This window comes from Neisseria sp. HMSC070H10 (assembly GCF_001837635.1).
In the GTDB taxonomy this organism is placed as follows: Bacteria; Pseudomonadota; Gammaproteobacteria; order Burkholderiales; family Neisseriaceae; genus Neisseria; species Neisseria subflava_A.
This window is the reverse complement of record NZ_KV833364.1, coordinates 134,681-248,284: the sequence shown is the minus strand read 5'-3', so window position 1 is coordinate 248,284 and position 113,604 is coordinate 134,681. Positions and strand designations below refer to the sequence as shown.

Annotated in this window: 101 protein-coding genes, 2 tRNA genes and 1 riboswitch; of the genes, 45 read left to right on the top strand and 58 right to left on the bottom strand. The window is 49.8% G+C overall.

From position 1 onward, the window contains the following. From HMPREF2606_RS04155 to HMPREF2606_RS04115, 11 genes are all read right to left on the bottom strand, one after another. Nucleotides 1–2,098: ESPR-type extended signal peptide-containing protein (locus HMPREF2606_RS04155; protein WP_283122341.1), on the bottom strand; the 2,098-nt coding region annotated here is incomplete at its 3' end. A 765-nt stretch (nucleotides 2,099–2,863) separates the two neighbouring features. Then, complete coding sequence (locus HMPREF2606_RS11255; RefSeq protein ID WP_283122340.1) at nucleotides 2,864–2,992, bottom strand: hypothetical protein; 129 nt, start codon at nucleotides 2,990–2,992, stop codon at nucleotides 2,864–2,866. Nucleotides 2,993–3,190: 198 nt separating this feature from the next. After that, nucleotides 3,191–4,771: a bifunctional phosphoribosylaminoimidazolecarboxamide formyltransferase/IMP cyclohydrolase gene (purH, locus tag HMPREF2606_RS04150; protein WP_070843348.1), complete on the bottom strand. Its 1,581-nt coding sequence runs from the start codon at nucleotides 4,769–4,771 to the stop codon at nucleotides 3,191–3,193. A 217-nt stretch (nucleotides 4,772–4,988) separates the two neighbouring features. Further along, complete coding sequence (locus HMPREF2606_RS10915) at nucleotides 4,989–5,159, bottom strand: hypothetical protein (protein ID WP_168163624.1); 171 nt, start codon at nucleotides 5,157–5,159, stop codon at nucleotides 4,989–4,991. Between the two features lie 65 nt (nucleotides 5,160–5,224). Then, nucleotides 5,225–6,100 carry a DMT family transporter gene (locus HMPREF2606_RS04145; RefSeq protein WP_070843347.1) on the bottom strand — a complete coding sequence of 292 codons (876 nt, stop codon included), beginning with the start codon at nucleotides 6,098–6,100 and terminating at the stop codon, nucleotides 5,225–5,227. A 180-nt stretch (nucleotides 6,101–6,280) separates the two neighbouring features. Then, nucleotides 6,281–6,520 carry a Fis family transcriptional regulator gene (locus tag HMPREF2606_RS04140; protein ID WP_070459344.1) on the bottom strand — a complete coding sequence of 80 codons (240 nt, stop codon included), beginning with the start codon at nucleotides 6,518–6,520 and terminating at the stop codon, nucleotides 6,281–6,283. Between the two features lie 70 nt (nucleotides 6,521–6,590). Then, nucleotides 6,591–7,595, bottom strand: coding sequence for a tRNA dihydrouridine synthase DusB (dusB, locus tag HMPREF2606_RS04135; protein ID WP_070843346.1), 1,005 nt, complete (start codon nucleotides 7,593–7,595; stop codon nucleotides 6,591–6,593). A 131-nt stretch (nucleotides 7,596–7,726) separates the two neighbouring features. After that, nucleotides 7,727–8,377: a site-2 protease family protein gene (locus HMPREF2606_RS04130; RefSeq protein WP_070843345.1), complete on the bottom strand. Its 651-nt coding sequence runs from the start codon at nucleotides 8,375–8,377 to the stop codon at nucleotides 7,727–7,729. Between the two features lie 62 nt (nucleotides 8,378–8,439). Further along, nucleotides 8,440–9,684: a hypothetical protein gene (locus tag HMPREF2606_RS04125; RefSeq protein ID WP_070843344.1), complete on the bottom strand. Its 1,245-nt coding sequence runs from the start codon at nucleotides 9,682–9,684 to the stop codon at nucleotides 8,440–8,442. 210 nt (nucleotides 9,685–9,894) lie between these two features. Beyond that, entirely contained in the window at nucleotides 9,895–11,313 is a 1,419-nt protein-coding gene (gene glnA / locus HMPREF2606_RS04120; RefSeq protein WP_070843343.1) for a type I glutamate--ammonia ligase, read from the bottom strand. A gap of 238 nt (nucleotides 11,314–11,551) precedes the next feature. Further along, nucleotides 11,552–11,941, bottom strand: coding sequence for a surface-adhesin E family protein (locus HMPREF2606_RS04115; protein WP_070843342.1), 390 nt, complete (start codon nucleotides 11,939–11,941; stop codon nucleotides 11,552–11,554). A gap of 169 nt (nucleotides 11,942–12,110) precedes the next feature. On the opposite strand from HMPREF2606_RS04115, the gene aroE reads away from it, so the two are divergent. Beyond that, complete coding sequence (aroE, locus tag HMPREF2606_RS04110; protein WP_070843341.1) at nucleotides 12,111–12,920, top strand: shikimate dehydrogenase; 810 nt, start codon at nucleotides 12,111–12,113, stop codon at nucleotides 12,918–12,920. Nucleotides 12,921–12,922: 2 nt separating this feature from the next. Further along, nucleotides 12,923–13,624, top strand: coding sequence for a monofunctional biosynthetic peptidoglycan transglycosylase (mtgA, locus tag HMPREF2606_RS04105; protein ID WP_003748438.1), 702 nt, complete (start codon nucleotides 12,923–12,925; stop codon nucleotides 13,622–13,624). 39 nt (nucleotides 13,625–13,663) lie between these two features. Here the strand turns inward: mtgA and pncB are convergent, their stop codons facing one another. Both pncB and HMPREF2606_RS04095 read right to left on the bottom strand, forming a co-directional pair. Then, nucleotides 13,664–14,884 (bottom strand): nicotinate phosphoribosyltransferase, encoded by a 1,221-nt coding sequence (gene pncB / locus HMPREF2606_RS04100; protein ID WP_049348746.1) that lies wholly within the window; start codon nucleotides 14,882–14,884, stop codon nucleotides 13,664–13,666. 92 nt (nucleotides 14,885–14,976) lie between these two features. After that, nucleotides 14,977–16,272, bottom strand: a complete 1,296-nt coding sequence (locus HMPREF2606_RS04095) for a M23 family metallopeptidase (RefSeq protein WP_070843340.1) — start codon at nucleotides 16,270–16,272, stop codon at nucleotides 14,977–14,979. 362 nt (nucleotides 16,273–16,634) lie between these two features. Between HMPREF2606_RS04095 and HMPREF2606_RS04090 the strand changes: the two genes are divergently transcribed. After that, nucleotides 16,635–17,615, top strand: coding sequence for a hypothetical protein (locus tag HMPREF2606_RS04090; protein WP_070843339.1), 981 nt, complete (start codon nucleotides 16,635–16,637; stop codon nucleotides 17,613–17,615). Between the two features lie 6 nt (nucleotides 17,616–17,621). On the opposite strand, the gene rfaQ is transcribed toward HMPREF2606_RS04090, so the two are convergent. Beyond that, nucleotides 17,622–18,704 (bottom strand): putative lipopolysaccharide heptosyltransferase III, encoded by a 1,083-nt coding sequence (rfaQ, locus tag HMPREF2606_RS04085; protein WP_070843338.1) that lies wholly within the window; start codon nucleotides 18,702–18,704, stop codon nucleotides 17,622–17,624. A gap of 147 nt (nucleotides 18,705–18,851) precedes the next feature. Next, a riboswitch (PreQ1 riboswitch) is annotated at nucleotides 18,852–18,896 on the top strand. Nucleotides 18,897–18,899: 3 nt separating this feature from the next. On the opposite strand from rfaQ, the gene queF reads away from it, so the two are divergent. Beyond that, nucleotides 18,900–19,373 (top strand): preQ(1) synthase, encoded by a 474-nt coding sequence (queF, locus tag HMPREF2606_RS04080; protein WP_003748427.1) that lies wholly within the window; start codon nucleotides 18,900–18,902, stop codon nucleotides 19,371–19,373. A 100-nt stretch (nucleotides 19,374–19,473) separates the two neighbouring features. Next, nucleotides 19,474–20,151, top strand: a complete 678-nt coding sequence (locus HMPREF2606_RS04075; protein WP_004518802.1) for a 7-cyano-7-deazaguanine/7-aminomethyl-7-deazaguanine transporter — start codon at nucleotides 19,474–19,476, stop codon at nucleotides 20,149–20,151. Between the two features lie 68 nt (nucleotides 20,152–20,219). Here the strand turns inward: HMPREF2606_RS04075 and ubiM are convergent, their stop codons facing one another. The 3 genes from ubiM to rplU form a co-directional block, all read right to left on the bottom strand. Next, nucleotides 20,220–21,404 carry a 5-demethoxyubiquinol-8 5-hydroxylase UbiM gene (gene ubiM / locus HMPREF2606_RS04070; RefSeq protein ID WP_070843337.1) on the bottom strand — a complete coding sequence of 395 codons (1,185 nt, stop codon included), beginning with the start codon at nucleotides 21,402–21,404 and terminating at the stop codon, nucleotides 20,220–20,222. A 275-nt stretch (nucleotides 21,405–21,679) separates the two neighbouring features. Next, a complete protein-coding gene (gene rpmA, locus HMPREF2606_RS04065; protein WP_002212328.1) occupies nucleotides 21,680–21,952 on the bottom strand; it encodes a 50S ribosomal protein L27 in 273 nt (90 codons plus the stop codon). Nucleotides 21,953–21,979: 27 nt separating this feature from the next. Then, a complete protein-coding gene (rplU, locus tag HMPREF2606_RS04060) occupies nucleotides 21,980–22,288 on the bottom strand; it encodes a 50S ribosomal protein L21 (protein WP_002216394.1) in 309 nt (102 codons plus the stop codon). A gap of 262 nt (nucleotides 22,289–22,550) precedes the next feature. Here rplU and ispB point away from each other — a divergent pair, with 262 nt between their 5' ends. The 3 genes from ispB (at nucleotide 22,551) to HMPREF2606_RS04045 (ending at nucleotide 24,069) form a co-directional block, all read left to right on the top strand. Next, entirely contained in the window at nucleotides 22,551–23,525 is a 975-nt protein-coding gene (gene ispB, locus HMPREF2606_RS04055) for an octaprenyl diphosphate synthase (RefSeq protein WP_070712161.1), read from the top strand. A 4-nt stretch (nucleotides 23,526–23,529) separates the two neighbouring features. Then, nucleotides 23,530–23,976 (top strand): DUF441 domain-containing protein, encoded by a 447-nt coding sequence (locus HMPREF2606_RS04050; RefSeq protein ID WP_070712160.1) that lies wholly within the window; start codon nucleotides 23,530–23,532, stop codon nucleotides 23,974–23,976. Nucleotides 23,977–23,994: 18 nt separating this feature from the next. Then, nucleotides 23,995–24,069: transfer RNA gene (locus HMPREF2606_RS04045), tRNA-Arg, on the top strand. A 101-nt stretch (nucleotides 24,070–24,170) separates the two neighbouring features. On the opposite strand, the gene HMPREF2606_RS04040 is transcribed toward HMPREF2606_RS04045, so the two are convergent. Both HMPREF2606_RS04040 and HMPREF2606_RS04035 read right to left on the bottom strand, forming a co-directional pair. Next, entirely contained in the window at nucleotides 24,171–25,328 is a 1,158-nt protein-coding gene (locus HMPREF2606_RS04040; protein WP_070843336.1) for an NnrS family protein, read from the bottom strand. A gap of 86 nt (nucleotides 25,329–25,414) precedes the next feature. After that, nucleotides 25,415–25,795 (bottom strand): hemerythrin domain-containing protein, encoded by a 381-nt coding sequence (locus HMPREF2606_RS04035; RefSeq protein ID WP_070843335.1) that lies wholly within the window; start codon nucleotides 25,793–25,795, stop codon nucleotides 25,415–25,417. Between the two features lie 146 nt (nucleotides 25,796–25,941). Between HMPREF2606_RS04035 and HMPREF2606_RS04030 the strand changes: the two genes are divergently transcribed. Further along, the gene (locus HMPREF2606_RS04030; RefSeq protein WP_070843334.1) at nucleotides 25,942–26,400 is read left to right on the top strand and encodes an RrF2 family transcriptional regulator; all 459 of its coding nucleotides are present in this window, start codon (nucleotides 25,942–25,944) and stop codon (nucleotides 26,398–26,400) included. Between the two features lie 465 nt (nucleotides 26,401–26,865). Here HMPREF2606_RS04030 and HMPREF2606_RS04025 read toward each other — a convergent pair. The 7 genes from HMPREF2606_RS04025 to HMPREF2606_RS03995 all read right to left on the bottom strand — a co-directional run bounded on the left by HMPREF2606_RS04025 (nucleotide 26,866) and on the right by HMPREF2606_RS03995 (nucleotide 33,137). Then, a tRNA-Ile gene (locus HMPREF2606_RS04025) sits at nucleotides 26,866–26,941 on the bottom strand. Nucleotides 26,942–27,034: 93 nt separating this feature from the next. Continuing rightward, the gene (gene folP, locus HMPREF2606_RS04020; RefSeq protein WP_070843333.1) at nucleotides 27,035–27,886 is read right to left on the bottom strand and encodes a dihydropteroate synthase; all 852 of its coding nucleotides are present in this window, start codon (nucleotides 27,884–27,886) and stop codon (nucleotides 27,035–27,037) included. Nucleotides 27,887–27,970: 84 nt separating this feature from the next. After that, the gene (locus tag HMPREF2606_RS04015) at nucleotides 27,971–29,632 is read right to left on the bottom strand and encodes an electron transfer flavoprotein-ubiquinone oxidoreductase (protein ID WP_049328856.1); all 1,662 of its coding nucleotides are present in this window, start codon (nucleotides 29,630–29,632) and stop codon (nucleotides 27,971–27,973) included. 132 nt (nucleotides 29,633–29,764) lie between these two features. Beyond that, nucleotides 29,765–30,199: an ExbD/TolR family protein gene (locus HMPREF2606_RS04010; protein ID WP_049328855.1), complete on the bottom strand. Its 435-nt coding sequence runs from the start codon at nucleotides 30,197–30,199 to the stop codon at nucleotides 29,765–29,767. Nucleotides 30,200–30,202: 3 nt separating this feature from the next. Then, nucleotides 30,203–30,862 carry a MotA/TolQ/ExbB proton channel family protein gene (locus tag HMPREF2606_RS04005; RefSeq protein ID WP_049328854.1) on the bottom strand — a complete coding sequence of 220 codons (660 nt, stop codon included), beginning with the start codon at nucleotides 30,860–30,862 and terminating at the stop codon, nucleotides 30,203–30,205. A gap of 102 nt (nucleotides 30,863–30,964) precedes the next feature. Then, nucleotides 30,965–31,888 carry an energy transducer TonB gene (locus tag HMPREF2606_RS04000; RefSeq protein ID WP_049328853.1) on the bottom strand — a complete coding sequence of 308 codons (924 nt, stop codon included), beginning with the start codon at nucleotides 31,886–31,888 and terminating at the stop codon, nucleotides 30,965–30,967. Nucleotides 31,889–32,240: 352 nt separating this feature from the next. Continuing rightward, nucleotides 32,241–33,137 carry a tyrosine recombinase XerC gene (locus HMPREF2606_RS03995; RefSeq protein WP_070585070.1) on the bottom strand — a complete coding sequence of 299 codons (897 nt, stop codon included), beginning with the start codon at nucleotides 33,135–33,137 and terminating at the stop codon, nucleotides 32,241–32,243. On the opposite strand from HMPREF2606_RS03995, the gene HMPREF2606_RS03990 reads away from it, so the two are divergent. Next, entirely contained in the window at nucleotides 33,125–33,358 is a 234-nt protein-coding gene (locus HMPREF2606_RS03990; protein WP_070585076.1) for a hypothetical protein, read from the top strand. The two genes, HMPREF2606_RS03995 and HMPREF2606_RS03990, sit on opposite strands and share 13 nt — an antisense overlap. Here the strand turns inward: HMPREF2606_RS03990 and HMPREF2606_RS03985 are convergent. Continuing rightward, nucleotides 33,355–33,603: a hypothetical protein gene (locus HMPREF2606_RS03985; RefSeq protein ID WP_003680115.1), complete on the bottom strand. Its 249-nt coding sequence runs from the start codon at nucleotides 33,601–33,603 to the stop codon at nucleotides 33,355–33,357. The two genes, HMPREF2606_RS03990 and HMPREF2606_RS03985, sit on opposite strands and share 4 nt — an antisense overlap. A gap of 61 nt (nucleotides 33,604–33,664) precedes the next feature. Next, entirely contained in the window at nucleotides 33,665–34,084 is a 420-nt protein-coding gene (locus HMPREF2606_RS03980; RefSeq protein ID WP_070585078.1) for an acyl-CoA thioesterase, read from the bottom strand. 150 nt (nucleotides 34,085–34,234) lie between these two features. Between HMPREF2606_RS03980 and fba the strand changes: the two genes are divergently transcribed. Together fba and HMPREF2606_RS03970 are read left to right on the top strand one after the other, a co-directional pair. After that, nucleotides 34,235–35,299 carry a class II fructose-bisphosphate aldolase gene (gene fba, locus HMPREF2606_RS03975; protein ID WP_070712156.1) on the top strand — a complete coding sequence of 355 codons (1,065 nt, stop codon included), beginning with the start codon at nucleotides 34,235–34,237 and terminating at the stop codon, nucleotides 35,297–35,299. Nucleotides 35,300–35,427: 128 nt separating this feature from the next. Then, nucleotides 35,428–36,357 (top strand): glycosyltransferase family 2 protein, encoded by a 930-nt coding sequence (locus HMPREF2606_RS03970; protein ID WP_070712155.1) that lies wholly within the window; start codon nucleotides 35,428–35,430, stop codon nucleotides 36,355–36,357. A 64-nt stretch (nucleotides 36,358–36,421) separates the two neighbouring features. Here the strand turns inward: HMPREF2606_RS03970 and HMPREF2606_RS03965 are convergent, their stop codons facing one another. Then, entirely contained in the window at nucleotides 36,422–38,098 is a 1,677-nt protein-coding gene (locus HMPREF2606_RS03965; RefSeq protein ID WP_070712154.1) for a formate--tetrahydrofolate ligase, read from the bottom strand. A 176-nt stretch (nucleotides 38,099–38,274) separates the two neighbouring features. On the opposite strand from HMPREF2606_RS03965, the gene HMPREF2606_RS03960 reads away from it, so the two are divergent. Further along, nucleotides 38,275–38,706 carry an EamA family transporter gene (locus HMPREF2606_RS03960; RefSeq protein WP_003680126.1) on the top strand — a complete coding sequence of 144 codons (432 nt, stop codon included), beginning with the start codon at nucleotides 38,275–38,277 and terminating at the stop codon, nucleotides 38,704–38,706. 76 nt (nucleotides 38,707–38,782) lie between these two features. Here HMPREF2606_RS03960 and HMPREF2606_RS03955 read toward each other — a convergent pair whose 3' ends face one another. Next, the gene (locus tag HMPREF2606_RS03955) at nucleotides 38,783–39,925 is read right to left on the bottom strand and encodes an extracellular solute-binding protein (protein ID WP_070712153.1); all 1,143 of its coding nucleotides are present in this window, start codon (nucleotides 39,923–39,925) and stop codon (nucleotides 38,783–38,785) included. 308 nt (nucleotides 39,926–40,233) lie between these two features. Here HMPREF2606_RS03955 and rpsT point away from each other — a divergent pair, with 308 nt between their 5' ends. The 6 genes from rpsT (at nucleotide 40,234) to lpxH (ending at nucleotide 47,021) form a co-directional block, all read left to right on the top strand. Continuing rightward, entirely contained in the window at nucleotides 40,234–40,497 is a 264-nt protein-coding gene (gene rpsT / locus HMPREF2606_RS03950; protein WP_002212556.1) for a 30S ribosomal protein S20, read from the top strand. Between the two features lie 169 nt (nucleotides 40,498–40,666). Then, nucleotides 40,667–41,806 (top strand): phospholipase A, encoded by a 1,140-nt coding sequence (locus HMPREF2606_RS03945; RefSeq protein ID WP_070712152.1) that lies wholly within the window; start codon nucleotides 40,667–40,669, stop codon nucleotides 41,804–41,806. 152 nt (nucleotides 41,807–41,958) lie between these two features. Beyond that, nucleotides 41,959–42,660 carry a DUF502 domain-containing protein gene (locus HMPREF2606_RS03940; protein ID WP_070712172.1) on the top strand — a complete coding sequence of 234 codons (702 nt, stop codon included), beginning with the start codon at nucleotides 41,959–41,961 and terminating at the stop codon, nucleotides 42,658–42,660. Nucleotides 42,661–42,723: 63 nt separating this feature from the next. Further along, entirely contained in the window at nucleotides 42,724–44,532 is a 1,809-nt protein-coding gene (gene aspS, locus HMPREF2606_RS03935) for an aspartate--tRNA ligase (protein WP_070843332.1), read from the top strand. A gap of 552 nt (nucleotides 44,533–45,084) precedes the next feature. Then, nucleotides 45,085–46,158, top strand: a complete 1,074-nt coding sequence (locus tag HMPREF2606_RS03930; RefSeq protein WP_283122342.1) for a PIG-L deacetylase family protein — start codon at nucleotides 45,085–45,087, stop codon at nucleotides 46,156–46,158. Nucleotides 46,159–46,313: 155 nt separating this feature from the next. Continuing rightward, nucleotides 46,314–47,021 (top strand): UDP-2,3-diacylglucosamine diphosphatase, encoded by a 708-nt coding sequence (gene lpxH, locus HMPREF2606_RS03925; RefSeq protein ID WP_070843330.1) that lies wholly within the window; start codon nucleotides 46,314–46,316, stop codon nucleotides 47,019–47,021. Between the two features lie 71 nt (nucleotides 47,022–47,092). Here the strand turns inward: lpxH and serB are convergent, their stop codons facing one another. After that, entirely contained in the window at nucleotides 47,093–47,923 is an 831-nt protein-coding gene (serB, locus tag HMPREF2606_RS03920) for a phosphoserine phosphatase SerB (RefSeq protein ID WP_141752517.1), read from the bottom strand. Between the two features lie 558 nt (nucleotides 47,924–48,481). Here serB and HMPREF2606_RS03915 point away from each other — a divergent pair. The 3 genes from HMPREF2606_RS03915 (at nucleotide 48,482) to argC (ending at nucleotide 53,944) form a co-directional block, all read left to right on the top strand. Further along, entirely contained in the window at nucleotides 48,482–50,689 is a 2,208-nt protein-coding gene (locus HMPREF2606_RS03915; RefSeq protein WP_070843329.1) for a TonB-dependent siderophore receptor, read from the top strand. Nucleotides 50,690–50,822: 133 nt separating this feature from the next. Continuing rightward, nucleotides 50,823–52,526, top strand: a complete 1,704-nt coding sequence (locus tag HMPREF2606_RS03910; protein ID WP_070843353.1) for an ABC transporter ATP-binding protein/permease — start codon at nucleotides 50,823–50,825, stop codon at nucleotides 52,524–52,526. A 371-nt stretch (nucleotides 52,527–52,897) separates the two neighbouring features. Then, nucleotides 52,898–53,944: an N-acetyl-gamma-glutamyl-phosphate reductase gene (gene argC, locus HMPREF2606_RS03905; RefSeq protein WP_070843328.1), complete on the top strand. Its 1,047-nt coding sequence runs from the start codon at nucleotides 52,898–52,900 to the stop codon at nucleotides 53,942–53,944. A 76-nt stretch (nucleotides 53,945–54,020) separates the two neighbouring features. On the opposite strand, the gene HMPREF2606_RS03900 is transcribed toward argC, so the two are convergent. Then, complete coding sequence (locus HMPREF2606_RS03900; protein WP_003748371.1) at nucleotides 54,021–54,296, bottom strand: hypothetical protein; 276 nt, start codon at nucleotides 54,294–54,296, stop codon at nucleotides 54,021–54,023. A 261-nt stretch (nucleotides 54,297–54,557) separates the two neighbouring features. Between HMPREF2606_RS03900 and HMPREF2606_RS03895 the strand changes: the two genes are divergently transcribed. The 3 genes from HMPREF2606_RS03895 (at nucleotide 54,558) to HMPREF2606_RS03885 (ending at nucleotide 56,722) form a co-directional block, all read left to right on the top strand. Further along, the gene (locus HMPREF2606_RS03895; protein WP_003680158.1) at nucleotides 54,558–55,244 is read left to right on the top strand and encodes a S24 family peptidase; all 687 of its coding nucleotides are present in this window, start codon (nucleotides 54,558–54,560) and stop codon (nucleotides 55,242–55,244) included. 132 nt (nucleotides 55,245–55,376) lie between these two features. Continuing rightward, a complete protein-coding gene (gene erpA, locus HMPREF2606_RS03890; RefSeq protein ID WP_003680162.1) occupies nucleotides 55,377–55,715 on the top strand; it encodes an iron-sulfur cluster insertion protein ErpA in 339 nt (112 codons plus the stop codon). Between the two features lie 332 nt (nucleotides 55,716–56,047). Continuing rightward, nucleotides 56,048–56,722 carry a hypothetical protein gene (locus HMPREF2606_RS03885; protein ID WP_070585107.1) on the top strand — a complete coding sequence of 225 codons (675 nt, stop codon included), beginning with the start codon at nucleotides 56,048–56,050 and terminating at the stop codon, nucleotides 56,720–56,722. Nucleotides 56,723–56,801: 79 nt separating this feature from the next. Here the strand turns inward: HMPREF2606_RS03885 and HMPREF2606_RS03880 are convergent, their stop codons facing one another. Then, entirely contained in the window at nucleotides 56,802–58,991 is a 2,190-nt protein-coding gene (locus HMPREF2606_RS03880) for a primosomal protein N' (RefSeq protein ID WP_070712143.1), read from the bottom strand. A gap of 134 nt (nucleotides 58,992–59,125) precedes the next feature. Here HMPREF2606_RS03880 and HMPREF2606_RS03875 point away from each other — a divergent pair, with 134 nt between their 5' ends. Then, entirely contained in the window at nucleotides 59,126–59,917 is a 792-nt protein-coding gene (locus tag HMPREF2606_RS03875) for a DsbC family protein (protein WP_070712142.1), read from the top strand. Between the two features lie 141 nt (nucleotides 59,918–60,058). Here the strand turns inward: HMPREF2606_RS03875 and HMPREF2606_RS03870 are convergent, their stop codons facing one another. The 7 genes from HMPREF2606_RS03870 to HMPREF2606_RS03840 all read right to left on the bottom strand — a co-directional run bounded on the left by HMPREF2606_RS03870 (nucleotide 60,059) and on the right by HMPREF2606_RS03840 (nucleotide 69,997). Next, on the bottom strand, nucleotides 60,059–60,742 hold the full coding sequence (locus tag HMPREF2606_RS03870; protein WP_003679823.1) for a 2,3-diphosphoglycerate-dependent phosphoglycerate mutase: 684 nt from the start codon (nucleotides 60,740–60,742) through the stop codon (nucleotides 60,059–60,061). Nucleotides 60,743–60,844: 102 nt separating this feature from the next. After that, on the bottom strand, nucleotides 60,845–61,597 hold the full coding sequence (locus tag HMPREF2606_RS03865) for a class I SAM-dependent methyltransferase (protein WP_070585113.1): 753 nt from the start codon (nucleotides 61,595–61,597) through the stop codon (nucleotides 60,845–60,847). Between the two features lie 48 nt (nucleotides 61,598–61,645). Then, entirely contained in the window at nucleotides 61,646–63,274 is a 1,629-nt protein-coding gene (locus HMPREF2606_RS03860; protein ID WP_070712141.1) for a sigma-54-dependent transcriptional regulator, read from the bottom strand. Next, entirely contained in the window at nucleotides 63,267–64,853 is a 1,587-nt protein-coding gene (locus HMPREF2606_RS03855) for a two-component system sensor histidine kinase NtrB (protein ID WP_070712140.1), read from the bottom strand. The genes HMPREF2606_RS03860 and HMPREF2606_RS03855 overlap by 8 nt, the downstream gene beginning before the upstream one ends. 70 nt (nucleotides 64,854–64,923) lie before the next feature. After that, a complete protein-coding gene (gene parC, locus HMPREF2606_RS03850; protein ID WP_070712139.1) occupies nucleotides 64,924–67,227 on the bottom strand; it encodes a DNA topoisomerase IV subunit A in 2,304 nt (767 codons plus the stop codon). 208 nt (nucleotides 67,228–67,435) lie between these two features. Next, a complete protein-coding gene (locus HMPREF2606_RS03845) occupies nucleotides 67,436–68,758 on the bottom strand; it encodes an MFS transporter (RefSeq protein WP_070712138.1) in 1,323 nt (440 codons plus the stop codon). A gap of 195 nt (nucleotides 68,759–68,953) precedes the next feature. After that, entirely contained in the window at nucleotides 68,954–69,997 is a 1,044-nt protein-coding gene (locus tag HMPREF2606_RS03840) for a LacI family DNA-binding transcriptional regulator (RefSeq protein ID WP_070645886.1), read from the bottom strand. Nucleotides 69,998–70,248: 251 nt separating this feature from the next. Here HMPREF2606_RS03840 and pgi point away from each other — a divergent pair, with 251 nt between their 5' ends. Beyond that, nucleotides 70,249–71,889: a glucose-6-phosphate isomerase gene (gene pgi / locus HMPREF2606_RS03835; protein ID WP_070712137.1), complete on the top strand. Its 1,641-nt coding sequence runs from the start codon at nucleotides 70,249–70,251 to the stop codon at nucleotides 71,887–71,889. 205 nt (nucleotides 71,890–72,094) lie between these two features. Continuing rightward, on the top strand, nucleotides 72,095–73,384 hold the full coding sequence (locus HMPREF2606_RS03825; RefSeq protein WP_283122339.1) for an AmpG family muropeptide MFS transporter: 1,290 nt from the start codon (nucleotides 72,095–72,097) through the stop codon (nucleotides 73,382–73,384). A 61-nt stretch (nucleotides 73,385–73,445) separates the two neighbouring features. Here HMPREF2606_RS03825 and raiA read toward each other — a convergent pair whose 3' ends face one another. The 7 genes from raiA to HMPREF2606_RS03790 all read right to left on the bottom strand — a co-directional run bounded on the left by raiA (nucleotide 73,446) and on the right by HMPREF2606_RS03790 (nucleotide 78,823). Beyond that, entirely contained in the window at nucleotides 73,446–73,760 is a 315-nt protein-coding gene (gene raiA / locus HMPREF2606_RS03820) for a ribosome hibernation-promoting factor, HPF/YfiA family (protein WP_070712134.1), read from the bottom strand. Nucleotides 73,761–73,809: 49 nt separating this feature from the next. Further along, nucleotides 73,810–75,165, bottom strand: coding sequence for an RNA polymerase factor sigma-54 (rpoN, locus tag HMPREF2606_RS03815; RefSeq protein WP_070712133.1), 1,356 nt, complete (start codon nucleotides 75,163–75,165; stop codon nucleotides 73,810–73,812). 186 nt (nucleotides 75,166–75,351) lie between these two features. Beyond that, a complete protein-coding gene (lptB, locus tag HMPREF2606_RS03810) occupies nucleotides 75,352–76,086 on the bottom strand; it encodes an LPS export ABC transporter ATP-binding protein (protein WP_063069323.1) in 735 nt (244 codons plus the stop codon). Nucleotides 76,087–76,156: 70 nt separating this feature from the next. Beyond that, complete coding sequence (gene lptA / locus HMPREF2606_RS03805; RefSeq protein WP_070712132.1) at nucleotides 76,157–76,687, bottom strand: lipopolysaccharide transport periplasmic protein LptA; 531 nt, start codon at nucleotides 76,685–76,687, stop codon at nucleotides 76,157–76,159. Continuing rightward, a complete protein-coding gene (gene lptC, locus HMPREF2606_RS03800; RefSeq protein WP_070712131.1) occupies nucleotides 76,668–77,249 on the bottom strand; it encodes an LPS export ABC transporter periplasmic protein LptC in 582 nt (193 codons plus the stop codon). The genes lptA and lptC overlap by 20 nt, the downstream gene beginning before the upstream one ends. Then, nucleotides 77,246–77,782: a KdsC family phosphatase gene (locus tag HMPREF2606_RS03795; RefSeq protein ID WP_003686818.1), complete on the bottom strand. Its 537-nt coding sequence runs from the start codon at nucleotides 77,780–77,782 to the stop codon at nucleotides 77,246–77,248. Before HMPREF2606_RS03795 ends, lptC begins: the two co-directional genes overlap by 4 nt. A gap of 66 nt (nucleotides 77,783–77,848) precedes the next feature. Further along, on the bottom strand, nucleotides 77,849–78,823 hold the full coding sequence (locus HMPREF2606_RS03790; RefSeq protein ID WP_070459486.1) for a KpsF/GutQ family sugar-phosphate isomerase: 975 nt from the start codon (nucleotides 78,821–78,823) through the stop codon (nucleotides 77,849–77,851). 134 nt (nucleotides 78,824–78,957) lie between these two features. Between HMPREF2606_RS03790 and tal the strand changes: the two genes are divergently transcribed. From tal to HMPREF2606_RS03775, 3 genes are all read left to right on the top strand, one after another. Then, on the top strand, nucleotides 78,958–80,013 hold the full coding sequence (tal, locus tag HMPREF2606_RS03785; protein ID WP_070712130.1) for a transaldolase: 1,056 nt from the start codon (nucleotides 78,958–78,960) through the stop codon (nucleotides 80,011–80,013). Nucleotides 80,014–80,165: 152 nt separating this feature from the next. After that, nucleotides 80,166–81,053, top strand: coding sequence for a tRNA glutamyl-Q(34) synthetase GluQRS (gene gluQRS / locus HMPREF2606_RS03780; RefSeq protein WP_070712129.1), 888 nt, complete (start codon nucleotides 80,166–80,168; stop codon nucleotides 81,051–81,053). A gap of 238 nt (nucleotides 81,054–81,291) precedes the next feature. Beyond that, a complete protein-coding gene (locus tag HMPREF2606_RS03775; protein WP_070459495.1) occupies nucleotides 81,292–82,026 on the top strand; it encodes a LytR/AlgR family response regulator transcription factor in 735 nt (244 codons plus the stop codon). A 277-nt stretch (nucleotides 82,027–82,303) separates the two neighbouring features. On the opposite strand, the gene pilC is transcribed toward HMPREF2606_RS03775, so the two are convergent. After that, nucleotides 82,304–85,879 (bottom strand): PilC family type IV pilus tip adhesin, encoded by a 3,576-nt coding sequence (gene pilC / locus HMPREF2606_RS03770; protein WP_070712128.1) that lies wholly within the window; start codon nucleotides 85,877–85,879, stop codon nucleotides 82,304–82,306. Nucleotides 85,880–86,360: 481 nt separating this feature from the next. On the opposite strand from pilC, the gene carA reads away from it, so the two are divergent. The 14 genes from carA (at nucleotide 86,361) to ispH (ending at nucleotide 101,323) form a co-directional block, all read left to right on the top strand. Next, nucleotides 86,361–87,491: a glutamine-hydrolyzing carbamoyl-phosphate synthase small subunit gene (gene carA / locus HMPREF2606_RS03765; RefSeq protein WP_070843327.1), complete on the top strand. Its 1,131-nt coding sequence runs from the start codon at nucleotides 86,361–86,363 to the stop codon at nucleotides 87,489–87,491. A gap of 136 nt (nucleotides 87,492–87,627) precedes the next feature. Further along, nucleotides 87,628–87,885: a SemiSWEET family transporter gene (locus HMPREF2606_RS03760; protein ID WP_049331825.1), complete on the top strand. Its 258-nt coding sequence runs from the start codon at nucleotides 87,628–87,630 to the stop codon at nucleotides 87,883–87,885. 102 nt (nucleotides 87,886–87,987) lie between these two features. Continuing rightward, nucleotides 87,988–88,314 (top strand): hypothetical protein, encoded by a 327-nt coding sequence (locus HMPREF2606_RS10910; RefSeq protein WP_141744529.1) that lies wholly within the window; start codon nucleotides 87,988–87,990, stop codon nucleotides 88,312–88,314. 169 nt (nucleotides 88,315–88,483) lie between these two features. Further along, complete coding sequence (gene carB, locus HMPREF2606_RS03755; protein ID WP_070843326.1) at nucleotides 88,484–91,699, top strand: carbamoyl-phosphate synthase large subunit; 3,216 nt, start codon at nucleotides 88,484–88,486, stop codon at nucleotides 91,697–91,699. Between the two features lie 91 nt (nucleotides 91,700–91,790). After that, a complete protein-coding gene (locus tag HMPREF2606_RS03750) occupies nucleotides 91,791–92,549 on the top strand; it encodes a nucleotidyltransferase domain-containing protein (protein WP_070843325.1) in 759 nt (252 codons plus the stop codon). A 14-nt stretch (nucleotides 92,550–92,563) separates the two neighbouring features. Beyond that, nucleotides 92,564–93,625 carry a DNA polymerase beta superfamily protein gene (locus HMPREF2606_RS03745; RefSeq protein WP_070843324.1) on the top strand — a complete coding sequence of 354 codons (1,062 nt, stop codon included), beginning with the start codon at nucleotides 92,564–92,566 and terminating at the stop codon, nucleotides 93,623–93,625. 392 nt (nucleotides 93,626–94,017) lie between these two features. After that, nucleotides 94,018–95,697 (top strand): type IV-A pilus assembly ATPase PilB, encoded by a 1,680-nt coding sequence (gene pilB, locus HMPREF2606_RS03740; RefSeq protein ID WP_070824176.1) that lies wholly within the window; start codon nucleotides 94,018–94,020, stop codon nucleotides 95,695–95,697. Nucleotides 95,698–95,775: 78 nt separating this feature from the next. Next, entirely contained in the window at nucleotides 95,776–97,017 is a 1,242-nt protein-coding gene (locus tag HMPREF2606_RS03735; protein ID WP_070843323.1) for a type II secretion system F family protein, read from the top strand. A gap of 1 nt (nucleotide 97,018) precedes the next feature. Then, nucleotides 97,019–97,906: a prepilin peptidase gene (locus tag HMPREF2606_RS03730; protein ID WP_070843322.1), complete on the top strand. Its 888-nt coding sequence runs from the start codon at nucleotides 97,019–97,021 to the stop codon at nucleotides 97,904–97,906. Beyond that, the gene (gene coaE, locus HMPREF2606_RS03725; protein ID WP_070843321.1) at nucleotides 97,906–98,526 is read left to right on the top strand and encodes a dephospho-CoA kinase; all 621 of its coding nucleotides are present in this window, start codon (nucleotides 97,906–97,908) and stop codon (nucleotides 98,524–98,526) included. Before HMPREF2606_RS03730 ends, coaE begins: the two co-directional genes overlap by 1 nt. After that, nucleotides 98,523–98,705: a DNA gyrase inhibitor YacG gene (gene yacG / locus HMPREF2606_RS03720; protein ID WP_003682475.1), complete on the top strand. Its 183-nt coding sequence runs from the start codon at nucleotides 98,523–98,525 to the stop codon at nucleotides 98,703–98,705. Before coaE ends, yacG begins: the two co-directional genes overlap by 4 nt. 81 nt (nucleotides 98,706–98,786) lie before the next feature. After that, nucleotides 98,787–99,686 carry a glycine--tRNA ligase subunit alpha gene (gene glyQ / locus HMPREF2606_RS03715; RefSeq protein WP_003685919.1) on the top strand — a complete coding sequence of 300 codons (900 nt, stop codon included), beginning with the start codon at nucleotides 98,787–98,789 and terminating at the stop codon, nucleotides 99,684–99,686. A gap of 148 nt (nucleotides 99,687–99,834) precedes the next feature. Next, nucleotides 99,835–100,341 (top strand): signal peptidase II, encoded by a 507-nt coding sequence (gene lspA / locus HMPREF2606_RS03710; protein WP_070712121.1) that lies wholly within the window; start codon nucleotides 99,835–99,837, stop codon nucleotides 100,339–100,341. A 13-nt stretch (nucleotides 100,342–100,354) separates the two neighbouring features. Then, entirely contained in the window at nucleotides 100,355–101,323 is a 969-nt protein-coding gene (gene ispH, locus HMPREF2606_RS03705; protein ID WP_070712120.1) for a 4-hydroxy-3-methylbut-2-enyl diphosphate reductase, read from the top strand. Between the two features lie 119 nt (nucleotides 101,324–101,442). Here the strand turns inward: ispH and ftsZ are convergent, their stop codons facing one another. The 10 genes from ftsZ to HMPREF2606_RS11250 form a co-directional block, all read right to left on the bottom strand. Continuing rightward, the gene (gene ftsZ / locus HMPREF2606_RS03700) at nucleotides 101,443–102,642 is read right to left on the bottom strand and encodes a cell division protein FtsZ (protein ID WP_070585169.1); all 1,200 of its coding nucleotides are present in this window, start codon (nucleotides 102,640–102,642) and stop codon (nucleotides 101,443–101,445) included. A gap of 253 nt (nucleotides 102,643–102,895) precedes the next feature. After that, nucleotides 102,896–104,143: a cell division protein FtsA gene (gene ftsA / locus HMPREF2606_RS03695; protein ID WP_070585172.1), complete on the bottom strand. Its 1,248-nt coding sequence runs from the start codon at nucleotides 104,141–104,143 to the stop codon at nucleotides 102,896–102,898. A 74-nt stretch (nucleotides 104,144–104,217) separates the two neighbouring features. Continuing rightward, nucleotides 104,218–104,937 carry a cell division protein FtsQ/DivIB gene (locus tag HMPREF2606_RS03690; protein ID WP_070585175.1) on the bottom strand — a complete coding sequence of 240 codons (720 nt, stop codon included), beginning with the start codon at nucleotides 104,935–104,937 and terminating at the stop codon, nucleotides 104,218–104,220. After that, nucleotides 104,927–105,841: a D-alanine--D-alanine ligase gene (locus tag HMPREF2606_RS03685; protein WP_070712119.1), complete on the bottom strand. Its 915-nt coding sequence runs from the start codon at nucleotides 105,839–105,841 to the stop codon at nucleotides 104,927–104,929. Before HMPREF2606_RS03685 ends, HMPREF2606_RS03690 begins: the two co-directional genes overlap by 11 nt. 87 nt (nucleotides 105,842–105,928) lie before the next feature. Then, a complete protein-coding gene (murC, locus tag HMPREF2606_RS03680; protein WP_070585180.1) occupies nucleotides 105,929–107,338 on the bottom strand; it encodes a UDP-N-acetylmuramate--L-alanine ligase in 1,410 nt (469 codons plus the stop codon). Nucleotides 107,339–107,503: 165 nt separating this feature from the next. Next, nucleotides 107,504–108,571 (bottom strand): undecaprenyldiphospho-muramoylpentapeptide beta-N-acetylglucosaminyltransferase, encoded by a 1,068-nt coding sequence (gene murG / locus HMPREF2606_RS03675; protein ID WP_063076124.1) that lies wholly within the window; start codon nucleotides 108,569–108,571, stop codon nucleotides 107,504–107,506. 4 nt (nucleotides 108,572–108,575) lie between these two features. Then, nucleotides 108,576–109,838 (bottom strand): FtsW/RodA/SpoVE family cell cycle protein, encoded by a 1,263-nt coding sequence (locus HMPREF2606_RS03670; RefSeq protein WP_070712118.1) that lies wholly within the window; start codon nucleotides 109,836–109,838, stop codon nucleotides 108,576–108,578. Between the two features lie 271 nt (nucleotides 109,839–110,109). Continuing rightward, complete coding sequence (locus HMPREF2606_RS03665; protein WP_070712117.1) at nucleotides 110,110–111,606, bottom strand: amidase; 1,497 nt, start codon at nucleotides 111,604–111,606, stop codon at nucleotides 110,110–110,112. A gap of 243 nt (nucleotides 111,607–111,849) precedes the next feature. Further along, nucleotides 111,850–113,187, bottom strand: a complete 1,338-nt coding sequence (gene murD, locus HMPREF2606_RS03660; protein ID WP_070843320.1) for a UDP-N-acetylmuramoyl-L-alanine--D-glutamate ligase — start codon at nucleotides 113,185–113,187, stop codon at nucleotides 111,850–111,852. Nucleotides 113,188–113,272: 85 nt separating this feature from the next. Next, nucleotides 113,273–113,604 (bottom strand): tetratricopeptide repeat protein (locus HMPREF2606_RS11250; RefSeq protein ID WP_283122338.1); only part of this gene is annotated, 332 nt, incomplete at its 5' end.

The following is a 113,604-nucleotide window of genomic DNA, read 5'->3' as shown; positions in this document are numbered from 1 at the left end:
CTTTGTCACCTTTTTCGCCTTTAGCGCCGGCTTCGCCGTCTTTACCGTTCTTACCATCTTTTACGATAGTAGTAGTGATTGAACCATCATCTAAATTAGTAATAGTAATAGTGTGAGTACCGTTTTCGTTATTATCTTCAACTCCAACAGCTAAGCCGCGAGCGCTATCACCTTTTTCGCCGGTATCGCCTTTAGGGCCAGCAGGACCAGCATCACCTTTTTCGCCTTTAGGGCCAGCAGGACCAATATCGCCTTTTTCGCCTTTAGGGCCAGCAGGACCAATATCGCCTTTTTCGCCTTTAGGGCCAGCAGGACCAGCATCACCTTTTTCGCCTTTAGCACCACCACCTACTACGCTCAGGGTGTATTCGTTAGTGCCGTTTGAAGTCATTTTCAGACCTTCACCAGCGATCAGTTTCAGGGTGTTATTGGCATTTGATTTAGGATCGTATTTGTATGTACCTGCAGCTGGTGAGCTACCGCTACCATCGTGGCCTTGAAATACAAATGGATTCAGATTTTCGATGCGGCTTGCTACGGCGAACAATTGAGAGCCGTTGATTGCATCGGTAGAAGTTTGAGAAATACGGCCTGCGGCAACGTTTTGGATTTGACGTTCTTTACCTGCAGAACCTACAGACAATACTGCGCCGTTATTTAAACCGCTGGTTGCGCCTGCGAAACCACCGTAAGTGTAGCCGCCAACAGTACCACTGTTGGTAGGTACGAATTTGCTGGTTGTAGAACCGTTACCCAGAGCTACGCTGTTTTCGATAGTAGATTTAGCTTCAGTACCCAAAGCCAGAGTGTTTCTAGCTGTTGCTTGAGCATCGTTACCCAGAGCAGTTGCATATTCACCGCCATTGGCTTGAGCGCCACGGCCTAATGCAATCGCTTGCGTAGAAGCAGCGTTACTTTGTACACCCAATGCTACCGCGTATTGAGCACTTGCTTTAGCAGCAGGACCGAAGGCAGAAGCAGAAATGCCGTCAGCGACAGAACCGCGACCGATTGCTACGGCAGAACCTTTTTTAGCTTGAGCATCGCCACCCAATGCTACCGCACCGTTTGCCAGGGCTTGAGAACGTTGACCGATGGCAGTTGCTACGATACCGGTTGCTTGAGCATTAGTACCGATTGCCATAGCTGAACCGGCATTATTAGCACCCACAACACCATCACCATCAGCACCAGTAGAGGTACCATCAGCTTTTGCTTCAAAACCTACAGCAACGTCAGCAGCTTGGCTAGCAACTGCGTCATTACCATGAGCGACAGAGTTATTACCCAAAGCTTTTGCTGTAAAACCTGTTGCGAGAGATTGCTCGCCACTTGCTGTAGAACCAGCACCTGTTGCAATAGCTCGAGTACCGGTAGCAGTAGCACGCAAACCAACAGCAACCGCATTGGTAGCACTTGCAGTCGTATTTTTACCAACAGCTACAGCATTATTACCAGCTGCAGCAGACTCATAACCAACAGAAACTGCAGAAGAACCAGAAGCATTAGATGATTTACCTACGGCAATAGTAGCCTGACCAGATGCTTTTGATCCAGAACCAAAAGCAAGAGACTCGCCACCACTAGCATTTGCTTGCTTACCAATAGCTACGTCCATATCTTTGCCTGATGTTGCTTTTGTACCGATCGCAACAGAGTCAATAGACTGATTAGTTGCACCAAAACCAACTGCAACACCATTTTCTTGAATTGCTTTTGCATCTTTACCAATAGCTACTGATTTATCACCAGTACCAGTCGCACTAGAACCAATCGCAATTGCGTCATGAGAGACTACATTATTACCGTTGTTTCTGTAAGTGTTTGCGCCAGTACCGATATTGATATTGCCAATACCTTGATTGGTACCAATGACATTCCCGGTATTATCTGATTTAATGGTAATCGTACTAGCAGATGTTTCCACACCTGCTTGAGCAGCACTAGAAGCCATCAAAGCACCTGCCGCCGCAACTGCAGCAGCTACGGCTTTACGCTTGTCAGAAGCGGATTTTTTGCCGTGTGCATGGCTGATCTCGGAAACCGCGGTCCATGTCTGGGTCGCGTGGTTCCAAATGACTTTAAAGACTTTATTCATATCGATTTTCCTGTAAGGGGTTTGATTTCTTTTGGGACGTGTTGCTCGGCTATAAACCGCCTGTCCACACATTTGCCGCATTTCAGAGTTTCCCCTTTATGCGGTTTCATGCCGTAATCTCGTGTATGCAATTCCCGTGCCAAAAGTCTCTACTCGGCCGAATAGCAGCTAAAAGCCTGTTTTATGGGATTTTATGCTGATACATTTCCAGAAGCTTGTGAAGTTTGGGAAACGATGTGCCGTTTTTTGTCAGCTTGTTTCTTAACAAGTCACTTTTTGTCAACTTCCTTCAATGCATTCGGAATCCTTGTCCAAATTTTATATGCGTTTGGTTTCGCAAATCAACTCTTCCGATAAAGTGTTATTTTTTCGCTCTCAACGGTAATCCCCGTTAGATTTACTTGTTGCTTTATTTAAACGCTTTTTCTAGCTATTTGATTTTACGTTTTTATTCTCAAACAATAATGATTATTAAATAATATATAATTTAGATAGTTTCTATTGCAATAGATTTGAATATTGGATTTATTTAGGTAATTAATGAAATTTGTATTGAAAATTGGTTTGAAACGTGTAATGGCTTTGCATAGCCTGTTTTTAGACGGCCTTGACCTTTCCTAACATATAAATAGTGCGCAAATGACACGAATTTATGCGCTATTAAGCCGATAGATAACATTAAAAAGGCAAGTGTAAAACTTGCCTTTACGTTTGGGATTTGTTTGTTCTCTATTGTAGAAAACTGTGTTGTTTTTTCAGACGGCCTTACCAACGGAATGTTTGGGTCACGCCTGCGGAAGCGCCGTTGTTGCCGGTATAGCCGTAGCCGCCGGTATGACTGGAGGCGCAGGCGGTGAGTGCGGCGAGGGTGAGGATGAGGAGGATGTGTTTCATGTTTTTTCTCTGAGTGGATTGGTTTGAGACTTGGGGTGTTGTGTTGCTGCATGAATCGGACAGGCTGGGGCTTGGTTGCTTTGTCCTGATTTACAGTTAGGCCGCTAAATTGTTTGATGATTGAAGAAGGCCGTCTGAAAACGGGTTTCATGATATTGAAACTTTGTTTTCAGACGGCCTTTATTTTATATCAGCTTATCAGTGGCGGAAATGGCGAATGCCGGTTACGACCATGGCGATGCCGTGTTCGTCCGCTGCGTCAAAGACTTCTTGGTCGCGCATGGAGCCTGCCGGATGGATGATGGCTTTGATGCCCTGCTCGGCAATGACATCTATGCCGTCGCGGAATGGGAAGAAGGCATCGGAAGCGGCACATGCGCCGTTGAGGTCGAGATTGGCATCTTGCGCTTTGCGGGCGGCGATGCGGGTGCTGTCCACGCGGCTCATTTGGCCTGCGCCGATGCCGTAGGTTTGACCGCCTTTGCCGAAGACGATGGCATTGGATTTGACGTATTTTGCGACGTTCCAAACAAACATCAGGTCGTTCCATTCTTGCTCGGTCGGTTGGCGTTTGGAGACGACTTTCAAATCGGCGCGGTTAAGTCGGTGAATATCGGGGGTTTGTACCAATAGTCCGCCGCCGACGCGTTTGAGTTCGAAGCGGTTGGCACCTGCTTCAAGCGGCACTTCCAATACGCGCACGTTTTTCTTGGCAGCGGCGATTTCGAGGGCTTCGGCGGTGAACTTCGGCGCCATGAGGACTTCCATAAATTGGTTGTCGGTAATTTGTTTGACGGTTTCGCCGTCTACTTCGCGGTTGAAGGCGATGATGCCGCCGAATGCGCTGGTGGTGTCGGTCGCGTAGGCGAGTTTGTAGGCGTCCAAGGTATTGGAGGCGATGGCTACGCCGCACGGATTGGCGTGTTTGACAATCACGCAGGCCGGCGCGTCAAAGGATTTGACAGCTTCCCATGCGGCATCGGCATCGGCAATGTTGTTGTAAGACAATTCTTTACCTTGCAGCTGTTTGTAGGCGGAAAGGCTGCCTGCGGCTGGGTAAATATCGCGGTAGAACGCGGCGCGTTGGTGTGGGTTTTCGCCGTAGCGCATGTCTTGCACTTTAATCCAGCTTTGGTTGAACTGGCTTGGGAATTCGCCGATTTTGGGCTGGCCGCTCAAGACGTCGTCTGAAAGCGAGGTCAGGTAGTTGGAAATCATGCCATCGTATTGGGCGGTATGGCTGAATGCTTTGCGTGAGAGGTTGAAACGGGTTTTGTCGCTCAATGCGCCGTTGTTGGCTTCGAGTTCGGCAGCGATGGCAGGGAAATCGGCGGTATCGGTAACGATGGCGACGTGTTTCCAGTTTTTCGCGGCAGAGCGCACCATGGTCGGGCCGCCGATGTCGATGTTTTCAATCGCGTCTTCCAGTGTGCAGTTTGGTTTGGCAATGGTGGCGGCGAAGGGGTAGAGGTTGACGCACACGAGGTCGATGTTGCCGATGCCGTGTTCTTCCATCTTGGCAACGTGTTCGTCCAAATCGCGACGGCCGAGGATGCCGCCGTGGATTTTCGGATGCAGGGTTTTCACGCGGCCGTCGAGCATTTCGGGGAAGCCGGTATAGTCGGCAACTTCGATAACGGGAACGCCTGCATCAGCCAAGAGCTTTGCTGTACCGCCGGTAGAGAGGATTTCAACACCGAGCTTGGTCAGGGTTTGGGCAAATTCGACTGCGCCTGTCTTGTCGGATAGGCTGATCAGGGCGCGTTTGATGGAAGACATTTGGATTTCCTTTGTTGAAGGTTTAATCAGTATGGGATGAAATTTCAGGGCGGTATTATCCCCCAGTTTCGCATTTTTAGCAGTAGGTTTTTGCAAATATTGTTAACAATTTTATTGTAAAAGGCCGTCTGAAACTTGGTTTCAGACGGCCTTTTGCTTTTGCCTATTTAAATCCCATTTTTTTCGCCACCCATACTGCGCCTGCCATGCCTGTGCATCATGGCATGAGTAAGGCAACGGGGGCGTAGGTTAGCTGGCATTTGTGCGCGGCAAGCGGTCGATTGTAATACTTGGCAATGACGGCCTGTACAGCGGCTTTGTCGTTATCGGGGGCAGCCGACGCCAAGATAGGGCAGGCAAGTACAAGTAGGGAAATAATGCGTTTCATGGAAATTTTCCCAAAATGTTTTATTAAAAATGATACTGCTGACTTAAGGCCGTCTGAAACCGTTTTCAGACGGCCTTTTTATGTTTGTTGCTCACACGTGTCAGCATACCGGCGACAAAAGTGGACGCAATAACGACGGTAATGCCCATCGCAGACATGCTACTTAAATGTTCGCCCAAAATTAACACCGCCATGATAACGCCGATGACAGGCTCAAGCGAAATCAGCAGGCCGGAGACGTTGGCAGGGACTGTGTTCATGCCTTTGTTCCACAACAGATAGGCAAGCCAGCTGCAGCCAATCCCCATATACAAAACCGACAGCGTACCGCCCCATGACCAATTGATTTGATAACTGTCTGCCAACACCAGCGAAAACGGCAGGCACAACACCGCCGCCACTGCCATGGAAGCCGCGGTAAATGCAGGCGCACCAATACGGACAATCATCTGCTGGCTCGGACGTATCACACCTGCAAAACCGAATCCTGCAAGCAAAATCAGCAAACAGCCGAACCAGTCAATCGTACCGCCCTCTTCTGCACCGCCCATGACCATCATGCCCACGCCGGCAAACGCCACCGCGCAGCAAATCCAGTGGTAAAGTTTGGCTTTGTCGTTGAAGAAGAAATGACCGACAAAGACGACCAGCAAAGGCTCCAGCCCCACCATGGTAACTGCGCTGGCAGCGGATGTATATTTCAAACCGATAAACTGGAGCATCAAAACGACAACGTAGTTGACAAAGGAAATCCACAACAACGGCTTCCACTCGCTCCGCGGAATCCTGCCCAAATGACGGCGGCACGACGGCAACACCATCAGAGCAGCAATCAACAACCGCGCCTCAACCATCAGCGCCGGGTCGAGCATCTCGTAGGAATATTTGGCAGCGATAAACGAGCTGCCCCAGATTAACAGTGCGAGTATTTGGTAAAGCATGGTTCAACTCATGGTAAAAAAATTAATCGTTTCTTCTCTGGTCTTCAGACGGCCTGAAGCCTTTTCAAGCTGTTTTTATTTTGATTGTGTCAACGAATCCAAAATTATCTAAGCAATGGATAAATGACATGGCCGGTTCTTTCATGATAGGTAGGCAGCAATGCACCCTATTCCTCTCTATTACAACAAACCATGCTGCTGCAGCTTTTTACGCAAGGTATTGCGGTTTAACCCCAAAATGGCCGCCGCTTTAGATTGGTTGCCACCGCATTGTTCCATCACGCAAATCAGCATCGGTTTTTCGACTTGGTGCAACACCATATCGTACACGCCGCAAGGTTCCGTACCATCCAAGTCTTTGAAGTATTGTCGTAAGTTTTGTTCAATACATTGCGCAATATCAGTAGTCGTTTGATTCATCGTGATGTCTTTCTTTGAGTTTGTTTTTAAATAGATTTATTTTTTAGATGATAAGGCCGTCTGAAACTCTTCAGCTTTCCCGATAGTGACACACCCAGCGGTCGGTTTTCTCCGAAAGCGTCTCAAGATAGGCGGCAAGGGTGTCGTATTGTGCTGCGGCACTGTCCAAGCGGTTGATGTCCCGGCGTGTTTGTTCGCCGTCGGGCATTTCGTCGATGTACCAGCCGATGTGTTTTCGGGCGATACGCACGCCGGCAATTTCGCCATAAAATTCATGCATGGCGCGGATGTGGTTCAAAATGGTGGCGTTGCATTCTGCCAAGCTCAAGGCTGGCGGCAAAACGCCGTGTTCGGCGTAATGTTTTAAATCGCGGAAAAGCCACGGTCTGCCTTGTGCGCCGCGCCCTATCATGATGCCGTCGGCGGCGGTTTGCTTGAGGACGGCGGCAGCTTTTTGCGGCGAAGTAATATCGCCGTTGACCCAAACGGGGATGTTCAGACGGCCTTTGGTTTCGGCAATCAGTTCGTAACGCGCTTCGCCTTTGTACATCTGCGTACGGGTGCGGCCATGAATGGCAAGGGCTGCGATGCCTGATTCTTCGGCGATTTTGGCGATGGTCGGCAAGTTTTGATGTTCGTCATGCCAGCCCAAACGGGTTTTGAGGGTAACGGGTACGTCCACCGCATTGACAACGGCTTTCAAGATTTCGGCAACCAAAGGCTCGTTTTGCATCAATGCGCTGCCTGCCTGCACATTGCAGACTTTTTTGGCCGGGCAGCCCATGTTTATATCAATGACCTGCGCGCCCAAGCCGACGTTGTAACGCGCAGCTTCTGCCATCTGCTGCGGATCGCTGCCGGCAATCTGCACGGCTACAACTCCGCCCTCGCCTTCAAAATCGCTGCGGCGCAAGGTTTTTTTGGTATGGCGCAAGGTCGGATCGCTGGTCAGCATTTCGCATACCGCCCACCCTGCACCAAACTCGCGGCAAATCCGGCGAAACGGCTTGTCCGTAATGCCTGCCATGGGGGCAAGTGCGATGGGGTTGTCAATGAAATAGCCGCCGATGTGCATGATGTGTGCGCCGAATTGAAAGGGCTGAAATTGTACAATTTTTAAGCAACTTTTCCAATCGTATTTACATGTTGCACAATGAAAAAGGCCGTCTGAAACTCAGTTTCAGACGGCCTTTTCAGACATAACATTTAAATAAACAGCATGACAACCATCTGCACTGCGGTCTGAATCATGGCAATAATCGGCCAAATCAGTTTGGCCAGCAGGCCGGTAAACAACAGGATCAGGATAATCCATGTGCCGTATGGCTCAATTTTACGGAACTGCATGGACTGCTTGGCGTTAAGGAAGGTATCGATAAAAATACCGCCGTCCCAAGGCAAAATCGGAATCAGGCTGAATGCAACCCAAATCGAGTTCACCATCACGCCGTAACCTGCCATCTGCACCAAGGGCGCTTGATAAGACTCAGGCACATACGCGGAAAATACGACGACAAAGCCCCAAAAGAACGCCAAAATCAGATTGGCAATCGGACCTGAAATCGACACCCAACGCCACGCACGGCGCGGATCGCGGAAATTGCGCGAATCGATGGGCATGGGGCGCGCCCAGCCGAATAGAAAACTGCCTATCATCAGACACACCAGCGGCACGACAATCGTACCGACAGGGTCGATGTGCGGCAGCGGATTGAGGGTCAAACGCCCAAGCTGCTCGCCGGTATGGTCGCCCCAATAACGCGCCGTATAACCGCGTGCCACTTCGCGCACGGTAATGGCCAACAACACAGGCAATACTGCCAGCAGAAATACGCCTAAATCAAAATTTGCAAACATGGTTTTCCTTATCAAACATGCCGTCTGAAAACAGAAAATATCCTTTCAGACGGCCTGAGGCTTTAATCGTCTTCTTTTTTATTCGAACTGAAAAACTCTTTCAGCTCTTTCCAAGTAATGCCCTTACCTTGCGGATTCAATTTGAAGACTGGTTTGCCGTAATTGCTGTACACACTGTCGCCGATAATATTGATGGCCTTATGCGTACCGTTAATTTGTATATACATGCGGGAAGCCAACATACGGCCTTTGCGGTCAAGATAATAGTCGACAACAGGATTGTTACCGACTATACGCTGGAAGCTAAGTGGCTGGTTATCACTTATGCTGACAAACATACTGAAAAATTCCCGCGCATTTTTATAATCTTCTTCTGTTGACCCTGGTTGGGGCGTTTTCTGTAATTTCGACAATTCTTCATCAAAAGCCTTAGCCACTGCCTTCATTACGACTGAATCATACTCTGGTTTCATGACATGACGTACACGATAGCGTGCATGGTTTGCCTTACCAAAGGCATCCATTTCTTTAAATACATATGCATCAGCAGGCATAGCCTTATTAGCACTCAAAAAAGCACGCACCCCTGCCTCTGCAATATGATCAAAAGGCACGCCTTTCGAATCACCGATTTCTTTCAAACTCAATTTTAAAGGTTCTTTGATTAAACGTTTGCCGATTTTCTCATCGGTGTACGCATTAACAATGGCAGACACGCTGGCAGGCGGATCAACATAGACTTCCCATTTTGCCGCATCCAGTTTCATAGGAAGTTTGATACTAAGTTTTTCATTGTGGTTGTTGATGGCCAATTCAGGAATCATCTCAAACTGACGCGTTGATAGGTCAACAGCTACCTCATAATTCAGATGAACCCCTTCCATGTAACTGGATATGGCAGGATATTTATCCAGATAATCAACGGCAACTTGTGCGATATTGCCGTCCGGCAAGGCATCAAGCATTGCATTGCGGAACTCAGCCTCTTCTCGTTCAGAAAACTCCTGCTTCAAAGCAGCATCGTCTTCTTGAGCAACCTCCATAGAGGCTGCCGCCTTCCCCTCTTTGGCTTTGGCATCCTCTGCTTTCGCTTCTGCTTTCTTTTCCACCTTTTCATCTGCCAATACAGCTTCAGCCAATGGGCTGATATATACTTGAGAGCTGCCTGTGATGTTAAAGCTGTGGTCTTCTTTTAAAATACGGTCATTGGAAATCGACATGACCTCGTGTGCGGTTTTGTGATCCAAATTACTGCACGCGCTCAAACCAAATGCCGCAGCAATGGCCAAACCAATTATCTTCTTCATTCTGCCCAACCTTTTTGACGAAATGATTTTATTAGCACAATTTAACACAAGGAACTGATTCCATAAAGGCTTTCAAACAGCATGATTCATTGCTTCTCGCTATCATGCCCAATTCGATCGCCCTATCTATTTTAAGCCTAAAGGCCGTCTGAAACTTCAAATCCAGTTTCAGACGGCCTTTGATTTCCTATTTAAAATGCCACAGCTGTTTTACAGGCTGTAATACATTTCAAATTCCAGAGGATGCGGCGCCATGCGGATGCGGCGGACATCTTCCTCTTTAAAGGCGATGTAGCTGTCAATCCAGTCTTTGCTGAATACGCCGCCGCGCAGGAGGAATTCGTGGTCGGCTTTGAGAGCGGCCAGTGCTTCTTCCAAAGAAGCGCAAACGGTTGGCACCAATGCATCTTCTTCCGGCGGCAGATCGTAGAGGTTTTTATCGGCAGGGTCGCCCGGATGGATTTTGTTTTGAATGCCGTCCAAACCGGCCATCAACAAAGCGGCAAACGCCAAGTATGGGTTGGCGGTCGGATCAGGGAAACGCGCTTCGATGCGGCGTGCTTTGCTGCTGTTCACAGACGGAATGCGGATGGAAGCGGAACGGTTTTTAGCGGAATATGCCAGTTTAGTCGGTGCTTCAAAGTGCGGCACGAGGCGTTTGTATGAGTTGGTGGATGGATTGGTAATCGCGTTCAGGGCTTTGGCGTGTTTGATGATGCCGCCGATGTAGTAGAGCGCGGTATCAGACAAACCGGCATAGCCGTCGCCTGCAAACAGGTTTTGACCGTCTTTCCAGATGGATTGGTGGACGTGCATACCGCTGCCGTTGTCGCCCATAATCGGTTTAGGCATGAAGGTGGCGGTTTTGCCGAAGTTGTGGGCAACGTTTTGAATCACGTATTTCATGTCTTGGGTTTGGTCGGCGCGTTTGACCAAAGTGGCAAAACGCGTGCCGATTTCCATTTGGCTGCCGGTACCGACTTCGGCGTGATGAACTTCTACTTCGATGCCGAGTTCTTCCAAAACATTGACCATGGCAGAACGCAGGTCTTGACCGCAGTCAATCGGCGCAACAGGTGCGTAACCGCCTTTGACGGTCGGACGGTGGCCGGTATTTTGACCGTCCATGTGCAGGCCGCTTGACCATGCGCCGCTTTCGGAAGTGATTTCGTAACGGGTTTTGTGCATATCGGTTTCAAATTCTACGCCGTCAAAAACGAAGAATTCAGGCTCAGGGCCGAAATAGGCAGTGTCGCCGATACCGGAAGATTTCAAATAGGCTTCGGCGCGGCGGGCGATGGAGCGCGGGTCGCGGTCGTAGCCTTGGCCGTCGGCCGGGTCGATAACGTCACAGGTAAAGACAACGGTGGTATCGTCGTAGAAAGGATCGACGAAGGCTGTAGATGCATCGGGACGCAACTGCATATCGGAAGCCTGAATACCTTTCCAACCGCCGATGGACGAACCGTCAAACGCTTGACCGTTTTCAAACCATTCTTCGGGATCGTCGAGGACGATGCGGGCGGGGATGGTAAAGTGGTGCTGCTTGCCTTTGGTATCGGTAAAGCGCAAATCTACGAAGCGGGCTTCGCTTTCTTCAATCAGTTTTACAGCGTCTTTGATGGACATCTTCAGCTCCTGAGGGAATGGGTTTAAGTTGTTATTCTACCACGGTAAGGCCGTCTGAAATACATCAGGGCACCCGTTTTTACGCAATGAAATATAGTTTCAGACGACAAGATTGTCAACAATATGCTTCGATTTGTCTGTTCAAAAGCGGAATGCCCGCCCTTTTATCCGAATGCCGACAAAACAGATGCCGTCTGAAAGCAGTTCAGACGGCATCTGTTGTTTGATTTGAAAATGGTCAACGAGGATCGTGGTTGCAGACAAATTTGTACACACTCTCTCCACCCATACCGGGAATAACATAACTCCATTCGGCATAGGATGGTGTATAAGAACCGATAGGGTTTCCCGATTCGGAATACCACGTTACTGTCAAAGCCCTAAAACGTTTACCACTGCAATCCATTTCTTCCAACGCTTTAGCTGTATTATAAAATTTTCCATTGCTAATCATCTTTTTCGGCTTGGCGTACCTTGTTTCAAACCATGCACTATTGTCCGTACGGCTGTCTGCATCACCAAATATGGTAGTATTGTTACTGTTAATACCTAGCAACACCCAATCTTCCGCCACCGCCGGCGTTGCCAACCCTAATGCAAATACTGCCAAGCACAACATCTTTTTCATGTCCGTCCCTTTCGTCCTTATCAACAAAATAAAGTTAAATTGTAAAAAAATGACTTTTTTTCAAGAAACAAATATTCCATCATGCTACCTGACAACCGTTTCAGACGGTATCGTTTCCATCTGTACGCCGCCGTTATAAAATAGCCGTCTCGTCTTTTGGAACACGACCATGACTACCCTCCCCCGTTACGCCGTTTTCGGCAATCCCGTTGCACACAGTAAATCGCCGCAAATCCATCAGCAGTTTGCACTGCAGGAAGGTGCGGCCATCGAATATGGGCGCATTTGTGCCGACATCGGCAGTTTTGCCGAGGCTGTTGCGGCATTTCGTACCGAGGGCGGGCAAGGTGCGAATGTAACCGTCCCGTTCAAGCAGGAAGCTTTTGCACTGGCGGACGAACATTCCGACCGCGCTTTGGCTGCCGGCGCGGTCAATACGCTGGTGTGGTTGGAAGACGGCAGGATACGCGGCGACAATACCGACGGTATCGGTTTGGCCAACGACATCACGCAAGTCAAAAACATTGCCATCGAAGGCAAAACCATTTTGCTTTTGGGCGCGGGCGGCGCGGTGCGCGGCGTGATTCCAGTGTTGAAAGAACACCGCCCTACACGTATCGTCATTGCCAACCGTACCCACGCCAAAGCTGAGGAATTGGCTCGGCTTTTCGATATTGAAGCCGTCCCGATGGCAGATTTGAACAGCGACTTTGATATCATCATCAACGGCACGTCCGGCGGCTTGAGCGGTCAGCTTCCAGCCGTCAATCCTGAAATTTTCCGCAACTGCCGCCTTGCCTACGATATGGTTTACGGCGACGCGGCGCAGGCGTTTTTGAACTTTGCCCGAAGCAACGGCGCGGCCGAAGTTTCAGACGGCCTGGGCATGCTGGTCGGTCAGGCTGCCGCCTCCTACCATATTTGGCGCGGATTTACGCCCGATATCCGCCCTGTTATCGAATACATGAAAGCCCTGTAACCATGTTCCGCATCATCAAATGGCTGATTGCCCTGCCCATCGGCATCTTCATTTTCTTCAACGCTTATGTGTACGGCAACATCATTACCTACCGCGCCGTCGCGCCCAGCAAAACCGCTTTCATGTCCATGCGCATGAGCCAGTTTGCAAGCGAAGGGCGTGATGTCGAGCTGGACTACCGCTGGGTGCCTTACGACCAAATTTCCGTCAACCTCAAAAAAGCCCTGATTGCTTCCGAAGACGCCAACTTTGCCGAACACAGCGGCTTTGACTGGAACGGCATCAAATACGCCATGAAACGCAACAAGCAAAGCGGCGAAGTCAAAGCCGGCGGTTCGACCATCAGCCAGCAGCTGGCGAAAAACCTGTTTCTCAACGAAAGCCGCAGCTACATCCGCAAAGGCGAAGAAGCGGCGATTACGGCGATGATGGAAGCTGTTACCGACAAAGACCGCATTTTTGAGCTGTATTTAAACTCAATCGAATGGCACTACGGCGTATTCGGCGCGGAAGCGGCATCCCAGTATTTCTACAAGAAACCTGCTTCCGCCCTCACACGCCAACAAGCCGCCAAACTCACGGCGCGCGTTCCGGCTCCGCTGTTTTACGCAGATCACCCTAAAAGCAAACGGATGCACAACAAAACCAATATTATCCTGCGCCGCATGGGTTCGGCAGAATTGCCCGAAAGCGATATGGATTAATTCAAAAGGCCGTCTGAACATTTCAGACGGCCTTTGTTTTTAGGCTTTCTCTTCCGGCTCCGGTACGTCAAACACTTGGCGCAAGTAAGCGAGGAAGGTGTTGTTGGTGGTCATGGTTTTGCCCGGGGAGTCGGAGAGTTTGGCAACGGATTGGCCGTTGCACTCGACGAGCTTCAAGACAATGTTCAAAGGCGTGTGTCCCAAATCGTTGGTCAGGTTGGTACCGATACCGAAACTGGTTTTGAAACGGTCTTTGAAGTATTGGTGCAACGCCCATGAACGCTCAATATCAAGGCCGTCTGAAAAAGTCAGCATTTTGGTTCGGCTGTCGATTTTGAGTTTTTTGTAATGCTCGTAGGCTTTGTCGCCCCAAACATAAGGATCGCCGCTGTCGTGGCGCAAGCCGTCGAAGAGTTTGGCGAAATACAGGTCGAAATCGCGCAAGAAGGCATCCATGCCGACCACGTCTGTCAGGGCGATGCCGAGGTCGCCTCGGTATTCGTGTACCCAGCTTTCCAGCGCGGCTTTTTGGAAATTGCGCAAACGTACGTCCAAGGCTTGGAAGGCTTGGAGGAACTCGTGCGCCATGGTACCGATGGGTGTGATGCCGAGTTTTTTGGCCAGATAAACGTTGCTGGTACCGCGCACGATATCGGGAGCGGCTTCCAGTAAAGTGCGGATAACGTGTTCCTGCCATGCAAGGGTGTAGCGGCGGCGCGTGCCGAAATCGGAAATCAGGAACGGCGGATCATTCGGATTTTGTGTAGCCGCAATTTCCTTCAACTGTTGCGCTTTAGCCTGCAAACGGCGCTCGCCTTCTTCAATGACGGCTGGCGTTTCCAAGCGGCGGAAATAGAGTTCGTTGACAATGGCAAGAATGAAAATCTCGAAGAACATCGCCTGTATCATCGGACCTTCGATGCGGATGTTCAGACGGCCTTGATCGTCGGGACTGACTTTGACGAAGCGTCGTTGGAGTTGGAAAAGTTCGAGATAATCGACAAAATCGCTTTTGATAAAACGCAGACTGCGCAGGTAGTCAAGTTCGTCATGGGTAAAGCGCAGCTGACACAGGGCATCGAGTTCGCGTTCCAAGTCTTCTTGAATATCGGCCAGCGGATACACCATCTCTTTGTTGCGGCAGCGGAATTCGTAGAGGCTGTGGGTTTGCGGGAATTGGTGCAACACGACTTGCAGCATGGTGAATTTGTACAGGTCGGTATCAAGCAGGGATTGGATAATGGGCTGATGAGCAGACATAAGCTTTCTCTGAGTAAACGTGGGCGTTGAGGTATCAATTTTAATGGAAAAGGCCGTCTGAAAGAAACCTTATTCAGACGGCCTTTATCTTATTAATCCAGCTGCGCTACGGAAACCGGCAAAGAGCGGATGGTAGACAACATCGTGCTGGCATCTTTTTGCTGTTTGCGGAACGCGGCCATATTGGTCGGGGTCAATTTCGGCGTCGGCAGGGCGACGGTAGTCGGGTTGACCGGCTGGCCGTTGACGCGTGCTTCGTAGTGCAGGTGCGGACCGGTAGAACGGCCGGTTGTACCCACAAAACCAATCACTTCGCCGGCGCGGACTCTGCCGTCGGCAGGGCTGAACGCACTCATGTGGCCGTACAGGGTTTCCACGCCGTTGGCATGGCGAATCATCACGGTATTGCCGTAGCCGCCTTTCCAACCTTTGAAAATTACTTCGCCGTCGGCGGCGGCCTTAATCGGCGTACCGGTCGGCGCGGCATAGTCGATACCGGTGTGCATACGGACGGTATGCAAAACCGGATGGACACGGTAGCCGAACGGGGAAGAAATGCGCGTGTATGCAACAGGCTCGGTATTAAAGCCTTCTTTTTGTTGCAGGGACTTACCGTTTTGGTCGTAGTAGCTACCGCTTTCTTCGTCGCCTTTGCCTTGGCTGTAATAATAGGCTTGATAAGTTTTGCCGTCTTTAACCACTTCAGCCGCCAAAATATCGCCGACGGCCATTTGTTGGCCGCGGAAATACATGCTGTTGTACAAAAGGCGTACGGTATCGCCTTCTTTCAAATCGCTCATATTAAACGAGTCGGCAAAGATTTCTTTGAGCTGGATATACACTTCGGAAGGGATTTCGGCACGGAGCATATCGCCGATGGCGGAAGTGCGGATTTGCACGGAGCGCAGGGTCGGCATGGTTTTCATGTCGATTTCGGCATTGGAGATGCGCCATTTGCCTTTGACTTTTTCCAAAGCGACCAAATTGCGTTCCAATTCTTCATCGGTAAAGAATTGAACGTCGGTCACTTGGCCTGAAGAATCGATGCGGATGTTGACGGATTGGTTGGTCCGCAGGTTTTTCATGTCGAGGTTGGCATTGTTTTTCGCCATGATTTGCTTGATGTCTTCTTGGTTGACACCCATGCGCGTCAAAACGTCTGCCAAAGAGTCGCCGGCTTGGACGGCTTCTTGCACCCAATAGCTGGATTGGTAGGTATTGGTTTCCACATAAACGGCAGGCAGCTCTTCGGAAATACGCTCGACTTTGAAATCGGTTTGTGCTGGTTGAGGGTCGGTAATGGCGTATGCGGTCATGATGCCTGAAGCCGGCAGCAGAAACGCTAAGAGGATTGCTTTGAATCGAGTGGAATATTTGTTTTTAATCACGCGTTATCCTTAATGGGGCGGTCTGTTTTTTAGGTTTGCAGAATGCCGGCACATCCGGCCTGCCGCGACCGCCTGCTGGTTTAAACAGTTTTGGGGATAAAGGACTTTGAGTCTTTTTTCCGATCTGAAAATTAGGTTTTCATTCGGAATGAATGAGGTCGTGTTTGAGATTGACGTTATTATCAGGGCTATTGTGTTGATTTACACCCTGTTTTTCTGAAATTTACGCCATGCATTTTAGCATGACAGCCCGTTTTTTCCAAACCGGCCGTCTGAACGGCTCTTTTTGAGTGCGTGAGGGCAAGGTTCCGAAACGCATCATTTGTCGCGTAAAATAACGGTTTTTCTATCTATTTTCGCTTATGAAGCTGACCCTCGCCCTCCCCTCGCTCAACCGCTTTGCCGACGAATCCGTCCCTGAGCTTGCCTTACCTGCTTTTAACCGTCTTTTGCGTTACGGCATATTACGCAAAGAAACACTCAGGCCGTCTGAATTTTACGGCCGCCATTTGTGGGGCGGCAGCCTCATTGCCCAAGTGCAACGTTTACACCACACAAGCCAAAAACGCGCGGCCGCTTTTGCCTCTCCGGTTTGGCAACAGATGGGCATGCACCATGTCAACATTATCAGCAGTGAGTTTATCGGCATCCAAAAAGAGGAGGCGCAGCGGTTATGTGCGGATTTGTCGGCGTTTTATCAAGATAAAGATTGGCAATTCGAGCCGCTTTGCGAAAGCATGTGGCTGCTCAGTATGCCGACGATAGAAGATTGGGGGGCGGAATGTGTTTTGGATGTGTGCGGGCAGCCGGAAATGGACGGTCAGGCACACGGCAAAGATGCGGTGTTTTGGTTAGCCATGCAGACGGAAATCCAAATGTTTCTCCACACGCATCCGATTAACCAAGTGCGTGAACAACAAGGATTGCCGGAAATCAACGGTTTGTGGCTGTGGAATGATGCGAACGGTACACAGTCTGCGGATATTGTCGCTTCAGACAGCGCATGGGCGCGTTTTTCAGATACGCCCAAACTCGATGCGCCGTATGATTTGAAGGCTTGGTTTGAGATGATTCGAGAAACAGGCAACACGGTTTCAGACGGCCTTATCTTTTTGGACGACTTGGTTTCCACCTTACAGACAGGCGATGTTTGGGCATACAAAGATATTTTGGAAGGCTGGGAAAATAGTTGGTTTGCGCCTTTATGGGACGCTCTTGATTCAGGCCGTCTGAAAGCAGTGTGCATTGCCACAGACGGCAAAAACGGCGGCACGCTGGAAATCGGCCGCCGTTCAAAATGGGCGTTTTGGCGCAAAGCCAAAACGTTTAACGGATCATGGTAAGCGGTTTTAGGCCTCCAACGCCTCCAATTTGGCCGAAATTCTATCCCACACATCCTGCAACGGAATCGCTTTCAACAAACGGGTCGGATCGTTGGTATCGATGCTGTCGGGGTTAGGTAATTCGGCATAATCACCGGCATAAATGACTTCCGCCTGTTCGGAATACGGACGCCATTTGTCCACCCATGACGCGCCAAACAAAGCGATTTGCGGTTTATCCAAAGCGGCGGCGATGTGCATCGGTGCGGAATCGACACCGATAAACAGTTTGGCGCCCTCAATGGCCGCCGCCAATTCACGCAGGCTCAGGCATCCGGACAACACCCAAATTTTTCCGCCTTCCGGAATATTCAGACGGCCTATAATTTCCTGAAGCATGTATTGCTCGACAGTGTCGGGGGAAGCGGTCAATACGACATTCTGCCCGCTGTTGAGCAGAAGCTGTACGATGGCGGCGTTTTTTCCGTCTTCCCAACATTTGAAATGCCAACGCGCACCCGGGTGCATCAACACATAATCTTCGCCGTTCCAACCCTGAGCACGCAATTTCTGCCGCATGCTTTCCCTTGCATCTTGTGCCACCCAAAGGCGCACCTTCGCATCGGCTACGTCTTCCGGCTGGATAAGCGGCGCAAGGATATTCAACTGGTTTTCAACGATATGATGGCTGGGATCCAGCTCATGGTTGATAAAATCATGACAGAAACGCCACAAGAAACCGTCACGCTTGATGCAGTCCAAACCCACGCTGCAACGGGCGCACAGTTTGGCGATTATTGCCGCGCGCCATTGGTCGGACAGGTTGAAAGCCCAGTCGTAATCGCGCGCCTTCAGCTTTGAAAAAAGGTTTTTCTCACACGCCAACTGCTTGAATACGCCCAGCTTCTTCCAATTTCGATCAATGGTAAAAATCTGCGCAATCTGCGGATTATCGGCAATCAGCTGCTCTGTACCGGCATACACCAGCATATCGATTTCGCAATCGGGGAAACGGGTTTTCAGCGCATCGACCACCGGCGTGCTTAAAAGCACATCGCCATGATGGCGCAATTTGATGATCAGGATGCGTTTGGGTTGGGATAAAGACATACGAAACTTTCAGACGGCCTGTTGATTGGCTGCTATTGTAAAGCGGAAAACAGGTTTCATAAAATACAAAACAGGCCGTCTGAAAGCTATCCTGCTGATTCATCGCTATAAAATCCGCACAAGCCATGCAATTTATATTACAATCCGCACCCCGTGGTTCGAAAACCTCCCACATTAAAAAACTAAGGAAACCTCATGTCCCGCAACAACGAAGAGCTGCAAGGCATCTCCCTTTTGGGCAACCAGAAAACCCAATACCCGAGCGAATACGCGCCTGAAATTTTGGAAGCGTTCGACAACAAACATCCCGACAACGACTATTTCGTCAAATTCGTCTGCCCCGAGTTCACCAGCCTCTGCCCGATGACCGGCCAGCCCGACTTTGCCACCATCTACATCCGCTACATCCCCCATATCAAAATGGTGGAAAGCAAATCCCTGAAACTCTATCTTTTCAGCTTCCGCAACCACGGCGACTTCCATGAAGACTGCGTCAACATCATCATGAAAGACCTCATCGCCCTGATGGATCCGAAATACATCGAAGTATTCGGCGAATTCACACCGCGCGGCGGCATCGCCATTCATCCGTTTGCCAACTACGGCAAAGCGGGCACAGAGTTTGAAGCTTTGGCACGCAAACGCCTGTTTGAACACGACGCACAATAATTCCGTTCAGATGGCCTAACGCCTTTTTCATTGCAAGACTTTATTTATTGCACAGTCTCGCAAGGTTTCATGCCGTCTGAAAAACTTCCGAAAGATTTCCATGTACGAATTTACCGCCGCACAGCAGAAGAAAGCGCTCTTCTGGCTGGTGCTTTTCCATATTTTTATTATTGCTGCCAGCAACTATCTGGTGCAGTTCCCCTTTCAAATTTTCGGTATCTTTACCACTTGGGGCGCATTTTCTTTCCCCTTTATCTTCCTCGCTACCGACCTGACTGTGCGCATTTTCGGCGCGCCGTTGGCGAGACGGATTATTTTTTGGGTGATGTTCCCCGCCCTACTGCTCTCTTACGTCTTCTCCGTCCTCTTTCATGACGGCAACTGGACAGGCTGGGCATCTTTGGCCGACTTTAACACCTTTGTCGGCCGCATCGCATTGGCCAGCTTTTCCGCCTATGCGCTCGGGCAAATTCTCGATATTTTCGTGTTCAACAGATTACGCCGTCTGAAATCATGGTGGGCAGCCCCTACTGCTTCCACCGTCGTCGGCAACGCTTTGGACACGCTGGTGTTTTTTGCCGTTGCCTTTTACGCGAGCAACGATGAATTTATGGCGGCAAATTGGCAGGGTATCGCATTTGTCGATTATCTGTTCAAACTCGCCATCTGCACCCTCTTCTTCCTGCCTGCCTACGGCATCGTATTGAGCATCTTGACCAAAAAACTGACTTCCTTAAACGTCCGTCAAGAAATGCCCGAATCGGTTTTAGCCGAATAAGCAGCAGATAAAAAACAAGGCCGTCTGAAACTGTAATCGTTCAGACGGCCTTTTATGTTTTCAAATGATTAACCGGTCAATTGTTTGGTAATCAGTTTTTTCAGCGGAGGGAAGTTATTGCTTGCACGCAATACCAAACCGCGCAGCAGTTTCGCCGGAGCAGTTTCATTGGTAAAGAGTTTCAGCAGCATATTGGTGCCGTGGTAAATCGGATGGGCGTGAAGCATATGCTTGGTGCTGTATTTTTCCAGTAGGCTCTTCGCACCAATATCCTGACCGCGTTGCTCGGCTTCGAGAACCAATTTGGCCAAAAGATCGGCACTTGCCAGACCCAAGTTGAAACCGTGCGCAGTAACCGGATGCATACCGACCGCGGCATCGCCGATCAACGCGCTACGTTTGCCGTAGAAACGTTGGGCAATCATGCCGACCAAAGGATAATTGTGAATGGTGCTGACCAATTCCATATCGCCCAAGCGGCCTTTGAGTTGCTCTTTCACGCTGGCTGCCAATTCTTCCGGCGACATGTTTTTAATCGTTTCGGCTTTATCGCTGTCCACCGTAATCACCGTATTGGTCAAATGCTCTTCCAAAGGCAGCAACGCAATGGTGCGGCCGTAGTGGAAGCATTCATATGCGGTATGCAGGTTGGACAAAGTATGCTTCATGCGGCACACGAACATGGTGCGGCTGTAATCGTGCATGTCGGAAGAAATGCCCAATTGACGGCGTGTTTGTGAGAAGCGGCTATCGGCGGCCAACAACAGACGGCCGGTCAATACTTCGCCGCTTTCCAAAATAACTTGCGCCTCATTGTCGGAAGTTTTAACTTCTTTAACATTGGTGCCGGTCAAGATTTTGACGTTGTCCAATTTGGACACGACTTCATAAGCGGCTTTACGGATGTTGTGATTGGAAATCAAATAGCCCAAGCAATCAGCAGGCTCACCGCGCGCCTGAGTCGGTTGCGGGAAGTGGAGCTGGTAATCGGAATGACCGTTCAACACTTTGGCATCGCGCAAAGGATAAATTTCGTCTTTTGGAATCAAATCCCACATACCCAATCGCTGCATGATTTCGCGCGACAAGTGCGTCAGTGCGATTTCACGGCCGTCATACGGCGGATTTTGCAACACTTCTAAAGGACTTCTTTCAATCAGGGTTATGCTCAACCCGCTTCCGGCCAACTCTGCGGCAAAACTTAATCCGGCAGGGCCTGCGCCGACGACGAGAATATCACTGTGTAAGCTCATGGGAGGAATTCCTTGTATTCAACTGATACGGATTTTTTCAGACGGCCTTAAGTTTACTGTGTTTAGCTACATGAGGGTAAATCAAAGGCATTTGATAGATTATATAGAAAGCATTGATAGAATAAAACAAATGTTATCAATTGTAAGCGTGTTTTTACTTTGGCCTTAATATAAATCAAGCTTCACGACATACGGATTTTATCAAACAGACAAAACAGTCTGACAAACAAAAACCGCATTCCGAAAAGGGAATGCGGCTTTCAATCGTAAAACGATTATTCTTCAGAACCAGTGTAAGGACGGATGCTGACGGTTTTACGGTTCAGCGCGCCTTTGGTTTTGAATTCAACGTAACCGTCGACTTTAGCAAACAAAGTGTGGTCTTTGCCCATGCCTACGTTGTCACCTGCGTGGAATTTAGTACCGCGTTGACGAACGATGATGGAGCCTGCCGGAATCAGCTCGTTGCCGTAGGCTTTAACGCCCAAGCGTTTGGCTTCTGAATCGCGACCGTTGCGGGTGCTACCGCCTGCTTTTTTACTTGCCATTTGTAATACTCCTGAACTTACTTGAAATTAGGCAATTGCCACGATTTCGATTTGGGTGAAATTTTGGCGATGGCCTTGGCGTTTTTGGTAGTGTTTGCGACGACGCATTTTGAAAATGCGTACTTTCTCGCCACGACCATGAGCAACGACTTTAGCTGTTACTTTTGCGCCTTCAATAAAAGGTGCGCCTACTTTTACAGATTCGCCGTCAGCAATCATCAAAACTTCAGTCAGTTCGATTTGGCTGTCGAGTTCGGCTGGTATCTGTTCTACTTTCAATTTTTCGCCAACGGAAACTTTGTATTGTTTACCGCCGGTTTTTACGACCGCGTACATACTCAACTCCATGAGAATTAGGTTAACTTTCCGCACACCATGTGCGAAACGAGCTATTCTATTTCTATTTGCCTGTTTTGTCAAAATTTATTTTATTTACAAGTGAAAAGGCCATCTGAAAGATATGTTGCATGCTTTTTAACTGATATAATCACGCGCTGGATTGCTGATATCTTTATGCAACATTATTACCCCGACCGAATGTACGGGTTTAAACAGATTCATTGGAGCCCCGCTCCGTTTTGTCAACAGAGAATGTTTTATGCTCGAAAACCTGCCTTACTTCCAACGCCACCTGCCCGATGACCTTGCCAAAGTTAATGCGGTCATCAACCAAGCTGTTCAATCCGATGTCGCGCTGATTTCGCAAATCGGCACATACATCATCAGCGCGGGCGGTAAGCGCCTGCGTCCGATTATTACCATTTTGGCAGGCAAAGCAGTCGGGCATGACGATGAAAAACTGTACTCGCTGGCAGCGATGGTGGAATTCATCCACACCTCCACCCTCCTGCACGACGATGTTGTCGATGAAAGCGATTTGCGCCGCGGCCGTAAAACCGCAAACAACCTCTTCGGCAACGCGGCGGCTGTTTTGGTCGGCGACTTCCTCTATACACGTGCCTTCCAACTGATGGTCGGTTCGGGCAGTATGCGTATTTTGGAAGTGATGGCAGATGCGACCAACATCATCGCCGAAGGCGAAGTCATGCAGCTGATGAATATCGGCAATACGGATATTACCGAAGAGCAATACGTCCAAGTTATCCAATACAAAACAGCAAAACTGTTTGAAGCGGCCGCACAAGTCGGCGCAATTTTGGGCAAGGCTACCCCCGAACACGAGCAAGCCTTGAAAGACTACGGCATGTACGTCGGTACGGCTTTCCAAATCATTGACGATGTATTGGACTATTCAGGCGAAACCGAAGAAATCGGCAAAAACGTCGGCGACGATTTGGCAGAAGGCAAACCTACCCTGCCATTGATTTACCTGATGAGAAACGGCTCCGAGCAGGCAGCAAACGATGTCCGCCACGCTTTGGAAAATGCCGACCGCAGCTATTTTGAAACAATCCACGACTATGTCGTCAACTCCGACGCTTTGCCGTATTCAATTTCCGAAGCGAAAAAAGCCGTCGACAAAGCCATCGCTTCATTGGACGTGTTGCCTGACAGCGAAGTCAAAGATGCTATGATCCAACTGGCAAAAGAATCCTTGGCCCGAGTATCTTAATCCGATGAATTTCAGTTTTGTCCCTTTGTTTCTGGTTACGCTGATTTTTTTGGGCGTCGTCAGCAACAACAACTCGATTACGATTTCGGCAGCGGTATTGCTGCTCATGCAGCAGACGGCCTTGTCGCAATATCTTCCCTTGGTGGAAAAACACGGGTTGCATCTGGGCATCATCCTGCTGACCATCGGCGTATTGAGCCCGCTGGTTTCCGGTAAAATTCAAATTCCGCCGGTTTCCGAGTTTATCAATTTCAAAATGATTGCCGCCGTCCTTATCGGCATTTGGGTTGCCTGGCTTGCCGGACGCGGCGTTCCATTGATGAGCGAACAGCCTGTTCTGGTAACCGGATTATTAATCGGCACGGTCATCGGCGTTGCCTTTATCGGCGGCATTCCGGTCGGCCCTTTGATTGCCGCCGGCTTATTGTCTTTTCTTGCCGGAAAGGTTTAAAATCCCCTCCTTTACCGCCTCGCCATAGTTCAACGGATAGAACGTATGCCTCCTAAGCGTAAAATACAGGTTCGATTCCTGTTGGCGAGGCCATAATTTCAATAAAAGCCTTTCATATTCTGAAAGGCTTTTTTATTATCAATAATAAAGGCCGTCTGAAACTTTTCAGACGGCCTTCTCATTTCGCCAAACCGTTAACCCGGACGACCATCCGAACGCGGACGGATCAACCAAGGAATATATTTCCATGCGTACAACAGCAAAGAAGCGGCAAACAAAGCGGCGGAGCAACGGATACTGTGCGTATATGCCGTACCGCTCACAAAGGTTGCCAAAATACGGACAACCGTTGCGGCTATCATCAACCAAAAGGCAACAGGAACCACTTTAGGCGGCGGATAAATGGAGTTGCCGGTATGGCCAAGTGCGGTTCGTGCCATCATACCCAAAGTCAGCACGCCGATACCGCCAACGCCGATAAGGTGCACGCCCAAATTCAGGAAGTTTGAAATCCAATAGGAAAGACCGACCGCAATCAAACCCAAGCCAGTAAACAGATAGCCGGCAAACAAAATCCAAAGCATAGGCTCTTTCAGTACGGCTTTATACCACCAGCGGTACACCTGCACGGTAAAAATCACACCGGCAGCCAAAGCAAACAACGCAGCCAGTCCCGGCAAAATGTTATGCGCCATCAGCATGGCGGTCAGCATAGGCAGCCAAAGTGAAGCGTGCGCTACCCATTGAGGGCTGGGAATTTGCGGCACATTCAGGCGCTTGGACGTAAAGAACGAGATAATCCGCATACCGATCAAACCGATAAATCCGGCCACCATAATCAAACCAGATTGCAAACCGGTCATCAGCGCGATGGCATCAAACGGCTGCATTTTCATATGGAACGCGAAATGGGTACCGCCTAAAACAAAAATAGCAAATACGGCAACATAGTTGCGCTTGTTTTGAGAACGGATTACCGGCAAAGCCATGCACACCGCGCCATACCAGAAAAAGATCGTGCCGAATATGCCGCTTGCCGCCGCACCCCAGCCAGGAATAAACACACACAAACGCGCAAGCAGCCAAAATGCGGTCAAACCTGCCAACGCCTTACCGCGCGTGGGCGGTTGGCCAGTCCAAGTTGCCACAGCCGTCAGCAAGAATGCAATGACAACCAATCCGGCGTAGCCCCAAATCATTTCATGGGCATGCCAATAAAAACCCGGCAATTCAGGCGTACCCTGATAGCCGAAGCCCCAAAGCAATATAGACAATGCGCCATACAAAGCCGCCAACGAATAAAACGGGCGGAAGGCCATTGCCCATACAGGATGTTTGAACAAATCGTTCATGGTGGTTCCTTCAATTTTTATATCATTATAAAACAGCAACAGAGGCCGTCTGAAACTTTTCAGACGGCCATCGATTCCCTTTCCTATTACACATTCTCAGGCAAAGGCAAAAAAGGTTCAATCGCAGGAAAAAGCTCGCGTTCCTCAAAACGCGCATGATCGCGCAAAGTCACCGCAAAATCCTTATTCCATGATTCATTCATATATTCAGGATGAGCCATCATCGCACGCAACTTGGCATGATCACCTTCAAAACGCTGTCTCAACGCCGGATCAACCTTATCCCAATACGGCGCAAACATGGTTTCCTCCTCCAAAAAATGTGGCTCGAGCTCCACAAAATGAGGATCCAGCTCCGCCTGATGGCTTTGATCGGGCGTACGCAAAAGACGGACGCACAACGACAGCGAGCCATGATGTTCGCGGGAAAGTTCTATTAAGGCAGGATGGCGTTTCAAGGGCTTCATAAGTTCGTTATAATGGCAACAGTCTGTCAAACTGGATTAATTCAAATGTTTCAGATATTATGAAACCCAACCCCACATAAAGTCAAACAGCCTCTCTCCAAGCACTATGCTTTTGACATATAATAAAAATATCTAAAGAGCCAGCCATGTATCTGACCCAACATACCGATTACGGATTGCGCGTATTGGTTTATACCGCCATCAATGATGACACCCTCGTCAATATCAGCACCATTGCCGAGACTTACAATATTTCCAAAAGCCATTTGATGAAAGTGGTTACCTCATTAGTCAAAGGCGGATTTCTGATCAGCGTGCGCGGCAAAGGCGGCGGTTTGCGCTTGGCAGACAATCCTGAAAACATCAATATCGGTGCAGTCGTACGTCATCTTGAGCCGATGCAGGTTGTCGAATGCATGGGCGATAACAACGAATGCCTTATCACCCCCTCCTGCCGACTGACCGGCATCATTACCGGCGCCATCAAAGCCTTCTTCAACTATTTAGATCAATACTCCCTGCAAGATCTTCTGGACAAACCAACCTACGACATACTCTATACCCCGCGTATCCCGATCAACGAAATACGCAGAATGGTTGATTAAACTTTCAGGCCGTCTGAAAAATAGTCCAGCTATATCGAAATAATCATCAGCCTCTCAATATAGGGGCATGTAGTATTACTCGGAAAAATTAATAGTAGAAAGATATCGACCAGAGCAAGCAAAAAGTAACTGCTCTCCATTTACTTATTCCCTAGTCAAAAAGTACGCCAAGTATCTTCCCAATCAACGTAACGGTCTTTTTCCAATACAAAATTGGGAACGTTATATACCAATCCCGGCTCAGGCGGCTGATAATCAAAATCAAATTTACCCTCAACGACTATAAGGGTGTCAATGTGATAAGCCCTTTTCAGCCTAAAAAAGCATTACCTAAATGTGCTTTAACCTTTTGTATTCATTTTATAGGTTGATTTTTATGCTGTTGTTCACATTATATTCCAACCCTTCAAAAATCAATAAATACAAAAATGCCCGAAGCCAAAAGCCTCGGGCATTTTTAATATTTGGTGGGTCCGGTGGGTTTCGAACCCACGACCAAGGGATTATGAGTCCCCTGCTCTAACCCCTGAGCTACAGACCCGTCAAGAGTAAAAGCGGATTATAGCATAACTTGTTGCTTGTTCAAGATGCCGGGAAAATGTTTCAGACGGCCTGTTGGTTTTCTATTCGGGCATTATGCCGATACGCCCAATGCTTCCCAAACTTTCAAAGCGTCCGATGTTGCTTTGACATCGTGAACACGGATGATTTGCGCGCCTCGGGCGACTGTGGCCAAAGCGGCTGCAACGCTGCCGTGTACGCGTTTGGCGGCATCTTGTTCGCCTGTCAGTTCGCCAATCATACGTTTGCGCGATACGCCGATCAGAAGGGGGAATCCGGTTGCTTCCATCAATTCAGGCAAATGTTTTATCAGGGTGATGTTGTGTTGCAGGTTTTTGCCGAAACCGAAGCCGGGGTCCAGCGTGATGCGTTCAGGGGCAATGCCTGCTTGAACGCATTCTGCCGCGCGTGCTTTTAAATAGCGCGCGACCTCTTCGACGACATCTTGATATTGCGGATTAAGCTGCATGGTTTTGGGCAAACCCTGCATGTGCATGAGACATACGCCTGTATTAGGCTGTTGCGCCAGCAATGCGACTGCGCCTTCATCACTCAATGCGGCAACGTCGTTGATAATATCGACGCCGCCTTGCGCCAAGGCTTTTTCCATAATTGCCGTACGGCGCGTGTCCAAGCTGACGGGAACATTCCACTTGGCGACTTCCGCCAAAACCGGCTGCACCCTCGCCCATTCTTCTTCAAGAGAAACATCATCCGAACCCGGACGGGTAGATTCGCCGCCGATATCGAGAATATCCACACCGTCTTTCAGCAGTTGCTCGGCATGTGCCAATGCTATTGGGACATTTTGCGAATAGGTGCCGCCATCGGAAAATGAATCGGGGGTCAGATTGACGATGCCCATGATTTTTGGTTTGTCTAAGGCGATTTCAAATCGGCCTGCCTGCCAAATGTGCGTGTTCATAATGCTTCCATTGATGAAATAATAGGATAGAGGCCGTCTGAAACTTTTCAGACGGCCTTTAGGTTTTGACTTTAAAACAGTAAATTACATTCCGCCGTAATTCGGTCCGCTCGCGCCTTCGGGACAAATCCAAGTGATGTTTTGCGTCGGGTCTTTGATGTCGCAGGTTTTGCAGTGAACGCAGTTGGCGGCATTGATTTGCAGACGCGGGCTGCCGTTTTCTTCAACAATTTCATATACGCCGGCCGGACAATAGCGCGTTTCGGGCGAGGCGTATTCTTTATAGTTTACGTCTATCATGACCTGCGGATTTTTCAGCACCAAATGGTCAGGCTGGTTTTCTTCGTGCGCAAGGTTGGCAAGGAAAACACTGCTCAAACGGTCGAAGGTTAATACGCCGTCGGGCTTCGGATAGTCAATCGGCTTGCATTCGGCTGCTTTTTTGAGCTGCTCGTTATCTTTGCCGTGATGTTTCAAGGTCCACGGGGCTTTGCCTCTGAAAATCATTTGGTCGATGCCGGTATAGATTGAGCCGAGGTAAACGCCCCATTTGAATGACGGACGGACATTGCGCGCGGCGTAAAGCTCTTGATACAGCCAGCTTTGTTCAAACCGTTGCTGATAATCCGCCGCCTCTTTGCCGCTGTCGAAACCCTCCACTTCTTCGAGGTTTTCCAACAAAGGGAACACGGCTTCTGCGGCAAGCATGGCGGATTTCATGGCCGTATGGATGCCTTTGATGCGCGGCATATTCAGGAAACCTGCGGCATCGCCGACCAAAACGCCGCCTCTGAACGAGAGTTTCGGCAGGCTTTGCAAACCGCCTTCAATCAGCGAACGCGCACCATAAGCGATACGGCGACCGCCTTCGAAGGTTTTGCGGATTTCAGGATGGGTTTTGAAACGTTGGAACTCTTCAAACGGCGACAGATAAGGGTTTTGATAATCCAAGCCGACCACAAAGCCGACAGCGACTTTGTTTTCGTCAAAATGATAAATAAACGATCCGCCATAGGTTTTGCTGTCCAACGGCCAGCCTGCGCTGTGCATAACCAAACCGGGCTGATGTTTTTCAGACGGCACTTCCCAAATTTCTTTAATGCCCAAGCCGTAAGTTTGCGGCTCGCTGTTTTGGTCGAGTTGGAAACGTTCGATGACTTGTTTGGAAAGCGAGCCGCGACAGCCTTCGGCAAACAGGGTTTGCTGCGCCCAAAGCTCCATGCCTGGCTGGAATGAATCGGTCGGTTCGCCGTCTTTGCCCACACCCATATTGCCGGTCGCAATACCTTTGACCGAACCGTCTTCGTGATACAGCACTTCGGCAGCGGCAAAGCCCGGATAGATTTCCACGCCCATATTTTCCGCCTGCTCTGCCAGCCAGCGCACGACTTCGCCCAAGCTGGCAATATAGTTCGCATGGTTGTCGAAATTCGGGGTAACCGGCAAGTTGAAGGCTTTTTTCTCGGTCAGGAACAAAACCCTGTCCTTCGTCACTGTACGCGTCAGCGGCGCGCCTTTTTCTTTCCAATCGGGAATCAGCTCATTCAAAGAAATCGGATCGATGATGGCACCGGCAAGCGAGTGCGCACCGGCCTCTGAACCCTTCTCCACCACACAAACGCTGATTTCGCGTCCATTCTTTTCGGCAAGCTGCTTGAGTTTGATGGCGGCGGACAAACCCGACGGGCCTGCGCCGACAATCACAACATCGTATTGCATACTGTCACGTTCGATGGTTTCTGTCATGGCGGTTCCTGTATTGTCGTTATTAAATTTAATCCGCTAATTATACAGCCTGGACATATAGTTACCAAATACAACAAAAGGCCGTCTGAAACTTTACTCAAATTTCAGACGGCCTTTACTGTATTCAAAAGATTATTGCGCTTTGGTTTCCGTTACAAAACCGATTTTACTGATGCCGGCTTCGCGCGCCGCTTGCAGGGCTTGGTTGACGTAATCGTATTCAACTGCTTTATCCGCCGCAATCGCCACAATCACATCTTCGTTTTTCGCTTTGGCTTCTTTCAGCTTGGCGGTTACCGTTGCCAAATCCACTTTGGTATCGGAATCGCCGCCAACGATATAAGCACCACTGGCATCAATGCTCAAACGCAAAGGATCTTTAGGCTGCTTATCCTCTTTCGCCGCTTTTTCCGAAGCAGTCGGCAACTCCAAAGGAATCGAGTGGGTCAGCACCGGCATGGTAATCATAAATACAATCAGCAACACCAGCATCACGTCCACCAAAGGCGTAACGTTGATATCCGACATCGGCGCATCATCGCCGGAATTCATTGATCCGAAAGCCATGGTTTAATCCTTTTGGTTCAGCAGGCGGACATGCAGGTCATGTGCAAATGCGTCCATATCTTGCGCGATGGTTTTCGTACCGCGATTGAGGAAGTTGTACGCCAATACGGCCGGAATCGCCACAAACAGGCCGACAGCAGTCGATACCAAAGCCTCGCCAATCGGACCGGCTACCGCAGCAATGCTCATTTGACCGCTTTCGCTGATGCCGATCAGGGCATGGTAAATACCCCAAACAGTACCCAACAGACCGATAAACGGAGCGGTTGCGCCGATAGAGGCTAAAGCAGTCATACCGTAGTCAAACTGGCGCATGGTTTGAGCCAAACTGTTACGGATATGAACGACCAAGTATTCGTTCAAAGGCAATTCGTCAATCAGCGATTTGCTTGTCGTTTGACGGTAGTTTTGGTATGCGCGCAGAGACTCATCGGCAACATTGCTCATCGGTGCTTCTACCGCTTTGGCTTTTTGTACGGCGTCAGCCAGCGTAAACGCATTCAGCATCAACTCTTTTACCTGAGCATTGCCTTTTTTCGCTTTGCGGTATTTTATGCAGCGGATCACGATGACGCTCCAAGTCACCACACTCATCAACAACATCAGGACAAATACACCAATCAGTACCACATCACCTGATTTGAAAACTAAACTTAAATCCATAATTTTTCCAAGTTAAAAATAAAATTAAAATTTCTATCGGGTCATTTAAAATTATTTCCCAACAGCATATATTTTCTAATCAATCAGCTTAGGCCTAGATACTTATTCAAGCGTGAATTTGACAGGTACTTTAAATTCAGTCCAAACACTTGCATGACAGCTACCATCTTTAACGGCTTTACGCGCTGCATTATCCAGACGACTATAACCACTTGATTTATTCACACTAATTGAATCCACTTTACCGCCGGGACCAACCAAGACTTTCAAAACAACCAAGCCCTCTTCACCATTTTCAGTGGATAGTGAAGGATACGGAGGTCTTGGAATATGGCAGGTTCCTTTTGCCGGATTGCCTTTACTGCTGCCGGCACCTGTACCGCTACCACCACCTCCGCCACCGGTACCGGAACCATGTTCGCCTTTCGCACCACCGCTGCCGGATCCGCTGCCTTCGCCACGGCCGCTGCCTGTACCTTTCGTACCGCCGCCGTTGCCTTTCCCTTCTCCGCCCAAGGCTTTGCCTTCGCCGTTGCCTTTACCGTTTTCAGCAGTATTCGGCCCGGTTTTGCTGCCTGAGGATTCAGATGCTTTAGGAGATGGTTTAGGTTCTGCCTTCGGCTCTGGTTTTGGTTCAGGTTTTGGCTCGGGCTTCGGCTCAGGTTTGGGTTCCGGCTTAGGCTCGGGCTTAGGTTTCTCGATAGGTTTTGGTTTTTCCTTTTGCTGTACGATATCCGCTTTTTCTTTTTTCGTTACCACAGGTTTGATAACAGGTTTGGGCGGCTCGACAGGCTTAGGTTTGGGTTTTGGCTTCGGTTGTTCGGGGGCAGGCTCGGGGGCAGCAGGTGCGCCTTCACCCTCAGGACTACCGTCGCCACCGCCGAAATCGCCTAAATCGACAAATTCAATATTCGCTATTTCGACAGGAGGCGGTTTGTGCGCGTGCCATAAAAGTGCAACCAAACCGACGTGAATCAACGCAACGGAAGTCACGACGGCTGGAGTTAAAATTCGTTTTTTATCCATAATTCCGTTATGTTAATAGCAACAATTCCCGTTTGCAAGTCGTTTTACAGTCAAAATAAGCATTAATGCTTATAGAGAAAGTTTATAGACCTGCTGTTTTAAAGGCTGGATATCATAATATGATATTAGCTCTCATTACTAATATTATCAAACAAGCGGCCATCTGAAAAGATAAATGGTATTAAAAAAGCCATCGACTCTTACAATCTTTATGCCATCCGCACATCAGGCCAATATTGAAACCTCATCAGACCGATAAAAATTCAAATGGTTTCAAACCATCTGTATTTTTTATCCATAAAACATCAGGCCGTCTGAAAACATTCTTTCAGACGGCCTGATTCAAACAAAATCATTTTTTCCGTTTCGCCCTTGGGTGCGCCTCATCATAAACGCGCGCCAAATGGTCAAAGTCCAGCTTTGTATAAACTTGCGTAGCGGAAAGGTTGCTGTGCCCCAACAATTCCTGCACAGCACGGATATCGCCCGATGCCTGCAAAAGATGGGTTGCATAGCTGTGGCGCATCATGTGCGGCGAGATATGGCTGGTGCTGCCCACGCGCACTGCCCACGCCTGCAGGCGTTTTTGGATTTGACGTTGCCCCAGCCTGCCGCCATTTTTATTAGTGAACAAGGCCTGCTCGCCCTCTTTGGCAATACGCACCGCCAGATAATCACGCAATGCCGCAATGCTCTTGCCCACCAAAGGCACTTGCCGCTGCTTGCCCCCTTTACCCTTCACACTGACCCAACCTTCGTCCAAAACGATACCGTCCAGATTCAAACCTTGTATCTCGCTCAGGCGCAAACCGCTGCCATACATCAATTCAAACATGGCCTTATCGCGCACATCCAACTCGTCATCAACCGGCGCATGGTCAAGGATATGGTTTAAAGGTTCCTGCGGTAGCGCTTTGGGCAGGCGTTCGGGCAGGCGTGGCGCTTTCATATTAAACGTCGGGTCGCTTTCCATGACTTCTATCTGCACCAGCCAACTGCAATACTGCCGCCACGCCGACAATTTCCGCGCCAAACTGCTTTCGCTTAAACCCTTTTGCGACAGCTTTTTCAATACCGCCACAAAATCACGGCGCATCGGCAGGCCGTTTTTCAGATTATCGGGCAACAGGCGCATCAATTCACTCAAATCGCGCCGATAAGCGGAAACGGTATGCTGCGACTTACCTTGTTGCAGCAAGGTTTTCAGATAGCGTTCAAGATGAAGCGCAAAATGGTTTGATTCCGCCATTTCAGACGGCCTCCAATCTAGGGCATTATTCTCCACCGCATTCTGCCCCAGCACGCCCCTACCTGTGCGTTGAACAGGGCATTGGTGTTGGTGCTGCCGCCGGCTTTCAGGCTGCTTTGCCGGCTTTGGCGGTAGTGTTGGTTTTGCTCTTTGCCGGCGGATTTAAAGCCGAAACCGGCTTCGACGGGCAGCAGGGCGGCGCCAAAAATTATCTGCGTTAAAGTTCATTTTCATAGTAAGGTGTTAAAAAAATATTCTCCTCTTCCCAAGGAGAAGATACGCCATTTTGATTCATAAATATTTCATAATTATAAAAATCTTTATCATAATCTCCATATGTAATTTTCATTCCTTTTAACCACATGGCATCACATTCGTCACATAGAATAATTTCTTTCAAAATGTATTTTGATTTAAAAATATACAATATTCCTTGGTTGCAGCGCGGACATATTTTTGGATTCATAATGTATCTCTAATCTATTTTATTACAGGGTAAGCAGAAATAATTTTCCCGGTATTAGGAACTACAATACCGTTTTCAATGCCGAAGGCAAACGGCAGACGCGTTGTTTGCCATAGTCGAAACACACCATGCCTGTCTGCACTTTCGCCAGCACAAGGCCGTCTGAAATCCTGAGGATACGGTACAGCAAAGAAAAGCCCACACCGGCCACGCCCGCCGCCCCCATTTCTACCGACAGCTCATCGCCATGATGACCTTGCGCCAAATACTGTACCGCCGCATCCGCCATAATCAGGCCAGCCCCACCGGCATCCATTTCACTCCAACCCAGCTTCGCCAGCCAACGCATCCGTACTTCATGGCACAAACGCAACACCGCATCGTTCGCCAGATGGCCGCCATAGTTCACATCGCCCACCTGTACCGTCAAGGCCGTCTGAAACAAAGGCTTATCACACTCGGCCACCGAAATCCTATCCATTTTGCACACCCGTTTTCAATACCACGCCATTATAAACCGAGACCCTGTTCGTTAATATATAAAAACAATGTAACAGCTTGTAGTCTTTCATTTCAAAAAACATTATAATTTATCGGATAAATTTACCCTTCACTACTTCAGGAGCTTCTCATGGCACTCGTATCCATGCGCCAACTGTTGGACCATGCTGCCGAAAACAGCTACGGTCTGCCCGCATTCAACGTTAACAACCTCGAACAGATGCGCGCCATTATGGAGGCGGCCGACCAAGTCAACGCCCCCGTTATCGTTCAAGCATCCGCAGGCGCACGCAAATACGCAGGTGCCCCATTCCTGCGCCATCTGATTTTGGCCGCAGTCGAAGAATTCCCGCACATCCCTGTCGTGATGCATCAAGACCACGGCGCATCTCCTGATGTGTGCCAACGCTCCATCCAACTGGGCTTCTCCTCTGTAATGATGGACGGCTCGCTGATGGAAGACGGCAAAACCCCTTCTTCTTACGAATACAACGTCAACGCCACCCGTACCGTGGTCAACTTCTCCCACGCTTGCGGCGTGTCCGTTGAAGGCGAAATCGGCGTATTGGGCAACCTCGAAACCGGCGAAGCCGGCGAAGAAGACGGCGTCGGCGCAGTGGGCAAACTTTCCCACGACCAAATGCTGACCAGCGTTGAAGATGCCGTACGTTTCGTGAAAGACACCGGTGTTGACGCACTGGCTATTGCCGTCGGCACCAGCCACGGTGCATATAAATTCACCCGTCCGCCCACAGGCGACGTATTGCGTATCGACCGCATCAAAGAAATCCACCAAGCCCTGCCCAACACCCACATCGTGATGCACGGCTCCAGCTCCGTTCCGCAAGAATGGCTGAAAGTCATCAACGAATACGGCGGCAAAATCGGTGAAACCTACGGCGTACCGGTTGAAGAAATCGTCGAAGGCATCAAACACGGCGTGCGCAAAGTCAACATCGATACCGACTTGCGCCTTGCCTCTACCGGTGCCATCCGCCGCTTCATGGCAGAAAACCCATCCGAATTCGACCCGCGCAAATACTTGAGCAAAACCGTCGAAGCCATGAAACAAATCTGTCTTGACCGCTACCTCGCATTCGGTTGCGAAGGCCAAGCCGACAAAATCAAACCGATTTCTTTGGAAAAAATGGCAACCAAATACGCCAAAGGCGAATTGAACCAAATCGTTAAATAATCCGTATCTCGGATTCACACTAAGGCCGTCTGGAAACTTGAAAATAAGGTTTCAGACGGCCTTAGCTTTTGGGAAATTTATAGTAAAATCTTCCACCGACCACACATCAAAACACATCGAAAGCAAACATGAAACTCGCCGTTATTTTGCCGGCCTATTGCGCCGAAGCTTATTTGCCCGAATGCTTGGATTCGGTATTGAATCAAACATTCCGCGACTTTTTCGTCATCGCTATCAATGACGCTTCAACAGACAAAACCGGAGAAATCCTCGAAGCTTACGCAGCTAAAGATTCACGTTTGCAGGTTTTCCACCTTCCGGAAAACAGGGGTGAGCCGTTTGCCTGCCAATTTGCCATGGATATGCTCAAAGACGTAGAAGTCGAATATGTGGCACGAATGGACGCGGACGATATTTGCGCCTTGGATCGTTTTGAAAAACAAATTCAATTCTTAGACAGCCATCCCGAAATCGATATTGTCGGCAGCCAAGCCACCATCTTTTTTGATGACCAAACCGGAAGAGAACCCGTTTTAAGCGACCTCCCCCTGCTCGACAAAGACATTAAAGCCTTTCTCTCCTTTGCCGCCCAAAACATGTTCAACCCCACCACCATGTGGCGGCACGATAGCATTAAAAACCTTGGGATAAACTACACCGCGACAGAAACCGCTCCCGATTTCCATATGTGGGTACAATGCGCCCTACATGGCAAAACCTTTGCCAACCTGCCCGAATCTTTGTTGTCTTACAGGATGCACACAGCTCAAGAAAGCAAAAAAAGAGACAAAATCAACAGATCCGTCCAATACACCATGGAACTGTGGTTCAGTCACCTTTTCCCTGATTTGAACCCAGTAGAAGTAACCCTCTTAAGCCGAATCTTGCATGAAAAGCAACTGCGTTTAACCACAGAAGAGCTGAAAACCATTTTTGCCGCTTATGACAGAATCAGCAAAGACCGCAGCATTTCTTTGTTTGGCGAAGACCGCAATACGATGTTCGACATGATAGACAATTTCTTCAATTTCTTAAAAAGCCGGTTGAAATTCACTTAAATTATAAAAGGCCGTCTGAAACCTCGTTTCAGACGGCCTTAATCTATTTCAATTTCAATCTAAATCAGAACAAGCCGTGAATTACGCCTTCTGCGTCCACATCAATTTTCTCGGCAGCCGGAACTTTCGGCAGACCCGGCATCTTCATCATATTGCCGCACAATGCAACAATAAAGCCTGCGCCTGCGGAAACAGTGATACCGCGCACGGTAATGCGGAAGCCTTCGGGGCAGCCCAACAGTTTGGCGTTGTCACTCAAAGAGTATTGGGTTTTCGCCATGCAGATCGGCATTTTGTCCAAGCCCAGTTTTTCCAGTGAAGCGATTTCGGCAGACGCTTCCGCGCTGAAATCAACATCTTCCGCGCCGTACACTTTTTGGGCAATCGCACGGATTTTGTCTTTAATGCTCAACTCAACATCGTAGGCAAAGCCGAAGTTATTCGGTTGATTTTCGATGGCGTTGACGACTTTGTGCGCCAAGTCTGCACCACCCGCGCCGCCTTTACCCCACACTTCGGTCAAGGAAACTTCGACGCCGTGTTCCGCACAGGCTTTTTCAATCATGGCCAATTCTGCATCAGAGTCGGACACGAAGCGGTTGATGGCAACCACCACAGGCAGGCCGAATACGTTTTTCAGGTTGGAAATGTGTTTCAAGAGATTAGGCAGACCTTTTGCCAAAGCGTTGAGGTTTTCTTCGCCGAGGTTGGCACGCTCCACGCCGCCGTTGTATTTCAACGCGCGGACGGTGGCCACGACAACAGCCGCATCAGGTTTCAAATCCGCCAGACGGCATTTGATGTCGCAGAATTTTTCCGCACCCAAATCCGCGCCGAAGCCTGCTTCGGTTACAGCGTAATCGGCAAGGTGTTTCGCCAGGCGGGTGGCGGTAACGGAGTTGCAGCCGTGGGCGATGTTGGCAAACGGGCCGCCGTGTACAAAGGCCGGAGTGCCTTCGATGGTTTGTACCAAGTTAGGCTTAATCGCATCTTTGAGCAATGCCGCCATCGCGCCATTCGCTTTCAAATCTTTGGCGTAAACGGGGCTGCCGTCTTTGGCGTAGGCGACGAGGATGTTGCCCAAACGCTCTTTCAAATCGCTGATGTCTTTAGCAAGACAGAATACCGCCATCACTTCGGACGCAACGGTAATGTCAAAACCGTCGGGACGCATCACGCCGTCAACAGGTTTGCCCATGCCGTCGATGATGTTGCGCAACTGACGGTCGTTCATATCGACCACACGACGCCACAGCACGCGTTTCGGATCGATGTTCAACTCGTTGCCTTGATAGATGTGGTTGTCGAGCATGGCGGCGAGCAAGTTATTCGCCGCGCCGATGGCGTGGAAGTCGCCGGTGAAGTGCAGGTTGATGTCTTCCATCGGCAAAACTTGGGCATAGCCGCCACCTGCCGCACCGCCTTTGACGCCGAACACCGGTCCCAAAGAAGGCTCGCGCAGGGCGATAACAGAATCTTTGCCGATATGGCGCAATGCATCCGCCAAACCGATGGTTACGGTGGTTTTACCCTCACCCGCAGGAGTCGGATTAATGGCAGTAACCAAAATCAGACGGCCTTGTTTTTGCGGCAGCTTGAATGCTTCAGCAGGATTGATTTTGGCTTTGTAATGGCCATAGGGCTCGATGTTGTCAACGTTCAAACCCAGCTTGGCGACAATTTCACCAATCGGGCGCATGGTGGAAGACTGGGCAATTTCAGCATCGGTTTTGAAGCTCATGATTTTCCTTTATTGAGTGAGGGAAGGCCGTCTGAAACAATCTCAAGAGACGGCTGGAAGAAAAAGAATATTCGTTCTATTATAACGTTTTCCAAGAATAAACCGCAGTGAAAATTTCGATATTTCATCAACAAGCGGATTCATATTGTCAACAATTCAAAATAAAAGGAAAAAACATGAGCAGCAACGCATGGCTGTTTTGGGCATTGGCATCGGCAGGCTTTGCCTCATTGACCGCCATCTTCGCCAAAATGGGTTTACAAGGAATAGATTCCGATTTTGCCACCTTTATCCGCACCTTGGTCATCCTCGCCGCTTTGGTATTGTTTTTAACCTACACCGGCAAATGGCAGGGCGTAAACGGCTTTACCGGCCGCAACTGGACATTCCTCATCCTATCCGGCCTCGCTACCGGCGCATCTTGGCTCGCCTACTTCAAAGCCCTGCAACTGGGCAACGCCTCGCAAGTCGCCCCCGTCGATAAATTCAGCCTGGTCTTGGTCGCCCTGATGGCCGTCGTATTCTTAGACGAACGCCCAAGTACGCAGGAATGGATAGGCTTAGGCTTGGTAACCGCAGGCGTATTGACTTTGGCTTTGAAACGATAAAGATTGGGACATCAAAAAAAGGCCGTCTGAAAAATTTCAGACGGCCTTTGCTTTACTTCAAACAATCAGCTCACAATTAATTTGAACCGACTTTGATTTTTTGCCACAAATTGACAGACAATTTTTTCGCATCTGCGCTCATTTGAGGCATGACGAAACCGTCTTTCATGTCTTGCTCGTTCGGGAAAATAGAGCGAGTGTTCACCAGCTCGGCAGGCATTTTTTCGCGTGCAGGTTTGCTGGCCGGTGCGAAGGTTACGGCGATACCGTTTTTCGCAGCCACTTCGGGGTCAAGCGTGTAGTTGATGTATTTGTGGGCATTGGTGATGTTTTTCGCATCGGCCGGAATCAGCCAAGATTCAATCCAGAAGCCCATGCCTTTCGGCGTCAACACTTCGATGCCGACGTTGTTTTTCACTTCTTCAGAACGCGCTTTGGCCAAGTTCAAGTCGCCGCCGTTACCTGCCGCCAAGCAGATATCGCCGCGTGCCAATTCGTCAATGATGGAAGGGCTGAAACGTTTTACATCAGGACGGATAGACTTCAACACTTCCGCCGCCGCTTTCAAATCTTCAGGATTCGAGCCTTTAGGATCTTTACCCAAGTAGTTCAACAAGATTGGGAACATTTCGCTCGGTGTATCCCACAAAGCGATGCCGCAAGATTTCAGCTTGTTGGTGTATTCAGGTTTGAACAGCAAATCCCAGCCGTTTTCAGGCAATTTTCCGCCCAAAAGCTCCTTGCCCTTCGCCGTAATCGCAATCGTATTCACACCTGAGAAGTATGGAACGGCGTATTGATTGCCCGGGTCGGCAGTTTCCAACATCTTCAGCAATTCAGGGTCGATGTTTTTATAGTTCGGAATCAAGTCCTTATTGATTTTTTGGTATGCACCCGCCTCAATTTGGCGCGGCAGGAAGGCAATACCGGGCACAACCAAGTCATAGCCGGATTTGCCGGTCAGCATTTTGGCTTCCAGCGTTTCGTTGTTTTCATACAAATCGTAAGTCAGCTTCAAATTGTTGGCTTTTTTGAAGTCTTCGACTGTACTTTCGTCAACGTAGTTTGACCAGTTGTAGATATTCAAAGTATCGGTGGCGGCTGCTTCGGCATTGGCAGCAGGCGCGCTGCCTGCTTGAGGTTGCTCGGCTTTTTTCTCGCCACCGCCGCACGCGGCCAAAGACAATGCGGCCAATACGGCTAATACAGATTTTTTCATACGGGCAGATTCCTGATGAAAGAGTGGTTAATGTCAATAAATAAGAAACCCTGCACCCCATAAACACCCCGGCGCAGAGTTAGGCTATTGTAATGGAAACGTAAGCAAACGCAAAGCAATATCCATCTGATTTTTATTGAAATAAGGCAAAGCAACACCATCTTTTTACCAAAAGCGTTGCACCGGCTGTCGTTTTTGGGCAAAATACGGCTGATTTGCGCGCGTTTATAGAGAAAAAGCTTGCATACAAGGAAATCTGTCTTTAAAATTGCGCGTTTACAGAATTTATTTTTCAGGAGATATTCAATATGGCAAACAGCGCACAAGCCCGCAAACGTGCCCGCCAGTCGGTTAAACAACGCGCCCACAACGCCAGCCTGCGTACTGCATTCCGTACCGCTGTGAAAAAAGTGTTGAAAGCAGTTGAAGCCGGCGACAAAGCTGCTGCTCAAGCAGTTTACCAAGAATCCGTTAAAGTCATCGACCGCATCGCTGACAAAGGCGTATTCCACAAAAACAAAGCAGCCCGTCACAAAAGCCGTCTGTCTGCTAAAGTAAAAGCGTTGGCTTAATACTGACGCAGATGCCGGAAATCCTGACAATCAAAACAGGATGAATCGAGCTGATACGATGCCCCTGAGGTCCTGCCTTTCAGGGGCATTGCCGTATTCACAGCCTAAACCGACTAAATAAACCTATTTACCCTCTCATCAGGCCGTCTGAAAAATAACGGAAACTCTCATGAACAAGATGTTGAAACATTCCCTAAGTATCGGATTCATTGCCGCCGCCCCGCTGGCCGCCGCCGATTCCGCCCTACACTGCACCACCATTCAAGACAACGCCACCCGTTTGGCGTGTTACGACAACATCTACTCGGCGCAACTCCCCCCTCAATCCCCACTGCCGCAAGCGCAAACCGAAACGGCCAAAACACCGGTTGACCTCGAAAAAAGCGTGCGCAAGAGCATTGAGAAAAAAGAAGCAGCCATTGTATTCGACAATCCTACCCATCCGAATATTTCAGACGACGTATTAAGCGAAACTGCCGACAGCTACACGCCTCTAAGCCTGATGTACGATTTGGATAAAAACGACACACGCGGCCTGTTGAGCGTACGCGAGCATAATCCTATGTACCTCATGCCCGTTTGGTACAACAGCAGCCCCAACTACTACCCGGAATCCCCCAGCCGCGGTGTAACCACACAGGAAAAATTCAGCGAGCAAAAACGCCTCGAAACCAAAATGCAGGTTTCTTTCAAAAGCAAGATTGCCGAAGATTTATTCAAAACCCGTGCCGACGTATGGTTTGGCTATACCCAAAAATCCGACTGGCAAATCTTCAACCAAGGCCGCAAATCCGCCCCGTTCCGCAACACCGACTACGAACCCGAAATCTTCATTACCCAACCCGTTAAAGCAGACCTGCCTTTCGGCGGCAAACTGCGTATGGTTGGCGCAGGTTTTGTTCACCAGTCCAACGGTCAAAGCCGCCCTGAATCACGCTCATGGAACCGGGTTTACGCCATGGCCGGCATGGAATGGGGCAAGCTGACCGTCATCCCTAGGGTTTGGATGCGCGCCTTCGACCAAAAAGGAGACGATGACGACAATCCGGACATCAACAAATACATGGGTTACGGCGACTTGAAAGTCCAATACCGCCTCAATGACAAACAAAATGTTTATTCCGTCCTGCGCTACAATCCAAAAAGCGGACGCGGCGCCGTTGAAGCGGCCTATACTTTTCCCATCAAAGGCAAACTCAAAGGCGTTGTCCGCGGCTTCCACGGCTACGGCGAAAGCCTGATTGACTACAACCACAAACAAAACGGCATCGGCTTCGGCCTGATGTTCAACGACTGGGACGGCATCTAAATGACCCCATATTGTTTCAGACGGCCTTTGCAATCAAGGCGGCCGTCTGAAACAATAAAACAAAACAAGCCATTCGTTTAAAATACTCGTTTCCTAGCGTCCAAACGCGTATAATGCAAAGTTTGGGCAAAACTTGCCGGAATGAAACAAAGATGACAGAAGCCGCAGCCGAAAGCGGAAAAATCGCCAAGGCTTTAAAGAAATACCTGATTACAGGCGTGCTGGTTTGGTTGCCGATTGCCGTAACCATTTGGGCGATGACCTACATCATATCCGCCGCCGACAGACTGATCAGCCTATTGCCGGAAAGCTGGCAGCCCCAGCATTTCTGGGGGTTCAACATTCCCGGCTTGGGCATCGTCGCCGCCACAGTCGTCTTGTTCGTTACCGGCGTATTCGCCGCCAACGTATTGGGCAGGCGGATTCTCGGCGCATGGGACAGCCTTTTAGGACGCATTCCCGTCGTCAAATCCATCTACTCCAGCGTTAAAAAAGTTTCCGAATCCCTGCTCTCCGACAGCAGCCGCTCGTTCAAAACCCCCGTACTGGTTCCCTTTCCACAACCGGGCATTTGGACGATAGCCTTTGTTTCCGGCCATATTCCCGCCAAACTCAAAGGCAGCCTGCCGCAAGATGACGACTATATTTCTGTTTACGTCCCAACCACGCCCAACCCAACCGGCGGCTATTACATCATGGTAAAAAAAAGCGACGTTCGCGAGCTGGACATGAGTGTGGATCAGGCATTGAAATATGTAATTTCGCTGGGCATGGTAATGCCGGACGACTTACCGGTTAAAGCCCTACCCACCCAAAAGCCGTCTAAAGACGGTAATACCGAACATAACAATTAAGGTCTTCTTTTTTCAGACGGCCTTTCCTTCTTTTCAAATTGAACAATATAAAAAGGTGATTTTATGCGTACCAACTATTGCGGCCTTATCAGCGAGCAATACTTAGACCAAACCGTTACCGTCAAAGGCTGGGTACACCGCCGACGCGACCACGGCGGTGTGATTTTTATCGACCTGCGCGACCGCGAAGGCATCGTTCAAGTCGTGATTGACCCTGACACTCCGGAAGCATTTGCCGCTGCCGACTCTTCCCGCAACGAATATGTTTTGAGCATTACCGGCCGCGTACGCAACCGTCCTGAAGGTACGACCAACGACAAAATGATTTCCGGCAAAATCGAAATCCTCGCCAAAAAAATTGAAGTCTTGAACGCCGCCGCTACGCCGCCATTCCAAATCGACGATGAAAACATCAGCGAAAACGTTCGCCTGACCAACCGCGTTATCGACTTGCGCCGTCCTACCATGCAACGCAACCTGCGCCTGCGTTACCAAGTGGCCATGGGCGTTCGCCGCTACTTGGATGCGCAAGGCTTCATCGACATCGAAACCCCGATGCTGACCCGCTCCACTCCGGAAGGCGCGCGCGACTACCTCGTGCCGAGCCGCGTTCATCCGGGTGAATTCTTCGCTCTGCCGCAATCGCCGCAATTGTTCAAACAACTGCTGATGGTGGCCGGTTTCGACCGTTACTACCAAATTACCAAATGTTTCCGTGACGAAGATTTGCGTGCCGACCGCCAACCTGAATTCACTCAAATCGACTTGGAAACCTCGTTCTTGAACGAGGATGAAATCATGGACATCACCGAAGGCATGGCCAAACAAGTCTTCAAAGACGCATTGGGCGTGGATTTGGGCGATTTCCCACGCATGCCTTACTCTGAAGCCATGTTCTACTACGGCTCTGACAAACCGGACATGCGCATTAACTTGAAATTTACCGAGCTGACCGACCTGATGAAAACGGAAGAATTTAAAGTTTTCCGTGGCGCAGCCGACATGAAAGGCGGCCGCGTGGTTGCCCTGCGCGTACCGAACGGCGCGAAATTCAGCCGCAAAGAAATCGACGAATACACCAAATTTGTCGGCATCTACGGCGCGAAAGGTCTGGCATACATCAAAGTAAACGATGTGAGCAACCTTTCCAACGGTGAAGACAGCGGCCTGCAATCTCCAATTGTGAAATTCCTGTCTGAAAACGCCCTGAAAGAAATCATCGAGCGTACCGGTGCGCAAAACGGCGACATCATCTTCTTCGGCGCAGACAAAGCCAAAGTCGTGAACGAAGCCATCGGCGCATTGCGCATTAAAGTCGGCTTGGAACACGGCAAAGACAACGGCTACTTCGTAGACGAATGGAAACCTTTGTGGGTTGTCGATTTCCCAATGTTTGAATACGACGAAGAAGCCGACCGCTACGTTGCCGTACACCATCCGTTTACCGCGCCAAAAGAAGGTCATGAAGACCTGATGGTTTCCGACCCTGCAAACTGCTTGGCCCGTGCCTACGATATGGTATTAAACGGCTGGGAAATCGGCGGTGGCTCTATCCGTATCCACCGTGCAGACGTACAAGAGAAAGTGTTTGCCGCGCTGAAAATCAGCCCTGAAGAGCAACAAGAGAAATTCGGCTTCCTCTTGGACAACCTGAAATTCGGCGCGCCTCCTCACGGCGGCCTTGCATTCGGCCTCGACCGTCTGGTTACCCTGATGACCGGTGCCGAATCTATCCGCGACGTGATTGCCTTCCCGAAAACACAACGTGCACAATGTCTGCTGACCAATGCACCTAATGTGGTCGACGACAAACAACTTCGAGAGTTGAGCCTGCGTCTGCGTCAGAAAGCAGTTGAAACAAAAGAAGCATAATTTACCGGCTTAACCTTTAAAATATCAAGGCCGTCTGAAATTTTTGAAATTTCTTTCAAATCTTTCAGACGGCCTTTCTACATTTTGGTCGTTTATATATAATCAACCCGCAAACTGTTTTATTTTAAACGTTTTCTTTAATGACGTTAGAGTACAAAAAACAACCGTTTGTAAGAAAAACAAACAAATAGACTTCGCAAGCAATATCATAGCTGTTATAACAATAAAGGAACCTGACAATGTTTCTGATACTAATTGGGCTGATACTGATTTTTTTTTGTTACTTTGTTTATTATTACTTCTATTATTCATAAAAAACAGTTCGCCTACGACACACACCAAGATTATAACTATCCCTCCCTTCCCTCTACCGCGCATGCCACCCTCAAGGGTGGCAGCCTGACTTTGCCTGCTACTATCAGCGGACAAGATACCGTTATTGCCAAAATCCGTATCAAATCCACTTGGGCAGGATTACTGATATTGCCTTTTGTTGAAACCATTTCATCTAAAGGCAAATGGAAGCAATATTTCGAATACGGCGCAAAAGGCGTGCGCTATATCAATCTGAGCGACACCTTCTCCGACAGCGACAAAACCATCCGCCTGGAAGGCAAATACCTGTCCTTGCCAGATCAAGAAATCGAACTCTCTGTTTATCCGCGTGAAAACCTCGACGGCAAAAAAATCCTTGTCCTCGCGCCTCATGCTGACGATGCTGAACTCGGCGCATACGGTTTGTACGAAAAACACGCCGCCAATTCAATGATCTGCACTTTAACCGCCAGCGAAGGCGGCAGCTTCCACTATGGCAATCTTTACAGCACATGCGACTTCGACACCCAGGCACAATATCTGCAAAAAGGCCGGATGCGCGTTTGGAACAGCCTAGCCGTTCCCCTTTTGGCCGGCGTACCGTCTGAAAACATCCTGCAGCTGGGCTACTTCGACAGCACATTGACCGCCATGCGCCAAAATCCGGAAAAAGAGATTAAATCGACCAAAATCGATACGACCGATGTCGATATTTTCCGCAGTGCCAATACCTCCCCATTGGCGAAACACCTCAAGCCCGGCTCAACTTGGAACAGCTTGATAGACAACCTTGGCTATCTGATAGAAACGTTCCAGCCGGATATTATCGTGACGCCGTCCCCCAATATTGATGTGCATCCCGACCACCAACATACTGCGCTGGCCGCCATCGAAGCCCTGCGTAAAATCGATTACCGCCGCGGCAATCTGTTTTTGCACACCATACATTATCTGAGCGACGACTTCCCTATCGGCAAAGTAGGGTCTTCCCTCAGCCTTCCGCCGCCCTCCGAGCAACCGTTTTACTTCCAAAGCATCTATTCCCATCCTTTGGATAAAGAGGAGCAAAACCGCAAACTCCTCGCCCTTGATGCCATGAACGACATCCGTCCCAATTCAGACGGCTATATGCGTTGGAGCACCATGATATTCAAAGGCTTAAACAAACTGCGGCACCACATCCTCCATCTCGACAAAGACTTGGTCAACCGCTTTGTCCGCAGCAACGAATTCTTCTATATCGTCCCCATCAGCGACTTATACCAAGAAGAGACGCTAAAACAAATCACCTATCAGGGCAAAACCCAATAAACCACAAAGGCCGTCTGAAAAAATATTTCAGACGGCCTTTATCACACCAAATCAAAACAATAAAATCACCGCATTACAACGAAAAACACCAAGCCAAAATCCAAACGCGACAACCCAAGTTATAATAAAACCCTTCCCATACACCCCACATCATCATGCCGATTTACTTCATCGCCGATTTGCACCTGAGCGAATCCCATCCTCAACTGACCGCACTCTTCCAAAAATTTATCCAAGAAAAAGCCGTCCACGCCCAAGCCGTGTATATCCTCGGCGACCTTTTCGATTTTTGGATCGGCGATGACGAAAACAGCCCTTTGGTTCAAACCATCAAACAAACCATCCACGACCTAACCAAGCGCGGCATTGCCTGCTATTTTATCCACGGCAACCGCGACTTCCTCATCGGCAAAACCTTCGCCCGCGATACCGGCATGACCTTACTGCCCGAGTACGCCGTTGTCGACCTGTTCGGCACACCCACCCTGCTCTGTCACGGCGACACCCTCTGCACCGACGACCATTCTTATCAAAAATTCCGCCGTACTGTCCATCAAAAATGGCTGCAACGCCTGTTCCTGCTCCTGCCACTCACACTCCGACTGAACATCGCCACCAAAATCCGCAAGCAGAGCAAACAGGACAAACAACACAAAACCGCCGACATTATGGACGTCAATCCAACCTTTACCCACGAGACCGTCCAACGCTTCCACACGCCCCTGCTCATTCACGGCCATACCCACCGCGAAAACATCCACCGCAATGCCGATTACACCCGCATCGTACTCGGCGACTGGCGCGACAATTACGCCTCCATTCTCGAAGTCGATGCTGAAGGCTACCGTTTTATCGCCTTATAAAACATCAGGCCGTCTGAAAACCGGTTTCCCGATTGTTCAGACGGCCTGACTGACAAACATCCTCAAACCGTTTACGCAAACCAACCGCGTATCCGCTCCAAACCACCAAAGCGCACACACGCATCCGCATTCGCTTCAGTTTTCGGTTTCGCCCGATAAGCAATGCCGAATCCGGCTTCCCGTATCATCGGAATATCATTCGCACCATCACCCATCGCCACCACCTGCCACGGAGCCAAACCCAGACGTTCACGGTATTCACGCAACAAATCCATCTTAGCCTGCGCATCGATAATTCGCCCTTTCAGACGGCCTGTCAGCTTGCCGTTTTCCACTTCCAACACATTCGCAAAATGGAAATCCAAGCCCAAACGTTGTTGAAGACGTTCCGTAAAGAACGTAAATCCGCCCGACACCAGCATAAACTTCACATCATTCCGTTTACACTCTTCCAACAAAAATTCCGCGCCCGGCGACAGCTGCAACACATTCTCGTACACTTCTTCCAACACGCACTCGTCCAAACCGGCCAGCAAAGCCACACGCTTACGCAAAGACTGCTCAAAGTCCAGCTCGCCGCGCATCGACTGCTCCGTAATTGCAGCCACCTCATCCTTCAGCCCGACACCGGCCGCAATCTCATCCACGCACTCAATCGTAATCAGCGTCGAATCCATATCGCTGACAATCAGTCCCAAATCAGCAAAAGCCACATCCGGCAACACCGCGCCATCTATCTGCTGCGCAATCAACGCCGCACGCATCTCGTCCGTCAATTCAAAATCATCATCAACCGGCACACGCAACACCGACTTTCCTGATGGCGCAGACACTAAACCGCCAAAGGCCGACCAGTCGCAAACGCCCAAATCCCCATGCTGCAACACCAAAACTTTCTTCATCTCATTCTCCTCATACCTCAAAACCTTTACAAACATATCAGGTACACATTCAACTAAAAACTACAAAACCGTATTTTTGCAAAAGCCTTAAAAAACCAAAACAGCATTATAGCCGAACCACTCCGAAAATTTTCAGACGGCCTGTAAACAATTCAGCTAGAGCTACCAATGCCAATCCCTGCATCAACTAACCAAGCAATTACTCAAAAATTTGATTTTAGGCAAGCCGACTAAAATTTTTGCCAGTAACAGGCAACTTCTGTTGATTTTTCTTACAATTTCGATATAGTTCTTTATGGCTAGTTTGATACCACCCTTTGTATCTAGTTTTCATTGCATTACCACCTCCATTCGTTGCCAACGGCTCCCTTTCCGGCGGCAACTTTTTTTGACCCGATGGTTTGGCAAAATCGAAATTGAATCAAATAAAATGATTCGGAGATTTAAATTTAATTTTTAAAACAAAATGGATTATAAAAAATAACTGCTCAATTTAAACAGATATTGCCGCCAATATTTAAAAACAAACAGATCTTTCTTTATCAAGGACCTCATCAAATGCATCATTCTGAAAAACTATTCAAACTGAGCACACTTGCCCTCTGCCTTGCCGCATTGCCCCAAGCCGCACAAGCTGCCGAAGAGGTACGGCAGGCTGAAGTGGAACAAGTTACCGTTGTCGGCAAAAACAAAAGCTTGCGCACTGAAAGTCAAAACAGCTACACAGTATCCGCCCTGCGCTCAACCACGGGGCTGGTCCTCTCTCCGCGGGAAATCCCCCAATCCGTCAGCGTCATTACTAAAAAACAAATTGAAGACCAAGGCATCACCGACTTAGAAGGTGCGTTGCAAAACGCTACCGGCATCAATGTTTTCAAAAGCGGCGGACGCACGCATTTCATGTCGCGCGGCTATTTTATCGAACAATTTGAAGAAGACGGCATTGCCACGCAACTCGGCTCTCCCGGAGGATTCGGCTTAGGCGGCCCGGCCGGCGACCCGACCAGTGCAACCGATATGGCAATGTACGACCACATTGAAGTAGTGCGCGGTGCGGCAGGTTTGACACAGGCAAACAACGAACCCGGCGGCACGGTAAACGCCGTCCGTAAAAAACCAACTGCAAAACGCCAGCTTTCCGCTGATTTGATGGCAAACTCATGGGGCAAAGTAAACAGCGTCTTTGATGCATCCGGTACCTTAAGCCAAGAGCACGGCCTGCGCGGACGCTTTGTCGGTTCCGTAGGCAGCAACAAAACCTTCAAAGACCAATCCGGCGGACGCGACATCCTTCTGTATGGCGTGATGGACAAAGACATCGGCGACAACAGCAAACTTACCTGGGGCGCAAGCTATCTCAACCAAACTGAAACACCTGATCCTGACGGCCTGCCTATGCGTGCAGACGGCAAAGAGTGGAAACGCAGCCGCTATCTAGGTGCGGATTGGAACGAAGCTCGCCTGAAAAAATACAATCTTTTTGCCGAGTTTGAACATTATTTCAACGACAACTGGAAACTGAGCAGCAAGTTGGACTGGCGTAAAAACACCAGTTCAAAAGAATATTACACGCTGGGCGGCACAGGTAACGGTATCGGTACAGACGGCCTGGGAACCACATACAGCTTCGACCGTTACGATGCAGGCAACCGCCAGTTCACTTTCCAAAACAACCTGACCGGCCGCATCTTCGCTTTCGGCCAAAATCACGACCTCTTCTTCATGCACAGTTATTCCAAAGAGAACGTGAATTCAAGCAACCGCTGGCTCAACGACAGCAGCAACTATGACGCAGATGCCTTTAACGGCAGCAAGAAAGCCAAACCCGATTGGGATTCTGCCACAGCCAAAGCCCGTGGCGGCGACGGCCGTTATACTACCCATGCCTTCGGTCTGGGTGCGCGCATCAATCCTACCGACAAACTGCACATCATCGCAGGCGGACGCTACACCAGCTGGAAACGCGGCTACTATTGGGATCGCGACCTCAAAGACGGGGTAGCAGGTTCATCAGACTCGCTCAAACGCAACCGCTTCGTTCCTTATGCCGGCATCACTTACGACATCACGCCTAAACAAAGTATTTACGCCGCCTATACGTCCATCTTCAAACAAACAATGAACCGCGACTACAACGACAACCTACTGCCGCCGATTATGGGACGCAACTACGAACTCGGCTGGAAAGGCGAATGGAACGAAGGCCGTCTGAACACCTCGGTCGCCCTCTACCGCACCGACAAAGACAACAACAACCAACGCGTCAATGCCAAACCACACGCCTACTGGGAACCGCTCAACCAAAGCAGCCGCGGGTTGGACGCCGAAATCTCCGGCAGCCTGACCGACCGTTGGCAAGTTTACGCAGGCTACACCTTCAACCGCAGCACCAACCGCAGCAGCGTTACCGGCAATGTTGAATCGCGCCGAAAAGGCTACAACTTCAGCAGCCATACGCCGAAGCATATGTTCCGCCTCTACACCAGCTATGTCCTGCCGGTGGATGACGGCAAATGGACGGTCGGTCTTGGCTTGAAGAGCAGCAGCAAAACCGCTAATTCTTCCGGCTCCATCAAGCAAGGCGGCTACACCATTTGGAACACCAACGTCCAATACCGTCCGAGCAAAAACCTGCAACTGGGACTGGCAATCAACAACCTGACCGACAAACGCTACTACGAAAACCAATACAGCCGTGCCGCCAACAGCGGCAACTTCTACGGCGAACCGCGCAATGCCGTGTTCAGCCTGAAGTGGAAAATGTAAATAGCAGCATAGCAAGCACGGGTTGACCGCTCATTTTTTAAAAGCATAAACCAACTATTGCTGATAAAAAGGCCGTCTGAAAGTACAATTTCACTTTCAGATGGCCATTCGCACGCATTCACAAGCATTCATCATGAATACGCTCAAAAAATTCTTTTACCTTGCCCACCCTTTTTGGTCAGGGGCACACGGCCGCCTCCAATGGCTGATGCTCGCCGTCCTCATCGGCTTTACCCTTTGCTCCATCACCATCAGCGTTTGGATTGCCGCATGGGACAAACGCTTCTATGACGCGCTGGCCGCGTTTGACGGCGCATCCATGCCATCACTCATTGTCGAATACCTCGGCTATATGGCGATGGTTATCGGCTGTATCGTTTGTGCCGACTGGCTGCAAAAACGCCTCATCTTCCGTTGGCGCACCCATCTGACCGAGCAATTTCAAAAAAACTGGCTCGAAGGCCACAAACACTACCGCCTGCGCCTGACAGGCGAACCGGACAACCCCGACCAACGTATCGCCGAAGACATCTATCTGCTTGCCGACAAAAGCATCGGCCTCTTTCGCTCCTTCATCAACAACGTTGCCAAATTCAGCGCGTTCGTCGCCGTACTGTGGACGCTGTCCGGCGTGCAGACCTTCAACATCGGCGGATACAGCATTACCGTTTACGGCTACCTTGTTTGGGTTGCGCTGATTTATTCCATCTTCAGCACCGTCATCGCCCATCTTGTCGGCCGCAAACTAAAAAACCTCAATATCGACCGCCAGCACCGCGAAGCCGACTACCGCGCAGCCCTTTTACGCGTACGCGACCATGCCGAACAAATCGCCTTCTACAACGGCGGCGAAGCCGAAACAGGCCGTCTGAAACAGCGTTACCTCCGCATCCGCAACAACTGGCGACGGCTGACCAACTGCGAATTCCGCCAAGAAACCTTCTGGGCGACCTATGTGCGCATCAGCATCTTCATCCCCATCCTCGCCACCCTGCCCATGTACCTCGCCAAAACCATGACCTTCGGCGACATGATGCAGACCCGCACATCATTTGCACGCGTTCAAGACAGTTTTGGCTGGTTTACTGACGCATACCGCCGCCTGATTGAATGGGCGGCAGTCATCGAACGGCTTTCCAGTTTTCAGACGGCCTTGGAACAAGCAGAACAAAAAAGCCCCTCCCTTCAGTCACACCAAACAGATTTGCCGTATCATCGCGGCAAGGCAGTCCTGCAAAACCTTACCATCCACACCCAAACCGGCAGTCCCCTGCTTACTGATATTCACCTCCAAGCCCGTTCTCCGGAATGGGTATTGCTTGAAGGACGAAGCGGCATCGGCAAATCCACGCTGCTTCGCGTGCTTGCCGGTTTATGGCCGTATTATCACGGCAGTTTTTCCCTTGAAGGCAGCCGCCTGTTTTTCCCGCAACGCCCTTACCTGCCTGCGGACACATTGCGTCAAACTGTCAGCTATCCCTATGCGGCCTGCCAAGACGACCATTTGATTCAAACCGTTTTGGAACAAGTCGGCTTAAGCAGCCCCACGGGTAGGCTGCACACGTTGATGAACGATTTGGACACTTCATACGAATGGCACGGCATCCTCTCCGGCGGCGAACAACAACGCCTCAGCCTTGCACGCGCACTGCTGCACAAACCGCAAATCCTGTTCCTAGATGAAGCCACCAACCAGCTTGATAACGAATCCGCCCTGATGTTGATGCAGACCCTCAAGCAACATTTGCCCGATACTTTGGTCATCGGCATCAGCCACCAACCCAAGATTCAAGCCCTGTTTGATAGTTCCCTGAATTTGAATGAAAAAATTATTTAAATGTTAAAATGTGCAAAGTACTTGCTTTCAACTCTAACAAGGAATATAGTACCAAGTAACTAGTTCTTATTGATGAGAGCTACTCCTTGGATACTTGCCTCCGGTCCTCCAACCCGGGGGCATTTTTTTACATTTTTATTGTGTATTCGTATGGATAGGATAAAGACGAAACACCCACCACAAATCAAACCGCAAACTGCGTTTTCCAAACGCTCAGGCCGTCTGAAATCCTCTCTCCAATATCGTTAATCCCATATTTCAGACGGCCTGTTTAACCCTCTATTGCAAAGCTTGGCACAAGCACCGCTGACCGACGGCAATTAATTACTATATAATCAAACGCATTGTTACCCCTACAAAGGAGCCACACCATGACCACAAAAATTAAAATTGGTATCGTCGGTGCAACCGGTTACACAGGCATTGAATTGTTGCGCCTGCTCAGCAGCCACCCCAACGCAGAGGTTACTGCCGTCACCAGCCGAAGCGAAGCCAGTATTGCGGTTGCCGACTACTTCCCCAGCCTGCGCGGCATTTACGACCTTGCATTCCAAACGCCCGAGGATGCCGGACTTGACCATTGCGACCTCGTGTTCTTTGCCACGCCCAACGGCGTGGCCATGAAAGAAGCACCGTCCCTTATCGAAAAAGGCGTACGCGTGATTGACCTGTCTGCCGACTTCCGCATCCGCGACATCCCAACATGGGAACAATGGTACAAAATGACCCATGCCGCGCCGCAACTCGTTTCCCAAGCAGTGTATGGTTTGTGCGAACTTCACAAAGACGACATCGCCAAAGCCATGCTGGTGGCCAATCCGGGTTGCTACCCTACCTGCGTTTCTCTGCCCTTATTGCCACTGCTTCAAGCTGGCCGTCTGAAGGCCAATGCGCCGCTGATTGCCGACTGTAAATCCGGTGTTTCCGGTGCGGGTCGCAAAGCCAGCACCCACGCCCTATTGTGCGAAGCAGGTGAAAACTTCAAAGCCTACGGAGTCAGCGGCCACCGCCATTTGCCTGAAATCCAACAAACCCTGTCCAGACTGCAAGACCATGTTTCAGACGGCCTGATTTTCGTGCCACACCTTGTTCCGATGATACGCGGTATGCATGCCACTCTGTATCTGCACCTGCAAGAACATACCGATCCTGAAGCCTTGCTGCACGAATACTACCGCGACAGTCCTTTTGTTGATATTTTGCCTTCAGGTTCGACACCTGAAACCCGCAGCGTGCGCGGCGCCAACCTTTGCCGTATCAGCGTTCAAAGAGCGCCCAATCAAGACGATGTGTGGATTGTTCTTTCCGTCATCGACAACTTGGTTAAAGGCGCAGCCGGTCAAGCCGTGCAGAATATGAACATTATGTTCGGCCTGCCCGAAACCACCGGCCTGACTAATGCACCATTAATGCCTTAATATCATTCTTATTAAAAATACAAGGCCGTCTGAAACAATGGTTTTCAGACGGCCTTTATTAATTCATACGCAAACATCACTCATACACCACGCCGGCAAGCATTTCTTCTTCATTCAAGTTACCGTACTGTTGCTCCCAATCGTGGGTGGCCTCCACCATATCACATTCTTTGGCGAAGGCAAGCAGCCTGCCGTCCATCTGATCCAAACTCAAGCTGCCCAAACGTTCGCATTCCGAAGCCGTCAAATTACCGTCCGCTTCATGTGCTTCCGAAGATCCGAAAGGCAGGGCAAAAAAACCCAGTACCAACGCCAGTAGCACCCAAAAAATATTTTTACGCGAACGAGTCATTTCACACCTCTCATCATAATCACATAGCAGGTTTAAGTCAGAAAAACTAAACCAAATAAAACTAAACTAAGAAAAATCGAACAAAAAATTAGAAATATCGATTCATCTAAGACAAAACGAATAATACTAAGAAAAAATAGAATGTGCAATACTTTTTCTTAGGTTAGGTAATTTTTTTCTTACAATTTTATAAAAACTAAGGTAAAATACACTCAAATCGTCCAAACCATATAAAAAACATACCTCCATAAAGGCATAAACATGGATACCTTTAAAGACCGCCTGGCTTTCTTATGGAAAGATGAAGCCCGCCAAGCCAAGATCGCCGCCGACATTGATATGACCATCGCCGGATTCAGCCGTATCTGGAACGAAGGCGGCCTGCCGAAATCGGAAACGCTAAAAAAAATCAAACAACTTAAAGGCTGTAGCATAGACTGGCTTTTGACAGGCGAAGGTTCTCCCTTCCCCGATTCCGAAGCCCCAAAAGCCACAGCAACCGACACACTGGGCAACCCTGTCGATATAGACGAATTTGTCTTCGTACCGCGTTACGACATCCAAGCAGCGGCCGGACACGGCCAGCTCGTCGGCGATGAACAGCCCATGTTCGCCATGGCGTTCCGACGCTATTGGATAGAAAATTATGTGACGCGCGACATCAAAAACCTTTCCGTTATCTCAGTCAAAGGCGACTCGATGGAAGGCGTGCTGAATGATGGCGACACCATCCTCATCAACCACGGCCAAACCACGCCGCGCGACGGCCTCTATGTTTTACGCCTTAACGAAAACCTTTTGGTCAAACGCTTGCAACTGATACCCGGCGGCATCGTCAACGTCATTTCTGCCAACGAGGCCTACCCTACTTTTGAAATCGACTTGAAAAACCCGACCGACGACGTTGCCATCATCGGCCGTGTAGAATGGTTTGGCAGAAGCATCTAAATCTGACATACTGGTGCTTGAAATTTCTGCCATGCCCTCCATGTAAGCTGGCAGACCCTGTCTGCACAAACTTGCCTTGACTAACGGTTTGCGCGACAATAGTAAAAATATTCATATAAAAGGAATCACATCATGTCAGACGAAAGCCCTATTATCTTTACTGACAGCTGCTGCACCAAAGTTGCCGACCTGATTGCCGAAGAGAACAATCCCGACCTGAAATTGCGCGTATTCGTCAACGGCGGCGGTTGCTCCGGCTTCCAATACGGTTTTACCTTTGACGAAATCAAAAATGACGACGATTTTGAAATCCAGAAAAACGGCCTGACGTTCTTGGTTGACCCGATGAGCTACCAATATTTGGTTGGTGCGGAAATCGACTACACCGAAAGCCTGCAAGGTTCTCAATTCGTCATCCGCAATCCGAATGCAGAGACAACTTGCGGTTGCGGTTCGTCCTTCTCCGTATAAACAATCCGTTTTTGCCACAAAAACAGGCCGTCTGTATCTTCAGACGGCCTTTTGTGTGAATTTATTTTAAACAATTTTAGATTTACTTTATAATAATATCGGGCGTAAATATTTACTCTACAATAGACATAACATTGGACATGTATGTTTCCATATAAATAAAAAATTATTGTCCAGCCGATTAACGACACAAAGGCAAACCGTACCTGGTCTGCCTGAGACTGCAGCCTCTGTTTTGGCTCGTATCATAAGCCAAAACAGCTCAAACACAATAACAAAACCTTAGGCTAAACCCATTTGGTTGACGCAGTCGAAATACTCATGGGATATCAATGAGCAAACAAGAAAAATTTTTCGACGTATACGTTTCCTATCCGCCGAACACGGATAGGGAGCTCATCCACGCCTGCCTGTATGAGAACCTGCCCGAAAACGAAGTCGAGAGCCTGATTCAAGCCTTGGCTGAGCGTCCGCAAGCGATTGTGGCCGAAAAATGTACCCAAGATGAGCGCGAAAATGCGCAGCATTACTTCAGCTATTTGGGTTTGGACGTGATCGTCCGTCAGTCTATGGAATTGGAAGCAGTTGAAGAAGAAACTATGTCGGCAGCCAATACTCCCGACCCTATCCAATGCCCCGTCTGCATGACGATTATTGACGAACTAGATGCACAGGAATGTAAAACCTGCCACTTTGATTTGACAGAAAAAAATGAGCTGGCCATCCAGCGTAAGCGCATTGAATGGCAGGAAAAAATCTCTTTCGAGCATAAAAAACAAACCGAAATCGCCCACAAGCTCAAATACGAGCGCGAGCAGGAAGAGAAAAAGCTGCGCAAGAAAATCCGTGCCGAGTTGGAATCCCAACTACGCGAAGAGTTAGACCAAAATCCTGAGCTGGCAGCACTTGCAGCGAGGAAGAAAACACAGTTCCTGCTTACAATGGCTATCGTATTCGCCGTTTTGAGCCTGCTTGCACTCGGCTATATAGCTGCAAAATTCTTCTAAACCGATTCAAAAACTTAAGGCCGTCTGAAAACAGATTTTCAGACGGCCTTTTATTTCCTTATTGATTGAGCCATTTCAATCAAGCCTCTTGCACATCAACGTCCACCGACCATCTGATTTTGCCGTCGCGGTTTTGCTGCAACACCTGCACCCACAAACTTACGGCGCGGTGCAAATCCTGTCGGGATGTTGATTCAAGGAAGATTTGCGCGCGTTCGCGTTCAGCGAGGCGCACCATCAGCATCGGAGCGGCACCAAACTGGGAGACGCTTTCGGGCAAAAGCGGGGCAAGGGTTTCTTTGGCGGCGTTGAGAAATTCCATCGCATCGGCAACATGCGGCGCATCGGCACGGACGGCGGTCTGGAAACCGAAAGGCGGCATGGCGAACATTTGCCGCTCGTTCAATTCGTTTTCGGCAAACACGGCGTAGTCCTGCGCTTTGACGGCGGCGAAGACGGGATGTTCGGGCAGTTGGGTTTGTATCAACACCTTGCCGGGTTTGTCGGCGCGCCCCGCCCTTCCGGACACCTGCATCAGCTCTGCAAACAGCCTTTCCGGCGCACGAAAGTCCGCGCTATACAGGCTGCCGTCGGCGTTCAATACGATAACGAGGTTAAGCCGCGCGAAATCATGACCTTTGGCGAGCATCTGCGTACCGACCAGAATGTCGATTTCGTTGTCGGCGATGCGGCGGTACAAATCTGCCCAGTCGTTTTTGTGCGCAGTGCTGTCCCTGTCAACACGGACGACGGCAGCCTTGGGCAGGAAGGCGCGCAGGGTTTCTTCGACGCGCTGCGTGCCGTGGCCGACGGCGGTCAGGTCTTGGTTGCCGCAGTCGGGGCATTTGAATGGGATGGGTTCGCGGTGGTCGCAATGGTGGCAGCGCAGTTGGCGGGCGCGTTGGTGCAGCACCATTTTAGCGGAGCAGTTTGGACAGCCGAAGGTATGGCCGCAGTCGCCGCAAAACAGCGCGGGCGCGAAACCGCGCCGGTTGAGGTACACCAGCGACATGCCACCTGCTTCAAAATTCTGTTTTAAAAGCTGCAAGGCTTGCGGCGAGAAGCCGTTGTCAAGTTTCAGACGGCCTACGTTGAGAATTTCTACTTGCGGCAGTTGCGCGGCGGCATGGGCGCGCTCGGTCAGTTGCAGCAGGCGGTACGCGCCGCTTTGCGCCTTGTGCCAGCTCTCCAAGCTGGGCGTGGCACTGCCCAACACGACAGGACAGCCGCTCTGCTTCGCCCGCCACACCGCCAAATCGCGGGCATGGTAGCGCAATTCGTTGTCCTGTTTGAACGAGCCATCGTGTTCCTCATCGACCACAATCAGCCCGACATCAGGCAAAGGCGTGAACACCGCCAGCCGCGTGCCGATGACCAGCTTCGCCTGCCCCAACATCGCGCGCAGATAATCCTGCGTGCGCTTGCCTGCAGCCATCTGGCTGTGCAACACGGCGGTCGGCACGTCGGCAAAACGGTTTTCCACCCGCTTCAAAAGCTGCGGCGTGAGATTGATTTCTGGCAACAGAAACAACACCTGCCGCCCCTGCGCCAACACTTTCGCCATCGCATCGAAATACACCTCGGTCTTGCCACTGCCGGTAATGCCGTACAGCAGAAATGGCTGAAATTTACCAAAGGCCGTCTGAATTTCATCGGAAGCCTTCTGCTGGTCGGCATTCAACACAAATTCAGAGTGCGAAGCCTGCCTGTGGCACGACTCTAAAACGGACTTTGCCGCTTCCGTCGTTTCAATCCAACCCTGTTCCGCCCAATCTTCGATTAATTTCGCCGCCTGCGCGTTCACCTGCTTCAACGCCGCCATCGTCATTCCACCCGACAGCAGCGCGCCCCACAAAGCCGCTTTTTTGTTGAACCGCGCCGGCGGCGGCGTTTGCGCCCTGCCTGCTTCGTTTAAAGCATAAAACAACGGCGGCTGCGGCATTTCTACCGCGCGCGTTTCCTTCAAACCTTGCGGCAATGCGGCAAATACCGCCTGCCCCGTCGGATAGTGGTAATAACGCGACGTAAACGCCAACAAATCACGCCAGCTTTGAGGCAACGGCTTTTCTTCTACAAAGGCCATCTGAACACTCAAAATCCGCGCCGTATCCATATCGGGCGCAATATCCTTTTCCCACACAATCCCGACAACGGTTTTATTACGAAAAGGCACAAGCACCCGCGTTCCCAGAGGAAGCAGCTCGGAATAGGAATAAGTCAAAAGGCCGTCTGAAAGCGGCACGTTTACGGCAATACGATGGTAGAACATACAAACAATCAAATCATTTTTTCGTATTTTAACAGCCGAAAGCTATTTTCAGACGATAATTTGAGCCTTAGTACAATGCAGACATGACGGAGGTTTGATACAATGCCTTATTTCAACACACGCAAGTCTCTCGCATGAAAACCAAGTTAATCAAAATCTTAACGCCGTTTGCCGTCCTTCCTTTGTTGGCATGCGGTCAACCTGCCGTATCCAACGCCAACGCAGCGCCTGCTCCGGCCGCCAAAGCGGAAGCGCCTGCCGACAAATCCGTTGCCGCTTCTTTGAAAGCGCGTTTGGAAAAAGTCTATGCCGCCCAAGATTTGAAAGTTTTGAGCGTCAGTGAAACACCGATTAAAGGCATTTATGAAGTTGTCGTCAGCGGCAAACAAATCATCTATACCGACGCCAAAGGCGACTATATGCTTGTTGGCGACCTCATCAACGTCAACACGCGCCAAAGCATGACTGAAGAACGCGCCGCCGATTTGAACAAAATCGACTTCGCTTCCCTGCCTTTGGATAAAGCCATTAAAGAAGTACGCGGCAACGGCAAACTGAAAGTCGCTGTTTTCTCCGATCCGGACTGCCCGTACTGCAAACGCTTGGAGCATGAGTTTGAGAAAATGACTGACATCACGATTTATACCTTCATGATGCCGATTCCAAGCCTGCACCCTGATGCCGCGCGCAAAGCCGAGCTGTTGTGGTGTCAACCTAATCCGACCCAGGCATGGATCGACTGGATGCGCAAAGGCAAATTCCCAAGCGGCAAAGCAAACTGCGAAAACCCTGTTGCAGAAACCACTTCATTGGGCGAACAATTCGGCTTCAACGGCACGCCGACCGTAGTCTTCCCTAACGGCCGCAGCCAAAGCGGTTACAGCCCTATGCCTCACCTCAAAGAAATCATCGAGAAAAACCAGTAATACTTTTCAGGTTTTAATCTCCATAAAGGACGCTTTACGCGTCCTTTTTTCATGTCGCCCGCCATCAACTGCCTTCAGACGGCCTCAATACAGACAAATATAAAAAAGGACGTGTCCAACACGTCCTTTTTTCCCTTTACCTTACAGGTAGAATTTTTCAATTACTTTCAGGTTTTCATCCAATTTGTACACCAGCGGCTGACCGGTTGGGATTTCCAAACCCATGATGTCTTCGTCGGAAATGCCTTCGATGTGTTTGGCCAACGCGCGCAGGGAATTGCCGTGTGCCGCAACCAATACACGTTTGCCGCTCAAGATGGCCGGAGCGATTTGATCTTCCCAGAAAGGCAGAACGCGCTCGAGGGTCACTTTGAGGTTTTCGCCATCAGGTACGACATCGCTAGGCAGGTTAGCATAGCGGCGGTCGTTGTGGGCGGAGTGAGGGTCTTTAGGATCGAGCAGCGGAGGCAGGGTGTCGTAGCTGCGGCGCCAGATGTGGACTTGCTCGTCGCCGTATTTTTCTGCGGTTTGTTTTTTATCCATACCTTGCAGCTGGCCGTAGTGGCGCTCGTTCAAACGCCATGATTTGATTTGTGGAACAAACAGTTGGTCGGATTCTTCCAAAACGATGTTACAGGTTTTGATGGCACGGGTCAGAACGGAGGTAAAGGCGATGTCGAACTCGTAGCCCTTCTCTTTCAGCTTTTTACCTGCTGCTGCGGCTTCTGCCAAACCTTGCTCGCTCAGCTTAACGTCGCGCCAGCCGGTGAAAAGGTTTTTCGCGTTCCATTCGCTTTGTCCGTGACGGATGAATACTAATTCCATGATAGTTTGCTCCAATGAAGTTTGGGAAAAGGTATTTATAGCACACTTTGCCGCCGCGCTGATAACGTCGGCGGTTTCTTTTGATATGTTGCAAGTTTGCTTCTAGTCTTCAGACGGCCTTGTCGGAAGGTAAACATCAAACCGCGTGCTTTTGCCTGTGTATTGATAAGCAGGTTTGCGCCCGTCGAGAAATTCGCCCAAGCGCGGGCGTTTGACGACAATGCGTTTTTTGGCGGTATTCAATGCCGCATCCAATAACTCGGCTTCATCTTGTGCCGAGCCGACCAAGTCGTGAAAGTAAGCCATTTCTTTTTTCACGGCGGCGGTTTTGCGACGCTCCGGATACATCGGATCGAGATACACCACATCGGGCATACCGTTTTCCATTGCCAATTCCTGCATCAAATCAACGGAATTGCCGAAATGCAAAGTAATGCGTTGGGCAATCTCCCGTGTCTCTTCACTTTGCCCCACCCTATTGAGGCCGTCTGAAAGTAGACAGGCAACCGCAGGATTTTGTTCAAAAGTGTGTACATTCAAACCCAACGAGGCAAGCACAAAACTGTCGCGCCCCAGTCCGCCGGTAGCGTCCCAGACAGTCGGTTGTACAGTGTGGTTGACTGCTTTGGCAATCAACTCGCCTCCGCCTTTAGTGCGCCGATAATGGGCGGCACCGCCATCAAAATCAACGCGGACACGGCCTTTTTCACCGGCGCGGCACAAACTGATGCCGCTTTCGTCAGCGATAAGGAAACTGCCTTCTTCAGGCTGCCGGTCGATAACGGTCAACCCGAACGGCTCGGTAAGGCTGCGAAGTTCGGCAGATGCGGTTTCGTCAAAATAAATCTTGTACATAAGGCTTATGTTTCAGACGGCCTTGAAAACTCAGGCCGTCTGAACGTTTTAATTGATGTCCAAGCGTTCCATGCGGTAGCGCATAGAGCGGAAGCTGATGCCCAAAAGTTTGGCGGCTTGGGTACGGTTGTAACGGGTTTGCTGCAAAGCCTGCTCGATGATACTGCGTTCCACTTGGTCGAGGTAATCCTGTATCTGCATGGTACGCGGATCAAACGGCGGAATGGGGCTGTGATTGAGCGTGGTTTCGCGCGCGTCAGGTTCGGCAATATCGTCAAAGGAAAAGCCGCTGCGTTCAGCCTTAACCTGTGGGGCGTTTTGAATCTGCAAGTCGTCCACTTGTATCACTTGGCCTACCGTCAACGCAACGGCGCGTTCAAGGATATTTTCCAACTCGCGGAAGTTGCCGGGGTAGCTGTAATGCAACAGGGCTTCTTGGGCTTTCGGGCTGAGTTTGTAGGTTTGATTGCCGTGACGGTGTTTATACAACAGATACAGAATCAGTGCGCCCAAGTCTTCGCGCATTTCGCGCAAAGGCGGCATGTGCAGGGTGACAACGTTGAGGCGGTAATACAAGTCCTGACGGAATGCGCCGCTTTCAACCAAAGCTTCGAGGTTTTTATGGGTTGCACAAATAATGCGCACATCCACAGAGGTTTCCCGCGCATCGCCGATACGGCGCACGGCTTTTTCTTGAATGGCGCGCAGGAGTTTGACCTGCATGGCAAGCGGCAAATCGGCAACTTCGTCAAGGAACAAAGTGCCGCCGTCAGCGTGTTGGAAAAAACCTAAACGGTCTTGATCCGCGCCGGTAAAGCTGCCTTTTTTGTAGCCGAAAAATTCGCTTTCCATCAGGTTTTCAGGAATGGCTCCGCAGTTGACGGCAATAAACGGTTTGTCAGCGCGGTCGGACAGCTCGTGAATCGTGCGCGCCGCCTGCTCTTTACCCGTACCGGACTCGCCGGAGATATAAACAGGAACAAGGCTGTGGGCCAATCTGCGAATCAGGTGGCGCACTTCGACCATTTGCGGCGAAGTACCCAACAGGCGCGGCATATCGTCCTCGCCTTCCAATATAGGTGCATCTTGTTGCAGAGCATGATTGATGCTGCCAGCCGAAAAACGCTCTTTTAAGGAATTGAGCCCTTCCGGAACAGTCAAAGGCCGGTTAAATTCGCTCTGTACACTCTTAGGAGGCGTAACGACAGGCTTGACCGGCTGAGGTTCGGGTTTATACAGGGCGGCAGAAACAGGCGCAGGCTGCGATTTGACTTTTTCAGACGGCGTGGGTTCGGCAGTATTGTCGGAAACCGATACTGCCGATTTAACCAATGAACGCAACTGCGACAGCGTAATCGGTTTTTGCAGATAATCAAACGCCCCTGCTTTCAAGGCTTCAACGGCTTGGTCGGCATTACCGAAAGCCGTAATCACGGCGACGGGCGTGTCGAGCATCAGTTCATCAATGTATTGGACAACCTCGAGGCCTGAGCCGTCGGGCATACGCATATCGGTCAACACCAGTGAATAATCGTTGTTGTCTAGCCTGTCTTTGGCTTCTTCAACACCAGCCGCAGTATCGACGCGCAGACCCATTTTCATCAGGGTCATTTCCATCAGGTCGCGGATGTCTGCCTCGTCATCGACAACCAAAACCGGCTCTTGCAATTTATTCATCCTGCGCTTGCTCCTTCGGTAAAATCAGTTCAAACCCGTTCATTTCAGGGTGATAATGCAGCTGCCCCATATTGGCGTGTGCCAACTCGCGTGCGACGTAAAGCCCCAAGCCGGTGCCTTGTTTTTCGGTGGTGTAAAACGGCTCGAACAGATGATTTCGTACATCGGGCGGCACGCCTTTGCCGTTGTCCGCCACTACGATGGAAATATGCATCCTGCCGCTAGAGCGGATAAGAACGGTAATGGCGTTTTCGTCCTGACGGCTGTGTCGCCAAGCGTTGTTGCACAAGTTCCACATCACTTGCTGCAAGTGCATGGAGTCAACCAATACGGTCAGGTTGTTGCCGTCCATATTCATGCGCAGACAGCCGATGGCATCGGGATTGTTTAAGGTAAATTCCTGCTTGAATTCCAACCAAAATTTCATCAGATTAATCGGCTGGCGGCTGATGTTGTCTCGTTTGTTAAGCAGGGATACGTCTTCCAACATCTTGTCGATACGTTGGATATTGCTGTCGATGATGTTGTAGAGCTTGGCCTTGAGCGGATCTGCCTCATCACCCTCTTGCAACAAATCGCTGGCATGACGGATGGCGGACATCGGGTTGCGGATTTCGTGGGCAAGGTTGGCAGTCAACTGTCCGAGCGAAGTCAGCTTGGTGGACATGGCCTCCGCAGCCACTTCACGCAATGAGCGGACATACAACATCAGCAGCTCGGTCTGCTCCTGAATCAGCGGAACGGCTCGAACGTGCATGGCGTGTTGGAAAATATGGATATCGGTTTCAAAAGGTTTGTCGGGTTGGCGCTGCCAACGTGCTACCAGTTCGCCAAACACGATTTCCTGCTGATCGATAATCAGGCTGGGGAAATAGATTTTTGCCTGTTTGTTAAACAGCCACACGCGTTGGGTCGCATCAATCACCACAACCGCTTCCTGTACGCGGTTCAAAACCAAATGGTTCAAGCCGCTAATACGGCGGTAGGCCAGTTGATGACGGCTGGCGGACTCTGTGGCCTGCTCCAGATAACGGGCAGCAAACGATGTCAGCATCGCCACCAGATAGCCTGCGCCGATCAGCATCGAAGAATTCACCATTGATTTCGCGTCCCAATTAAACGAATCGAAACGCATGCTGCCGTCTAAAAACAGGTTCAAAATAAACAGCATGGCCGTATAGCCTGCATACAGCATAGGGTAGTGGCCATAACTAAGCAGACACGACGTAGCAACAAACGGCAAAACCAAAATCCCGAAACCGGAAGCCGTACCGCCGGAGATATACACCAAAACCATCATCATGGTGATGTCGACCACGGCACTGGCATTGGGCAAATCCAAAGACTGCCACTGCCAGCCCGGGCGGAACACGGAGAGCATAATCAGGAGGAAATACAGCGTTACCCAGATATAAAACTCAACGTCCGGCAACGAAATGCCAATCAGGTTGCCACCCGTGTAGCTGCCGAAAGCGTGCAAAACCAAAAGCGGTAAGACGATGGCTATTCGGGCAATGTTGATTACACCGGGAATCCGCTCCCTCAGATTACCCAGTTCTTGAAGATTGGCTCTGTTCATAAATGAACCTTTTTTTATTATCATGCAATGTCGTATAAATTTAATTTATTTAGATATATTTGTTCTTGTTTCAGGACAAACTTTTCAGACGGCCTGATATTTCCAATACCTTGCCTTTTTTACCGCGTTTGCCGTCAATATCGGCAATACGCAGTTTTTCCTGATGTTCTGCACCGCGTCGGCCGACCGATACAACGGTAAATTCAGGAGAAGTCGTCACCATAATGTGTTCCAAAGATGCACCATCAGCCAACGACATCAGCTGCAAACCGCGGCCTTTAGGCATGACTTTAAGCTCGCCGATGGAAAACGCCAAGAGGCGGTGGTCGCTGCTGGCCAGTACGACTTTGCAGTCGGGATTGATCAGCGAAGAAGCATAGACGGCAACCGGCGGCAGGACGGTTTCGCCGCTGTCCACGGTCATCACCACTTTACCCGCTTTCACGCGTCCGACCATATCGGCCAACTTGGTGATAAAGCCGTAGCCGCCGCTGCCTGAAAGCAAGTAATGCTGTTCGGGCTGGCCGGTGAGCATGGCGACGGGTTTCGCGCCGTTTTGCAGCTCGATTAAGGATGAAACCGGTACGCCGTCGCCGCGTCCTCCGGGGATTTCGGCGGCATCGAGCGTGTAGGTTCTGCCCAATGAATCCAGGATGACGACGGGTAAAACAGTGCGGCCTTCAAGGGTTTGTTTGAGACGATCGCCTTCTTTGAACGCGGTTTGGCTCAAATCGAGGTTGTGTCCGGCGCGGCTGCGTATCCAGCCTTTTTCCGACAGGATCAGCGTGATGGGTTCGTCGGCGGTGGTTTGCGTCAGCACGGCGCGTCCGGCTTCTTCCACCAGCGTGCGGCGCGCGTCGCCAAACTGCTTCATGTCCGCCTGCATCTCTTTGATAATCAGCTTGCGTTTTTCGTTTTCGTCGCCCAAAAGGATATTCAGACGACCTTGTTCTTCGCGCAATTCGTTCAATTCTTTTTCGAGTTTGAAACCTTCCAAACGCGCCAACTGGCGCAGGCGGATTTCCAAAATGTCTTCGGTTTGGATTTCGGTCAATCCGAACGCCGCCATCAGGTCGGCTTTCGGATCGTCTGATTCGCGGATGACTTTAATCACTTCGTCAATGTGCAGAAAGACTTTCAGACGGCCTTCAAGGATGTGCAGCCGTTTTTCCACTTGGTTCAAACGGAATTTCAGACGGCGTGTTACGGTTACGATGCGGAAATCTAGCCATTCCTGCAAAATCGTTTTCAGGTTTTTCTGCGCGGGACGGTTGTCCAAACCCATCATCACCAAGTTCATGGAGACATTGCCTTCCAGCGAAGTCTGCGCCATCAGCGTGTTGATGAATGTATCGGTATCGATGCGGCTGGATTTTGGTTCAAATACAAGGCGCACAGGATGTTCGCCGTCTGATTCGTCGCGCACGCGGTCGATTAAATCCAGCATCAGCTTTTTGGTGTTGAGCTGGTCTTGGTTGAGCTGCTTCTTGCCTGCTTTCGGTTTCGGGTTGGTTTGTTCTTCGATTTCAGCAAGGATTTTGGCGGAATTGGCGTTCGGCGGCAGCTCGGTCACAATCACGCGCCACTGTCCGCGCGCCAGCTTCTCGATTTCATAACGCGCACGCACGCGCACGCTGCCTTTGCCGGTTTCGTAAATGCGGCGTAATTCATCCGCCGGCGTGATGATTTGACCACCGCCGGCAAAATCGGGCGCAGGAATGTATTGCATCAGGTCGGCGGTTTCCAGCGTCGGCTTTTTCAACAGCGCAATCGCCGCCTGCGTGACTTCGTTTAAATTGTGTGATGGGATTTCAGTCGCCATGCCCACCGCAATGCCTGATGCGCCGTTGAGCAAGACCATAGGCAGACGGGCTGGCAGGTGTACAGGTTCGTCAAACGCACCGTCGTAGTTCGGCACAAAATCTACCGTACCCTGATTGATTTCGGACAACAGCAATTCCGCAATCGGCGTCAGCCGCGCTTCGGTGTAACGCATCGCCGCCGCCCCGTCGCCGTCGCGCGAACCGAAGTTGCCGATGCCGTCGATTAAGGGGTAGCGCAAGGTAAAATCCTGCGCCATGCGCACCATCGCCTCATAGGCGGAACTATCGCCGTGCGGATGGTATTTACCCAAAATCTCGCCGACCACGCGCGCCGACTTCACCGGCTTCGCCCCCGCCGTCAAACCCATATCGCGCATGGCAAACAAAATACGCCGCTGCACGGGCTTTTGGCCGTCTGAAACTTCAGGCAGCGCGCGGCCTTTGACCACGCTCATGGCGTATTCGAGATAGGCGCGTTCGGCGTACTGACCTAACAGCAGGTAGTCTTCGCCGACAGGAGATGGACTTGGAGCGGAAATGTGTTCTGTCATCAGGATGGTAAAACGAAATCAATTAAAGAAGGATATTGTAAAGCAAAATCGGCAGTCATAGCCAATTTGAGTGATGAACGGTAGCTCGGCGGCAATAAGGCTTACCGAATCAAGTCGGCAAATATGATTTGTTTCGACCAAAAAGGCCGTCTGAAACCCTTTCATGTTTCAGACGGCCTTTTCATTTTGGTTTTAAATCAAAACTTCGTTATTCTGCAGTAGCCGATTTGGCCGCAGTTTTAATGGTTAAGGTCAACGCGGCGGCGATGGCCAGGGAAACACCGGCAAAAGTCATCGCGTTGGCAGGGTTTGAACCCAAGAAGGTTTTGTACACCCAGCCGAAAGATACGGTTTCAATCAGCATTGGAATCACAATCATCATGTTCACAATACCCATGTACACGCCGTAACGTTCTTTCGGAATAGAACCGACCACAATCATAAACGGCACGCCCATCATACTTGCCCAACCGACACCGAAACCAATCATCGGCGCAAACATCAGGTATTTGTTGCCGATGTGCGGAATGGTGAGCAAGGCCAGCGCGGCAAGGGTTACGGCAAAGGCGTGAACATATTTGGCGGCGTATTTGCGCGCCATCCACATCAGGCCGAAGGCGGAGATAAAGGTTACCACGTTGTAGAAACCGTTTACCAGGCCGGTCCATGCAACCGCTTGGCTATACGCTTCGGTATTTTCAACGGTCGAGTCCCAGACAGATTGGACGATACTGTGGGAAATATATTGCCAGTAGATGAAGAGCGCGTACCATTGAAAGAGATACACCAAAGCCAGTTGCCACAGGGCAGTCGGCATTTCGCGCACGGCAACGACAATATCTTTAACAGCATGGGCCGGACCGCTCGGCTGGGCTTTAATGGCCGCCATTTCTTCAGGGCTGGGCTCGCGTTCGGCTGTTGATAAAACGGTAACCAAAACCGAACCGATGGAGCAGACCGCACCAATATAAAACGAACCGAATACCCAATACGGAATGCCTGCTTCGGAAGTTTGTTGCAACCAGCCGATTTGTTGGAAGATGTAGAGGGAAACGTTGGCCAGGGTAATGCCCAAGCCGGTAAACACGGACTGCATCAAGAAACCGGTGGATTGCTGTTGTTCAGGAACGGTATCGGCAATAAAGGCACGGAAAGGTTCCATTGCCGTGTTGTTGCTGATGTCCAAGAGCCACAGCAGCAATACGGCCACCCACAAGGCGGTAACGTGCGGATAAATAAAGAGGCAGAGGCTGCAACCGATGGCGCCGATCAAGAAATACGGACGGCGGCGACCCAATCCCGGCACCCAAGTGCGGTCACTCATCGCACCAATCATCGGCTGCACCAGCAAACCGGTAATCGGGCCTGCCATATTCAAAATCGGCAATTGGCTCGGGTCGGCATGAAGAAAGCTGAAAATCGGGTTAATCGCAGTCTGCTGCAACCCGAAGCTGTATTGAATGCCGAAGAAACCGAAGTTCATCAGCATAATCTGGCGAAGTGTCATCGCCACTTGTGGGGAGATTTTCATAGGAAGGCTACTCCTGGATAATAAACTATGGAAACAACAAACTCCAATTTCAGCGGTATGACGCTCTTATTGTATTGGGCCGCCTTTTTCAATGAGGCAACCCTGTTTTCAGACGGCCTTTATTTTGACCGTTTATATAATCTTGTTTTGATGTGTGTTTGTGTTGTTTGAAGCTTATTTTTAGGCCGTCTGAAACTATTTATTCATCACAGACTGACGCCAGATGGTTTCCCCAACGACCTTGACGGGCTGAGCCGTACCGGCCGGATGTTCGATGTATTGGAACAGCAAATCCGCCGCCATTTCACCCATACGCAGATAAGGCAGCTCGGTGCTGGTCAACGGCGGAAACAGCGTTTCCGCAATCGCGCTGTGGTTATCATATCCGGCAACCGAAACTTGCTCGGGAACCCGCACGCCGCGCGTCCTCAAAATCCCGTACACGCGCACTGCCATTTCATCGTTACCGCAGCAAATTACCGTCGGCGGAAGCGGCAAAGACAGCAGCTTCAAAATAGCCGAAATCAAAGACCCGCTGTCGTTGCTGAAGTCAGGATAACCAGTTTGCACCAAATCAGGATCGAAGACAATATCCGCATCTGCCAAAGCCCGGTGGTATCCGGCCAATCTCAATCTCGTTGCTTCTACGCCCGGCTGCAAAGTCACATAAGCAATCCGTTTGTGTCCGCTTTGAATAATTCGGCGCACCAAGCCATACTGCCCTGCTTCGTCATCCGGCAAAACCGACGGCGTACCTGCCAAATCAAAACAGTTGACCAACACCATCGGACAACGGTTGGGCACTTCCGGTAGCAATACTTCCTGATGGAAACCTGCCACATATAAAATCCCCTCGGCACGATGCTCCATAAAGGTACGAATCAGCGGCTCCATCTGACCGGGCTGCCCCGACTTGTTGTCGATGTCGGCAATCATCAAAATCTTGCCTTGTGCGCGAATCTGCTGCTGAATGCCCTTAATCAAGAACATATCCGGAATGCCGTGTCCGCCCGTATTCTCACCCGTCCGCGAAATGGCGCCGGTAATCAGGCCGACCAAGCCAGAACGGTGGGACCGCATAATCCGCGCCACAGAAGACGGGATATAGCCCAAAGCGGCAATCGCTGTTTCTACTTTGGAACGGGTTTTATCGCTGACCGGCGCATCGCCGTTAATTACCCGGCTGACCGTCTTGGGAGACACCCCGGCATAAGCAGCGACATCATAAATTGTAGCCATCTTACGAACCCGCCCCGACAGGATTTCAATAATGTTACATAGGATAACACAGCAGACATCGGTGTCATACCCCCTTTTTTACAGAAACTTGATGATAATCAACCATTTCTATTGCATTTTGCATACATTTCTTAAGCAAAACCGACCCTACCACCTCCCAAAAGTTGTGCAAATTTGTTAAACTACAAACAACTATAAAAAGCAGAAAATAGATACCCTGCTTGTTTACCGTTACATACTAAGGAAACGAGATGTCCTCATACTCAGACGCATGGCAGGCCTTGGAAACCCATCATGCCGATACGCAACACATTACCCTGCGCGAACGCTTCGCCGCAGATGCCGAACGTTTCAATAATATGCACGAAATTCTGTATGGTTTGTTATTTGATTACAGTAAAAACCGCCTAGATGAAAATACCCTTGATTTATTGTGCCAACTGGCCGAAGCAGCCGATTTGCCACAATATATGCAGGCCATGAGCAGCGGCGAAAAAATCAACACCAGCGAACACCGCGCCGTCCTCCACACCGCCCTGCGCCTGCCGGCCAATGCCCAACCCATTTACGTCGACGGCGAAAACATCGTGTCCAAAGTTCATCACGAACTCAACCGCACCCTCGAATTCGCACGCCAACTCCTAGACGGCACCCACGCAGGCATTACCGGCAAACCCATTACCGACTTGGTTCACATCGGTATCGGCGGCTCCGATTTGGGTCCGCGCATGGCCACACAGGCGCTGCAACCTTATTGGCAAAACATCCGCGTCCACTTTGTCAGCAACTCCGATGATGCCGACCTGACCCAAACCCTTCTCGGCCTCAACCCCGAAACCACCGTATTCAGCATTGCCAGCAAATCGTTCCGCACACCGGAAACCCTGCTCAATGCCTATGCGGCGCGTACTTGGTACCGCGATGCAGGTTTGCCTGATTCCGGCATCTACCGCCACTTCTGCGCCATTTCCGCCGATGTGGCCGCTGCCCAAAACTTCGGTATCTCCCCCGACAAAGTCTTCGCCATGTCCGACTGGGTCGGCGGCCGCTATTCCGTCTGGTCGCCCATCGGCCTGCCTCTGATGGTTGCCGTCGGCGAAAAAGCGTTCCGCAAAATGCTGGCCGGCGCACACGCGATGGATACCCATTTCTTCGAAACACCATTCCGCCGCAACATTCCCGTCCTGATGGCGCTCATCAATGTTTGGTACAACAACTTCCAATATTCAGACGGCCAAACCGTTGTCCCATACAGCCACAACATGCGCCTCTTTACCCCATGGCTCAACCAACTCGATATGGAAAGCCTCGGCAAACAGCGTACATCAGACGGCCAACCCGTTTCCTGCACCACCGGCGGCATTGTCTTTGGTGATGAAGGTGTCAACTGCCAACATGCCTACTTCCAGCTTCTACACCAAGGTACGCGTCTGATCCCCGTCGACTTTATCGTCCCCATGACCACAATCTACGGCAACCACCGCCAACACCGCTTTACCGTTGCCAACGCCTTTGCCCAAGCCGAAGCGCTGATGAAAGGCAAGACCTTAGACGAAGTACAAGTCGAATTAGCCGCCCTGCCCCAAGACGAACGCGACCGTCTTGCGCCGCAAAAAGAATTCCCCGGCAACCGTCCGAGCAACAGCCTGCTCATCGACAGCCTGACGCCTTTCAACCTCGGCATGCTGATGGCAGCCTACGAACATCGCACCTTTGTTCAGGGCGTGATTTGGCGTATCAACCCCTTCGACCAATGGGGCGTGGAATACGGTAAAGAACTGGCCAAAACCATCGAGCCCGAACTCGAACGCGGCACGCCGGCACACGACAACTCCACCAACGGTCTGATTGCCTTCTACCGCAACTGCAACGCAGCATCGAAGGCCGTCTGAAAATAAAATATCCGTAAAACAAACATATCTGCTTGTCTTACGGACATTTCAAAACCCTATCGGCTTGTTCCAACAAAAGGCCGTCTGAAACTTTATCCATTCAGTTTCAGACGACCTTTTATTATTCAATAAAGATAGCAGAAGTTGATTCGCCATATCCCCCATCTTTGCTACAATATCCCTTTTCTTTTTTATTGATTCCACTATGACAACCGCACCCCAACCCAGCACTTGGCGCAAGATTTTTTCGCGCAAAATGCTGATTTGTATCTTTACAGGCTTCACTTCGGGGTTGCCGCTTTATTTTCTGATCAACCTGATTCCGGCATGGTTGCGCAGCGAACATGTTGATTTGAAAACCATCGGCCTGATGGCACTTATCGGACTGCCTTTCACTTGGAAATTTATCTGGTCTCCCGTCATTGATTTGGTCAGATTACCTTTTTTAGGACGGCGACGCGGTTGGATGCTGGTTACGCAAGTTGGTTTGCTGCTGACCTTGCTCGTTTACGCCTTCCTAAATCCTGCTCAGCATTTATATGTAATTATGGGCTTATCGTTGGTGGTCGCCTTTTTTTCTGCCAGCCAAGATATTGTATTGGATGCATTTCGCCGCGAAATTTTGTCAGATGAAGAATTAGGCTTAGGCAACTCTATCCACGTCAATGCCTACCGTATCGCCGCTTTGGTACCCGGCTCGCTCAGCTTGATCTTGGCCGACTTGATGCCTTGGCACAACGTATTCATCATTACTGCACTATTTATGCTGCCCGGTCTGCTGATGACCCTGTTTTTAGCCAAAGAGCCTGACATTCCACCATCTGTGTCGCGTACATTTGCCCAAACGGTTTCCGACCCTTTTAGTGAGTTCTTCTCCCGCAAAGGAATCAAACAGGCCATATTGGTATTGCTGTTTATCTTTCTCTACAAACTGGGCGACAGCATGGCCACTTCTTTGGCTACACCGTTTTATCTGGACATAGGCTTCAGCAAAACCGACATCGGCCTCATTGCCAAAAATGCCGGCTTATGGCCTGCTGTCATTGCCGGTATTGTAGGCGGTATTTGGATGATAAAGCTCGGTATCAACAGGGCTTTGTGGGTTTTCGGCGTAGCCCAATGGGTAACGATTCTAGGCTTTGCCTGGTTGGCAAATTTTGGCAAGTTTGAAACCATCACACTGACAGAGCAAATGATGCTTGCGGCCGTGATTGGTGCAGAAGCAGCGGGCGTAGGTCTGGGTACAGCGGCATTTGTCGCCTATATGGCCCGTGAAACCAATCCTGCTTTCACGGCCACACAATTGGCCCTCTTTACCAGCCTGTCAGCTGTTCCCCGTACATTTATCAATGCTTCGGCAGGCTATCTGATTGAAGCGATGGGTTACTTCAATTTCTACTGGCTGTGTTTTGCTTTGGGCATACCCGGCATGTTGCTGCTGTTTAAAGTGGCACCATGGAATGGCGACAAAGCGAATACCCGTTTGCAAGGCTAAATCTCCTTAACAAACAAAAGGCCGTCTGAATAGTTCAGACGGCCTTTATCATATAAAAACTTTATTCTGCTTCAGGTTTGACAGTGCTGCGGACATCGCTGCTTTTTTCTTTATGTTTCAAAACAGCGCGGTCGAGTTTGTCCATCAAAACATCAATTGCGGCGTACATATCCTGTTCAATCGCTTCAACGTGCAAATCTTTGCCTGCCAGATGGACATCGGCTTCAGCTTTTTGATTGACTTTTTCCACCGAGAGCGTAATGGTCACGGAAATGATGTTGTCGGCGTGGCGGCTGATTCGTGCCAACTTGTCGGAAACGTAGTTTTTGATGGCTTCGGTAACATCAAAATTCAGACCGGTGATTTTCAGATTCATGATACAGCTCCTTCGGTTGATTAGTCCGTCAAAACGGATCGGAATATATCTACTCGGTAAATTTTCGTTTGTGTGCCGGTGGTATGTCTAATGATTCTCTATATTTAGCAACTGTACGTCTGGCGATTTCAATGCCGCGTTGTTTTAATAATTTAACGAGGGTCTCGTCCGAATAGGGTTTGCTGCTGTCTTCACTTTCAATCAACTGGCTCAATACGGCTTTGATTGCGCCTTGGCTGAACCCTTCGCCGTCATCGTCGGCATTGACTGCCTGTGTGAAGAAATAGCGTAACGCAAACAGGCCGCGCGGGCAAGACAAATATTTCTGGTTGGCAGCGCGCGAAATGGTACTTTCCGCCAAACCCAATTCGGCGGCGGCATCTTTCATCAGCATGGGCGACAGTCCAATTTCTCCGAAGATGAAAAAATCTTCCTGATTTTTGACGATATACTCGGCAAGGCGGAGGACAGTGCTTTTACGCAGCTCCAAAGAATCAATGCGCTGTTTGGCTTCGTTGATTTTTTCCTTCCACTCCGGTGCGCCCTCTTCCGCTGATTTCATCAGGTCGCAATACTCCTGATTCAGCTGCAGCTTCGGCCAAGCCGCCTCATTGCTGATGACTTCCCAGCCGTCCTTGCCCTCTTTGACCCAAACGTCAGGCTGAATATAAGGCGTAGGCGTGGCAGAGGCGAAACCGTAGGCCGGATAGGGATTGAGCTCGGCAATCATATCGAGCGCGGCTTCTATGGTTTCGCTGTCGGTATCGGGATAGAGTTTGCGGAAACGCAGAACGTTTTGTTTGCGGTTTTTGCCTAACTCTTGAAGCGAACTTTGCACCAAATGCGCGGCCATTTGTCTAGCCGGAGAAGCCGGCAAACGCATTAATTGCAGCATGAGCGACTCGGTCAAATCGGCAGCCGCTACGCCGGGCGGCTCAAAGGTTTGCAATACATCCAGCGCATTTTGCAGGGCTTCTTCGTCTAACATCCAATCCAACGGCGTGTGGTCGATGATTTCTTCGAGGCTGTCAGTGAGGTAGCCTTGTTCATCCAAAAAATCAATCAAAACGTGAACATAGGCCGCTTCCACTTGCGAGAGCGGATGCTCGCACACTTGGGCATGCAGATAGTGTTTGAAATCCTCTTCTTCGGCGATGTTGCTCCAAATATCTTCGGCATCGTCGCCACTCAACTGCTGACCTGCGCGCGGCATGGTTACCGCACGGTTGAGCCCGCTATCGGCAAACTCATCAGTTTCCGGACGCTCAAGCAGAGGATTGTCCAACAACCAGTCTTCCACTTCGCGCTCAAGCTCAAGACCCGACATCTGCAAGATGCGCAAAGACTGCTGCAGCCGCTGGTTGAGCTGCTGGGTCTGTTTGAGTTTAAGGACGAGTGAAGACATAGTGTTTTTTTTTTCGAAGTGTATAGATAGTTTTTCAGACGGCCTTTGTACGGAGGGCCGTCTGAAAAACTAGGTTATAGGTATTATATTTGTATTCTTAGTAATTATTTCAATATTTACAGATACCCTCAATTGAAATGAGAGCCTCATGTGAAACCGGTTTTACGATTGCCGTCAAATATGCATTCAATATTTGAAATTTTCACCCAAGTAAACCGAACGGACTTGTTCATTGTTGACCAAATCATCCGGCTTGCCTGAAGCCAATACCGTACCGTCGCTGATAATGTATGCCCGGTCGCAGATGCTGAGGGTTTCGCGCACGTTGTGGTCGGTAATCAATACGCCGATACCGCGTGATTTGAGGAACTCAATGATTTTCTGAATATCGATGACGGCAATCGGGTCAACGCCGGCAAAAGGTTCGTCCAACAAAATGAAACGCGGCTGCATGGCCAGCACGCGTGCGATTTCGACACGGCGGCGTTCGCCACCGGACAAAGATGGCGCAGGGTTGTTGCGCAGGCGCTCGATATTCAAATCTGCCAACAGTTTTTCCAGTTCGGCATCGATGCGGCTTTTGTCCTTTATGCTGATTTCCAAAATGGCGCGGATATTTTGTTCCACGGTCATTTTGCGGAAAATCGAGGCTTCCTGCGGCAGATAGCCGACGCCGAGGCGGGCGCGTTCGTGAATGGGCAGGTGGCGCAACTCTTGTCCGTCCAACATCACGCTGCCTGCATCGGCGGCAATCAAGCCGACAATCATGTAAAAACTGGTGGTCTTACCCGCGCCGTTGGGGCCGAGCAGGCCGATGACTTCGCCGCTTTCGATTTCAAGGGAGAAGCTTTTGACGACTTGGCGTTTTTTGAAACTTTTTTGCAGGTTTTGAACCACAAGACGGCTGTTGTTTGCGCTCATATTCTGTTGACTTTCGATATTGACCTCAGGCCGTCTGAACCTTTTTCAGACGGCCTTTTTGTGTGTTTTCTTATTTGTTTTTCTGCGTGCTGGACGGCTGGATGACAACGCTGACGCGGCCGGATTTGGCGGCGGATTTCACACCGGATTTGGCGCTGCCGTTGATGGTGTAAACCTCGGTTTTGGTGTTGTAAGTGATGACCGCACCTTCGGCCACATCACCGCCGCGCTGTACTTTGGCATTGCCGGACAGGGTAACCAGACTGGCTGCGGAAGAATACGTTACAGTATTGGCTTGGCCGTTGACCACGCCTTTGCCGCCGTCCAACTCTTGGCTGAATTTGACGGGCGAACCGGTGGCTTTCATCAACTGCTCGCTTTTGTCGTTGCGTGAAACGGTTACGCTGCCGGCACGGATATTGAGCGTGCCTTGTTTGATGATGACGTTGCCGGAAAAGGTGGTGCTTTGGTTGTTTTGGTCAAGCGAGCCTTGGTCGGCTTCGATTTGAATCGGCTGCTTGCTGTCGCTTTGCAGGGCAAAGGCCGGGCTGGTGGCAAAAACGGCAACAAGGGCTAAGGTTTTACAAATTTTTTGTATCATAAATTGTGGCTTTCACTTTGGAAGGGAAATTCAGCAAACCGGTTTTGTGGTCATAAGTCATGCCGTTTGCCTGACCGCCGGACTGTCCGTATTGGAAAGTAACGGGGCTGTCGGTATGGGCGTATTGCGCTTCGGTATCGACATTCAAACGTTCAGTTTTGACGATGCCGGCCAAACGCTTGGCATCTGCCGCTTTGTTTAAGACGACATTTTGTTCAAAAACGACTTTTTTGTTTTGAATATTGTACGCAGCCTTGTCGCTGCCGACTTCGTACAACAGGCTGCCGTCGCGGTAAAACGAAAGATGCGGTTTGTACAAATGCACATCCGCGCTATTCGGATATTGGACGGCATCAACTGCGCTCAGGTTTTCTTTCAGACGGCCTTCTTGGTCAAAACGTTTGCCGTTGATGCCTTTCATCGAATATTGCGGCTCATTCGGATTGAGGACGACTTCTTCGACTTGCACTTCGCTGATGCGGCCGAGCCACGCCGCCAGTGCGCCAAGTGAAACGGCCAACACCAGCGGAAAGGCGATTCCGTAACGCCATCTGATTTTCATCGTACATACTCTTTCAAAGCAGGTTCAAGCGTACCTTGCGCCTGCATAATCAAATCGCACACTTCACGCACCGCGCCTGCGCCGCCGGATCGTCGGGTTACATAATGGGCATATTGCAAAGTAAACCAATGCGCTTCGGGGACGGCGACCGCCAATCCGCAACGCACCATCACGGGCAAATCGACAACATCGTCGCCGACAAAGGCGCACTCATGCTCCTCCACACCGGCCTGTTCGCGTAATTGGGCGTAGGCGGCACGTTTGTCGTGAATGCCTTTGAAGTAATAGTTGATACCGAGCTGCTTCACGCGGATACCGACGGAAGGCGCATCGCGGCCGGTAATAATCGCTGTTTGCACGCCGCTGGCCTGAAGCATTTTCAAACCGTGTCCGTCCAAAGTGTGGAACGATTTGATTTCTTCGCCATTGTCGCGGATAAAAATGCGGCCGTCGGTCAAAACGCCGTCCACATCCAGTATCAGCAGTTTGATACCTAAAGCGCGTTGTTGCAGGTCGGAAGAGAGGTTTTGCATAAGGTTTCCTTATTTCAGACGGCCTATTCTAGCATAAGGCCGTCTGAAAACGTTTTTGCCGTCGTTTCAGACAATTCGTGCCATCAATAAATCGTGCATGTTCAGTGCGCCAATCAGTACGCCGTTTTCTTCGACCACCAGCAAACCGTTCACATGGCCGCTTTGCATAGCTTTCAAAGCTTCGGTGGCGAGACGATCGGCAGAGATGGTTTTCGGAGAGGCGTGCATGATGTCGTCCACTTTCAAACCGGCAAAGCTGTCGCGTTCTTGAAACAGACGGCGCAAATCGCCATCGGTAAATACGCCTTTCAGACGGCCTTCGGCATCGGTTACCGCCAACATGCCCAAGCCTTTTTCACTCATGCGGACAATGGCTTCTTTCAACGGCGTACCCAACAAAACGGCAGGCAGGGCTTCGTCTTTGTGCATGATATCCGCCACGCGCAGCAACAGGCGCTTACCCAAGCTGCCGGCCGGATGGCTTAAAGCAAAATCGTCCGGCGTAAACGCACGCGCCTGCAGCAATACCACTGCCAGCGCATCCCCCAACGCCATCACGGCGGTCGTACTGGAAGTCGGTGCAAGGCCGAGCGGACAAGCTTCTTTGGAAACTGCCGCGGTAATATGGATATCGGCATGGCGCGCCATGGTCGAAGTCGGATGGGCTGTAATGCAGATCAGCGTGATGTTTTTGCGTTTCAACGCCGGAATAATCGCCGCAATTTCATCGCTTTCACCGGAATTGGAAATGGCAACCACGACATCGTGGTCCACAATCATGCCCAAATCGCCGTGCGCCGCTTCGGCAGGATGGACGAAAAACGCAGGCGTGCCTGTCGAAGCCATGGTTGCCGCCATTTTGCGGCCGATGTGTCCGGACTTGCCCATGCCTGTAATGACGACCCTGCCCTTGCAGTGCAACAACGCTTCTGCCGCACGGACAAAATCATGGTTCAAAGCCGCCGCAATTTCACGCAAACCTTCGGCTTCCGTATCCAATACATCGCGCGCCCAGTCGAGATAAAGTGTGTTTTCCGCCATCAAAGCCACCTTTCGTGCTTGAATTTAGGTTTGTTTTGCCCAAATTAATCGGCTGTAAACTGTTCAAATTCATCGAATCGGCGTAGCATTACCGCCACTTCACAAACAAACCTATTATGTAAAAGGAATCAGAGATGACTATTTTATCGGACGTTAAAGCATTAGGACAACAAATCTGGTTGGACAATCTCTCCCGTTCGCTGGTACAAAGCGGCGAATTGGCAGAAATGCTGAAACAAGGTGTGTGTGGCGTAACTTCCAATCCTGCCATTTTCCAAAAAGCCTTTGCCGGAGATGCCCTGTACTCCGATGAAGTAGCCGCGCTCAAACAACAAGACCTGACCCCGAAACAACGCTACGAAACCATGGCGGTTGCCGACGTACAAGCCGCCTGCGACGTATGTCTTGCCGAACACGAATCTACCGGCGGCAAAACAGGATTCGTCAGCCTCGAAGTTTCGCCTGAGTTGTCCAAAGACGCACAAGGCACGGTTGAAGAAGCGCGCCGTCTGCACGCCGCCATCGGCCGCAAAAATGCCATGATTAAAGTACCGGCAACCGACAAAGGCATCGAAGCACTCGAAACCCTTGTTTCAGACGGCATCAGCGTCAACCTGACCCTGCTTTTCTCCCGCACCCAAACCCTTAAAGCCTATGCGGCCTACGCGCGCGGCATTGCCAAACGTTTGGAGGCAGGGCATGACGTTTCCCATATCCAAGTTGTCGCCAGCTTCTTTATTTCCCGTGTCGATGCCGCGTTGGACGCTACCCTGCCCGACCACCTCAAAGGCAAAGTCGCCATTGCGCTGGCCAAAGCCGCTTATCAAGATTGGGCGCAATACTTCGGCAGCAGCGAATTTGCCGCACTTGCAGAAAAAGGTGCCAACCGCGTCCAACTTCTGTGGGCATCTACCGGCGTGAAAAACCCTGCCTATCCTGACACTTTGTACGTTGACAGCCTGATTGGCGCCCATACCGTCAACACCGTTCCCGATGCCACACTCAAAGCCTTTATCGACCACGGTACCGCTAAAGCCACTTTGACCGAAGGTGTGGACGAAGCCCAAGCGCAGCTTGCCGAAACCGCCAAACTCGGCATTGATGTCGAAACTTTGGCAACGCGTTTGCAGGAAGACGGTTTGAAACAATTTGAAGACGCTTTCGCCAAACTGCTTGCTCCCTTGGCTTAAGCGGATTGAACGGACGGCCGAGAAACTTAAATCATTTTGAAAAGTCTCAGGCCGTCTGAAACCCAAATTCGGGCGTGTACGGCACGCCCTTTTCTATCACGATTTGAATACCGTGCAGGCATACTGCCCCTGCCCTACAAAACCACCCTGCCATGTATATAGGACGTTTCGCCCCCAGCCCTACCGGCCTGCTTCATGTCGGCTCCCTACTGACTGCCGTCGCCTCCTATGCCGACGCGCGCGCTCATCAGGGCAAATGGCTGGTCCGCATTGAAGACCTTGACCCACCGCGCGAAATGCCCGGCGCCGCTGCCGATATTTTGCGCACGCTCGAAGCTTTCGGTTTTGAGTGGGATGGCGAAGTCGCCTATCAAAGCCGCCGTTACGACCTGTATCAAGACACCCTCGACCGCCTCAAAGCGGCCGGGCTGGTGTATCCCTGCTATTGCAGCCGAAAAGACTGGCAGGCGGCGGCAACACATGGCGCAGACGGATTTGTATATAACGGCCGTTGCCGCAATCCTCAGCAAAGACCCGACACGCAAAACAAAACTCCGGCATGGCGCATTCAAGTTCCCGATCGCGTAATCGGTTTTTCAGACGGCATTGTCGGATATTACGCACAAAATCTGGTACACGACATCGGCGATTTTGTCCTGCTTCGTGCCGACGGCTATTGGGCATATCAGCTTGCAGTGGTTGCCGACGATGCCGATCAAGGAATAACCCATATTGTCCGCGGTCAGGACTTGCTCGTTTCCACGCCGCGCCAAATCTATCTGCAACAATGCCTAGGCGTTCCCACCCCGGCCTACGCCCACCTTCCCCTACTGACCAACAACCAAGGGCAAAAATGGTCGAAACAAACCCTTGCTCCGGCTTTGGATTTGAATCAAAAAGAACAGCTTCTCCGCCAAGTCCTAACCTACCTCAACCTACCCGATGCACCTACAGTGAACCGTCCTCAAGAATTGCTCGATTGGGCGGTGGTGCACTGGCAAATGGACAAAATCCCAAAATCGTCCATTATCACGGACTGAATTAGCATGATTACAACAAAATTACTCTAGGTATTACAATATTTCATAAAATTATGTAAGTAATCTTCCGATTCATCCCAAACCATGCCCAAGAAGCGAAAAATCATGTATATTTTAAAAATTTCCTAAAATTGTCACAAACTGATAATTTCAAGCTTACAACAACATACGGCTGACGCGTTATTAAGGACGATAAAGCGCGGCAGTTCTCCCACGATACAACAAAAAGAATACCGCTATGCCAAGTGCCATTATTGTAGAAGACGAAGTATTAGCAGCAGAACGCTTACGTGTATTATTGGAAGAGTGCAATGTCGTACTGCTCAACGTCTTTCACCATGCCATGCCAGCATTGGAGTGGCTGAGCGTCCACGAAGTCGACATCGTCTTTGCCGACATCGGCATGCCGGAAATCGACGGTCTCGAGTTTGTCGAACGCATTAAGCGTACCGCCAAACGCCAGCCGGAAATTGTATTCACCACAGCCTACGAAGAACACGCCCTGCGCGCGTTTGAGCTGGCTGCCGCAGACTATCTGCTCAAACCAATCAAAATGACCCGCCTGCAAACCGCGCTTGACCGCATCATCGAGAAAAACCGCGAAAAAGCAGACAGTTTCACCCATTTCAAAGTGTACAACCGCGAACGCATGGTTGAAATCCCATGGCAACAGGCGCGCTACCTGATGGCGGAACACAAAACCGTCTATCTGTTTACCGGTGACGGCCAAAGCTACGAATTACCGAAAACATTGGTTTACTGGGAAGAATTGCTGGGCGATAAAGTCATCCGCATCCACCGCAATGCCCTCGTCTTCCGCCACACCCTAGACAGTCTGATTCGACTGGACGATGACGAAAACGATGAATCCGCATCCACGTGGAGCGCTAAAATTCTCGATATTCCGACCCCGTTGCCCGTCAGCCGCCGGCAACTCTCCACCCTGCGGAAAATCATTAAAAACAGCATCTAACAATGCGCTCCTTGACTCGTTCTCTTTAAATCAAAGGCCGTCTGAAAAGATACTTTTCAGACGGCCTTTTAACTTATCAGCCAAATGGTAGAAATTTAAAAAAAGAATAGTCCAAATCTGTCGTTTAGCTCTATCCAAGCTTTCAATTTGATCAAAGCTTGTTTTGCCCTCAAACAAGCTTTTCTATCCACCAATCCAACATTTTTGAATTACTACTACTCAACAGAAAAGGCCGTCTGAAAAAATTCAGACGGCCTCGATGCTTAAGCCTTACCAATTAAAAGAACAATTCACGCCAGCTGATGCGTTTGAGTCCGCATGTACGGCCTTCTACTTTCAGGCTGACCAGTTGGTTAGACAAGAGACTGCGATCACCCTTGGTTGCGAAACATTTATTGTTTGGCACGCTCGGCGTAGCGTTCAGCTCCTTATCCGTACCCGTGCCGCCGCTATCGCCATCGGCAGTTACCGGAGAATCGTCGGCTTTGCTGGAATTCAGATAAGTAAAATTGATAACGCCATCAAAAGTCATACCGTTGGCGTAATAAATCTGACCATTATTTTCACGTTTGAAAAATGTGCGATCCTTATCCTTACTGGAGATACGCGCATCACGCAAGCCTAAACGTCCGCCGTTTTCGGCATTTACGCCCAGAATAATCGTTTTCGCAGTCGTTTGTTCGGACTTACTGTCCGGCAAACAAACATCGGTACCGGAAGAATCGGGATGAATTGTTTTGGTTTCATACTTACGGATGGTCAGAACAGCTGTACGCAAAATCATCGTCGGTTTGACAGTCACACGTTCATTCGGACCTAAAGTCAGACTCCAGCCTTTTTTGCCTTCACCAACCTTATTATTGCTGACATAAATGTGTTCGCCGTCACTTTCTCTGGTTTGCTGTTCCAACTCACTGCTGTTTGCCAAAACCGCTTTTTTAGATTCATCAGTAGACACATCGTCGTAAATACCATAAACGGCATTGATTTGTCCGTTGGTACCTTCTAGTTCATTCTGATAAATCTCGCTACCCGTACCAAAAATAACGACATACTTGTCTTTACCGCGACGGGAGACCGCAGGCGCAGACGTAATCGGTTGATTACCCGAGCCTTGGAAAATCATTTGTGCCGACCATTCAGACGGTGTTTCACCACTCAAGTCGAAGCGGAACATATTACCGTAACGGTCACCTGCATAAGCAATATCGACAATACCGTCAAAATCGGTGTCTACCAAAGTGGGGGTAGAGAGGCCCCCTTTGCCATTGTGAACAGGAATTCTGCGCAAGAGCTTGCCGGCTTCTTTAGAAAAAGAAACATTAGTGCCAGTATTTTTCGTCCCTGCCTCTTTCCCTGTCATATCATAGACATATAAAGCCGTGTCATTATCCTCACTATTCACGTCTTCAGTACGATAACCGCTGGCCAAAAAGCCCGCATAACGCACATTCGATTCCAGATTAACCGGAGTAGTATCGCGCTTGATGGAAACACGGCCGATTTGTGTCGAACCAATGGTATAACCCAGCTTATTGCCAGTGCCTTTTGCAGTTTCAAACAAAGGTACAGTCGTATTCCAACTACTACTACGAACACTGTCAGCCACTGCACCAATATTCAACGCATACGCACCGCGTCCACCCTGACCCATCGCACCAAACATAAAGGTTTGCTTCTTATCAGGCGTTTGACGGAGAACAAAACCACCATTGACCATATAGCGGTGTGGTTGTCCTTTTGTGGAACCATAGCCCTCACGAGCAATATCCTTCAGGACTTTACCCAAAGTTGTCGCTTGACCTTTCTCGTCCTCGCGCTCCATGCTTGCCGGGATATAGCTGAGTTTCAGGTCATAAGGATTGCTTGACGTATCATTACGACGGAAAATATGTACCATGCCATCATTGGCAGCGGCGACCAAAAACTCTTGACGGCCTTTATCCTTATTCCCAATAGCTGCAACCGAACCGTCTAAAATATCGCCCAAATTACGTTCATCTTTATTTGGATCATTAGGGTCAGTCGGACGGACACGATAAGACTGGCTATAATCTTTTGCTCCTGCATCCGCTTTAATGGCTTCATCAGTACCTACTCGGCCAGTCCATTTCAGCAATGCATTTTTCCATTCCAACTTATCTTCTGCACTGCCGTCTGAAATGCCAAAATCAGAATTTTCAGCCTCATTATCTGCAACGCTATCGATGAAATAGGTTTTCCTGCCATCATTAACCAAAGTGAGGCGGTTATTAAATGATGGCTGGTCAAACTCTGTCGTATTGATAGGCGTACCATTGCGGTTTAATTTATAAAACCGCAACTGACTGCTCCAAGAGCCGGTATTCAAATGAACCGTTGCAGCCATATTGGGAATACCTGTACTGGTCGTCACCGGCGCAGTTGAAGCTGCCCCTTCAAATTTCATTATTTTGCTGTCAGTTTCAATATTGTCGATAATGGTTTTAAAGGCCTCAAGCAACTTTTCAGGTTTTGCGGCATTAAAATACCAGTCTGGGCGACTGGCACCCTTTTCCAGATAATCTCTCCCGACTTTAGAGATTCCCTCACCAAAGCCCACGGTAAAAGTCTGAACCAATTGCTTGCTATAATCTACGCCCTTAGGATCGCTTGGATCACCATCCCAGCTCTTGCCTGCAGCATCTCGACGATCCTCTGGCTTAATCGCAGCATCTAGACGATTTTCTGACTTAATCGCAGGTTTAATATCTTTTTCTGCCAAAGTCTGGCTAAAGAAACGCATACCGCGTTTTTCATCCTCATAGTTCCTATCCCAATAAGGAACAATAATTTCGCCAATGCCTTTGACTTCTCGTTTACCATCTTTTTCACCTAAAAGCACCCAATCCCCTGAATCATCTTTTGCATAATCAGTATATTGGCATTGAAACTTTTTCTCCCCTTCAAGAGTATTCAATCTCGGATCATAATTTGGCAGATCAAAATATCCTTCAAGGCCGTTTCCTGAAAAATATTTGCCTTCCCCATGTTTTTTTTCATAAGCTTTTACTTCAGACGGCCCGAAATATTCATAGACCTCATCCGAGCTACGATCAATAGCACGGTAATAGTTTGAATAATAATATTTTCGGTCATAATTGAAATTAGTATTGTCAGAATTACTTGGATTTTCTCCAGAGGCCTGATTGCTACAACTCATATTGGCATCGCCATCAGAAACCACGACAACATAAGATTTCTGACAGCGGTATTTGATATTCGGTATAACAAAATTTTTGACGACTTCATAATAACGGCGCGTTGTCGGCGTAGCTTGGTAAGCCAACATCTCATCTACCTTCTTACTGACATATTCCCAGTTCCGATCGGCAGAACCATCCGTAAAGCCTTCAGTATCCTTCATATCGCCTTTGGTATCGTCGGGTTTAGACAGTTTTACATATGCGTAAAGAGCATTATCCTTTTTCCTTTTTTCCTCATCCCATTTCCAATACCGAGGATTATTATGTAAAGTCTGCAAGCCCCAGTTAAACTGATCTTTATACCGCTCCAAAACCTGCTTTAATGCCGATTTTGCAATATTGATTTTTCTATTCTTATCATCTACACGATATTCACCCTTGGCATCAGCCAACATACTGCCCGAATCATCAATCAAAAACATAATATTATGCTTGACTTTGGGCTGGCCAATAGGCTCGTTTACGTTTTTCAGGTAAAACGGAATTTCGGCAAAACCATTCTTTTCTTTAGATTGCTGGGTATTTGCCTGAACGGAAAAGCTAATGAGGGCTAAAGCGGAAGCGATGCTTGCATGAATGAGGCGATGGCGGCCTGATGGAGCGTTTTGCATAATGTGTTCTTTTTTCATCGGATAATCTCAGTTAAAAATGACGTTGTTTTTATTTTTTATGGGGCTACGATTTTAGCATAAACAGCCTGTTTCATGTTTGATTCGGCTGAATTTCCCTAAGCGCGCATTTCAAGCACAACAAAAATGAAACAATCCGCCTGCTCAGTTTTAAGACGGCCTGACTGAATATTTAGTTCAACCTTATTCATCAGGCATTCCAAAAGCAAGGGACTGTACCGTAAAGATAAAACGTTTTTAAATTATCGATTATTGGCTCTACGCTTGAAATTCCTATTACTTTGACTTAAAATACACTGCTTCTACGGCATAGACCGCTATGTCTGAAAAAGCACGTTACACAGCAAAATCAAAGCTGCGGAGCGTGTTTTTTTTTAGCCGAGATTTCCGAAGGCTGTCTTTTTTGTAAACAATTTTTATTTTTCAGACGGCCTGACCCATTTTTTCGAACCGACCATCATCAGGCAAACAGGATTCCATCATGACCACTCCGGCTCTTCTCGTTCTCGCTGACGGCAGCGTATTTCACGGCACATCAATCGGTTACGAAGGTTCGACTTCCGGCGAAGTCGTGTTCAACACTTCCATGACCGGCTATCAGGAAATCCTGACCGACCCTTCCTACTGCAAACAAATCGTTACCCTCACCTATCCACACATCGGCAACACCGGCACCAACGCCGAAGATGAAGAAAGCCGCAGCGTTTACGCCGCCGGTTTGATTATCCGCGACCTACCGCTCTTGCACAGCAACTTCCGCGCATCCGAAAGCCTGCACGACTATTTGGTACGCAACAAAACTGTCGCCATCGCCGACATCGATACCCGCCGCCTGACCACCCTGTTGCGTGAAAAAGGTTCACAAGGCGGTGCAATCTTGACCGGTGCAGATGCCACCATTGAAAAAGCACAAGAACTGATTGCCGCATTCGGCAGCATGGTCGGCAAAGACTTGGCAAAAGAAGTTTCCTGCACAGAAACTTACGAATGGACCGAAGGCGAATGGGAATTGGGCAAAGGTTTCGTTACCCCTTCCGAACAGCCTTACCACGTCGTCGCCTACGATTTCGGCGTCAAAACCAACATCCTGCGCATGCTCGCCTCACGCGGCTGCCGCCTGACCGTTGTTCCCGCCCAAACCAGCGCGGAAGACGTGTTGGCACTCAATCCTGACGGCGTATTCCTGTCCAACGGCCCCGGCGACCCCGAGCCTTGCGACTACGCCATCAAAGCCGTACAAAAACTGATGGAAAGCGGCAAACCGATTTTCGGCATTTGTTTGGGACACCAGCTGATCAGCCTCGCCATCGGTGCGAAAACCCTGAAAATGCGCTTCAGCCATCACGGTGCCAACCACCCTGTACAAGATTTGGACAGCGGCAAAGTCGTTATCACCAGCCAAAACCACGGTTTCGCCGTCGATGCCGACACCCTGCCTGCCAACGCACGCATTACCCACAAATCCTTGTTTGACAACACTTTGCAAGGCATCGAACTGACAGACAAACCTGTATTCTGCTTCCAAGGCCACCCCGAAGCCAGCCCGGGTCCGCAAGATGTCGGTTATCTGTTCGACAAATTCATTGACAATATCAAAGCAGCAAAACAATAAAGCTGATTTTTTCAGACGGCCACACTCAACTCAACAACAGGCCGTCTGAAAACCAAACTTCAAAAATATAAATTCAGACATCCTCTCAACATCTATACTGTCTGAAACTCAGCCCTCAAATCAGAAAGGAAAAACCATGACAGAAAAGCAAATGCGCATTCTTTCCGTCGTCGCCACCCTGACCGCCGTCGGTATGTACGTTTCCTATATCCCACAAATCCAAAACAACCTTGCCGGCAACCCCGGCTCGCCGTTGCAACCCCTCGTTGCCGCCATCAACTGCACATTATGGGTTGCCTACGGCTTTTTGAAAGAAAAACGCGACTACCCCGTCATGCTGGCAAATGCCCCGGGCATCATTTTGGGTTTGATTACATTTGTCACTAGTTTTTAATCCTTTGGGAGGTTGAGTTATTAAACCTACTGTTCGTTAAATAACGAAAAAAATTTCATTAAGTTTTAGCTCAACCTACTCCACAGCTACTTGGAGAATTAAATGCCATTATATGATTTTCGTTCTGTTCATTTACCATATTGCTTAGAAAAACAAGAAGACGGAAGTTATGTAGTATTAAATAGAGAGTATGCGCCAATTGGCTTTACACAACGAAAAGACTATAACCAACTACCAATTTTTGTAAAAATCAAAAATTTAACTCCAAAATTAGCGGAAAAACTTTCTTACAAAAAAAGCAACGACACTTCAAATATTTACTTATACAATGATGGAAGTATTCCCACTAGTTCAAAAGAAAATATGCAATCCTATCTAGACAAGCTAGCCCTACTAGCAGAGCTGCAATTTCATACAGAAGATCAATGACATTAATTAATCTAAGGTATAGATAAACCTAATTATAAAATCTTATTTTAATCAAAGAGTTTAATAAATTTTATATTGGATAATACCCAATACACATTTGTTTGATAAATTCATTGTTTCTCAGATACACAGAAACAAATCAAGTTACTAAATTAAGAAAGACCCACCCATGCCTAAACGTACCGACCTAAAATCCATCCTTATCATCGGCGCCGGCCCTATCGTTATCGGTCAGGCCTGCGAATTTGACTATTCGGGCGCACAGGCCTGCAAAGCCTTGCGTGAAGAAGGCTATAAAGTCATTTTGGTAAACTCCAACCCTGCCACGATTATGACCGACCCTGAAATGGCGGATGTTACCTACATCGAGCCGATTATGTGGCAGACGGTGGAGAAGATTATCGCCAAAGAGCGTCCTGATGCGATTCTGCCTACCATGGGCGGCCAAACTGCGCTGAACTGTGCGCTGGATTTGGCGCGCAACGGCGTGCTGGCGAAATACAATGTCGAGCTGATTGGCGCGACGGAAGACGCGATCGACAAGGCAGAAGACCGCGGCCGCTTTAAGGAGGCGATGGAGAAAATCGGCCTCTCCTGCCCGAAATCCTTTGTCTGCCACACCATGAACGAAGCTTTGGCAGCGCAGGAACAGGTCGGCTTCCCTACCCTGATTCGTCCGTCTTTCACGATGGGTGGTTCAGGCGGCGGCATTGCCTACAACAAAGATGAGTTTTTGGCGATTTGCGAACGCGGTTTCGATGCGTCGCCTACTCATGAGTTGCTGATTGAGCAATCCGTTCTCGGCTGGAAAGAGTACGAAATGGAAGTTGTACGCGATAAAAACGACAACTGCATCATTATTTGCTCGATTGAAAACTTCGACCCGATGGGCGTGCATACCGGCGACTCCATCACTGTTGCACCTGCACAAACATTGACCGACAAAGAATATCAAATCATGCGTAATGCTTCGTTGGCAGTATTGCGCGAAATCGGCGTGGACACGGGCGGCTCAAACGTTCAGTTTGCGGTGAACCCTGAAAACGGCGAGATGATTGTCATTGAGATGAACCCGCGTGTGAGCCGTTCTTCTGCGTTGGCATCTAAAGCAACGGGCTTCCCGATTGCCAAAGTAGCGGCCAAACTGGCTGTCGGCTTTACGCTGGACGAGTTGCGCAACGACATTACCGGCGGTCGCACCCCTGCGTCGTTCGAGCCTTCCATCGACTATGTCGTGACCAAAATCCCGCGTTTTGCGTTTGAAAAATTCCCTGCCGCAGACGACCGCCTGACCACGCAAATGAAATCTGTGGGCGAAGTGATGGCAATAGGCCGTACCATTCAAGAAAGCTTCCAAAAAGCCTTGCGCGGTTTGGAAACAGGCTTGTGCGGCTTCAATCCGCGCAGCGAAGACAAAGCGGAAATACGCCGCGAACTGGCCAACCCGGGCCCTGAGCGTATGCTGTTTGTAGCCGATGCGTTCCGCGCAGGCTTCACGCTGGAAGAAATCCACGAAATCTGCGCCATCGATCCTTGGTTCTTGGCGCAAATCGAAGACTTGGTGAAAGAAGAAAAATCGGTTTCAGACGGCCAGTTGCAAGATTTGGATTACGCCGCTTTACGCCGTCTGAAACGCAAAGGCTTCTCTGACAAACGTTTGGCACAATTGTTGAACGTAAGCGAAAAAGAAGTCCGCGAACACCGCTACGCACTGAACCTGCATCCGGTTTACAAACGCGTCGACACTTGTGCCGCCGAGTTTGCCACCGAAACCGCCTACCTCTACTCCACTTACGAGGAAGAATGCGAATCCCGTCCTTCCGACCGTAAAAAAGTGATGATTCTCGGCGGCGGTCCGAACCGTATCGGCCAAGGTATCGAATTTGACTACTGCTGCGTTCATGCTGCACTCGCCCTGCGCGAATCCGGTTTTGAAACCATCATGGTCAACTGCAACCCCGAAACCGTATCCACCGACTTCGACACCAGCGACCGCCTGTACTTCGAGCCGCTGACATTGGAAGACGTATTGGAAATCGTCCGCACCGAAAACCCATGGGGTGTGATTGTGCATTACGGCGGTCAAACCCCGCTCAAACTCGCCAACGCGCTGGTTGAAAACGGCGTGAACATCATTGGTACATCTGCCGACAGCATCGACGCCGCCGAAGACCGCGAACGCTTCCAAAAAGTATTGAACGACTTAGGTCTGCGTCAACCGCCTAACCGCATCGCCCACAACGAAGAAGAAGCGCTCGTTAAGGCCGAAGAAATCGGTTATCCGTTGGTTGTCCGTCCTTCTTACGTCCTCGGCGGCCGCGCCATGCAGATTGTTCACTCTACCGAAGAGTTGCAAAAATACATGCGCGAAGCCGTACAAGTTTCCGAAGACAGCCCTGTATTGCTCGACTTCTTCTTGAACAACGCCATCGAAGTGGACGTAGACTGCGTTTCAGACGGCCAAGATGTCGTTATCGGCGGCATCATGCAACACGTCGAACAAGCAGGTATCCACTCCGGCGACTCCGGCTGTTCGTTGCCTCCATACTCATTGGACGAAGAAATTCAAGACGAAATCCGCCGTCAAACCAAAGCCATGGCATACGCACTGGGCGTGGTCGGCTTGATGAACGTACAGTTTGCCGTACAAGACGGCGTGGTCTTCGTACTGGAAGTGAACCCACGCGCCAGCCGTACCGTACCGTTCGTATCCAAAGCCACCGGCGTACCGCTCGCCAAAGTCGGCGCACGCGTGATGGCAGGCATTTCGCTGAAAGAGCAAGGCGTAGAAAAAGAAGTCATCCCAGACTTCTACGCCGTTAAAGAAGCCGTGTTCCCATTCATCAAATTCCCGGGTGTGGACACCATTCTCGGCCCTGAAATGCGCTCTACCGGCGAAGTCATGGGCGTAGGCGCAAGCTTCGGCGAAGCCTACTTCAAAGCCCAACTCGGCGCAGGCGAACGCTTGAGCACAACCGGCAAAGTGTTCCTCGCCGTACGCGACGAAGACAAACCGCTCATCGTCAAAACCGCACAAAACTTCCAAGCACTCGGCTACGGTGTCTGCGCCACACGCGGTACCGCCGAATACTTGAAAGAACACGGCATCATCGTGCAAGCGGTCAACAAAGTTCAGGAAGGCCGCCCACACATCGTGGACGCCATTAAAAACGGCGAAATCGCCCTGGTGGTCAACACCGTCGGCAGCACAGTACAATCTGTTACCGACAGCCACAGTATCCGCCGCACCTCCCTCACCCAACGCGTACCTCAATACACCACCATCGCAGGCGGCGAAGCCATGAGCGAAGGCGCAAAAAGCCGCGAACACTTGGGCGTGTACAGCGTACAGGAATTGCATGGCCGTCTGAAAAACAAAGCCTAATCAATCCTATCGGATTTAAATAGTTAAAAGGCCGTCTGAAACCTGATTGCTCAGTTTCAGACGGCCTTTCTGCAAAAAGAAGGAAAACGTAATGAAACAAACTATTCAAGAAAAACTAACTCAAATTTCACTTGCCGAACCACTGCATTTTCTGCTGGCGGCGGAGAGTGGAAGCCGCGCATGGGGCTTTGCTTCGCCCGACAGCGATTATGATGTTCGCGCCATTTATATCCGTCCGCAGGAACATTATCTGCAAATTGATGAAGCAAAAGATACGTTTGAATTTATTGAAAACCAATGGTTTGACGTAGGCGGCTGGGACATCCGCAAGGCTTTGCGCCTGTTGAGAAAAAGCAATGCCGTATTGCTGGAATGGTTGCGTTCGCCGATTGTTTATACACAAGATGAGGCATTCATAGGCCGTCTGAACGAACTTGCGCCCCAATACGTCCAAACCGCTGCGTTGTTGTACCATTATCGCGGTATCGCCGGCAATGCTTTGAAAGCCATGGATTTGGCGCAGCCGATTAAATTGAAGAAATGGTTTTACGTCTTACGCCCTTTATTGGCGGCACGCTGGGCAGTGAAACAAGGCGGTATTCCGCCAATGACTTTGGTTGAGTTGATGAATGAGTGGCAGACAGATTGTGCTACCCAAATTACTGATCTAGTCGCATTAAAAGCAGGACAAGACGAAAGTTATCTGCACACATTATCGCCAGAGCTGCAAAAGCTGACTGTTGACCTATATAACGAAGTTTCTGCCTTGTCTGCCCCTGCTGCCGAACCTGCCGATAGCGGGCCTTTGAACGAATTGTTCCGCTCCACCTTGGCAACCATTTATCCGTAAAAGGCCGTCTGGATATGCTGACCCTCGAAGACTTGCATACGCAAAACCTGATTCTGCTTGAAGCCGTGTCCGGCAGCCGCGCCTACGGTTTGGCAACGCCCGAGTCCGATACCGACATCAAAGGCGTGTTTTACCTGCCTAAATCCATGTTTTACGGCATGGAATACATCCAACAAATCAGCAATGAAACCAACGATATTGTGTATTACGAACTGGGACGGTTTATCGAATTGCTGTTGCAAAGTAATCCAAACACGCTGGAGCTGCTGGCTTCCCCTTCCGACTGTGTGCGATACCGTTCGCCATTGATGGATGCGTTTAAAACCGAATGGTTTATCTCCAAAACCTGCCAGCAAAGTTTTGCAGGTTATGCCTACGGACAAATCAAAAAAGCACGGGGATTGAATAAAAAAATCAGCAATCCGATGCCGTCTGAAAAGAAAAGCATCCTTGATTTCTGCCACATCATAGCAGGCAGGCAAACCGTACCGTTACAGTACTGGCTTGCACAACGCAGAATGGAGCAAAGGCGTGTAGGCTTAATCAAAATAGCCCACGCCCGAGAACTTTATGCGCTGTTTTACGATGCCGACGGCACACTTGGCTACCATGGTATTGCCCCCAAACCCGAAGCCTCAACGCTTTCACTCAGCACCATTCCAGAAGGCGAAGCACCGCTTGCCCATCTATCCTTCAACCAAGACGGATACAGCAGTTACTGCCGCGAATATGCCTCTTATCAACAATGGCTGGCAGAACGCAACGAAACACGCTATCAAGGCACGCAGGCGCACAGTCACGGTTACGATGCAAAAAATATGATGCACACTTTCCGCCTGCTTGAAACCGCGCGCGATATTGCCCTTCATGGCGAAATCCGTCCACGCCGTCCTAATCGTGACGAATTGCTGGCCATCAAGCGCGGCTCTTTTCCTTACGATGAACTGTTGGCGCGTGCAGAAACCTTGATTAACGAAGTAGAAAATTTGTTCGCCCAGTCCGATCTGCCGGAAGCTGTAAACAGCACTTTGGCAATCAATGCCCTTGTCGAAATCCGAACCAAGATTTACGGATAAAAAAATCAAAAACAGAGGCCGTCTGAAATTATGTGTTTCCGCTTTTCAGACGGCCTTTTCATATTTCAAATTCCAACCGTCTATCCATCAAAACAACCTTTTCTGCCATCTCCAAACAAGCAATAGCAACATGAAATATAATTTCGTTATTGATTGGATTCATACGACAAAATTGTTGTTTTTTCATCATAATCTAAAAATATCGAGTTTAACGCCTATTCTCCTTGCTTTATAATGGCCGTCTGAAATAAAAATACAATTAAAGCAGAAGCATGTCTTTGCAACTTAAGCAGATTTGCATAATTAAACATATGCTTTAATCATAATAATGATAAAATAATACGGCTTTCCTCTAAATTAAAGGGAAAACTGCACAAGAAACGGAAAATAAAATGAGTGTCGGATTATTGCGTGTTTTGGTTCAAAGCCAGACCATCTCAAATCAACAAGCGGAACATTACAACAGCCTTTTACAATCGGGCAAAGAAATCCTGCCCAACCTGTTTTCAGACGGCATCATCTCCCCTAAAGCATTGGGAGAGTTAGTCGCGCGCGTATTCAGTTATCCCCTTTTGGATTTGCGCTACTACCCGCGCAATAATGTAGTCAGCGACATTCTGACGGAAGAGCAAATGGTGCAAAACCGTTGCATTCCGATTTTCAAACGCGGACGCAAGGTTTATTTCGCCGTATCCGATCCAACCCAAATCCAAAACTTTCAAAAAATCGCTTTTGCTTCAGGTTTAAGTGTCGACTTGGTCGTAGTTCCAGACGACCAGCTCAGCTCATTGCTGGAATGGCTGGGTCAACGCTCGACCACCATTCTGAAAGAAATCAACGACGAACATGAAGCAACGCAGCAATCTCAATCGCTTTATATCGATAATGAAGAGGCTGAAGACGGCCCTATCCCCCGTTTCATCCACAAAACCTTATCCGATGCCCTGAACGCGGGCGCATCGGACATCCACTTTGAATTCTACGAGCAAATGGCGCGCGTTCGTTTCCGTGTGGACGGGCAATTGCGTGAAGTCGTACAGCCGCCTGTCGCCGTGCGCGGCCAGTTGGCATCGCGCATCAAAGTGATGGCGCGTTTGGATATTTCCGAAAAACGTATTCCGCAAGACGGCAGAATTCAAATTGCCTTCCATAAACACGGCCGTCCGATTGACTTCCGTGTCAGCACTTTGCCGACATTGTTTGGCGAAAAAGTGGTGATGCGTATCCTAAATTCCGATGGTACATCGCTCAATATCGACCAGCTCGGTTTAGAGCCTTTCCAAAAAGAAATGCTGCTTGAGGCCATCAACCGCCCTTACGGCATGGTGTTGGTTACCGGTCCGACAGGTTCGGGCAAAACCGTTTCGCTCTATACCTGCCTGAGTATTTTGAACACGGAAGATGTGAACATTTCGACGGCAGAAGATCCGGCCGAGATTAACCTGCCGGGCGTCAACCAAGTCAACGTCAATGAGAAACAAGGTCTGACGTTTGCCGCTGCACTCCGATCCTTCTTACGTCAAGATCCTGATATTATTATGGTCGGTGAGATTCGTGACTTGGAAACCGCCGACATCGCCATTAAAGCCGCCCAAACCGGCCACATGGTTTTCTCGACCCTGCATACCAATAATGCACCGGCCACGCTGTCCCGCCTTTTGAACATGGGCGTAGCGCCTTTCAATATCGCCAGCTCGGTCAGCCTGATTATGGCGCAAAGGCTGTTGCGCAGACTGTGTCCAAACTGCAAACGCGAAGTTGAACGCCCTCCGGTTCCGGCATTGAAAAAAGCCGGCTTTACCGATGCGGACTTGGCTCAAGATTGGAAACTCTACCGCCCGGTTGGTTGCGACAGCTGCCGTGGCAAAGGCTTTAAAGGCCGCGTCGGTATTTATGAAGTCATGCCGGTCAGCGATGAAATGCAAAAAGTCATTATGAACAACGGTACAGAAGTTGATATCATGAACATGGCCTATCAGGAAGGCATGGTAGACTTACGTCGAGCCGGCCTCATGAAAGTCATGCAAGGCCTGACCTCGTTGGAAGAAGTGACTGCTCATACCAATGACTAAACTGCCATATTTTCAAAATTAAAATAAAGCGGCACGGGGAAACAGTCCGCTTTATTTCTTACTAACAAGGGATAACTCATGGCTCAAGCAGAGCAAAAAAGAAGTCTGTTCGGCTCAAGAAGCAAAGGCAAGCGTTTTACATTTGAAGGAAAAAATACCGAGACCGAACGTCTTGTTCGTGGTGAAGTAGTTGCCAAAGACGAAGAAGAAGCACGCAAAAAACTCCAACGCAGAGGCATTCGTCCTTTACGTATCAGCAAAGTCAAAACCGCACGCAAACGCCGTATTACCCAAGAAGACATTACAGTGTTCACCCGCCAACTGGCAACAATGATGAAGGCAGGCTTGCCGCTGATGCAGGCTTTTGAAATCGTTGCGCGCGGCCACTCCAATCCGAGCATGACCGAAATGCTGATGCAGGTTCGCTCCGATGTCGAACAAGGTAGCGCATTGGGTAAATCGTTCTCCAAATATCCAAAATATTTCGACCGTTTCTATTGCAATCTGGTCAGCGCAGGCGAGTCCGGCGGCGTACTGGAAAGCCTATTGGACAAACTGGCTGTTTATAAAGAAAAAACCCAAGCCATTAAGAAAAAAGTTAAAACCGCGCTGACCTACCCGATTGCCATTATCGTGGTGGCGATTGCGCTTATCTTCATCATGATGATGTTTGTGCTGCCAGCCTTTAAAGAAGTTTATGCCAATATGGGTGCAGAGCTGCCAGGCCTTACCCAACTCGTCATGAACTTGTCTGATTTATTTGTCGATTACGGCTGGATTATGATCATCCTTTTGATTGCTTCCGCCTTCGGCCTGTACAAACTCCATGAAAAATCGCCTACCTTCCAAAAACGAATCGATGCTCTGATTTTGAGGTTGCCTATCTTCGGTACCATTGTCCGAAAAGCGACCATTGCCCGTTGGGCGCGTACGACTTCCACCCTCTTCGCAGCCGGCGTTCCTTTGGTGGAAGTATTAGATTCAGTTGCAGGCGCATCCGGCAATATTCTCTATGAAGAAGCCACTCAAGACATCCGTGCCAAGGTAACACAAGGTCTGTCGCTGACATCCAGTATGCAAAGCACGGATATGTTCCCCAATATGGTAATCCAAATGGCGGCCATCGGCGAAGAGTCTGGCTCCTTGGATGATATGCTGAACAAAGCAGCCGAATTCTACGAAGATGAAGTAGACAACTCCGTCTCCCGCTTATCTGCCTTGATGGAACCTATCATCATGGTGGTATTGGGTTCGCTCATCGGTATTTTACTGATTGCCATGTATCTGCCGCTGTTTAACTTGGGTAATGTCGTAGGTTGATATGCTTGATAGTATTTACTCTGCCATAGACGCCCTCTCCGTTCTTGCGCCATTCGCTATTCCTTTAGCCGTTATTTTGGGATTGCTGATTGGCAGCTTTCTGAACGTTGTCATTTATCGCACGCCGATAATGATGGAACGCGAATGGACACAATTTTCTAAAGAACATTTGGGCATCGAGCTGACAGACGAAGAAAAACAGCCATTTAATCTGCGCAAACCGGATTCACGCTGCCCAAAATGCAAAAGTCCAGTCAAACTTTGGCAAAACATCCCCATCCTCAGCTATGTTTTACTAGGCGGGAAATGCCACTCCTGCAAAACCGCTATCGGCATACGCTATCCGCTGATTGAGCTGCTGACAGGCGTCTTATTCGGTATTGTCGCGTGGCAATACGGCTGGTCATGGGCGACTATTGGCGGATTCATTCTGACTGCCATATTGATTGCGCTGACCTTTATCGATGCAGATACACAATATTTACCCGACAGCCTGACTCAGCCCCTAATTTGGATTGGCCTGCTGTTTAATCTGAATGACACATTCGTGCCCCTACATTCAGCCGTTTGGGGCGCAATCGCAGGCTATATGAGCCTTTATACTTTATGCACCGTCTATAAACTTCTGACCGGTAAAATCGGCATGGGCAATGGCGACTTCAAACTTTTGGCCGCACTCGGGGCATGGCTGGGCGTAGGAATTTTGCCTGTTCTGATCTTCATGGCTGCCTTAGTCGGACTGATGGGCGCACTCATTGCCCGCGTCGGTAAAGGTCAATATTTTGCTTTTGGTCCCAGCCTTGCTGTGGCAGGATGGATTATTTTGGTTGCCAATGCACCTATTACCCAACTGGTACAATGGTGGCTCGTACAATCAGGATTCCGATAATGACATTATGGATAGGCTTGACCGGCGGTATCGGTAGCGGCAAATCATCTATCGCCCAAATGTTTTCCGAACTTGGCGTACCCATTATCGATGCCGATGCCATCAGCCGCTCATTGACCGCTGAAAACGGCGAAGCCCTTCCTTCCATCCGCGAGTTTTTTGGCGATGAGTTTTTTGATCATGAAGGCCGTCTGAATCGTATGGCTTTACGAGAAGAAGTTTTCAGACGGCCTCAATCCAAAAAACAACTGGAAAACCTGCTTCTGCCATTAATCTTAAACAAAATCCAACAGCAGAAACAACAACTTGCTTCCTCCACCTACGGAATTGTCGATGTACCGCTTTTAATTGAGAATCCGGCATTTAAAGCGGAGGCCGACCGTATTTTGGTTGTAGATGTTCCAGAGTTCGTCCAAATCGAACGCGTACATCAACGCAATGGTTTTTCAGAAGAACAAACGCGTCAAATCATGGCCACCCAAGCTTCTCGATGTGACAGACTGCTGCATGCCGATGATGTATTGGACAATACCCATAGCATGGAAGAAGCAAAAATCAAGGTTGCCCGTTTGCATCAATACTATCAGTCCATTGCACAAACTCTGAAAGAAACTGTATGACCGCTCCTGTTGTAAAATGTCCAACCTGCCACAAAGAAGTCGTTTGGAACACCGACAGCCCCTACCGCCCTTTCTGCAGCAAACGGTGTAAACTCATTGATTTAGGCGAATGGGCGCAAGAAAAATACACCGTTTCTTCGGAAGACGACCCCTTTTCAGACCTATTGGACGGCAAATAAACTGCGCCGCTTCCTTCAGCCTATCCAAAACAGGCTCAAAACAGTAAAATACCCTCTTTATTCCAATCTATTCCATCCACCATGCTCACCTTCCAACAAATTATTTTCAAATTACAAAACTACTGGGCAGACAAAGGCTGCACCGTTATCCAACCTTTCGATATGGAAGTCGGTGCCGGTACTTCCCATCCCGCCACTTGTCTGCGCGCCTTAGGCCCGGAGCCTTGGTTTGCCGCTTACGTTCAACCCAGCCGCCGCCCCAAAGACGGCCGCTATGGCGACAACCCCAACCGCCTGCAACACTACTATCAATTCCAAGTTGCGCTCAAACCTGCACCGGCCAATATTCAAGACCTCTACCTCGACTCCCTGCGTGAATTGGGTATCGACCCTAAAGTACACGACATCCGCTTTGTCGAAGACGACTGGGAAAACCCTACTCTCGGCGCTTGGGGCTTGGGTTGGGAAGTTTGGCTCAACGGCATGGAAGTAACCCAATTCACCTACTTCCAACAAGTCGGCGGTATCGACTGCTCCCCCGTACTCGGCGAAATCACCTACGGTATCGAGCGTCTCGCCATGTATCTGCAAGGCGTGGAAAACGTGTACGACCTTGTTTGGGCAAAAACCCTTGATGGCAACATCGTCACTTACGGTGACGTTTATCATCAAAACGAAGTCGAACAATCCACCTACAACTTCGAATACAGCGATGCCGATTGGCTCTTGCGCCAATTCAACGACTATGAAGAACAAGCCAAACGCCTGCTTGCAGTTGAAGACACCAGTCTTGCCCTGCCTGCTTATGAGCTTGTACTCAAAGCCGGCCATACGTTCAACCTCTTGGATGCACGCGGCGCCATTTCCGTTACCGAACGCGCAACCTACATCGGCCGTATTCGTGCGCTGAGCCGTATCGTTGCTCAAAAATTCGTTGAAAGCCGCGAGAAACTGGGCTTCCCATTGCTTAAAAACCAATAAGTCCGCACATACTTACCACGCCGCCCTTTGATGCATTCAAGTGGCGGCGTTTCTATTTTCAGACGACCTTAACGTCGATGCCATCGCAAACACTTCCTGCCTGCTTTCAGGTAAAATAAGCCCTTTATTACATAAACCGTCTGAAAACATGAGTTCATCCTCTTCTGCAAAAACGCCCTTTTTCTTACTTTCCCTCGTTGCCATCATTCTTGACCAACTGAGCAAATGGGAAATCTTGAAACACTTTACCGAAGGCGAACGCCTCAATATCATTCCAGACTTTTTTGACCTGACGCTTGCCTATAATCTAGGCGCGGCATTCAGCTTTTTGGCCGACCAAGGCGGCTGGCAAAAATTCTTCTTTTTAGGTCTGGCCGTCGTCATCAGCCTGTATTTGGCCCGTGCCATCTGGCGCGATGAGTTTGGACGCTGGGGCAAACTAGGGGCAGCCATGATTATCGGTGGCGCAATTGGCAATGTGGTTGACCGTCTGATTCACGGCCACGTTGTCGATTTTCTGCTTTTCTATTGGCAAAACTGGTTCTATCCCGCATTTAACATTGCCGACAGCTTTATCTGCGTTGGCGCAGTTTGCTTGGTAATAGACGGTTTGCTGCACAAAAAAACACCTTCAAACGACACAAAGGCCGTCTGAAAACGGAACACACATGACTCAAAAAACCATTATCCTTGCCAATCCACGCGGCTTCTGTGCCGGTGTTGACCGTGCCATCAGCATTGTTGAACGTGCACTCGAAGAGTTCGGCGCGCCCATTTACGTCCGCCATGAAGTCGTTCACAACAAATTCGTCGTGGATAATCTTCGGGCAAAAGGTGCCGTATTTGTCGATGACTTGGCGGATGTCCCAAAGGGCGCCACACTGATTTACTCTGCTCACGGCGTATCCAAAGCCGTACAGGAAGAAGCGGCACAACGTGGTTTCCGCGTTTTTGATGCTACCTGCCCTCTGGTAACCAAAGTTCATAAAGAAGTAGCCCGCCTCGATGAGCAAGATTACGAAATCATTATGATCGGCCACAAAGGCCACGTCGAAGTGGAAGGTACGATGGGACAATTGCCTCCGGGCAAAATGTTTCTGGTTGAGACAGTGGAAGATGTAGCCGGACTGAACGTCAAAAATCCTGACAAACTGGCCTACGTCAGCCAAACCACTTTATCGGTAGACGAAACCAAAGACATTATTGCAGCTTTGAATCAACGCTTCCCCAATATCCGCAATCCGCACAAAGAAGACATTTGCTACGCTACAACCAATCGCCAAACTGCTGTTAAAGAATTAGCCGAAGAATGCGATCTCGTGATTGTTGTCGGCTCGCCCAATTCTTCCAACAGCAACCGCTTGCGTGAAGTAGCCGCATTGCGCGGAGTTGATGCCTATATGGTCGATAATGCTACCTATCTGAAAAAAGAATGGTTTGAAAACAAAACCAAGGTCGGTGTCACTGCCGGGGCATCTGCGCCTGAAGTCTTGGTCAGAGAAGTATTACAAACTATTCAAGACTGGGGACACGAGACCATACGCGAAGGTGAAGGCGCAGAAGAAAGCATTGTATTTGTCTTGCCCAAAGAATTGCGTCGTGAGGGCGAAAACAAACAAATTCTCAATAAAGGGTAAGTTTGTTATTTGCTTTATTTGAACTTAAGGCCGTCTGAAAATTTTCAGACGGCCTTAAGTATATTTTACTAATAAAAAAGACCCGCCTTAAAGGCAGGTCTTTTCATACATGATCCTGATTATTTATCAGAAGTATGTTGCTGACGGCGCAAGATAGCAGGAATTTCAAAGTCATCCAGCACAGACTGGTTGCTGAAATCAGCCGCAGTCAGGTTCATAGAACGGATATTGCGGTTAGTACGAACCAGGCTTTCAGCATTGCTTTGGCTTTGAGCTTGGGGCGCTTCTTCCGCACCGCGTACCAATTGTTGGGTACGGGCAGCAGCACGCAGTTGGTTGTCAGTACCGTTTTCTTTCAAGCCGGTAGCAATGATGGTAATACGGATAGCGTCTTCGCTCATACTCTCGTCTTCGGCAGCACCAAATTTGCATTCCACTTCAGGGTGTGCATTTTGGTTGACGATACGCATAATCTCGTTAAACTCAGACATTTTCAGGCAGCCAGGAGCAGTGGTAATGTTTACCAATACACCGCGTGCGCCATCTAAAGTAACGTTATCCAAGAGCGGGCTGGAGATAGCTTGATCGGTAGCCAAACGGGCACGGTCGATACCTTGCGCGAAACCTGAACCCATCATGGCGATACCGCGATTGCTCATCACGGTTTTCACGTCGGCGAAGTCCAAGTTGATCATGTCGCTCGGGCAAGTAACCACTTCGGAAATACCGGCAACCGCGTCACGCAGTACATTGTCTGCCGCACGGAAAGCTTCACGCATGGTCACGTCTTCGCCCAAGGCAGTCATCAATTTGTCGTTCGGGATAATGATCAGGGAATCGACGCGCTCTTTGAGTTGATCCAAACCTGCTTGAGCGATATGTACGCGTTTGCCTTCGTAAGCAAACGGACGAGTCACAACCGCAACGGTCAGGATACCCATTTCTTTAGCGATTTCAGCCACAACAGGAGCAGAGCCGGTACCTGTACCACCACCCATACCGGTAGTGATGAACAGCATGTTTGCACCGCGGATGGCATCTTCGATGGCTTCGCGATCTTCTTGAGCAGCGGCGCGACCGATTTCAGGATTTGCACCGGCACCCAAACCGCGAGTCAGGTTTGTACCCAATTGAATGCGTTTAGCCGCATTGTTTTTAGCCAATGATTGCGCATCGGTATTGGCACTGATGAACTCAACACCATGAATGGTGTTGGCAACCATGTTGTTGATGGCATTACAGCCACCGCCACCCAAACCGATAACTTTAATAACAGCAGGGCTCGTTGCTGATTCTGCTACGTCGTAAACAAATTCCATTCAATAATCCTCCGCGCCCCGCTTTATTAAGGACGGTTCAAAAATAACTCATTATCCGTATTATATAAGAAGTATCCAGATACTGGCAAAAATCTTCTTACCATTCGGCTGTCAGCGTTATATTTTTACTACATTTTTTAACAGAAAATATACAAGTTTTAAATTATTCACTTAGCAATTATTTAAAACCGTTTAATCTCACTTAAATATTCAGGACAAACGGTTGCTACACCGCCTGCCCTGAAAACTTTTATCAGAAATTGTCTTTAACGAATTTCATCAGTCTTGCCCACAGACTGATTTTTTCAGCCTGATCATGAACCACAATGGCACCTGTCACCGGCGCGCCGTCTTCCTCTCCTCTTGCAGCCTGCAAAAGACCGATGGCGGTTGAATAGCGTGGATTGCGGATACGCTCAGATACACCGCCCATTTCTTGTGGAACACCGATACGCGCTGGCAGATTGAAGACTTCTTCCGCCAACTCAACAATACCGGTCAACATAGAAGCACCACCGGTCAAAACGATACCGGAAGTCAGCACTTCTTCAGGGAAACCGGAGCGGCGCAATTCGTTCAGCGTCAATTCCAAAATTTCTTCTACGCGCGGGCCGATGATTTCAGCCAATACACGGCGTGAAATTTGACGTGATTGACGGTCGCCAACGCTAGGAACTTCAATCATTTCATCCAAGCCGTCCATAGTCGGAATCGCAGCACCGTAATGGATTTTGATGTACTCAGCTGCACTGTGCGGCGTACGCAAGGCTTGTGCCAAGTCTTTGGTAATCAAATCGCCGGCAACGGGAATCACCGCAGTATGGCGAATTGCGCCATTGGTATAAACCGCGATGTCGGTTGTACCGCCACCGATATCGATAACGCACACGCCCAAATCTTTTTCGTCTTCAGTCAAAACGGCGTGACCGCTTGCCAAAGGCTGAAGCATGATTTGATCCATTTGCAGGCCACAACGTTGGATACATTTTTGGATATTTTGCAAAGCAGTGTTCGCACCGGTAATGATGTGTACACGGGTATCCAAACGCACGCCGCTCATGCCGATAGGCTCTTTCACACCAGGTTGGTTGTCGATGATGTACTCTTGAACCACGGTATGCAAGATGTTGTGATCAGGCGGAATATTGATGGCTTTGGCCGTTTCGATGGCACGATCGATATCGGCTTGCGATACTTCGCCATCTTTAATTTTGACCACGCCTTGTGAATTCAGGCTGCGGATATGGTTACCGGCAATACCGGTAACGACGTGGGAAATTTTGGTATCTGCCATCAGCTCGGCATCTTCTACCGCCTGACGAATGGCTTGCGCAGTGGCGTCAATGTTGGTCACCATACCTGCACGCAGGCCGCGTGAAGGGCTTTGACCCAAGCCAACAATGTGGATTTCGTTATCTTCCCGAATCTCACCGATTAAGGCGATGACCTTGGACGTACCAATGTCTAAGGCACTGATATATTTATTTTGTTGTTGTTCCATAATTGCTCGTTCGCTATGTTGTCTGACTGACGGTTTGATTATTTTTGAAACAAGATTGCTTCACGTCTAATCGGCTATTCACTGTCGGAAGGGTTTTCAGGCGGCCTGTAACGGACTGAAAAACCATCCTTATAACGCATATCGACATACTCGATACGACTTTGTTTTTTACGCAGCAGCGATGGCCAAATCTGGGCAAACTGCTGCAAACGTTTGATTTCGTTTTCACGCCCCAAGCGCACGGTAATGCCATTGTTCAATACAAGCAGCCATGCCGAACGCGGCGTGTAGATCAATTCTTTGATGGTCAGTTTCAACGGGCTCAAAATACCGGAAAAGTCCGCATAATGTTTGACCATGTCTTTGCCTGTCCCCTGCTGCCCTTCAAATATAGGCAGGTCCTGTTTCAGGCTTGCAGCAAACACATTACCCTTACTGTCCACCAAGCCGCCAGCGCGCCAGTGTGCAACCGGCACACGCTCGGTCAGGATAATTTCCACGGTTTCCGGAAAACGGCGGCGTACCATTGCCGAGTCAATCCAAGGCAATTCCTGAAAAGCGGCCTGCGCCGAATCAATATCGGCGCGGAACATATTACCCCTGATATGCTCTCGTGCAACGGTTTGCAATTCTTTGCCGGAAGCATATTTCAGCTTGCCCTGAATGGCAATCTGTTTCACCGGGAAATATTTGGAATTGTAAAGCCAAGCTATGCCCGAACCTATCAACAGAAAGGTCATCAGCACCAATAGCCGGCGGGTCAGCCGACCCAGTGCGCCTGCATCATCCCACATGAGCGGTCTTCAAAATCTCAATACATAAATCAGCAAAATCTACGCCGGTATGGCCTGCAGATTTTGGCACTAAACTGTGGCTGGTCATACCAGGCAAGGTATTGATTTCCAAGAGATACAGTTTACCGTCCGTATCTTTCAGAAAGTCCACGCGCGAACAGCCGTCCGCACCAATCGCCTGCGCGCCACGCACAGCCAGTTCGCGCATCAGGTTTTCCTCCGCCTCGCTCAAATCTTCCGACGGGCATTGATAAACCGTATCGTCGCGGTTGTATTTGGCTTCGTAGTCGTAAAACTCGGTAGCCGGAATAATATGAATGCTCGGTAGGCCTTTGCCGTTCAATACCGGGCAAGAATACTCGCCACCGCCGATAAAGCGTTCGGCAATAATTTCACCCTGCAAATGTTTCAATTCTTCGTAAACGCTTTTCAGACGGCCTTTTTCTTTGACTTTTACCACACCGACGCTACTGCCTTCCGCGGCGGGTTTCACAAACATCGGCAGGCCCAATTTTTCTTCAACGGCATCAAAGTCGCTGTCGTCATGCAATACGGCAAACTCAGGAACAGGCAAGCCTACAGCCTGCCAAATCAGTTTGCAGCGGTATTTGTCCATACCCAGCGCGGAAGCAGCCACCCCGCTGCCGGTGTAAGGAATACCCATCAGCTCCAACGCGCCTTGAATCGCGCCATCTTCGCCGAAAGTGCCGTGCAGAATATTGAAGGCCGTCTGAAAACCTTGTGTTTTCAATTCAGACAACGGGGTTTCTTTGGGGTCGAACGCATGGACATCGATGCCTTTGCTTTTCAAGGCAGCCAAAATAGCGGCGCCACTGTCCAGCGAAACTTCGCGCTCGCTGGAGAAGCCGCCCATCAACACGGCCACTTTGCCAAAATTCTGCATAATTTCCACTTTCTTAAATACTGATACAGGCCGTCTGAATATTGTTCAGACGACCTATCTGTCCTCAAAGGCAAATATGCCTGTTTATTATGATTGTTTTGACAATTCCACCAATGCAGACGGAACGCGGTTGATGCTGCCGGCACCCATATTCAACACAACATCGCCGTCCTGCAAAACATTCAGCAGCATTTGCGGCAAGTCGGCAACGTTTTCGCAGTAAATAGGCTCAAGTTTGCCCAATACGCGGATGGCGCGCGCCAAGGCGCGGGAATCGGCCGCGGCAATCGGCTCTTCGCCTGCGGCATAAACTTCGGTCAACACCAAAGCATCAACGGTATTGAGGACTTTGGTAAAGTCTTCAAACAAATCGCGTGTACGGGTATAGCGGTGCGGTTGGAAAGCCAAGACCAAGCGTTTTTCAGGGTATGCACCGCGTGCGGCGGAAAGGGTTGCTTCCATTTCGACAGGATGGTGGCCATAATCGTCCACCAGCAAAGCGGTTCCGCCGTTTGGTAATTTAATGTCGCCATATTTTTGGAAGCGGCGGCCGACACCTTCAAAGCCGAGCAAGCCTTTTTGGATCGCTTCAACCGATGCGCCAACTTCCAGCGCAACGCCGATAGCCGCCAACGCATTGAGGACGTTGTGGCGGCCGGGCATATTCAAAACAACTTCAAACGGCTCTTGCTCATGTCCTTTCATTTGGACATGAACGGTAAATTTCATTTGCGCGCCGATGTTTTCAATATCGGTTGCATAGATATCGGCAGTATCGTCCAAGCCGTAAGTCGCGTAAGGCTTGCTCACTTTGGGCAAAATCGCGCGGACGTGTTCGCTGTCGATACACAAGAAGGCCTTACCGTAAAACGGCATACGGTGGATGAAATCCACAAACGCCTGATGCAGTTTCTCAACACTGTGGCCGTAAGTGTCCATGTGGTCTTCATCGATATTGGTCACGACGGACATAATCGGGGTCAGGTGCAGGAAAGAGGCATCAGATTCGTCGGCTTCGGCAACGATGTATTCGCCTTTACCCAAACGGGCGTTGGTACCTGCTGCGTTGAGCTTGCCGCCGATAACGAAAGTCGGATCGAGTCCTGCCGCGCCGAGAATAGAAGCGGTCAGGCTGGTGGTTGTGGTTTTACCGTGCGTACCGGCAATGGCGATACCATCGCGGAAGCGCATCAATTCTGCCAACATCAACGCGCGCGGAATCACGGGAATCTGCTGTTCCAACGCGGCAACAACTTCCGGATTATCTTTTTTGACCGCAGTAGAGGTAACGACCACGTCGGCACCATTGACGTGTTCGGCAGTATGACCTGGGTAAACTTGGATGCCGAGAGCGCTCAAATGCTCAGTAACGGCATTACGCGCCTGATCCGAACCGGAAACTTTAAAGCCCAAATTGTGTAAAACTTCGGCAATACCGCTCATGCCGACGCCGCCGATTCCGACAAAATGGATGTTGGTCACTCGATTTTTCATCATAACGTTGCGTTCCGGTTGGTTTTTAGTGCGTAAAGGCGTTATTTTAAAGGGCTATCCGCTTCTGCGCTATGCTTTTATTGTAAAGGAATTTTAACAAAAGCAATAAAGGCCGTCTGAAACGCCGTTAATTAACTTTTCAGACGGCCTTGAACAAAGTCTGCCTGCTTATTCGGTACAAGATATGGCAATTTCCGCCACATCGTCCGCACTGTGCGGTAACGCCAAGGTACGGGCATTTTTCGCCCATTTCAGGCATTTTTCACGGTTTAATCCACCGAGGATTTCGGCCAGTTTTTCTGCCGTCAGTTGAGTTTGCGGCAGCAGCAAACCGGCTTCGGCCTGCACCATAAAACGCGCATTGGCTGTTTGGTGGTCATCTACCGCATGCGGATACGGCACCAGCAATGCACCCAAACCAGCAGCCGTCAGCTCGGCAATCGTCAGCGCACCGGCACGGCAAATCACCAAGTCGGCATCGCGGTAGGCGGATACCATATCGGTAATAAATTCCACGCACTCGGCTTGCACACCTAATGCATCGTAATCCGCCTGCAGGTTGCCCAATTTATTGCGGCCGGACTGATGATACATTTGCGGACGGGCAGCCTCAGGCAATAATGCCAAAGCTTGCGGAACGGTTTTGTTCAACACATCCGCACCCAAACTGCCGCCCACCACCAAAACTTTCAGACGGCCTTGACGGTTTTCAAAGCGTTCTTCAGGAACAGGCAATGCCGCAATATCGGCACGGACAGGGTTACCCACCAATCCGCCTTCATGTTGAAAGGCTTTCGGGAAAGCATACAGAACACGTTTTGCCCAACGCGACAGTTGGCGGTTGGACAAACCGGCTACGGCGTTTTGCTCATGAATCACAATCGGCACACCGGAAATTTTTGCCGCCAAGCCGCCGGGGAAAGTAACGAAACCGCCAAAACCGATAACGCACTCGACACGGTGTTTCTTAATAATCTGCTGCGCCGCGCGGACAGTTTTATACAGCGTAAACGGCAACATCAGCTTGCGCTTGATGCCATTGCCGCGTATACCTTTAATGGCCAGCGTTTCCAAGCGTATGCCGTATTGCGGCACGATACGCTCTTCCATCGAATCCTGACTGCCCAGCCAAATCACATGATGGCCGCGCTTTTGCAGCGACTCAGCAACCGCCAATGCAGGGAAAATATGGCCGCCCGTACCGCCGGCCATCAGCATAAAAGTTTTACCGCTCATGGTTTTACTCCACCGAATAACCGCGCATTTTTTGGCGGTTTTCATAATCAATGCGCAATAACAAAGTAATGCACACCAGCATGATAAAGACAGCCGAACCACCGTAAGACATAAACGGCAAAGTCAGGCCTTTAGTAGGCAGGATACCGATGTTTACACCGATATTGAAGAAACTTTGAATACCAATCCAAATACCGATACCGTTAGCAATATACGCGCTGAACATCAAGCCCGAATCACGCGCCTGCTTGCCGATGGAAAACGCACGCCACACCAGCCAGCCATAGCAGAACACCAAAACCAGCATCCCGAAAAAGCCGAATTCCTCGCCGATGACGGCAAAAATAAAGTCCGTATGCGCTTCAGGCAGATAGAAACGTTTTTCCAAACTTGCGCCCAAGCCCTCGCCAAACCAGCCGCCGCGCGCAATCGCCATCAAGGAATGGGTCAGCTGATAGCCTTTACCCAAAGGATCGCTCCAAGGGTCCAAAAACGCCGCCACACGTGCCATACGGTAGGGCGCGGCCAAAATCAGCAAGCCCATACCGCTCACAACGGTTGCCACCAATACAGCAAAATACTTCCACGGGAAGCCTGCCAAAAACAGCATACCCATGGTGATCACGACAATCACGACAAACGAGCCAAAGTCCGGCTGACCCATAATCAAAACCAAACCGACCGCCACCAACATAATCGGCAGAATCAAGGTCTTAAACTTACGGAAGCGTTCCTTTACCCTTACCCAAGCTTCACTTTTAAAGGGGCTGCACACCAAATCGCCAATACCGGTAAACAAAGACGACCAACCCAAAGAATCCAAATCACGCAACATTTCTTCACGACGCGTAAACAGGCTGGACAAATACAAGACCGTCGCCAATTTGAAAAATTCAGTCGGTTGCAAGTTGAGCGGCCCGATATGAATCCAGCGCGTCGCGCCGTTAATCTCGCGGCCGACAAACAAAACCAGCAACAACAGCAAACCCGAAACAGCAAAATAAAACGGAATAATCCGCCGCCAGAAACTCATCTTCAGCAGGAAAAGCGGCAAGCATATGGCCACCGTAAACAGGATAAACATTGCCTGCTTAGACACAAAAGAAAACTGGCTGCCCCCTTCCGATGCCGCATACGCAATCGAAGCCGAATAAATCATAATCAGGCTGAAGACCGTCATTAAGACGACCATCCACAAGAGAGAAACATCAAACTTCCGACCATCGCGCGCAATCGGCCGGTCAAGCATTTTGGAAAGACTAATCATGAAAACATCCGTAACGGCTTGAATAAAATATTCAGACGGCCTGCAAATGGGCAAGAGGCCGTCTGAAAAAATGAATTAACGTTATTTTAAAGGTTTATTTCCAAACCAACAATTCAGATTCTTTAAAGATGTCAGATTCCGACATTCTTTGCGCCCTCCCCTACCCTTTGATATCGGCAAAAGGCCGTCTGAAAACGCTTTTATGTTTTCAGACGGCCTTGTATAAATCTTTTCTTCAGGGAAATAGGCTACTTTTTATCCCATGCAAACCCTAAGCCAACTGCGGTATTTCCGCCCACGGCTGTATCTGTTCCAACTGCGCGGCGAGGCTAAGCAGCGTGTCTTCGCGCCCGTGTGCGGCGGCGAACTGGGTACCGACAGGCAGCCCGTTATGCCGGTAAAGCGGCACGCTCATGGCGGGGTTGCCGCTCATGTTCAGCGGCGACGTATAACCGACGTATTGCAGCGTCGTGGCGGCTTCTTTTTCCAAAAACGGGTTGTTTTTCAACAGAAAACCCAAACGCAGCGTGCCGAACAGCAGGCGCATGGCTTTTTGCGCGGCGGGTGGCGGCATCATCTCGCCGATTTTCGGCGTGGTGCGCGGGCAGACGGGCGTCATCAACACGTCGTAGCGCGTAAAAAATGCTTTGGCGGCACGTTCCTGCGCCAACATCACGTCGCGCGCCCAAGCCATTTCGCCCGCGCTGATTTGCCGCCCCTGCACAATCATTGCCCACGTTGTCGGCTCAAGCAGGCGGTGCGGCAGTTTTTGTCCGGTTTCGTATTGATATTGGTAGAACAGTTTTGCCGTTTCACCCATGACGATGATGCGGGCGGCTCGGTTTAATTGTTCGGGCGGCACAAAATCGGGCGTGGCTTCTTCCAATTCGTGTCCCGTGTCTTGCATCAGTTTCAAACTATGGGCGAACGCGGCTTCCGTGCCTTCGTCGTTACCGCCGCCAAACCATGTCTGTTTCCAAAAAGCGATTTTCAGACGACCTGTTTCTAGTTTCAGGCTGTCTGCAAAACCGTTTTCGGGCGGCGGCGGGCAGGCATACAGGGCGCGGGCTTGGGTTTGGGCGGCGATGTCCAGCAAAACCGCGCTGTCGCGCACGCTGCGGGTCAACACATGGTCGCATACCAAACCTTGCCATGCCTCCGATGCGTTCGGCGCGTAACTGCTGCGGCCGCGCGTGGGTTTCAGCCCGAACACGCCGCAGTTGTGCGCGGGTAAGCGAATGGAGCCGCCACCGTCGCTGCCGTGCGCTGCGGGTACGACGCCCGAAGCCACTGCCGCCGCCGCGCCTCCGCTGCTGCCGCCCGCGGTGTAATCCAAATGCCACGGATTGCGCGTGATGCCGTAAATTTCGGTTTCGGTAACGGGATACGCGCCCCATTCGGGCGTAGTGGTTTTGCCGAACACGCGCAGCCCCGCATCGAGATAGGCTTGGGTCAAATCGCTGTTTTGTTTGGCAATGTAATGCTGCATCATACGCGAACCCGACCATGTCGGCGCGCCTTCCCAATCCGCCAGCAAGTCTTTGAGCAAAAACGGTACGCCCGCCAGCGGCGTATCGGCATTTTCAGACGACCCCTGCCACGCCGCCGCGCGTTCGCGCAAATCGTGCGCCAACAGATTGAGCTTGGGATTGACTTCGTCCAAGCGGTTTAAAGCAGCCTGCAACACTTCATCGGCGGAGACTTCTTTTTTACGGATCAGCTCTGCCAAACCGACGGCATCGTAACGGATGTAGTCTTGAAAATTCATGGGTTTTCCTTTCGGATTGATAAACACACGTTTTGTCGGTCAGGCATAGCTGCCCTCCGCCTCGCTGTTTGCCCGCATAGGCAAATTTTAAGAAACAGTAACACCGGATAAAGGCAAGGAACAAGTTTACCGTTGCTGCAAAAAGGTCGTCTGAAACTGCCTTAACGTTTTCAGACGACCTTTGAGACAATGACACACATGGTTTACGGTAAAACCAACCCTCTTTTCATCTTTCAGACGGCCTTACAAAGCTTTGAACGCTTCGATAAACACTTCCGAACGGTGCGCATAGCCTTTAAACATATCAAAGCTCGCACAAGCCGGGCTGAGCAACACGATATCGCCCGCTTCGGCTTGGGCATATGCCGTCTGAACCGCTTCTTCCAAAGTGGCGCAGTCGGTCATATTCAGACCGCAGCCGTCCAAATCGCGGCGGATTTGCGGCGCATCGACACCGATCAGGAACACGCTTTTTGCCTTGCCGACAAGCGCGTCGCGCAGGGGCGTGAAGTCCTGCCCTTTGCCCATACCGCCCAAAATCACGAAGAGCGGATTTTGCAAACCGGCAATCGCGGCGGCGGTCGCGCCGACGTTCGTGCCTTTGCTGTCGTCGATAAACACCACGCCGTTTTTCTCGCCGATTTTTTCGACGCGGTGCGGCAAGCCTTGGAAGGTTTTAACGTGTTCGAACAATACTTCGCGCGGCAAACCGACGGCCTCGCACAAAGCCACGGCAGCCATAACGTTGGCGGCGTTGTGCAAACCTTGCAACGGGATGTCTTGCGTAGCAATCAAATCTTCATCGCCTTGTTTCAGTTGGCCTGTCTCGCGTTCCAACCAAAAATCAGCTTCGTGTTCCAACGAAAACCATTTCACCTCGCGCCCTGCCCGCTTCATGGCGCGGCAGAACACGTCGTCTGAATTCAAAACCTGCACGCCATCGCCTCGGAAAATCTTATCCTTGGTATGCGCGTAGTCGAGCAAGTCGTCGTAGCGGTCGAGATGGTCTTCAGAAATGTTCAGCACCGTCGCCGCAGTCGGGCGCAGGCTTTCGGTATTTTCCAGTTGGAAGCTGGAAAGCTCCAACACCCACACGTCCGCCTTTTTGCCTTCGCGCTGCAATTCCGCCTCCAAAACCGGCGTACCGATATTGCCCGCGATAACGGTATCCAGCCCGCACTTGATGCAGAGATAGCCGACCAAGCTCGTAACCGTGGTTTTGCCGTTGCTGCCGGTAATCGCGATTACCTTATCACCGCGGCGGTTCACAATATCCGCCAACAATTCAATGTCGCCCAACACGCGCCCGCCGTTTTGCTTGAACGCCTCAATATCCGGCTGCCGTTCGCTGATGCCGGGACTGAGCGCCAGAATATCGAAACCATTATCCAACGCATCTTTCAGACGGCCCGTGTAAAACACCAGCCCATCAAACATCTTCCCGATTTGCGACACGCGCTCGGCTTTCAGATCCGCATCATACGCAGCCACCTCCGCACCGTTTTTGCGCAGATAGGCAATCATGGAAATACCCGTGCCGCCAAGTCCGGCGACAAGGATTTTTTTGTTTTGAAAAGTCATTTTGGTTTTGTCCTAAAACAAATCATATTGAGCAGGGGGATGTCCGCTTCTGCTCAAGTCGCTTTCATACGGCATCGCGAGCTGTTCAATGACCCGCCTTCAGGCGTTGGTAAATGTCGCAGCCGTCTTGGTCTCCGTTTTGACAAGCCTTACCAAACCATTCTTGAGCGAGCGCAAGGTCTTGGCGCACGCCGCGTCCTTCGGCATACATCACACCCAAATTGAATTGGGCACCAGCATGTCCTTGTTCTGCAGCCCTACGACACCACTGCACCGCCTGTGTATAGTCTTGACGGACTCCTTGCCCGTTGGCATACATCAGACCCAAATTAACTTGGGCATCGGCATCCCCTTGTTCTGCAGCCCTACGATACCACTGCACTGCCTGTGCATAGTCTTGACGGACGCCTTGCCCTT

Coding starts and splice junctions, on each gene's coding strand:
- HMPREF2606_RS11255 (WP_283122340.1), bottom strand. CDS start 2,992: ATGAAACACATCCTCCTCATCCTCACCCTCGCCGCACTCACCGCCTGC.
- purH (WP_070843348.1), bottom strand. CDS start 4,771: ATGTCTTCCATCAAACGCGCCCTGATCAGCCTATCCGACAAGACAGGC.
- HMPREF2606_RS10915 (WP_168163624.1), bottom strand. CDS start 5,159: ATGAAACGCATTATTTCCCTACTTGTACTTGCCTGCCCTATCTTGGCG.
- HMPREF2606_RS04145 (WP_070843347.1), bottom strand. CDS start 6,100: ATGCTTTACCAAATACTCGCACTGTTAATCTGGGGCAGCTCGTTTATC.
- HMPREF2606_RS04140 (WP_070459344.1), bottom strand. CDS start 6,520: ATGAATCAAACGACTACTGATATTGCGCAATGTATTGAACAAAACTTA.
- dusB (WP_070843346.1), bottom strand. CDS start 7,595: ATGCACATCGGCGGCTATTTCATTGACAACCCCATCGCACTTGCCCCC.
- HMPREF2606_RS04130 (WP_070843345.1), bottom strand. CDS start 8,377: ATGTTTGCAAATTTTGATTTAGGCGTATTTCTGCTGGCAGTATTGCCT.
- HMPREF2606_RS04125 (WP_070843344.1), bottom strand. CDS start 9,684: ATGAAGAAGATAATTGGTTTGGCCATTGCTGCGGCATTTGGTTTGAGC.
- glnA (WP_070843343.1), bottom strand. CDS start 11,313: ATGTCCATCAAAGACGCTGTAAAACTGATTGAAGAAAGCGAAGCCCGC.
- HMPREF2606_RS04115 (WP_070843342.1), bottom strand. CDS start 11,941: ATGAAAAAGATGTTGTGCTTGGCAGTATTTGCATTAGGGTTGGCAACG.
- aroE (WP_070843341.1), top strand. CDS start 12,111: ATGACTACCCTCCCCCGTTACGCCGTTTTCGGCAATCCCGTTGCACAC.
- mtgA (WP_003748438.1), top strand. CDS start 12,923: ATGTTCCGCATCATCAAATGGCTGATTGCCCTGCCCATCGGCATCTTC.
- pncB (WP_049348746.1), bottom strand. CDS start 14,884: ATGTCTGCTCATCAGCCCATTATCCAATCCCTGCTTGATACCGACCTG.
- HMPREF2606_RS04090 (WP_070843339.1), top strand. CDS start 16,635: ATGAAGCTGACCCTCGCCCTCCCCTCGCTCAACCGCTTTGCCGACGAA.
- rfaQ (WP_070843338.1), bottom strand. CDS start 18,704: ATGTCTTTATCCCAACCCAAACGCATCCTGATCATCAAATTGCGCCAT.
- queF (WP_003748427.1), top strand. CDS start 18,900: ATGTCCCGCAACAACGAAGAGCTGCAAGGCATCTCCCTTTTGGGCAAC.
- HMPREF2606_RS04075 (WP_004518802.1), top strand. CDS start 19,474: ATGTACGAATTTACCGCCGCACAGCAGAAGAAAGCGCTCTTCTGGCTG.
- ubiM (WP_070843337.1), bottom strand. CDS start 21,404: ATGAGCTTACACAGTGATATTCTCGTCGTCGGCGCAGGCCCTGCCGGA.
- rpmA (WP_002212328.1), bottom strand. CDS start 21,952: ATGGCAAGTAAAAAAGCAGGCGGTAGCACCCGCAACGGTCGCGATTCA.
- rplU (WP_002216394.1), bottom strand. CDS start 22,288: ATGTACGCGGTCGTAAAAACCGGCGGTAAACAATACAAAGTTTCCGTT.
- ispB (WP_070712161.1), top strand. CDS start 22,551: ATGCTCGAAAACCTGCCTTACTTCCAACGCCACCTGCCCGATGACCTT.
- HMPREF2606_RS04050 (WP_070712160.1), top strand. CDS start 23,530: ATGAATTTCAGTTTTGTCCCTTTGTTTCTGGTTACGCTGATTTTTTTG.
- HMPREF2606_RS04040 (WP_070843336.1), bottom strand. CDS start 25,328: ATGAACGATTTGTTCAAACATCCTGTATGGGCAATGGCCTTCCGCCCG.
- HMPREF2606_RS04035 (WP_070843335.1), bottom strand. CDS start 25,795: ATGAAGCCCTTGAAACGCCATCCTGCCTTAATAGAACTTTCCCGCGAA.
- HMPREF2606_RS04030 (WP_070843334.1), top strand. CDS start 25,942: ATGTATCTGACCCAACATACCGATTACGGATTGCGCGTATTGGTTTAT.
- folP (WP_070843333.1), bottom strand. CDS start 27,886: ATGAACACGCACATTTGGCAGGCAGGCCGATTTGAAATCGCCTTAGAC.
- HMPREF2606_RS04015 (WP_049328856.1), bottom strand. CDS start 29,632: ATGACAGAAACCATCGAACGTGACAGTATGCAATACGATGTTGTGATT.
- HMPREF2606_RS04010 (WP_049328855.1), bottom strand. CDS start 30,199: ATGGCTTTCGGATCAATGAATTCCGGCGATGATGCGCCGATGTCGGAT.
- HMPREF2606_RS04005 (WP_049328854.1), bottom strand. CDS start 30,862: ATGGATTTAAGTTTAGTTTTCAAATCAGGTGATGTGGTACTGATTGGT.
- HMPREF2606_RS04000 (WP_049328853.1), bottom strand. CDS start 31,888: ATGGATAAAAAACGAATTTTAACTCCAGCCGTCGTGACTTCCGTTGCG.
- HMPREF2606_RS03995 (WP_070585070.1), bottom strand. CDS start 33,137: ATGGCGGAATCAAACCATTTTGCGCTTCATCTTGAACGCTATCTGAAA.
- HMPREF2606_RS03985 (WP_003680115.1), bottom strand. CDS start 33,603: ATGAATCCAAAAATATGTCCGCGCTGCAACCAAGGAATATTGTATATT.
- HMPREF2606_RS03980 (WP_070585078.1), bottom strand. CDS start 34,084: ATGGATAGGATTTCGGTGGCCGAGTGTGATAAGCCTTTGTTTCAGACG.
- fba (WP_070712156.1), top strand. CDS start 34,235: ATGGCACTCGTATCCATGCGCCAACTGTTGGACCATGCTGCCGAAAAC.
- HMPREF2606_RS03970 (WP_070712155.1), top strand. CDS start 35,428: ATGAAACTCGCCGTTATTTTGCCGGCCTATTGCGCCGAAGCTTATTTG.
- HMPREF2606_RS03965 (WP_070712154.1), bottom strand. CDS start 38,098: ATGAGCTTCAAAACCGATGCTGAAATTGCCCAGTCTTCCACCATGCGC.
- HMPREF2606_RS03960 (WP_003680126.1), top strand. CDS start 38,275: ATGAGCAGCAACGCATGGCTGTTTTGGGCATTGGCATCGGCAGGCTTT.
- HMPREF2606_RS03955 (WP_070712153.1), bottom strand. CDS start 39,925: ATGAAAAAATCTGTATTAGCCGTATTGGCCGCATTGTCTTTGGCCGCG.
- rpsT (WP_002212556.1), top strand. CDS start 40,234: ATGGCAAACAGCGCACAAGCCCGCAAACGTGCCCGCCAGTCGGTTAAA.
- HMPREF2606_RS03945 (WP_070712152.1), top strand. CDS start 40,667: ATGAACAAGATGTTGAAACATTCCCTAAGTATCGGATTCATTGCCGCC.
- HMPREF2606_RS03940 (WP_070712172.1), top strand. CDS start 41,959: ATGACAGAAGCCGCAGCCGAAAGCGGAAAAATCGCCAAGGCTTTAAAG.
- aspS (WP_070843332.1), top strand. CDS start 42,724: ATGCGTACCAACTATTGCGGCCTTATCAGCGAGCAATACTTAGACCAA.
- lpxH (WP_070843330.1), top strand. CDS start 46,314: ATGCCGATTTACTTCATCGCCGATTTGCACCTGAGCGAATCCCATCCT.
- serB (WP_141752517.1), bottom strand. CDS start 47,923: ATGAAGAAAGTTTTGGTGTTGCAGCATGGGGATTTGGGCGTTTGCGAC.
- HMPREF2606_RS03915 (WP_070843329.1), top strand. CDS start 48,482: ATGCATCATTCTGAAAAACTATTCAAACTGAGCACACTTGCCCTCTGC.
- HMPREF2606_RS03910 (WP_070843353.1), top strand. CDS start 50,823: ATGAATACGCTCAAAAAATTCTTTTACCTTGCCCACCCTTTTTGGTCA.
- argC (WP_070843328.1), top strand. CDS start 52,898: ATGACCACAAAAATTAAAATTGGTATCGTCGGTGCAACCGGTTACACA.
- HMPREF2606_RS03900 (WP_003748371.1), bottom strand. CDS start 54,296: ATGACTCGTTCGCGTAAAAATATTTTTTGGGTGCTACTGGCGTTGGTA.
- HMPREF2606_RS03895 (WP_003680158.1), top strand. CDS start 54,558: ATGGATACCTTTAAAGACCGCCTGGCTTTCTTATGGAAAGATGAAGCC.
- erpA (WP_003680162.1), top strand. CDS start 55,377: ATGTCAGACGAAAGCCCTATTATCTTTACTGACAGCTGCTGCACCAAA.
- HMPREF2606_RS03885 (WP_070585107.1), top strand. CDS start 56,048: ATGAGCAAACAAGAAAAATTTTTCGACGTATACGTTTCCTATCCGCCG.
- HMPREF2606_RS03880 (WP_070712143.1), bottom strand. CDS start 58,991: ATGTTCTACCATCGTATTGCCGTAAACGTGCCGCTTTCAGACGGCCTT.
- HMPREF2606_RS03875 (WP_070712142.1), top strand. CDS start 59,126: ATGAAAACCAAGTTAATCAAAATCTTAACGCCGTTTGCCGTCCTTCCT.
- HMPREF2606_RS03870 (WP_003679823.1), bottom strand. CDS start 60,742: ATGGAATTAGTATTCATCCGTCACGGACAAAGCGAATGGAACGCGAAA.
- HMPREF2606_RS03865 (WP_070585113.1), bottom strand. CDS start 61,597: ATGTACAAGATTTATTTTGACGAAACCGCATCTGCCGAACTTCGCAGC.
- HMPREF2606_RS03860 (WP_070712141.1), bottom strand. CDS start 63,274: ATGAATAAATTGCAAGAGCCGGTTTTGGTTGTCGATGACGAGGCAGAC.
- HMPREF2606_RS03855 (WP_070712140.1), bottom strand. CDS start 64,853: ATGAACAGAGCCAATCTTCAAGAACTGGGTAATCTGAGGGAGCGGATT.
- parC (WP_070712139.1), bottom strand. CDS start 67,227: ATGACAGAACACATTTCCGCTCCAAGTCCATCTCCTGTCGGCGAAGAC.
- HMPREF2606_RS03845 (WP_070712138.1), bottom strand. CDS start 68,758: ATGAAAATCTCCCCACAAGTGGCGATGACACTTCGCCAGATTATGCTG.
- HMPREF2606_RS03840 (WP_070645886.1), bottom strand. CDS start 69,997: ATGGCTACAATTTATGATGTCGCTGCTTATGCCGGGGTGTCTCCCAAG.
- pgi (WP_070712137.1), top strand. CDS start 70,249: ATGTCCTCATACTCAGACGCATGGCAGGCCTTGGAAACCCATCATGCC.
- HMPREF2606_RS03825 (WP_283122339.1), top strand. CDS start 72,095: ATGACAACCGCACCCCAACCCAGCACTTGGCGCAAGATTTTTTCGCGC.
- raiA (WP_070712134.1), bottom strand. CDS start 73,760: ATGAATCTGAAAATCACCGGTCTGAATTTTGATGTTACCGAAGCCATC.
- rpoN (WP_070712133.1), bottom strand. CDS start 75,165: ATGTCTTCACTCGTCCTTAAACTCAAACAGACCCAGCAGCTCAACCAG.
- lptB (WP_063069323.1), bottom strand. CDS start 76,086: ATGAGCGCAAACAACAGCCGTCTTGTGGTTCAAAACCTGCAAAAAAGT.
- lptA (WP_070712132.1), bottom strand. CDS start 76,687: ATGATACAAAAAATTTGTAAAACCTTAGCCCTTGTTGCCGTTTTTGCC.
- lptC (WP_070712131.1), bottom strand. CDS start 77,249: ATGAAAATCAGATGGCGTTACGGAATCGCCTTTCCGCTGGTGTTGGCC.
- HMPREF2606_RS03795 (WP_003686818.1), bottom strand. CDS start 77,782: ATGCAAAACCTCTCTTCCGACCTGCAACAACGCGCTTTAGGTATCAAA.
- HMPREF2606_RS03790 (WP_070459486.1), bottom strand. CDS start 78,823: ATGGCGGAAAACACACTTTATCTCGACTGGGCGCGCGATGTATTGGAT.
- tal (WP_070712130.1), top strand. CDS start 78,958: ATGACTATTTTATCGGACGTTAAAGCATTAGGACAACAAATCTGGTTG.
- gluQRS (WP_070712129.1), top strand. CDS start 80,166: ATGTATATAGGACGTTTCGCCCCCAGCCCTACCGGCCTGCTTCATGTC.
- HMPREF2606_RS03775 (WP_070459495.1), top strand. CDS start 81,292: ATGCCAAGTGCCATTATTGTAGAAGACGAAGTATTAGCAGCAGAACGC.
- pilC (WP_070712128.1), bottom strand. CDS start 85,879: ATGAAAAAAGAACACATTATGCAAAACGCTCCATCAGGCCGCCATCGC.
- carA (WP_070843327.1), top strand. CDS start 86,361: ATGACCACTCCGGCTCTTCTCGTTCTCGCTGACGGCAGCGTATTTCAC.
- HMPREF2606_RS03760 (WP_049331825.1), top strand. CDS start 87,628: ATGACAGAAAAGCAAATGCGCATTCTTTCCGTCGTCGCCACCCTGACC.
- HMPREF2606_RS10910 (WP_141744529.1), top strand. CDS start 87,988: ATGCCATTATATGATTTTCGTTCTGTTCATTTACCATATTGCTTAGAA.
- carB (WP_070843326.1), top strand. CDS start 88,484: ATGCCTAAACGTACCGACCTAAAATCCATCCTTATCATCGGCGCCGGC.
- HMPREF2606_RS03750 (WP_070843325.1), top strand. CDS start 91,791: ATGAAACAAACTATTCAAGAAAAACTAACTCAAATTTCACTTGCCGAA.
- HMPREF2606_RS03745 (WP_070843324.1), top strand. CDS start 92,564: ATGCTGACCCTCGAAGACTTGCATACGCAAAACCTGATTCTGCTTGAA.
- pilB (WP_070824176.1), top strand. CDS start 94,018: ATGAGTGTCGGATTATTGCGTGTTTTGGTTCAAAGCCAGACCATCTCA.
- HMPREF2606_RS03735 (WP_070843323.1), top strand. CDS start 95,776: ATGGCTCAAGCAGAGCAAAAAAGAAGTCTGTTCGGCTCAAGAAGCAAA.
- HMPREF2606_RS03730 (WP_070843322.1), top strand. CDS start 97,019: ATGCTTGATAGTATTTACTCTGCCATAGACGCCCTCTCCGTTCTTGCG.
- coaE (WP_070843321.1), top strand. CDS start 97,906: ATGACATTATGGATAGGCTTGACCGGCGGTATCGGTAGCGGCAAATCA.
- yacG (WP_003682475.1), top strand. CDS start 98,523: ATGACCGCTCCTGTTGTAAAATGTCCAACCTGCCACAAAGAAGTCGTT.
- glyQ (WP_003685919.1), top strand. CDS start 98,787: ATGCTCACCTTCCAACAAATTATTTTCAAATTACAAAACTACTGGGCA.
- lspA (WP_070712121.1), top strand. CDS start 99,835: ATGAGTTCATCCTCTTCTGCAAAAACGCCCTTTTTCTTACTTTCCCTC.
- ispH (WP_070712120.1), top strand. CDS start 100,355: ATGACTCAAAAAACCATTATCCTTGCCAATCCACGCGGCTTCTGTGCC.
- ftsZ (WP_070585169.1), bottom strand. CDS start 102,642: ATGGAATTTGTTTACGACGTAGCAGAATCAGCAACGAGCCCTGCTGTT.
- ftsA (WP_070585172.1), bottom strand. CDS start 104,143: ATGGAACAACAACAAAATAAATATATCAGTGCCTTAGACATTGGTACG.
- HMPREF2606_RS03690 (WP_070585175.1), bottom strand. CDS start 104,937: ATGTGGGATGATGCAGGCGCACTGGGTCGGCTGACCCGCCGGCTATTG.
- HMPREF2606_RS03685 (WP_070712119.1), bottom strand. CDS start 105,841: ATGCAGAATTTTGGCAAAGTGGCCGTGTTGATGGGCGGCTTCTCCAGC.
- murC (WP_070585180.1), bottom strand. CDS start 107,338: ATGATGAAAAATCGAGTGACCAACATCCATTTTGTCGGAATCGGCGGC.
- murG (WP_063076124.1), bottom strand. CDS start 108,571: ATGAGCGGTAAAACTTTTATGCTGATGGCCGGCGGTACGGGCGGCCAT.
- HMPREF2606_RS03670 (WP_070712118.1), bottom strand. CDS start 109,838: ATGATTAGTCTTTCCAAAATGCTTGACCGGCCGATTGCGCGCGATGGT.
- HMPREF2606_RS03665 (WP_070712117.1), bottom strand. CDS start 111,606: ATGAATTTTCAAGACTACATCCGTTACGATGCCGTCGGTTTGGCAGAG.
- murD (WP_070843320.1), bottom strand. CDS start 113,187: ATGACTTTTCAAAACAAAAAAATCCTTGTCGCCGGACTTGGCGGCACG.